Source organism: Nonomuraea roseola (assembly GCF_039535395.1).
GTDB classification, from domain to species: domain Bacteria; phylum Actinomycetota; class Actinomycetes; order Streptosporangiales; family Streptosporangiaceae; genus Nonomuraea; species Nonomuraea roseola.
Genome location: NZ_BAAAXC010000015.1, coordinates 1294029 through 1406723, shown reverse-complemented (window position 1 = coordinate 1406723; position 112695 = coordinate 1294029). Strand labels below are relative to the sequence as shown.

General features: G+C 71.0%; 99 protein-coding genes, 1 other RNA gene and 1 pseudogene (1 of these 101 cut by a window edge). 53 read left to right on the top strand and 48 right to left on the bottom strand.

The window, feature by feature from the left end; all coding sequences use genetic code 11:
* Positions 1-412: 412 nt before the first annotated feature.
* The gene (locus tag ABFX55_RS29580) at positions 413-655 is read right to left on the bottom strand and encodes an HGxxPAAW family protein (protein WP_183649944.1); all 243 of its coding nucleotides are present in this window, start codon (positions 653-655) and stop codon (positions 413-415) included.
* 229 nt (positions 656-884) lie between these two features.
* Here ABFX55_RS29580 and secA point away from each other — a divergent pair, with 229 nt between their 5' ends.
* The gene (secA, locus tag ABFX55_RS29575) at positions 885-3674 is read left to right on the top strand and encodes a preprotein translocase subunit SecA (protein ID WP_346126021.1); all 2790 of its coding nucleotides are present in this window, start codon (positions 885-887) and stop codon (positions 3672-3674) included.
* Positions 3675-3952: 278 nt separating this feature from the next.
* Here the strand turns inward: secA and ABFX55_RS29570 are convergent, their stop codons facing one another.
* The 8 genes from ABFX55_RS29570 to ABFX55_RS29535 form a co-directional block, all read right to left on the bottom strand.
* Positions 3953-5236, bottom strand: coding sequence for an ABC transporter substrate-binding protein (locus tag ABFX55_RS29570; RefSeq protein WP_346126020.1), 1284 nt, complete (start codon positions 5234-5236; stop codon positions 3953-3955).
* Between the two features lie 26 nt (positions 5237-5262).
* Positions 5263-6153, bottom strand: a complete 891-nt coding sequence (locus ABFX55_RS29565) for a carbohydrate ABC transporter permease (RefSeq protein WP_346126019.1) — start codon at positions 6151-6153, stop codon at positions 5263-5265.
* On the bottom strand, positions 6150-7028 hold the full coding sequence (locus ABFX55_RS29560; RefSeq protein WP_346126018.1) for a carbohydrate ABC transporter permease: 879 nt from the start codon (positions 7026-7028) through the stop codon (positions 6150-6152). The genes ABFX55_RS29565 and ABFX55_RS29560 overlap by 4 nt, the downstream gene beginning before the upstream one ends.
* Positions 7025-7798: an IclR family transcriptional regulator gene (locus tag ABFX55_RS29555; protein ID WP_346126017.1), complete on the bottom strand. Its 774-nt coding sequence runs from the start codon at positions 7796-7798 to the stop codon at positions 7025-7027. The genes ABFX55_RS29560 and ABFX55_RS29555 overlap by 4 nt, the downstream gene beginning before the upstream one ends.
* A gap of 139 nt (positions 7799-7937) precedes the next feature.
* Complete coding sequence (locus ABFX55_RS29550) at positions 7938-8408, bottom strand: Rv3235 family protein (protein ID WP_346126016.1); 471 nt, start codon at positions 8406-8408, stop codon at positions 7938-7940.
* A 237-nt stretch (positions 8409-8645) separates the two neighbouring features.
* Positions 8646-9950 carry a PTS transporter subunit EIIC gene (locus tag ABFX55_RS29545; protein WP_346126015.1) on the bottom strand — a complete coding sequence of 435 codons (1305 nt, stop codon included), beginning with the start codon at positions 9948-9950 and terminating at the stop codon, positions 8646-8648.
* Positions 9951-10035: 85 nt separating this feature from the next.
* A complete protein-coding gene (locus tag ABFX55_RS29540; RefSeq protein WP_346126014.1) occupies positions 10036-11373 on the bottom strand; it encodes a PTS transporter subunit EIIC in 1338 nt (445 codons plus the stop codon).
* Positions 11374-11448: 75 nt separating this feature from the next.
* Positions 11449-12189: a GntR family transcriptional regulator gene (locus tag ABFX55_RS29535; protein ID WP_183649917.1), complete on the bottom strand. Its 741-nt coding sequence runs from the start codon at positions 12187-12189 to the stop codon at positions 11449-11451.
* A gap of 104 nt (positions 12190-12293) precedes the next feature.
* Between ABFX55_RS29535 and ABFX55_RS29530 the strand changes: the two genes are divergently transcribed.
* From ABFX55_RS29530 to ABFX55_RS29480, 11 genes are all read left to right on the top strand, one after another.
* Positions 12294-13328, top strand: a complete 1035-nt coding sequence (locus tag ABFX55_RS29530; protein ID WP_344831892.1) for an SIS domain-containing protein — start codon at positions 12294-12296, stop codon at positions 13326-13328.
* Entirely contained in the window at positions 13328-13618 is a 291-nt protein-coding gene (locus ABFX55_RS29525) for a PTS sugar transporter subunit IIB (RefSeq protein WP_346131293.1), read from the top strand. Before ABFX55_RS29530 ends, ABFX55_RS29525 begins: the two co-directional genes overlap by 1 nt.
* A 50-nt stretch (positions 13619-13668) precedes the next feature.
* The gene (locus tag ABFX55_RS29520) at positions 13669-14115 is read left to right on the top strand and encodes a PTS sugar transporter subunit IIA (protein ID WP_346126013.1); all 447 of its coding nucleotides are present in this window, start codon (positions 13669-13671) and stop codon (positions 14113-14115) included.
* Positions 14106-14750, top strand: coding sequence for an HAD family hydrolase (locus ABFX55_RS29515; RefSeq protein ID WP_346126012.1), 645 nt, complete (start codon positions 14106-14108; stop codon positions 14748-14750). The genes ABFX55_RS29520 and ABFX55_RS29515 overlap by 10 nt, the downstream gene beginning before the upstream one ends.
* A 40-nt stretch (positions 14751-14790) precedes the next feature.
* Entirely contained in the window at positions 14791-15048 is a 258-nt protein-coding gene (locus ABFX55_RS29510; protein ID WP_346126011.1) for an HPr family phosphocarrier protein, read from the top strand.
* Entirely contained in the window at positions 15045-16715 is a 1671-nt protein-coding gene (ptsP, locus tag ABFX55_RS29505) for a phosphoenolpyruvate--protein phosphotransferase (RefSeq protein ID WP_346126010.1), read from the top strand. The genes ABFX55_RS29510 and ptsP overlap by 4 nt, the downstream gene beginning before the upstream one ends.
* A gap of 54 nt (positions 16716-16769) precedes the next feature.
* Positions 16770-18098 (top strand): beta-N-acetylhexosaminidase, encoded by a 1329-nt coding sequence (nagZ, locus tag ABFX55_RS29500; protein WP_346126009.1) that lies wholly within the window; start codon positions 16770-16772, stop codon positions 18096-18098.
* A gap of 32 nt (positions 18099-18130) precedes the next feature.
* Positions 18131-18751 (top strand): HAD family hydrolase, encoded by a 621-nt coding sequence (locus tag ABFX55_RS29495; protein ID WP_346126008.1) that lies wholly within the window; start codon positions 18131-18133, stop codon positions 18749-18751.
* Positions 18752-18782: 31 nt separating this feature from the next.
* Entirely contained in the window at positions 18783-19289 is a 507-nt protein-coding gene (locus tag ABFX55_RS29490; RefSeq protein ID WP_346126007.1) for a DUF6912 family protein, read from the top strand.
* Positions 19290-19331: 42 nt separating this feature from the next.
* Positions 19332-19958, top strand: a complete 627-nt coding sequence (locus ABFX55_RS29485; protein ID WP_346126006.1) for an HAD family hydrolase — start codon at positions 19332-19334, stop codon at positions 19956-19958.
* 96 nt (positions 19959-20054) lie between these two features.
* Positions 20055-20762 carry an HAD family hydrolase gene (locus ABFX55_RS29480; RefSeq protein WP_346126005.1) on the top strand — a complete coding sequence of 236 codons (708 nt, stop codon included), beginning with the start codon at positions 20055-20057 and terminating at the stop codon, positions 20760-20762.
* 82 nt (positions 20763-20844) lie between these two features.
* On the opposite strand, the gene ABFX55_RS29475 is transcribed toward ABFX55_RS29480, so the two are convergent.
* On the bottom strand, positions 20845-22425 hold the full coding sequence (locus tag ABFX55_RS29475; RefSeq protein WP_346126004.1) for a penicillin-binding transpeptidase domain-containing protein: 1581 nt from the start codon (positions 22423-22425) through the stop codon (positions 20845-20847).
* 86 nt (positions 22426-22511) lie between these two features.
* Between ABFX55_RS29475 and ABFX55_RS29470 the strand changes: the two genes are divergently transcribed.
* From ABFX55_RS29470 to ABFX55_RS29460, 3 genes are read left to right on the top strand one after another with little or no spacing between them, the layout of a single operon-like run.
* Entirely contained in the window at positions 22512-23435 is a 924-nt protein-coding gene (locus ABFX55_RS29470; protein ID WP_346126003.1) for a LysR family transcriptional regulator, read from the top strand.
* Entirely contained in the window at positions 23432-24274 is an 843-nt protein-coding gene (locus tag ABFX55_RS29465; RefSeq protein WP_346126002.1) for a serine hydrolase, read from the top strand. Before ABFX55_RS29470 ends, ABFX55_RS29465 begins: the two co-directional genes overlap by 4 nt.
* A 57-nt stretch (positions 24275-24331) precedes the next feature.
* Positions 24332-26269, top strand: a complete 1938-nt coding sequence (locus tag ABFX55_RS29460; protein WP_346126001.1) for an acetoacetate--CoA ligase — start codon at positions 24332-24334, stop codon at positions 26267-26269.
* Positions 26270-26517: 248 nt separating this feature from the next.
* Here the strand turns inward: ABFX55_RS29460 and ABFX55_RS29455 are convergent, their stop codons facing one another.
* From ABFX55_RS29455 to ABFX55_RS29430, 6 genes are all read right to left on the bottom strand, one after another.
* Positions 26518-27156: a GNAT family N-acetyltransferase gene (locus ABFX55_RS29455; protein ID WP_346126000.1), complete on the bottom strand. Its 639-nt coding sequence runs from the start codon at positions 27154-27156 to the stop codon at positions 26518-26520.
* A gap of 45 nt (positions 27157-27201) precedes the next feature.
* Entirely contained in the window at positions 27202-28590 is a 1389-nt protein-coding gene (locus tag ABFX55_RS29450) for an FAD-binding oxidoreductase (RefSeq protein ID WP_346125999.1), read from the bottom strand.
* A 71-nt stretch (positions 28591-28661) separates the two neighbouring features.
* Positions 28662-30122, bottom strand: a complete 1461-nt coding sequence (locus tag ABFX55_RS29445) for an NADH-ubiquinone oxidoreductase-F iron-sulfur binding region domain-containing protein (RefSeq protein ID WP_346125998.1) — start codon at positions 30120-30122, stop codon at positions 28662-28664.
* Positions 30119-30805, bottom strand: a complete 687-nt coding sequence (locus ABFX55_RS29440) for a hypothetical protein (protein WP_346125997.1) — start codon at positions 30803-30805, stop codon at positions 30119-30121. Before ABFX55_RS29440 ends, ABFX55_RS29445 begins: the two co-directional genes overlap by 4 nt.
* Positions 30806-30859: 54 nt before the next feature.
* Entirely contained in the window at positions 30860-32383 is a 1524-nt protein-coding gene (locus ABFX55_RS29435) for a DUF1996 domain-containing protein (RefSeq protein ID WP_346125996.1), read from the bottom strand.
* The gene (locus ABFX55_RS29430; RefSeq protein WP_183649861.1) at positions 32380-33003 is read right to left on the bottom strand and encodes a DUF4142 domain-containing protein; all 624 of its coding nucleotides are present in this window, start codon (positions 33001-33003) and stop codon (positions 32380-32382) included. Before ABFX55_RS29430 ends, ABFX55_RS29435 begins: the two co-directional genes overlap by 4 nt.
* Positions 33004-33112: 109 nt before the next feature.
* Here ABFX55_RS29430 and ABFX55_RS29425 point away from each other — a divergent pair, with 109 nt between their 5' ends.
* The 4 genes from ABFX55_RS29425 to ABFX55_RS29410 all read left to right on the top strand — a co-directional run bounded on the left by ABFX55_RS29425 (position 33113) and on the right by ABFX55_RS29410 (position 39632).
* Positions 33113-33643: a sigma-70 family RNA polymerase sigma factor gene (locus ABFX55_RS29425; RefSeq protein WP_183649858.1), complete on the top strand. Its 531-nt coding sequence runs from the start codon at positions 33113-33115 to the stop codon at positions 33641-33643.
* An 11-nt stretch (positions 33644-33654) separates the two neighbouring features.
* Positions 33655-33843, top strand: a complete 189-nt coding sequence (locus ABFX55_RS29420; RefSeq protein ID WP_346125995.1) for a zf-HC2 domain-containing protein — start codon at positions 33655-33657, stop codon at positions 33841-33843.
* A 90-nt stretch (positions 33844-33933) separates the two neighbouring features.
* Positions 33934-34713, top strand: coding sequence for a tryptophan 2,3-dioxygenase (locus ABFX55_RS29415; RefSeq protein WP_346125994.1), 780 nt, complete (start codon positions 33934-33936; stop codon positions 34711-34713).
* A gap of 44 nt (positions 34714-34757) precedes the next feature.
* Complete coding sequence (locus ABFX55_RS29410) at positions 34758-39632, top strand: NAD-glutamate dehydrogenase (RefSeq protein WP_346125993.1); 4875 nt, start codon at positions 34758-34760, stop codon at positions 39630-39632.
* A gap of 109 nt (positions 39633-39741) precedes the next feature.
* Here the strand turns inward: ABFX55_RS29410 and ABFX55_RS29405 are convergent, their stop codons facing one another.
* Positions 39742-40743: a DUF8094 domain-containing protein gene (locus tag ABFX55_RS29405; protein WP_346125992.1), complete on the bottom strand. Its 1002-nt coding sequence runs from the start codon at positions 40741-40743 to the stop codon at positions 39742-39744.
* 46 nt (positions 40744-40789) lie between these two features.
* Here ABFX55_RS29405 and prfB point away from each other — a divergent pair, with 46 nt between their 5' ends.
* Complete coding sequence (gene prfB / locus ABFX55_RS29400) at positions 40790-41902, top strand: peptide chain release factor 2 (protein WP_346125991.1); 1113 nt, start codon at positions 40790-40792, stop codon at positions 41900-41902.
* Positions 41903-42332: 430 nt separating this feature from the next.
* Here the strand turns inward: prfB and ABFX55_RS29395 are convergent, their stop codons facing one another.
* Complete coding sequence (locus ABFX55_RS29395; protein ID WP_346125990.1) at positions 42333-42509, bottom strand: hypothetical protein; 177 nt, start codon at positions 42507-42509, stop codon at positions 42333-42335.
* A 214-nt stretch (positions 42510-42723) separates the two neighbouring features.
* On the opposite strand from ABFX55_RS29395, the gene ftsE reads away from it, so the two are divergent.
* The 5 genes from ftsE (at position 42724) to ssrA (ending at position 47394) form a co-directional block, all read left to right on the top strand.
* Positions 42724-43413 (top strand): cell division ATP-binding protein FtsE, encoded by a 690-nt coding sequence (ftsE, locus tag ABFX55_RS29390; RefSeq protein ID WP_183649839.1) that lies wholly within the window; start codon positions 42724-42726, stop codon positions 43411-43413.
* Positions 43414-43432: 19 nt separating this feature from the next.
* Entirely contained in the window at positions 43433-44344 is a 912-nt protein-coding gene (gene ftsX / locus ABFX55_RS29385) for a permease-like cell division protein FtsX (RefSeq protein ID WP_346125989.1), read from the top strand.
* Between the two features lie 22 nt (positions 44345-44366).
* Positions 44367-44834 carry an SsrA-binding protein SmpB gene (gene smpB / locus ABFX55_RS29380; RefSeq protein WP_183649834.1) on the top strand — a complete coding sequence of 156 codons (468 nt, stop codon included), beginning with the start codon at positions 44367-44369 and terminating at the stop codon, positions 44832-44834.
* Positions 44831-46705, top strand: a complete 1875-nt coding sequence (locus ABFX55_RS29375) for a penicillin-binding transpeptidase domain-containing protein (RefSeq protein ID WP_346125988.1) — start codon at positions 44831-44833, stop codon at positions 46703-46705. Before smpB ends, ABFX55_RS29375 begins: the two co-directional genes overlap by 4 nt.
* 303 nt (positions 46706-47008) lie before the next feature.
* Positions 47009-47394: a transfer-messenger RNA gene (gene ssrA / locus ABFX55_RS29370) on the top strand.
* Between the two features lie 189 nt (positions 47395-47583).
* Here the strand turns inward: ssrA and ABFX55_RS29365 are convergent.
* The gene (locus tag ABFX55_RS29365; protein WP_346125987.1) at positions 47584-48660 is read right to left on the bottom strand and encodes a hypothetical protein; all 1077 of its coding nucleotides are present in this window, start codon (positions 48658-48660) and stop codon (positions 47584-47586) included.
* Between the two features lie 314 nt (positions 48661-48974).
* On the opposite strand from ABFX55_RS29365, the gene ABFX55_RS29360 reads away from it, so the two are divergent.
* The 9 genes from ABFX55_RS29360 to ABFX55_RS29320 all read left to right on the top strand — a co-directional run bounded on the left by ABFX55_RS29360 (position 48975) and on the right by ABFX55_RS29320 (position 61163).
* The gene (locus tag ABFX55_RS29360; protein WP_346125986.1) at positions 48975-49997 is read left to right on the top strand and encodes a sensor histidine kinase; all 1023 of its coding nucleotides are present in this window, start codon (positions 48975-48977) and stop codon (positions 49995-49997) included.
* Positions 49994-50665 (top strand): response regulator, encoded by a 672-nt coding sequence (locus tag ABFX55_RS29355; protein ID WP_346125985.1) that lies wholly within the window; start codon positions 49994-49996, stop codon positions 50663-50665. Before ABFX55_RS29360 ends, ABFX55_RS29355 begins: the two co-directional genes overlap by 4 nt.
* Positions 50666-50685: 20 nt before the next feature.
* Positions 50686-51900 (top strand): FAD-binding protein, encoded by a 1215-nt coding sequence (locus ABFX55_RS29350; RefSeq protein WP_346125984.1) that lies wholly within the window; start codon positions 50686-50688, stop codon positions 51898-51900.
* On the top strand, positions 51900-54968 hold the full coding sequence (locus tag ABFX55_RS29345; protein ID WP_346125983.1) for an ATP-binding protein: 3069 nt from the start codon (positions 51900-51902) through the stop codon (positions 54966-54968). Before ABFX55_RS29350 ends, ABFX55_RS29345 begins: the two co-directional genes overlap by 1 nt.
* Entirely contained in the window at positions 54965-56533 is a 1569-nt protein-coding gene (locus ABFX55_RS29340; RefSeq protein WP_346125982.1) for a serine/threonine protein kinase, read from the top strand. The genes ABFX55_RS29345 and ABFX55_RS29340 overlap by 4 nt, the downstream gene beginning before the upstream one ends.
* Positions 56530-59331, top strand: coding sequence for an AfsR/SARP family transcriptional regulator (locus ABFX55_RS29335; RefSeq protein WP_346125981.1), 2802 nt, complete (start codon positions 56530-56532; stop codon positions 59329-59331). The genes ABFX55_RS29340 and ABFX55_RS29335 overlap by 4 nt, the downstream gene beginning before the upstream one ends.
* Before the next feature lie 80 nt (positions 59332-59411).
* A complete protein-coding gene (locus ABFX55_RS29330) occupies positions 59412-60020 on the top strand; it encodes a hypothetical protein (protein ID WP_346125980.1) in 609 nt (202 codons plus the stop codon).
* Positions 60004-60549 carry an OmpA family protein gene (locus tag ABFX55_RS29325; protein WP_346125979.1) on the top strand — a complete coding sequence of 182 codons (546 nt, stop codon included), beginning with the start codon at positions 60004-60006 and terminating at the stop codon, positions 60547-60549. Before ABFX55_RS29330 ends, ABFX55_RS29325 begins: the two co-directional genes overlap by 17 nt.
* A gap of 2 nt (positions 60550-60551) precedes the next feature.
* Positions 60552-61163 (top strand): hypothetical protein, encoded by a 612-nt coding sequence (locus ABFX55_RS29320; RefSeq protein WP_346125978.1) that lies wholly within the window; start codon positions 60552-60554, stop codon positions 61161-61163.
* A 40-nt stretch (positions 61164-61203) separates the two neighbouring features.
* Here the strand turns inward: ABFX55_RS29320 and ABFX55_RS29315 are convergent, their stop codons facing one another.
* Complete coding sequence (locus ABFX55_RS29315) at positions 61204-62271, bottom strand: S1C family serine protease (RefSeq protein ID WP_346125977.1); 1068 nt, start codon at positions 62269-62271, stop codon at positions 61204-61206.
* An 18-nt stretch (positions 62272-62289) separates the two neighbouring features.
* Positions 62290-63705 (bottom strand): AMP-binding protein, encoded by a 1416-nt coding sequence (locus ABFX55_RS29310; protein WP_346125976.1) that lies wholly within the window; start codon positions 63703-63705, stop codon positions 62290-62292.
* A gap of 64 nt (positions 63706-63769) precedes the next feature.
* Here ABFX55_RS29310 and ABFX55_RS29305 point away from each other — a divergent pair, with 64 nt between their 5' ends.
* Together ABFX55_RS29305 and ABFX55_RS29300 are read left to right on the top strand one after the other, a co-directional pair.
* The gene (locus ABFX55_RS29305; protein ID WP_346125975.1) at positions 63770-64672 is read left to right on the top strand and encodes a hypothetical protein; all 903 of its coding nucleotides are present in this window, start codon (positions 63770-63772) and stop codon (positions 64670-64672) included.
* A gap of 46 nt (positions 64673-64718) precedes the next feature.
* Positions 64719-66872 (top strand): acyl-CoA dehydrogenase family protein, encoded by a 2154-nt coding sequence (locus ABFX55_RS29300; protein ID WP_346125974.1) that lies wholly within the window; start codon positions 64719-64721, stop codon positions 66870-66872.
* Positions 66873-66879: 7 nt separating this feature from the next.
* On the opposite strand, the gene ABFX55_RS29295 is transcribed toward ABFX55_RS29300, so the two are convergent.
* On the bottom strand, positions 66880-67416 hold the full coding sequence (locus ABFX55_RS29295; protein WP_346125973.1) for an Lsr2 family DNA-binding protein: 537 nt from the start codon (positions 67414-67416) through the stop codon (positions 66880-66882).
* 88 nt (positions 67417-67504) lie between these two features.
* Here ABFX55_RS29295 and ABFX55_RS29290 point away from each other — a divergent pair, with 88 nt between their 5' ends.
* Positions 67505-68611 (top strand): NAD(P)H-dependent flavin oxidoreductase, encoded by a 1107-nt coding sequence (locus ABFX55_RS29290; protein WP_346125972.1) that lies wholly within the window; start codon positions 67505-67507, stop codon positions 68609-68611.
* 3 nt (positions 68612-68614) lie between these two features.
* On the opposite strand, the gene ABFX55_RS29285 is transcribed toward ABFX55_RS29290, so the two are convergent.
* The 5 genes from ABFX55_RS29285 to ABFX55_RS29265 all read right to left on the bottom strand — a co-directional run bounded on the left by ABFX55_RS29285 (position 68615) and on the right by ABFX55_RS29265 (position 73033).
* Positions 68615-69019, bottom strand: coding sequence for a type II toxin-antitoxin system VapC family toxin (locus ABFX55_RS29285; RefSeq protein ID WP_346125971.1), 405 nt, complete (start codon positions 69017-69019; stop codon positions 68615-68617).
* Positions 69012-69293: a type II toxin-antitoxin system Phd/YefM family antitoxin gene (locus tag ABFX55_RS29280; protein WP_346125970.1), complete on the bottom strand. Its 282-nt coding sequence runs from the start codon at positions 69291-69293 to the stop codon at positions 69012-69014. The genes ABFX55_RS29285 and ABFX55_RS29280 overlap by 8 nt, the downstream gene beginning before the upstream one ends.
* A gap of 40 nt (positions 69294-69333) precedes the next feature.
* Positions 69334-70143, bottom strand: a complete 810-nt coding sequence (locus ABFX55_RS29275) for a crotonase/enoyl-CoA hydratase family protein (RefSeq protein WP_346125969.1) — start codon at positions 70141-70143, stop codon at positions 69334-69336.
* 301 nt (positions 70144-70444) lie between these two features.
* On the bottom strand, positions 70445-71098 hold the full coding sequence (locus ABFX55_RS29270; protein WP_346125968.1) for a class F sortase: 654 nt from the start codon (positions 71096-71098) through the stop codon (positions 70445-70447).
* Positions 71099-71158: 60 nt separating this feature from the next.
* Entirely contained in the window at positions 71159-73033 is a 1875-nt protein-coding gene (locus ABFX55_RS29265; protein ID WP_346125967.1) for a hypothetical protein, read from the bottom strand.
* Between the two features lie 294 nt (positions 73034-73327).
* On the opposite strand from ABFX55_RS29265, the gene ABFX55_RS29260 reads away from it, so the two are divergent.
* From ABFX55_RS29260 to ABFX55_RS29240, 5 genes are read left to right on the top strand one after another with little or no spacing between them, the layout of a single operon-like run.
* Positions 73328-74857, top strand: coding sequence for an acyl-CoA synthetase (locus tag ABFX55_RS29260; RefSeq protein ID WP_346125966.1), 1530 nt, complete (start codon positions 73328-73330; stop codon positions 74855-74857).
* Positions 74847-75743, top strand: coding sequence for a Zn-ribbon domain-containing OB-fold protein (locus ABFX55_RS29255; protein WP_346125965.1), 897 nt, complete (start codon positions 74847-74849; stop codon positions 75741-75743). Before ABFX55_RS29260 ends, ABFX55_RS29255 begins: the two co-directional genes overlap by 11 nt.
* Complete coding sequence (locus ABFX55_RS29250; protein ID WP_346125964.1) at positions 75743-76759, top strand: lipid-transfer protein; 1017 nt, start codon at positions 75743-75745, stop codon at positions 76757-76759. The genes ABFX55_RS29255 and ABFX55_RS29250 overlap by 1 nt, the downstream gene beginning before the upstream one ends.
* A complete protein-coding gene (locus tag ABFX55_RS29245; protein ID WP_346131291.1) occupies positions 76759-77907 on the top strand; it encodes a thiolase domain-containing protein in 1149 nt (382 codons plus the stop codon). Before ABFX55_RS29250 ends, ABFX55_RS29245 begins: the two co-directional genes overlap by 1 nt.
* Before the next feature lie 11 nt (positions 77908-77918).
* Complete coding sequence (locus ABFX55_RS29240; RefSeq protein ID WP_346125963.1) at positions 77919-79508, top strand: acyl-CoA synthetase; 1590 nt, start codon at positions 77919-77921, stop codon at positions 79506-79508.
* On the opposite strand, the gene ABFX55_RS29235 is transcribed toward ABFX55_RS29240, so the two are convergent.
* Together ABFX55_RS29235 and ABFX55_RS29230 are read right to left on the bottom strand one after the other, a co-directional pair.
* Positions 79505-80143, bottom strand: coding sequence for a LysE family translocator (locus tag ABFX55_RS29235; RefSeq protein ID WP_346125962.1), 639 nt, complete (start codon positions 80141-80143; stop codon positions 79505-79507). The two genes, ABFX55_RS29240 and ABFX55_RS29235, sit on opposite strands and share 4 nt — an antisense overlap.
* Before the next feature lie 43 nt (positions 80144-80186).
* Positions 80187-81050, bottom strand: a complete 864-nt coding sequence (locus tag ABFX55_RS29230; RefSeq protein WP_346125961.1) for a LysR family transcriptional regulator — start codon at positions 81048-81050, stop codon at positions 80187-80189.
* A gap of 63 nt (positions 81051-81113) precedes the next feature.
* Here ABFX55_RS29230 and ABFX55_RS29225 point away from each other — a divergent pair, with 63 nt between their 5' ends.
* Positions 81114-81623 carry a cysteine dioxygenase family protein gene (locus ABFX55_RS29225; protein ID WP_346125960.1) on the top strand — a complete coding sequence of 170 codons (510 nt, stop codon included), beginning with the start codon at positions 81114-81116 and terminating at the stop codon, positions 81621-81623.
* 6 nt (positions 81624-81629) lie between these two features.
* Here ABFX55_RS29225 and ABFX55_RS29220 read toward each other — a convergent pair whose 3' ends face one another.
* The 3 genes from ABFX55_RS29220 to ABFX55_RS29210 are packed head-to-tail and all read right to left on the bottom strand — an operon-like array spanning position 81630 to position 85136.
* On the bottom strand, positions 81630-82196 hold the full coding sequence (locus ABFX55_RS29220) for a TetR/AcrR family transcriptional regulator (RefSeq protein ID WP_346125959.1): 567 nt from the start codon (positions 82194-82196) through the stop codon (positions 81630-81632).
* Positions 82193-84577 (bottom strand): YhgE/Pip family protein, encoded by a 2385-nt coding sequence (locus ABFX55_RS29215; RefSeq protein WP_346125958.1) that lies wholly within the window; start codon positions 84575-84577, stop codon positions 82193-82195. Before ABFX55_RS29215 ends, ABFX55_RS29220 begins: the two co-directional genes overlap by 4 nt.
* A 1-nt stretch (position 84578) precedes the next feature.
* The gene (locus ABFX55_RS29210; RefSeq protein ID WP_346125957.1) at positions 84579-85136 is read right to left on the bottom strand and encodes an ATP-binding cassette domain-containing protein; all 558 of its coding nucleotides are present in this window, start codon (positions 85134-85136) and stop codon (positions 84579-84581) included.
* Between the two features lie 116 nt (positions 85137-85252).
* On the opposite strand from ABFX55_RS29210, the gene ABFX55_RS29205 reads away from it, so the two are divergent.
* The gene (locus ABFX55_RS29205; RefSeq protein WP_346125956.1) at positions 85253-85729 is read left to right on the top strand and encodes a PPOX class F420-dependent oxidoreductase; all 477 of its coding nucleotides are present in this window, start codon (positions 85253-85255) and stop codon (positions 85727-85729) included.
* Here the strand turns inward: ABFX55_RS29205 and ABFX55_RS29200 are convergent.
* Both ABFX55_RS29200 and ABFX55_RS29195 read right to left on the bottom strand, forming a co-directional pair.
* Positions 85704-86147, bottom strand: a complete 444-nt coding sequence (locus tag ABFX55_RS29200; protein ID WP_346125955.1) for a GNAT family N-acetyltransferase — start codon at positions 86145-86147, stop codon at positions 85704-85706. The genes ABFX55_RS29205 and ABFX55_RS29200 overlap by 26 nt on opposite strands.
* A 227-nt stretch (positions 86148-86374) precedes the next feature.
* Complete coding sequence (locus ABFX55_RS29195; protein ID WP_346125954.1) at positions 86375-87730, bottom strand: M20/M25/M40 family metallo-hydrolase; 1356 nt, start codon at positions 87728-87730, stop codon at positions 86375-86377.
* A 220-nt stretch (positions 87731-87950) separates the two neighbouring features.
* Here ABFX55_RS29195 and ABFX55_RS29190 point away from each other — a divergent pair, with 220 nt between their 5' ends.
* Together ABFX55_RS29190 and ald are read left to right on the top strand one after the other, a co-directional pair.
* Positions 87951-89333, top strand: a complete 1383-nt coding sequence (locus ABFX55_RS29190; protein WP_346125953.1) for an aspartate aminotransferase family protein — start codon at positions 87951-87953, stop codon at positions 89331-89333.
* 21 nt (positions 89334-89354) lie between these two features.
* Complete coding sequence (gene ald / locus ABFX55_RS29185) at positions 89355-90470, top strand: alanine dehydrogenase (protein ID WP_346125952.1); 1116 nt, start codon at positions 89355-89357, stop codon at positions 90468-90470.
* An 84-nt stretch (positions 90471-90554) separates the two neighbouring features.
* Here the strand turns inward: ald and ABFX55_RS29180 are convergent, their stop codons facing one another.
* The 5 genes from ABFX55_RS29180 to ABFX55_RS29160 form a co-directional block, all read right to left on the bottom strand.
* Positions 90555-91949, bottom strand: coding sequence for a tetratricopeptide repeat protein (locus ABFX55_RS29180; RefSeq protein WP_346125951.1), 1395 nt, complete (start codon positions 91947-91949; stop codon positions 90555-90557).
* Between the two features lie 67 nt (positions 91950-92016).
* Positions 92017-92895 (bottom strand): sulfite exporter TauE/SafE family protein, encoded by an 879-nt coding sequence (locus tag ABFX55_RS29175; protein ID WP_346125950.1) that lies wholly within the window; start codon positions 92893-92895, stop codon positions 92017-92019.
* Between the two features lie 2 nt (positions 92896-92897).
* On the bottom strand, positions 92898-93098 hold the full coding sequence (locus tag ABFX55_RS29170; RefSeq protein ID WP_346125949.1) for a hypothetical protein: 201 nt from the start codon (positions 93096-93098) through the stop codon (positions 92898-92900).
* A gap of 112 nt (positions 93099-93210) precedes the next feature.
* The gene (locus ABFX55_RS29165) at positions 93211-93858 is read right to left on the bottom strand and encodes a response regulator (RefSeq protein ID WP_346125948.1); all 648 of its coding nucleotides are present in this window, start codon (positions 93856-93858) and stop codon (positions 93211-93213) included.
* Positions 93855-94955, bottom strand: coding sequence for a sensor histidine kinase (locus ABFX55_RS29160; RefSeq protein ID WP_346125947.1), 1101 nt, complete (start codon positions 94953-94955; stop codon positions 93855-93857). Before ABFX55_RS29160 ends, ABFX55_RS29165 begins: the two co-directional genes overlap by 4 nt.
* Positions 94956-95050: 95 nt before the next feature.
* Here ABFX55_RS29160 and ABFX55_RS29155 point away from each other — a divergent pair, with 95 nt between their 5' ends.
* A complete protein-coding gene (locus ABFX55_RS29155) occupies positions 95051-96799 on the top strand; it encodes a gamma-glutamyltransferase family protein (RefSeq protein ID WP_346125946.1) in 1749 nt (582 codons plus the stop codon).
* A gap of 77 nt (positions 96800-96876) precedes the next feature.
* Positions 96877-97248 (top strand): peptidase inhibitor family I36 protein, encoded by a 372-nt coding sequence (locus ABFX55_RS29150; RefSeq protein ID WP_346125945.1) that lies wholly within the window; start codon positions 96877-96879, stop codon positions 97246-97248.
* Here the strand turns inward: ABFX55_RS29150 and ABFX55_RS29145 are convergent, their stop codons facing one another.
* The 4 genes from ABFX55_RS29145 to ABFX55_RS29130 form a co-directional block, all read right to left on the bottom strand.
* Entirely contained in the window at positions 97249-98700 is a 1452-nt protein-coding gene (locus ABFX55_RS29145) for a flavin-containing monooxygenase (RefSeq protein ID WP_346125944.1), read from the bottom strand. It abuts the gene before it with no gap.
* The gene (locus ABFX55_RS29140) at positions 98687-99556 is read right to left on the bottom strand and encodes a metal-dependent hydrolase (protein WP_346125943.1); all 870 of its coding nucleotides are present in this window, start codon (positions 99554-99556) and stop codon (positions 98687-98689) included. Before ABFX55_RS29140 ends, ABFX55_RS29145 begins: the two co-directional genes overlap by 14 nt.
* Positions 99553-100368, bottom strand: coding sequence for a M24 family metallopeptidase (locus ABFX55_RS29135; protein WP_346125942.1), 816 nt, complete (start codon positions 100366-100368; stop codon positions 99553-99555). Before ABFX55_RS29135 ends, ABFX55_RS29140 begins: the two co-directional genes overlap by 4 nt.
* 132 nt (positions 100369-100500) lie before the next feature.
* Entirely contained in the window at positions 100501-100674 is a 174-nt protein-coding gene (locus ABFX55_RS29130; RefSeq protein ID WP_183649713.1) for a flagellar basal body-associated FliL family protein, read from the bottom strand.
* 105 nt (positions 100675-100779) lie between these two features.
* Here ABFX55_RS29130 and ABFX55_RS29125 point away from each other — a divergent pair, with 105 nt between their 5' ends.
* Together ABFX55_RS29125 and ABFX55_RS29120 are read left to right on the top strand one after the other, a co-directional pair.
* The gene (locus ABFX55_RS29125; protein WP_346125941.1) at positions 100780-101550 is read left to right on the top strand and encodes an SURF1 family protein; all 771 of its coding nucleotides are present in this window, start codon (positions 100780-100782) and stop codon (positions 101548-101550) included.
* Positions 101550-101858, top strand: coding sequence for a DUF3817 domain-containing protein (locus tag ABFX55_RS29120; RefSeq protein WP_428834771.1), 309 nt, complete (start codon positions 101550-101552; stop codon positions 101856-101858). The genes ABFX55_RS29125 and ABFX55_RS29120 overlap by 1 nt, the downstream gene beginning before the upstream one ends.
* Positions 101859-101879: 21 nt before the next feature.
* On the opposite strand, the gene ABFX55_RS29115 is transcribed toward ABFX55_RS29120, so the two are convergent.
* From ABFX55_RS29115 to ABFX55_RS29105, 4 genes and pseudogenes are all read right to left on the bottom strand, one after another.
* A complete protein-coding gene (locus ABFX55_RS29115) occupies positions 101880-102071 on the bottom strand; it encodes a hypothetical protein (RefSeq protein WP_183649705.1) in 192 nt (63 codons plus the stop codon).
* Positions 102072-102322: 251 nt separating this feature from the next.
* Positions 102323-102985, bottom strand: a complete 663-nt coding sequence (locus ABFX55_RS29110) for a protein kinase family protein (RefSeq protein WP_346125939.1) — start codon at positions 102983-102985, stop codon at positions 102323-102325.
* 3201 nt (positions 102986-106186) lie between these two features.
* Positions 106187-106570: pseudogene (locus ABFX55_RS50015) on the bottom strand (protein kinase domain-containing protein); the annotation flags it as partial.
* A 154-nt stretch (positions 106571-106724) separates the two neighbouring features.
* Positions 106725-107651, bottom strand: coding sequence for a GlxA family transcriptional regulator (locus tag ABFX55_RS29105; protein WP_346125938.1), 927 nt, complete (start codon positions 107649-107651; stop codon positions 106725-106727).
* Between the two features lie 70 nt (positions 107652-107721).
* On the opposite strand from ABFX55_RS29105, the gene ABFX55_RS29100 reads away from it, so the two are divergent.
* Positions 107722-108624 (top strand): NAD-dependent epimerase/dehydratase family protein, encoded by a 903-nt coding sequence (locus tag ABFX55_RS29100; protein WP_346125937.1) that lies wholly within the window; start codon positions 107722-107724, stop codon positions 108622-108624.
* Here the strand turns inward: ABFX55_RS29100 and ABFX55_RS29095 are convergent.
* The gene (locus ABFX55_RS29095; protein ID WP_346125936.1) at positions 108543-109409 is read right to left on the bottom strand and encodes an arylamine N-acetyltransferase family protein; all 867 of its coding nucleotides are present in this window, start codon (positions 109407-109409) and stop codon (positions 108543-108545) included. The genes ABFX55_RS29100 and ABFX55_RS29095 overlap by 82 nt on opposite strands.
* A gap of 63 nt (positions 109410-109472) precedes the next feature.
* Between ABFX55_RS29095 and ABFX55_RS29090 the strand changes: the two genes are divergently transcribed.
* Together ABFX55_RS29090 and ABFX55_RS29085 are read left to right on the top strand one after the other, a co-directional pair.
* Positions 109473-110156, top strand: coding sequence for a response regulator transcription factor (locus ABFX55_RS29090; protein WP_183649694.1), 684 nt, complete (start codon positions 109473-109475; stop codon positions 110154-110156).
* Positions 110153-112695: the 5' portion of a DUF4153 domain-containing protein gene (locus tag ABFX55_RS29085; protein WP_346125935.1), read on the top strand. The gene runs 634 nt beyond the window's last position; 2543 of the gene's 3177 nt are visible here — the first part of the coding sequence; it begins with the start codon at positions 110153-110155; its stop codon lies beyond the right edge, outside the window. Before ABFX55_RS29090 ends, ABFX55_RS29085 begins: the two co-directional genes overlap by 4 nt.

Below are 112695 nucleotides of genomic sequence, written 5' to 3'. Positions count from 1 at the left end.
TAGCAGCAAGCCGGGGGAGTGGCGCGGCTAGGGCAAGAGGCCTGGCACGGCTTGGGCGGAGAGCGGCGCGGCGCGGGCGGGCAAGGGTCAGTCACGGCTTGGGTGGGAGAGTGGCGCGGCGCGGGTAGGCGGTGAGACACCGCTTGGGTAGGAGGAGCGGCGCGGCTCGGGCGAGGGGCCGGGGAATGGAGAGCGCGCGGGATGGCGCGTGGATGGCGCGGCGACGGCGCGTGTGCGAGAGGTCCTGCGCGGCGGGAGTGAGGCGCGGAGGGTAGGCGCGCGGGGAGGGGCCGTGGCGCTGGCCTGGAGCGCCAGGTTTGTGGGTGGGAGGAGGTGCCGGAATCCAGAGGGCGGAAAGCGGTGGCGGGCGGGGCGCCGTGGGGACCCGGCGCCCGCCACCGGTCAGGTCCTCTTAGCGGTGGTCCTCGGCGCGCATGCCCGCGCGGGGCGCGTCAATGACGACGTCGGAGAAGATGTCGAAGACGAGGGCGAGGACCCCGCCCAGGACGATCACCCCCACGCCGACCCAGACGATCAGCCAGTTGGCCATCGCCAGGCCGACGCCGCCCACGATGAACCCGGCCAGTACGACGGTGACCGCCAGCCACGACGACGCGCGCCCACCGTGGTTGCCTAGGTTGTGACCATCTGCCATGGCCTATCCCTCCTGAAGGTTTTCCCGCCCTGCCATGTCAATGGTGCGAGATCGGTCTAGATCGGCATACGCTCTGCCGAAAGACCATTGTCCCAGACGGTGGTTGCGGCCTCCCCGTCGCGGTGGCTGTGTCTGGTGGAAGAACCGCCTACGATGGCAGCGGGGAAGTTTGTCTCAGCCTCTCCTCCTGGCGGCCGCCGGGGTAGACCTGCGAGGAGCTTTACACAAAGTGCCAGCCATTCTCGACAAGATTCTGCGCGCCGGCGAGAACAAGATCCTGCGCAAGCTCAAGCGGATCGCCGACCAGGTCAACTCCATCGAGGACGACTTCAAGAGCCTGTCCGACGCGGAGTTGCGCGCGCTCACGGATGAGTTCAAGCAGCGACACGCCGATGGCGAGTCGCTCGACGACCTGCTCCCCGAGGCGTTCGCGACGGTCCGCGAGGCTGCGCGCCGCGTGCTCGGCCAGCGTCACTTCGACGTCCAGATCATGGGCGGCGCCAACCTTCACATGGGCAACATCTCGGAGATGAAGACCGGTGAGGGCAAGACCCTGACCTGTACTCTCCCCGCCTACCTCAACGCCATCTCGGGCAAGGGCGTCCACGTCATCACGACCAACGACTATCTGGTCAAGGTCGGCGCCGAGAACATGGGCCGCGTGCACCGCTTCCTCGGTCTCGAGGTCGGGATGATCCTCGCGGGGCAGGACCCTGCCGAGCGGCGCAAGATGTACAACGCCGACATCACGTACGGGACGAACAACGAGTTCGGCTTCGACTACCTCCGCGACAACATGGCGTGGTCGCTGGAGGAGTGCGTCCAGCGTGGTCACAACTTCGCGATCGTGGACGAGGTCGACTCCATCCTCATCGACGAGGCCCGTACCCCGCTGATCATCTCTGGTCCGGGTGAGCAGTCCGGCAAGTGGTACACCGAGTTCGCCAAGATCGTGCCGCGCCTCCGCAAGGGCGTCGAGGCCAAGACGCCCGGCGAGCCCAGCACCGGCGACTACGTCGTCGACGAGAAGAAGCGCACGGTCGGCATCCTCGAGAGCGGTGTGGAGAAGGTCGAGGACTGGCTCGGCATCGACAACCTCTACAAGCCCGAGCACACCCACCTGGTCGGCTACCTCAACAACGCGTTGAAGGCCAAGGAGCTCTACAAGAAGGACAAGGACTACATCGTCGCCGACGGCGAGGTCCTGATCGTCGACGAGTTCACCGGCCGAGTCCTGCACGGGCGCCGCTACAACGAGGGCATGCACCAGGCGATCGAGGCCAAGGAGGGGGTGAAGATCAAGGACGAGAACCAGACTCTCGCCACGATCACCCTCCAGAACTACTTCCGCCTCTACGCCAAGCTGTCCGGCATGACCGGCACCGCGGTCACCGAGGCCAACGAGTTCCACCAGACCTACAAGCTCGGCGTCGTCCCGATCCCGACGAACAGGCCGATGATCCGCAAGGACCAGTCCGACCTGATCTACAGGACCGAGGACGCCAAGTTCCAGGCGGTCGTCGAGGACATCGCCGAGCGCTACGAGGCGGGCCAGCCCGTCCTCGTCGGCACCACCTCGGTCGAGAAGTCCGAGCGGCTGTCGAAGCTGCTGACCCGCAAGGGCGTCAAGCACGAGGTGCTCAACGCCAAGAACCACGCGCGTGAGGCGGCGATCGTCGCGGAGGCGGGCCGCAAGCACGCCGTGACGGTGGCCACCAACATGGCCGGCCGCGGCACCGACATCATGCTCGGCGGCAGCCCCGAGTTCCGCGCCGACATCGAGCTGCGTCAGCGCGGCCTCGACCCGATCGAGACGCCCGACGAGTACGACAAGGCGTGGCCCGAGGCGCTGGAGAAGGCCAAGCAGGCGGTCAAGGCCGAGCACGAGGAGGTCACCGGGCTCGGTGGTCTCTACGTCCTCGGCACCGAGCGCCACGAGTCGCGTCGCATCGACAACCAGCTGCGCGGTCGTTCCGGCCGTCAGGGCGACCCCGGCGAGTCGCGTTTCTACCTCTCGCTCGGCGACGACCTGATGCGCCTGTTCAACTCGCCGCGCGTCGAAGCGATCATGGTCAGGATGAACATCCCCGACGACCAGCCGATCGAGTCCGGCATCGTCACCAAGGCCGTCGCCTCCGCCCAGCACCAGGTCGAGCAGCAGAACTTCGAGATCCGCAAGAACGTTCTGAAGTACGACGAGGTCATGAACCGGCAGCGCAAGGTGATCTACGCCGAGCGCCACCGCGTGCTGGAGGGCGCCGACCTGCACGAGCAGGTCCGCGGCTTCGTCACCGACGTGATCAAGGAGTACGTCGCCGCCGCCACCGCCGAGGGCTTCTCGGAGGAGTGGGACCTCGACAAGCTGTGGAAGGCGTTCGGCGAGCTCTACCCGATCTCCCTCAAGCTCGAGGACGTCGTGGAGGAGGCGGGCGGACGCGAGGAGCTGTCCGCCGACCTGCTCAACGAGAAGATCACGGCTGACGCCCTCGCCGCCTACGACAGGCGCGAGGAGGAGCTCGGCTCCGAGGCCATGCGCGAGCTGGAGCGGCGCGTCATCCTGTCGGTCCTCGACCGCAAGTGGCGCGAGCACCTCTACGAGATGGACTACCTCCAGGAGGGCATCGGGCTGCGCGCGATGGCGCAGCGCGACCCGCTGATCGAGTACCAGCGCGAGGGCTTCGAGATGTTCTCCGCGATGCTCGAGGGCATCAAGGAGGAGTCGGTCGGCTACCTGTTCAACCTCGAGGTCGAGGTGCAGGAGAACCCGATCGTCGAGGAGTCCGCGGAGATCGCCGAGACCAGGTCGATCATCGCCCGTGGGCTGCGGGGGCCGGAGCGTCCCGCCCAGCTGGAGTACACCGCTCCCGGCGAGGACGGCGAGGTGGAGCACACCAGCGTTCGCACCACCGCCGCTCAGCGCGCCGCCTACGGCAACGTCGAGCGCAACGCGCCGTGCCCGTGCGGTTCGGGCAAGAAGTACAAGCGCTGCCACGGCGACCCCAAGCACGTCGAGGCCTAGCAGAACACCCGAAAGCCCCGCTCCCGGTTCCCGGGGGCGGGGCTTTCGTCATCTACCCGAGGGCGACGGCGCCCGCGCCAGGGCCGCTCGCTGACCCAGCCTTGGTTGGAGGGTGATGCGCAGGGGGTGGCGCTGGGGCCGGAGTCGCGGATCGAGCGTTGGCTGGGGGTTGGCGTGTAGGGGTGGCGCTGGGGCCGGGGCCGCCCGGAAGGACACGGGGGTCCGCGCCGAATGGCCGTTCCGCGTGGACGTGCCCCCTGCCGAGCGGCCTCCAAGCGTTACTTCTGCAGGCCCTTGGCCGTCTCCGCCGCCTTGGCCAGCGCCTCCTTGGCCGAGGACTGCCCGACCAGTACGGCCTGCACCTGCTCGGCGATCGTGCTCTCGATCTGCGCGTAGCCCGCGTAACGCCAGAACGGGTTCGGGGTCGCCGTCTTGGTGATCTTCTCGGTCCAGTCGGTGGTGAAGGTGTCGCCCGCGACCTTCGGGTCGGCGAGGCCCGCGGTGGTGGTCGGAGGGAGCTTCACCTTCTCGAAGAAGCCGGCCACGGTCGCGGTGTCTGAGGTGGCGAAGGAGGCGAAGTCCGCGGCGGCGTCGGCGCCCTCGCCGTCCACCACCACGATCACGTGCCCCCACAGCAGCGCCCGCGGCGTGTCGCCCGCCTTCAGCACCGGTCTGGCCAGCGGCGCCATCTTCTCGGTCAGCGTCTTGTCGGGCGCCTGGCTGGACACCACGCCGCGCGCGATGATCGCGTCGTCGTAGAAGGCGGCCTTGCCCTGCGCGAACAGCGCGCGGGCGTCGAAGCGGTCGACGTCGGGGGCGATGAGCTTGGCGTCGTACAGCTTCTTGTACCACTCGACGGCGGCGACGGAGGCGTCGTCGCCCACCGCGATCTCCTCGCCGTTCAGCAGGGGGCTGCCGAACGTCTGCATCCACGGCAGGATGTCCTTGAGCTGGGCCGCCTTGGTCGCCGCCGCGTACGGCACCACGCCGCCGCCGAGCTTGCCGACCTTCGCGAGCGCGGCCTCGAACTCCTCGATCGTCGAGGGCAGGCCGTCCACACCGGCCTTCTTCAGCAGGTCGGTGTTGGCGATCAGGCCGATGGAGCCCGTCGTCCACGGCAGTCCGAGCTGCTTGCCGTCGAACTGGCCGCTGGAGCGGGCCACCTCGGTGTAACCGCCCTTGGCGGCCTGGGGCGAGAGGTCCCTGAGCTTGCCCATGGCGGCCAGCGCGCCGAGCCAGGAGATGTCGAGCTGGATCGCGCCCGACACCTGGCCGCCGCGCAGCTTGAGTGTCACCTGGTTGAGGTACTCGTTGTAGGGGAACGACGCGGTGTTGACCTTCACCTGCTTGGCCGTGGCGTAGGCGTCCACGATGGCCTGCACGGCGCCCTTCTGGGCCTCCTCGTTCAGCGACCACGAGGTGAAGCCGAAGGTCTTGGCCGCGGTGTCGCCCTTGGGCGCGCTGCCGCCCGAGGCGTCGGGGGCGCAGGCCGCCAGGGCGGTCGCGCCGAGGGTGGACAGTCCGAGCATCCGCAGGGCGTCCCTGCGGTTCATGGTTGTCATGGTCTCTCCAGGAAGAGGGGTGAGGGTCAGCCCTTGACCGCGCCCGCCGTGAGCCCGCCGACCAGGTATCGCTGCAGGAACATGAAGGCGGCGATGACGGGGAGCGAGACGACGAACGAGGCGGCCATCAGGTCGGGCCAGGCGGTCTGGAACTCCCCGAGGTAGGTGTGCACGAGTCCGGGCGGCAGCGTCTGGCGGTCGGGGTCGGTCAGCGTGAGGGCGAAGACGAAGTCGTTCCACGCCCTGACGAAGGCGAACAGCCCCGCCGCCACCAGGCCGGGAGCGGCCAGCGGCAGCGCGATCTGGTGCAGCGTGCGCAACCTGGAGGCCCCGTCGATCGCCGCGGCCTCCATCAGCGAGCTGGGCACCGTGTCGAAGATCCCCTTGAGCATCCACACGCACAGCGGCAGCGTGAACGTGGTGAACGAGAGGATCAGCGCCGTGTAGCTGCCCAGCAGCCCCGAGGCGCTGAAGACGGCGTAGAGCGTCACCAGCAGCAGCGCCTGAGGGAACATCTGTGAGGCCAGCACCAGGTGCATGAGCGACTTGCGGCCTCTGTAGCGGAACTTGGAGAAGGCGTAGGCCATGTAGGCGGACACGACCACGCTCAGCACGGCCGTGACCACCGAGACGATCACGCTGTTCACCAGGTAGCCGAACAGCTGCTCGTTCCTGGCGAGGTTGGCGAAGTGGTCGAAGGTGATCTCGGTCGGGAACAGCGAGGGCGGGAAGCTGAAGGCCTTGTCGTCGGGGGTGAACGCGGTGGCGACCAGCCAGTAGACGGGCAGCATGCCGAACAGCCCGATGACCACGACGGCGATCCACGCGGCCAGGCGCGAGCGGACCTGGTCGGGCCTGCGCCGCGCCTTCACCTGGCGGCGTGACACCGAGGCGGGCCTGGTCAGGGTCGCGGTCATGAGCTCTCCTTCGTCTCGCGTCGCAGGTAGAAGGCGACGAGGACGAGCAGCAGCAGCATCCAGAGGCCGCCGAGCGCGGTGGCGTGACCCAGGTCGAAGCCCTTGAACGCGGTGTCGTAGACGGCCACGGCGAAAGTCTTGGTGGAGCCCGCCGGCCCGCCGCCGGTGAGCACGTAGATCGTGTCGAAGTGCTGGAAGTTCCAGATGAACTCCAGCAGCAGCACGATGCCCGCGATGCCCTTCATGTGCGGCAGCGTGACCGACCTGAACCTGCGGACCGCGCCCGCCCCGTCGACCGAGGCCGCCTCGTGCAGCTCCTTGGGCATCGTCTGCAGGCCCGCCAGCAGCATCACCATCATCCAGGGGAAGCTCGCCCAGGTCTTGGTGACGATCACCGCGATCATCGCCGTGACCGGCTGGCCGAGCCACGACACCGTCGACTCGATGAACCCTGCCTGCATAAGCACGCCGTTGAGCACGCCGTAGTTGGCGTTGAAGATCCACAGCCAGAGGAAGGAGACGACCACGCCGGGGATCACCCAGGGGAACAGGAACAGGCCGCGCAGGAACCCGCTGCCCCTGATGCCCGAGTTGAGCGCCAGGGCCAGCGCGTAGCCGACCACGAAGGGGATGAGCGTGGCGCCGATCGTGAACACCAGCGTGTTGCGCAGCACCGGCCAGAAGTCGCCGCCGAGCACGTCGGCGAAGTTGGCGAGGCCGACGAAAGCGCGGCCCGGCCGGACGAGGCTCTGCTCGAAGAACCCCGTGACCAGCGCCGCCACCAGCGGGTAGGCGATGATGGCGAGGAACAGCGCGAGCCCGGGAATCATCAGCAGCCAGGCGAACTGCCCGTCGGACAGCTTCCTGGCACTCATGCCGGGCTCGCGGCGAAGGCGTGGACGGGGCCGACGTAACCCAGGCCGATGCTGATGGAGTCGGCCGTCTCGATGACCGTGCGGGCCAGCTCGGCCTCTCTGGCGGCCAGGTCCATCGCCGACAGGGGGCCCGAGATCGAGATCGCCGCCACGACCTCGCGGGCCTGGTCGCGGATCGGCGCGGCCACGCACGCGCGGCCGAACGCCAGCTCCTCGACCTCCCTGGCGTAGCCGCGGCCGAGCACCGCGGCCAGCTCCTCGTCGAGCCTGGCGTGGGTGGTGAGCGTCTGCGGCGTGAACGGCTGCATCGAGGACTCGGGCAGCAGCTCGCGGCGCTCCTGCGCGCTCAGGCCGAGCAGCAGGCACTTGCCGATGCCGGTGGCGTACAGGGGCTTGCGCTGCCCGGTCAGCACGAACGAGCGGGGCGCCAGCCTGCCCTCGAAGTTCAGCAGGTAGAACATGGAGTCGCCGCGCCTGATCGCCACGTTCACGCCGAGGCCCAGCGTGGCCGCCAGGTCCTGCGCCACCTGGCGGGCCTCGCGGTGCACCGGGTTCTGGTTGAGCGCGACCCCGCCCAGCGTGATCGGCGCGGTGCCCAGGCGGTACAGGCCGCTGAGCTCGTCACGTTCGACGAACTCCAGCGTCTCCAGCGTGGCCAGCAGTCGTGAGGCGGTCGAGGTGCCGAGCCCCGTGGCCTTGGCGACATCCGACACGCGCAGCTCGGGCCGGCCGCTCAGGAACACCCGCAGGACGGAGATCGCCCGTTCCACGCTCTGATTATTGCTCTGATCGGAAGCCACCCTGTCTCCATTGCATGTGATTTGCGGTATGTGGGATGGTTACGCACATGCTGCAAGGCAGTCAACCCCTTGCGACGGCCTGGGTGCGTTGCTTTCCGATAAAGGGCGCTCAGGCGGTTTCGAAATCCGTGCAGAGCCACTGGACGCCCCGGCGCTCGAGCCGGACGGCCAGCACGTGGTGGCGCTCGCCGCAGTGCATGAGCAGGCACATCTCCACCGCCCCCTCCTTCGGCTGCTTGACGTGGGGGCGGCCGACGAGCGGGCGGCTGCCGGTCACGATCATCCGTCCCGCCCGGACGAGTTCGGCGTAGGCGCGGTCGGTGAGGCGGTCGGCCACGGTCTCGGGAGGGCGGCGGCCGGTGAGGATCTCGGCGAGCGCCTGACCGAGGTGGCGCAGGTGCCGCTCGTCGGGGACGGAGCCCGGCGGCCCCCAGACCAGGGGGCGAGGGGCGGCGGGCGCCAGAGCGAGGGAGCCGTGGGTGGCGGGCTCGGGGGCGCGGCGCTCCCCGTCGTACGGCGGGTCGGGGACCGGGGTGAGGGTGACGTGGGGGAGTGGAACGGGACGCAGCCGGGATGGCATGAAACCTCCAACCTCATGGGTGAGAACGTCGCTATAAGGAGTTTTCGGTCCCACGCCCAGATACGTCGGCCGCCAACTTCGCGCTGCCCTGGAGGCTTTTGCGGCGATCAACGAAGAAGATCGCGCGGAGTTGGATCGGTTGGCGCCCAGCTCTCGCCGGATTCCGGCGAGCCCCTGTCGCTCGAGGGGCGCGCCGAATCCATTCCGGACGGTTGCCGGCACGCCTTCCGGCCGTGATCATTCCGGGGATCCGGTTCCCCTGCTCGGGGGGACGGTGTCCTCGTCGGGCTCCCGTCCGGGGGTGAGGATGTCGAGCCTGCGGATCAGGAAGCTGAACAGCAGGTAGTACACGGCGAAGTAGGCCAGCCCGATCAGGATGATCAGCACCAGCCCGTGCGTGTTGGACTTGGTGGCGTTGAGCAGCATGTCGATGCCGCCCGCGGAGAAGCTGAACCCCAGCCGCGTGTCCAGCGCCGCCATCAGCGCCATCGACACGCCCGTGAGCAGCGCGTGGACGACGAACAGCATCGGCGCGACGAAGATGAACGCGAACTCCACCGGCTCGGTGATCCCCGTGACGAACGCGGTCAGCGCGCCGCCGACCATGATGGAGCCCACGGCGGCCCGCTTGTGCGAGGGGGCCGCCCGCCAGATCGCCAGCGCCGCGCCCGGCACGCCGAACATGAGCACGGGGAAGAAGCCGGTCATGAAGATGCCGGCGCCGTCCTGGCCGATCGCGTAGCACTTGAGGTCGCCCGCCGCCTGCACGCCGTTCACGGTGCACTCGGGGATGACGGTCCAGACGATCGAGTTGACGAAGTGGTGCAGGCCGAGGGGGATCAGGAGCCTGTTGGCCACGCCGTAGACGCCGGCGCCGAGCGCGGAGTGGGTGGCCAGCCAGTCGCCGAAGCTGGTGAGCGCGGTGCCGATGGGCGGCCAGACGAGGCCGAAGATCACGCCCAGGGCGAGCGCGGTCACGGCGGTGACGATCGGCACGAAGCGGCGGCCGCCGAAGAAGGCGAGCCAGCTGGGGAGCCTGATCCGGTAGTAGCGCTGCCACAGCACGGCGGCGACCAGGCCGATCATGATGCCGCCGAGCACGCCCGTCGGCTGGGAGGAGGCCGCCTGGTTGATGACCGTCGAGCCGTCTTCCAGGGTGAGGGTGACCTTGGTCTTGACCGCTTCGGCGGAGGAGTCGAAGAACATCCGCCTGGTGACCTGGTCGAAGACGAGGTAGCCGACGAGGGCGGCGAGCGCGGTCGAGCCGTCGGCCTTCTTGGCGAAGCCGATGGCCACCCCGATCGCGAACAGCAGCGGCAGGTTGTCGAAGAGCGCGCCGCCCGCGGCGGCGAAGATGGCGGCCACCTTGTCGAGGAGGGCGTTGTCGGTGCGGCCGAGCAGGTCCTCCTGGCCGAACCTGAGCAGGAGGCCGGCGGCGGGCAGGACCGCGATGGGCATCATCAGCGAACGGCCGACCCGCTGCAGGACGGCGAACGCGGACGACCAGAAGGAGGTGCCGCCCTCGGCGCTCGCAGTGCTCATCCCGACTCCCCCGGCAGATGCTCACGGGGGATGCGGGATATCTACCACGCGCCGTCCTGGGGAAACGCTGTGGTGAAGCGCCAGGTCAGGGGGCGGCGGGCTTGGCGGGGACGGCGCTCTCGCCCGAGTCGACGTCCACCTCAGGCTCGCGTCCAGGCGTCATGATGTTCAGCCGCCTGATCAGGAAGCTGAACACGACGTAGTACACCGCTCCGTAGATCACCCCGACGACCAGGATCCCCGCGAGGTTGTGGGTGTTGGACTTGCTCGCGTTCAGCAGCATGTCCAGCAGCCCCGCCGAGAAGCCGAAGCCGAGCTGCCCGCCGATCAGCGTGGTCACCGCCATCGCGATCCCGGTGAGCACGGCGTGCACCACCAGCAGCACCGGCGCCACGAACAGGAAGGCGAACTCGATCGGCTCGGTGATGCCCGTGACGAAGGAGGCGAGCGCGGCCGAGAGCATGATGCCGCCGACGGCCTTCCGCTTGCCGGGAAGCGCCGCGCGCCAGATGGCCAGGGCGGCGGCGGGCAGGGCGAACATCATGATGGGGAAGAACCCGGCCATGAACTCCCCTGCGTCGGGGTCGCCGCCGAAGTAGCAGTTCCAGTCGCCCGCCAGCGCTCGCCCTCCGACCTGGCACTCCGGCACGACGTACCAGACGATCGAGTTGACGAAGTGGTGCAGGCCGAGCGGCACGAGCAGGCGGTTGAAGAAGCCGTACAGGCCCGTGCCCACGGCCCCCGCGTCGGCCAGCGCCTTGCCCGCCTCGCCTATCCACCCGCCGAGCACCGGCCAGATCCAGCCGATCAGCACGCCCAGCACCAGCGCCGCGATCGAGGTGACGATCGGGACGAAGCGGCGGCCGCCGAAGAAGGCCAGCCACGACGGCAGCTTGATGCGGTAGAAGCGCTGCCAGAGGATCGCGGTCACCAGTCCGATCAGGATGCCGCCGAGCACCTTGGTCGGGTTCTGGACGCCGTAGTTGACGACCTCGGTGATCCCCTGCTCCTTGACCTGGTGGATCATGACCGTGTCGCGGATCGCCGAGTCGAAGAACATCACCTTGCTGACGCGGTCGAAGACGAGGTAGCCCACCACGGCCGCCAGCGCGGTCGAGCCGTCCCCCTTGCGCGCGAACCCGATCGCCACCCCTACCGCGAACAGCAGCGGCAGGTTCTCCAGCAGAGCCTTGCCGGAGGCGTCGAGCACCGCGGCGACGTGCGTCATCCACGTCAGGCCCGACACGTCGGCCAGCCCGCCGGGCTCGGCGCCGTTGGAGCCGAGCATGTCGGGCTGGCCGAACCGCAGTAACAGCGCCGCGGCGGGCAGGGCCGCGATGGGCAGCATGAGCGAGCGGCCCAGACGCTGGAGCACGGCCATGAGACGGGCGAACGGCGAAGGGATCGCGGCGGAGTCGTTCACCGGTCGTTCCTCCGGGGGGTGTCGGGGGGAAGGGAACGGGGTCCTGACGTAGCATGCCGCACCCGTGCGAACCGGTCAGCCGCGGCGGGCGGGGATCTCCAGCATGGTGCGCAACTGGTACCGATCGGCCCGGTAGGTGGAGACACCGAGCTCGGCGCAGACCCCGCCGGCGAACGAGCGCCGCTGCAGCAGCAGCACCGCCCCTCCTCTGGGCAGTTTCAGCAGGTCGGCGTCGCTGGGATCGGCGAGGCCGCCGTCGATGGTCAGCTCGCCCGCGTCCATGACGATCCCGTAGCGCTGCTCCAGCAGCTGGTAGAGCGAGCGTCCCGTGAGGTCGTGATCGGCCAGGTCGGGAGCGAGCGAGACGGGGATGTGCGCCCGCTCGATCGACAGGGGCTCTCCGTCGGCGGTCCGCAGCCGCTCGATGAAGTGCACCTCCTCTCCCGGCTGGATCCCCAGCTCCTTGGCCAGGTGCGCGCTCGCGCGCACGATGCGTCTGTCGAGGTCGCGCGAGCCGGGCTCGAGGCCGCGGGCGCGCATGTCGTTGGTGAAGGAGGTGAGCTGGAGGGCCAGCTCGATCTTCGGCCTGGCGACGAAGGTGCCCTTGCCCGGCACCCTGTGCAGGCGGCCCTCGGAGACGAGGTGGTCGACCGCCTGGCGGACGGTCATCCGCGACAGCCCGAATCGCTGGCAGAGCTCGCGTTCGGACGGGATGGCCGCCCCGATGCTGAGCTCGTTGCTGTCTATGAGATCCAGCAGGATCTCGCGGAGCTGGAAGTACTTGGGCACCGGGCTGTCCGGATCGATGTGCGCCACGGATCCTCCCCTCGATCTGACCTTGAATGATGAGCTATGGTTCGTACTGGTCTAGTCCGGACTAGACCACATGCCGGAAATAGGAGTCAAGCGATGGGGACAAGATGACCACGAGAATGCGCAGCGAGATCGCCGAGCAGCCGGCCGCGCTGCGGGCCACCCTGGACTCCTTGCTCCCCAGAGTCGGCGAGGTGAAGGCGCTCGGCGAGCAGACCCGGCAGTTGCTGTTCATCGCGCGCGGTACCTCCGACAACGCCGCAGTCTACGGCCGCTACCTGGTGGAATCGCACGCGGGCCGTCTGTCGGCCCTCGCCGCGCCCTCCATCGCCACCACCTACAGGCGCAAACTCGATCTCGAAGGCGTGCTTGCCGTCGCGATCTCCCAGTCGGGCAAGACCGAGGAGATCGTGGAGACGCTGACCTGGGCCAAGGAGTGCGGCGCCAGGACCGTCGGCATCACCAACGGGGGCGAGGACAGCCCGCTCGCCCAGGCGGCCGACCTCGCGCTGGTCACGCTGGCGGGCGAGGAGAAGGCGGTCCCCGCCACCAAGACCTACACCACGCAGCTGGCGGCGCTGGCCGTCCTCGCGCTGGGGCTCGGCGCGGACGTGGACGCCGCCGACCTGCAGCGGGTGCCCGACGCCGTCGAGAAGCTGATCGCCGAGCCCGGTGACCTCGAAGCGGTCGTCGAGGGCCTGGCCGACAAGCCCGGCGTGGTCGTCTCGGGCCGCGGCCTGGCCTTCTCCACCGCGCTGGAGACCGCGCTGAAGCTCAAGGAGGCCTGCTACCTGCACGCCATGGGCCTGTCCTACGCCGACCTGCTGCACGGCCCGATCGCCGTCGTGGACGAGGACACCCCCGCGCTGCTGGTCGCGGCGGAGAACAGCCCGACGCTGGCGGGCACGGTCGCCCTGGCCGAGCGCGTGGTCGGCGCGGGTGCGGCGGCCTTCACCGTGGGCGGCGGCGCGGCTCTGGCCAAGGCGGGTACGGCGGCGCTGAACGGCCCCGACCTGCCCGAGTGGGTCGCCCCCATGGGCCTGATCGTTCCTGGGCAGCTGCTCACCGAAGCCCTCGCCAGGCGCCTGGGCATCGACCCCGACGCGCCGCGCGGCCTCAACAAGGTGACCCAGACCGACTGATCGTCCACGGTCGTTTAGCCTGGTCACAGAGACGTAACGACGAGGGAGGACAGATGGCGGCGGACGCGAACGCGATCATCGCCGGGCTCGGTGGTGTGGACAACATCATCGAGATCGAGCCGTGCATCACGCGGCTGCGCACCGAGGTGCACGACGCCTCCAAGGTCGACCAGGCGGTGCTCAAGGCCGCAGGGGCTCACGGGGTGATGGCCGCGGGCAACGTCGTTCAGGTCGTGGTGGGCCCCGAGGCCGACACGATCGCCAGCGACATCGAGGACATCATCGGCTAGAGCGCCGGCGGCGGATTCCCGCCGCCGGCGCTCTGCTGCAGGGGGGACCAATGACCAGCGTTCTCGCTCCGGTTGACGGGGCCGCGGTGGGGCTGGGCGCCGTGCCCGATCCGGTGTTCTCGGCGGGCATGGTCGGGCCCGGGACGGCGATCGACCCGGCGCGGGGGCCTGGCAACGCTGTGGCGCCGATCGACGGAAAGATCATGAAACTGCATCCGCACGCCTACGTCATCGTGGGGGACGACGGCAAGGGCGTGCTGGTGCACCTGGGGATCGACACGGTGCAGCTCAAGGGGGAGGGCTTCAGGCTGCTGGCGGCCGAGGGCGACAGGGTCAGCGCGGGCCAGCCCGTCGTGGAGTGGGATCCCGCGGTGATAGAGGCGGGCGGGCGCTCGCCCGTCTGCCCCGTGGTGGCGCTCGACGCCAGGGCGGAGTCGGTGACCGAGGTCGCCCACGGCCCCGTCCACGTGGGGGACGAGCTCTTCCGATGGGCGTAGACGACGAGCGGGGCAGGGTCCGTGCCGTGGCGCTCTTCGACCTCGACGGCACGCTGATCGACACCGAGCGGCGCAACAGGATGATCTGGCAGATGCTCCTCGACAACCACCAGCTCGACCACGACGTGGCCATCTTCATGGGGCGCAGGGGCAGGGACGTGCTCCCCGAGATCTTCCCCGACCACGACGTGGAGCAGCTGATCGCCGAGGTCTTCAGCTACGACGACCACCCGGGACTGCCCGACGTCGCACCCGTCCCAGGGGCGGCCGAGCTGGTCCGCAAGGTCGCGGCGTACGGCTCGCGCATCGGCCTGGTGACCTCCGCCCGGCGCGACTGGGCCGAGACGCGACTCGACCAGGTCGGGGTCAGGAGCCTGTTCGAGGTGCTCGTGACGGCCGAGGACGTCGAGGTCGGCAAGCCCGACCCCGCCGGCTTCCTGCTGGCCGCCGCCCGGCTGAGGGTGGATCCGGACGATTGCGTAGTCTTCGAGGACTCGGTGGCGGGGATATCCGCGGCGAAAGCGGCGGGTATGAAGTGCGTGGGAGTGGCCACCACCCACGCCGGCGAGGACCTGGCCGACGCCGATCTCGTGGTCGCTGACCTGACCGCGGTCGGCTGGCCGCCCTTTTCATGAGTCCAGGTGGTCTGGACCGGCACAGCAAGGAGGATCCCCGATGGCCGAGCGCAAGGTGACCGTCGAGGCGGAGGTCGGCCTGCACGCCCGACCCGCGGCGACGTTCGTGCAGGCGGCGGCGAAGGCCGACATCGACGTCACCGTGGCCAAGCAGGGCGGCCAGCCCGTCAACGCCAAGAGCATCCTCATGGTGATGGGGCTCGACGTGCGCCAGGGCGAGACGATCGTGATCAGGGCCGAGGGAGAGGGCGCGGAGGAGCTGCTCGACGAGCTGGCCGCGATCGCATCGGCGCCATGACCGTCGCGGGGGTGGGGGTCAGCCCGGGCATCGGGCACGGCCCCGTCTACGTGCTGACCGCCTCGGTGCCCGAACCCCCCGAGGGCGCCACCTACGTGGGCGAGGCGGACGAGGAGAAGGCGCGGGCGCACGCCGCGCTGGAGAAGGTCGCGGCCGACCTGGAGGCGCGCGGCGTCAGGGCCGGCGGCGAGGCGAAGGACGTGCTCGCCGCCCAGGCGATGATGGCCCGCGACCCCGGTCTGGCCGTGGGGGTCGACGCGCTGATCGACCGGGGCACCGCCGCGGAGAGGGCCGTCCACGACTCGTTCGGGACCTACCGCGACCTGCTGACCTCGGCGGGCGGCTACCTGGGCGAGCGGGCGGCCGACCTCGACGACATCAGGGACCGTACGGTCGCCGTGCTGACAGGCCGCCCGATGCCAGGGGTGCCAGACGTGGCGGCCGAGCCGTACGTGCTGGTGGCCAGGGACCTGGCGCCCGCCGACACGGCGCTGCTGTCCAGGGACGTCGTGGCCGCGTTCGTCACGGAGGAGGGCGGCCCGACCAGCCACACCGCGATCCTGGCGCGAGCGATGGGCGTGCCCGCGGTGGTGGCCGCCCGCGGCGCCACAGGGCTGACGCCAGGGGTCCGCGTGCTGGTGGACGGAGCCGCGGGCACGGTCACCGTCGAGCCCGGCGAGCGTGAGGTGGCCGCGGCCAGGCGGCGCTCCGAGGCCAGGGAGCAGGCGCTCAGGGCCGCGACAGGTCCTGGCGCGACCTCCGACGGGCACGCCGTCCCGCTGCTGGCCAACCTCGGCGGGCCTGGCGAGGTGAAGGCGGCGCTGGCCAACGGCGCCGAAGGCGTCGGGCTGTACCGCACGGAGTTCCTCTTCCTCGACAGGAAGCAGCCGCCCACGGGGGCCGAGCAGGAGACGGCCTACCGGGCCGTGCTGGAGGCCTTCCCCGGAGGGAAGGTCGTGGTCCGCACGCTCGACGCGGGCGCCGACAAGCCGCTGGCCTTCCTGCCGCCCCAGGGCGAGGAGCCGAACCCCGCGCTCGGCGAGCGGGGGCTGCGGATGTTCAGGGTGCATCCCGAGGTCATGGCCGAGCAGCTCGACGCGCTCGCCAGGGCGGCCGAGGGGCTGCCGGCGCAGTTGCAGGTGATGGCGCCCATGGTGGCCACGGTGGAGGAGGCGACCTGGTTCACCGAGGCGTGCAGGGCCAGAGGGCTGACCTCGGCGGGCGTGATGATCGAGGTTCCGGCGGCGGCGCTCCGGGCCGGGGATCTCGCGGCGGCCGTGGACTTCTTCTCGATCGGGACCAACGACCTCGCGCAGTACACGTTCGCGGCCGACCGCCAGGTGGGGGCGTTGAGCGCGTTGCAGGACGCGTGGCAGCCCGCCCTGCTCGACCTGATCGCCTCGGCCGTGGGCGAGCACGGCAGGCCGTGCGGGGTGTGCGGCGAGGCGGCGGCCGATCCCGTGCTGGCGTGCGTGCTGGTGGGGCTGGGCGTGTCGACGCTCTCGATGAGCGCTCCCTCGCTGCCTGCCGTACGGGCGGGGCTGGCTGGGCACACGCTGGCGCAGTGCCGCGCCGCGGCCGAGGCCGCCAGGGCGCAGAGCACGGCGGCGGGGGCGAGGGCGGCGGCCCGCGCGGCCCTTCCGCGGCTGGCGGCGCTCGGCCTGTAGCGGGCGAATGACGAGTCGGCCTCAACACCCGCACGCGGCCGATAGTTTGGACACATGGTTCGAGGCATCCGCAGCGCAGGCGTCCTGATGATCGCGACGGCCACCCTGGCGGCGTGCGGAGGCGCGTCGGGCAGCACGGGAGCCGCGGGGGCCGCCGGTTCGGTGGCTCCTCCAGCCGCCGCGTCCACCCCTCCCGCCTCCTCCGCCGCCGCGTCGCCCACGCCGGCCGGGAGCAGGCCCGACACCGTACGGCGGGCGCTGGCGGCGATGAGCGTCGAGGAGAAGGTCGGCCAGCTGTTCATGCCCGTGCTCAACGGCACCTCCGCCGACAGCGCCGCCGAGGGCAACCAGACCTCGTTCGGCGCGAGCACCCCCGCCAAGGTGATCGCCAAGTACCACCTCGGCGGCGTGATCCTCTTCCCCGGCAACATCAAGAGCGTCTCCCAGGTGGTCTCGCTGACCAACGGCATGCAGAAGGCCTCGAAGCGCGTGCCGCTCCTGATCGGCACCGACCAGGAGAACGGCCTGGTCTCCCGGATGTCCGCGCTGGTCACCGACCTGCCGGGGGCCTCGGTCGTCGGCGCCACGCGCAACACGGGCCTGGCCCGCGAAGCGGCGAAGGCCACGGGGGCCGAGCTGAAGGCGCTCGGTGTCAACCTCGACTTCGCCCCCGTGGCGGACGTCAACATCGACCCGAAGAACCCGGTCATCGGCAAGCGCGCCTTCGGCGACGACCCTTCGCGCGTCGCCCAGATGGTCGCCGCCTCCGTCAAGGGCTTCCACGACGCCGGCGTCGCCGCCACGGCCAAGCACTTCCCTGGCCACGGCGACACCAGGACCGACAGCCACACGGGGCTGCCGGTCATCAAGCACACCCGCGCCCAGTGGGCCTCGCTCGACGCGCCGCCGTTCAAGGCCGCGATCGGCGCCGACGTGGACGCGATCATGAGCGCGCACATCGTCATGCCCAAGCTCGACCCCTCGGGCGACCCCGCCACGCTGTCCAAGCCCATCCTGACCGGGCTGCTGCGCGACAAGCTCGGCTTCGACGGCGTCGTCTCCACCGACGCGCTCAACATGGAGGGCGTGCGCAAGAAGTACAACGACGGCGAGGTCGCCGTGCGCGCCGTGCTGGCGGGCGCCGACCTGCTGCTCATGCCGCCGAGCCTGCCCAAGGCCTACGGCGCGGTGCTGGCGGCGGTGAAGTCGGGCCGCATCTCGCAGCAGCGTCTCGACGAGTCGGTGACCAGGCTCCTCGAGCTCCGGCAGAAGCGCGGCTTCCTCAAGGCGGCCCCCGTCGCCTCGGCGGCCCAGGCCGCCAAGGTGCTCCGCTCGGCCGAGCACCGCAGGCTGGCGGCCAGGATCGAGCGCGCGGCCCGCTGATCCCCCTTTCAGGGGAAGATAGGCTGCACCCCATGGTCAAGGGAGTCCTGATCGACTGGGGCGGAGTGCTGACCACGAGCATGTCCGAGGCCGTCGCCACCTGGATCGAGTCCGACCGTCTCGACGGCGAGCACTACCGCACGGTCATGCGCGAGCTGCTCCGCCAGGAGAGCGCCGTCCACGCCCTCGAACGCGGCGAGATCACCGCCGTGGAGTTCGAGCGCGAGCTGGCCGCCAGGCTGCGCACCGTCGACGGCACGGCGCCCCTCGCCGACGGCCTGCTCACCCGGATGTTCCTCGGCTTCCAGCGCGTCGACGCCATGTACGACATGCTGCTCAAGGCCCGTACGGCAGGCATCAAGATCTGCCTGCTCTCCAACTCGTGGGCCAACGAGTACCCGCGCGACGGCTGGGACGAGATCTTCGACGCCGTCGTCATCTCGGGCGAGATCGGCATGCGCAAGCCCGAGCCGCGCATCTTCCAGCACGCCCTCGGCCTCATCGGGCTGACCGGTCCCGAGTGCGTCTTCATCGACGACATCGAGGTCAACATCGCCGCGGCCCGCTCGCTGGGGATCATCGGCATCCACCACATCGACCCTGACACGACCATCGCCGAGCTGGAGACGCTGCTGGGTGTCCCCCTGCGATGATGGGTCCCTTGAACGTCGTGAAAGGTTTCCGATGCGCGTATACCTGCCGAGCACCCTTCCCGCGCTGGCCCGCGCCGCGGCCGAGGGCGAGCTCGGCCCGGCCCCGCTGACCGGCTACGCGGTGACCCCCGCGCTGACCGAGTGGTACGCCTCCGGCGACACCGAGGAGCTGGAGTACGTCGCCCTCACGGAGGCGGCCCGCGCCTCGCTGCGCATGCTCGCCGCCGACAGGGCCGACGGAGTCGCCGCCGCCCCCCGGCGCGTGGTCGTGGCCGTCGAGGTGCCAGACGGCGCCCTGTCCATGGGCGCCGACCTGGAGGAGAGGGCGAGGGTACGGCTGGCGGAGTCGGTGCCCATGGCCAAGGTCGCCGCCGTCCACATCGACGACGGCGGCGCGGCCGACGACATCGAGGCCGCCATCGCCGCGCTGCCCGCCTCCGACGGCGGCGACGACGACGCCAGGTTCACCGTCGACGGCGCCGAGGCGCACGAGCTGATGTGGTACGCCACCCAGGAGATCCCCGACCTCCTCGGCTGAGCGTGAACCTCTCACTCTCCTGCAGACCGGAGAATGGACGGCATGACGCAGCACATCGTGTGGGACTGGAACGGAACCCTCTTTCACGACATCGACGCCGTGGTGGGCGCCACGAACGAGGTGTTCAAGCCCTACGGCCTGCCGGGGCTGACCGCCGACGGGTTCAGGGCCGTCTACACGCGCCCGATCTGGCTGGCCTACGAGCGCATGCTCGGGCGGGCGCTGATGGAGGGCGAGTGGGAGGAGCTCGACAGGGGCTTCCACACCAGCTACTTCCAGCTCATGGCGGCCTGCGGTCTCGCGGCCGACGCCGAGGCCTCCCTCAGGGGCTGGACGGGCACCCAGTCGCTGTGCTCGATGGCCCCGCACGACCATCTGGTCCCGACGATCACCTCCTTCGGCATCGACGGCCACTTCACCAGGGTCGACGGGCTGACCGGCACGACCGGCGGTGAGAAGGCCGAGCACATGGCCACCCACATCGCGGCGCTCAGCATCGAGCCCTCGCAGGTCCTGGTGATCGGTGACAGCGTGGACGACGGGATGGCGGCCGCCTACGTGGGCGCGAGGGCCGTGCTCTACACGGGCGGGATGACGCCGCGCGAGGCGTTGGAGGCGACGGGCTGGCCGGTCGTCGACACGCTGGCCGCAGCGCTCGACCATGCCTGACTCGACGATGCCAAATCGCCCCGCCGGCTTATGCGTCGCGCCGGCTGGCCGTACTCTGGCGGCGTACTTGCGAGGGAGGACGCCATCAACCGTCTCGTGCTCTGGAACGTCGACCTGACACTGGTCGACGTCGCGATCGTCACCAGGGACGCCTACGCCGAGGCCTTCCGGCGGGTCACGGGGCGGCCGCTGGTCAAACTGGCCCCCGCCATGGGCCGTCCCGACTCCGAGATCGTCTTCGAGACGCTCGCCGTCAACGGGATCCCCGCCGAGGACGACCACCTGCCGCGCTTCCTCGCCGCGCTGGCCGTCGCCTTCGCCGGCAGGCGCAAGCGACTGGCCAAGGAGGGACGCATGCTCCCAGGCGCCAAGGACGCGCTGAAGGCGGTGTCGAGACTCGACGGCGTCGTCCAGTCGGTGCTCACGGGCACGATCAAGGGCAACGCCGTGCACAAGCTCCAGGCGTTCGGCCTGGACAAGCACGTCGACTTCGACCTGGGCGGCTACGGTGAGGAGGTCTACCCGAAGGCGACGCTGCTGCAGGTGGCCCAGGGCAGGGCCAAGCAGCGCCACGGCACGCCTTTCACGGCGGCCAACACCGTGCTGATCGGCGACTCCACCCGCGACGTGCAGGCGGCGCGCATCGGCGGCGCGGCGATGGTGGCCGTCGCGTCGGGCCGCTCGACGGCGGCGGAGCTGCGCGAGGCGGGAGCGGACGTCGTGCTGCCCGACCTGTCGAACGCCTCGGAGGTCGTGGCCGCGGTCGCCGGCCTCACCTCTCCTGTCGACCGCAAAGCCGGCTAGCCACCGAAAAGGGCCTCGCTGTGGGGCGCTTCGCGGCGAGGCGCCGATTGTGCGGCCGTTTCTGCGCGCCTGGCGGTAGTCGTCAGCTCAGGTTCTGGAGGAAGCGGGCGGACACGGGGGCGGCGACCGCCGAGCCGGCTCCCGCGCCCTCCACGACCACCGCGAAGGCCAGGTCGCCCTGGTAGCCGATGAACCACGAGTGCGCGGGAGGTTCCTTGCCCGAGCCGTACTCCGCCGTGCCGGTCTTGCCCGCCGACCCCGCGGGGAACCGTACGGCATGGGCCGTGCCCTCGCTGATCACCGCTGGCATGAGGTCGCGCAGCGCGCCGACCACGGATGGTTCCAGCCTGCGCGGAGCCGAGCCGCCCTTGGGAACCAGGTCGGCGGCGACGAGCCTGGGCGGGCGCCAGGTGCCGTTGCCGATGGCGGCGGCCACGGCGGCCATGCTGAGCGGGCTGGCCAGCACGCGTCCCTGTCCGATGGAGGCGGAGGCGAGGTCGGTGTCGTCCCTGGGCGCGGGGAACTCGGCCCGTACGGCGGGCACCCCCGGCATGATCGGGGCGCCGAAGCCGAAGCTGGCCGCGACCTCGCCGAGCCGTCCGCCCTTCAGCGACGACACCGCCATCGCGCCGAAGGTGGTGTTGCACGAGTGGGCGAAGGCGTCCCTGAAGGGCAGCGTGCCGAACTCGCGGAAGCCGGCGTTGTGGAAGGGGAAGCCGCCGATGTTCTGCTCGGCCGGGCACTGCACGGTCTTGTCGGGTTGGAGGCCGTCGGCGACCAGGGCGGAGGCGGTGACGACCTTGAAGGTCGAGCCGGGCGGATACTTCCCCAGCAGGGCGCGGTTGAAGCCGCCAGGCTTGTTGACCACGGCCAGGATCTCGCCGGTCGAGGGGCGCATCGCCACCAGAGAGGCGGGCTTGGAGATGTCCTCCAGCGCGTCGGCCCCGGCCCTGTGGACGCGCAGATCGATGCTGGTCTGGAGCGGCTTGCCCTTGGTCGCGCCCTTCTCGGCCACGGTCTCGACGAACGTGTCGCCCTTGTAGAGGTTGAGCTTGGTGGAGGAGCTGCCGGTGACACGGTCCTTGTAGGTCTCCTTCAGCCCTTCGACGAGCTGCTGGACCGAGCCCGGGGCGTCGGAGCCGTCGATGCGGGTGCCGTCGGCCGCGGTGATGGGGGCGGTCTCGGGCTCGGAGGTGACGACCTTGAAGGCGGCCTTGTGGCCGAGCTTCGGATGGATGGCCGTCGTCGACCAGGCGACCTTCCACGTGCCGTCCCATTCGCCGACCGCGAGGCGCCCCTCGTAGGTCCAGTCGACGGCGCCGCGCAACCGGGCGGTGAAGGGGACGATCCTGCCCTCCTCGTTCTCCTGCCGGGGCTCGCCTGCCTCGAAGGTGGCGGCGGTGAGGCGGAGCTCCTTGGCGAAGCGCTGGTAGGCGGCGGCGAAGTCGGCGGGAGCTTCGTTGACGAGCCCCTTCATCGCCGCGTAGTCCTGACGGGACCAGGCCGACAGGAACGCCTCGGCGGTCGCCTCCGGCGAACCCGCGGTGCGCGTCACCCAGATCACGCCGCCCGCGACGAGGGCAGGCACCAGGAGCCCCGCGGTGACCAGCGGCCACTTTCTCCTGCGCCTGCGCTCCGGCCTGAGGGTGCTGAGTTCGTGCATGCGGCGAGCAGACCAGACATGCCGCGATGCTGTCCAATACGGATATCGGATCCCATTCGATATGGAACCGGATATAGTTCCTGGTCATGGACCTGGTCCGGCACCTCTACTACTTCACGGTGGTGGCCGAAGAAAGGCACTTCGGCAACGCGGCCATCCGCCTCGGCATGGCCCAGCCTCCGCTCAGCCAGCGCATCAAACGCCTGGAGGAGGAGCTGGGCGCCAGGCTCTTCGACCGCTCCGCCAGGCAGGTGCGGCTCACCGAGGCGGGCAGGCTGCTGCTGCCCGAGGCGCGCGAGGTCGTGGCCCGCGTCGAAAGACTTCGCGAGCTCGTACGGCACGGCGAGGCCCGCACCCTCAAGGTGGCGCTGCCTCCCGACCTCGGTGCCACGGCCATCGCCGCCCTCGTGGCCCGCTTCAGGGAGGAGAGCCAGGGGCTCAGGCTGGCCCCGGCCGAGATGTGGACGGCCGACCAGGTGGGCGCCCTCAGCGAGGGCCTGATCGACGTCGGCGTGGTCCGCCACCCCGTCACCGCTCCCGGCCTGCGCTTCGGCCAGGTGCTCGTGCAGACCCCCGGCGTGCTCCTCGCCGAGACCGACCCGCTGACCGAGGGCTCCAGCGTGCACCTGCAGGACCTGGCGGGGCGTGAGCTGCTGCTGTTCCCGCAGGAGGGCGAGCCGGGCGCGCACGCCGAGACGCTGTCGGACTGCCGCAGGAACGGCTTCGTTCCCGCCGAGGTGCATCATGGGATCGGGCTCGGGCTGGTGCTCGCGGGTTCGGCCGTCGCGTTCGGCGCCGAGGTGTCGCTTCCCGGCGTGGTCTGGCGTCCGCTGCTCGGCTCGCCGCTGGCCTGGCGCGTGTCGACGGCGTGGCGGGTCGAGACGCCGGAGGTGGCGGCTTTCGCGGCGACAGCCGTACGAACGTTGAAGGAGAGTGCCGGGATGACCGAGGAGGGCGCCGCGCCCGTGCGGCAGGTCAGGCGGCGTCCGGCGATGGGCTTCCTGGCATGAACCTCGAGGAGGTCTTCAGGCGGGCCGGGGTGGTGGGCTCGCTGCACGCCGTCGATCTCGACAGCGGAGCGGAGGTGTCGCACCTGGCCGACGAGCCGGTGCCGACGGCGTCGGTGTTCAAGCTGCCCCTGCTGGCGGCCTTCGCCAGGCAGGCCGACGCGGGCGTGCTCGATCCTCGCGAGCGCGTGACCGTCAGGGAGCGGCTCCCCGGTGACCTGGGCATGGGCGCGATGCTGGACGACGTCACGATGTCGCTGCGCGACCTGGCGTACCTGATGATCGCGGTGAGCGACAACGCCTCGGCCGACGTCCTCGCGGGCAGGGTCGGCCTGGAGCGGGTCAACGCGATGCTCGACGGGTTCGGCCTGTCCGCGACGAGGGTGGTCCACAACTGCGCGGGACTGCTCGCCACGGTCAGGGAGGACTCGGGCGACGAGTGGCCCGTGGTCGATCCCGAGATCCTGGCGAAGCTGCGGGCGCTCGACCCGGCGCAGAGCAACAGGAGCACGCCACGCGAGACGACCGCGCTGCTCGGTCTCATCTGGCGCGATGAGGCGGCCTCGCCCGAGCAGTGCGCGTGGATGCGCCGGCTGCTCGGCCTGCAGGTGTGGCCGCACCGGCTGTCGTCGGGCTTCCCCTACGACGACGTCGCGGTCAGCGGCAAGACCGGCACGCTGCCCACGCTGCGCGCCGAGGCGGGCGTGGTGGAGTACCCCGACGGCGGGCGTTACGCGGTGGCGGTCTTCACTCGCGCCTTCAGCCCGGCGCTCAACCAGCCGCGCGCCGACGCGGTGATCGGGACCGCCGCCCGTATGGCTGTGGACCACCTACGCGGGTAGGGGGTTGTGTGGGCGGCGATGATGACTTTCCGTTCGGGCGGCGACAGGATGGGACACATGGTTGCTGAAGGTGAACTGCTGTGGGAGCCGACCCCTTCCGTGGTGGCGAACGCCAAGATCACCCGCTATCTCGCGAGCGTGGGGCGTGCCGACTACCAGGACGCGTGGCAGTGGTCCGTCGAGGACCCCGCGGCGTTCTGGACGTCTGTGTGGGACTACTTCGGCGTGGTCGGTGAGCGTGGTGACGGGCCCGTCATGACTGGGACGATGCCCGGCGTCGAATGGTTCACAGGCAGTTCACTGAATTACGCGGAGAACGCGCTGCGCCGCGCCGACGGCCCCGCGGTGATCTTCCACTCGGAGGAGGGACCGCGCCGCGTCATCACCATGCGCGAGCTCCGCGCCGAGGTCGCGCGGGTCAGGACAGGCCTGGTCAAGCTGGGGGTTCGCAGGGGCGACAGGGTGGCGGGCTACCTGCCGAACATCCCCGAGGCGCTCATCGCCTTCCTCGCGACCGCCTCGCTGGGCGCGATCTGGTCGGCCGGTTCTCCCGATTTCGGAGTGCCCAGCATCGTGGACCGTTTCACGCAGATCGAGCCGAAGGTGCTGATCGCGGTGGACGGCTACCGCTACGGCGGCAAGAGCTTCGACAGGTCGGAGGCCGTGCGCGACATCGCAGCCGCGCTGCCCTCGCTGCGCGCCACGGTGTGGATCCCCTACCTCGTCGCAGCCGAGGAGGGACTGCCGCCCCAGCAGGCCGAACCGGCCTCCACGCACGCCGCGGCGCTGCCTCACGGCGAGGTGATCGGCTGGGAGGGGCTGCGCGCGGAGGAGGGGCCGCTGGAGTTCGAGCGGGTGCCCTTCGGCCATCCGCTGTGGATCCTCTACTCCAGCGGGACCACAGGACTGCCCAAGCCGATCGTCCACGGCCACGGCGGCGTGGTGCTCGAACACCTCAAGTCGCTCTCCTTCCACCAGGACCTGGGCGAGGGGGATGTGTTCTTCTGGTACACCACCACGGGGTGGATGATGTGGAACTACCTCGTCGGCGGGCTGCTGGTGGGCTCCACGGTCGTGCTCTACGACGGGGCGCCCGCGGACCTGTGGAGCATCGCGGCGGACGAGGGCGTGACGTACTTCGGGACGGGCGCGCCGTACATCGTCTCGTGCATGAAGGCGGGCGCGCGGCCCACGGGGCTGTCCTCGCTGAAGGGGGTCGGGTCGACGGGCTCGCCGCTGCCGCCTGAGGGGTTCGCGTGGCTGGCCGAGGCGCTGCCGGGGGTGCCCGTCGGGTCGTTCTCCGGCGGGACCGACGTGTGCACGGGCTTCGTCGGCGCCACGCCGCTGCACCCGATCCGCGCCGGGGTCATCCCGTGCAGGTCGCTCGGCGCGCGGGTGGAGGCCTTCGACCCCTCGGGCAAGCCGGTGATCGGAGAGGTCGGTGAGCTGGTGCTGACCCGGCCGATGCCGTCCATGCCGGTGATGTTCTGGAACGACCCCTCCGGCGACCGGTACCGCGACAGCTACTTCGACGTGTACCAGGGGGTGTGGCGGCACGGCGACTGGATCAAGATCTCCGAGGACGGCAGCTGCGTGATCTACGGCCGCTCCGACTCGACGCTGAACCGCGGCGGGGTGCGGATGGGCACCAGCGAGTTCTACCGGGTCGTGGAGCGCTTTCCCGAGATCGCCGACAGCCTGGTGATCGACACGGGCCAGCTCGGGCAGGAGGGGCGGCTGCTGCTGTACGTCACGCTCGTGGATGGGGAGGTCACCCCTGAGCTGGAGGGACGGCTGAAGGCGGCGCTGAGGGAGGAGCTGTCGCCCAGGCACGTGCCGAACGAGATCATCGCGGTGCCGGGGATCCCTCGGACGTTGTCGGGCAAGAAGCTGGAGGTGCCGGTGCGGAAGATCCTGCTCGGCACACCTGTCGAGCAGGCGGCCAACCGGGACGCGATGGCCAACCCTGAGGTCCTCGACCACTTCCGGCCCTAGCCCCTCCGCGAAGGCCACCGGCGAGTCTCCTCCAAGAGACGCCGACGAGCGTTTTCGGAGGAGGTTTCCGCGGGTGGTCGGCGCTTTCAGAGGAGGGTGTGGTGGCCGCCCTCCGGGCGACGCCGGCATTCTTCGGAGACGCCGCGGAGGGTCCTCCGACGGCGACCGTGGGCCGGTGGCGGACGTTCTTGGGGAGGGCGGCGTGGGCCGCCCTCCGCACGATGCCGTGGGGTGGGTGACCTTCGGGGTCAGGTCGTGGGGGTGATGAAGAGGGGGAGACAGGCGTCGAGGTTGCGGATCTCGATGTCGGCCGCGGGGGAGAAGTCGGTGCGCTCCAGTCGGAAGCGGCGCTCTGTCGCCCGCCTGCCCATACGGTTGCGGATCTCGATGCCGTCCTCCCGGTAGCCCAGCTTCCGCGTCACCCCCAGCGAAGCGGGGTTGTCCTCGAACGCCGACGTGACCGCGTGCTCGGCGCCGAGGCCCTCGAAGGCGAAGTGGAGCACCGCCCTGCGCATCTCCGTGCCGATGCCCCTGCCCTGGAAGCGCCTGCCGATCCACGACCCGGTGCCCACCCCACGGGTGACGCCGAAGTCCTTGGCCGAGACGCCCTGGACGCCGACCACCTCACCGTCGAGCAGCACCACGAACTCCGCCGCCCACGACTCCGGAGTCCACTCGCCCCACTGGCGGAAGTGGTAACGGATCGCGCGGCGGGCGCGCTCGGCGGGCGGCACGTCCGACCACGGGAAGAGGAACGGCATGAAGCCCTCCTCGTGGATGCCCTCGGCGGCCCTGTCTCCCAGCTCGTCGAGCTGCTCGAGACTCGGCAGGCGCAGCTCCAGGCGTGGCGTGTGGATCGACAGGTCGAAGAGCGGCAAATGGCGCATGCCGTCCATTGTTTCTGTTCGGCGTCGCCGCCCGCGACGCGTTTTTCACACCCCCTGCGGCAGCCGGAACAGCCGTCCTGGGTCGTAGGCGGCCTTCACCGCCGACAGCCTGGCCGCGTTGGCGCCGTAGTAGGCCTGACGCCACCGCGCGATGTCGGGGTCGATGTAGTTCACGTACGCGTGCTCCCCGAGATGCGGCTCCATCGCCCCGCGCACGCCCCTGAGCCAGCCCCTGTCGCCCCCGTCGGCGTAGTACTGCACGCTGAACAGCGCCTGCCGGTGCGGGAAGGCGGTGGCGTCGGGCCGTACGCGGCTGATCGCCCCGCCCATCGCGTCGAGCAGGACCGCGTGGCCACCCGGACGGGCGACCCTGGCCACCAGCTCCTTGACCGCCGCGCCCGACATCTTCGCGTAGCCGAGATGCGAGGAGGCGACGAAGGCCTCGCGCGGCATCCTGCGGCACTGCGCCACCGTCCTGCCCGAGCAGCCCGCCATGATCATCATGGCGGCGCGGTGTGAGCGCTCCGCCGTGTATCTCGACGACGGGGCGCCCGCGGCCTTCACCAGCGCGTCGAGCAGCTTGGCGCAGGCCGTCCTGCCGCCCAGGTAGAGGCCGCCCACCTGCACGTCGAGGCCGCCCGCGCTGCGCGTGAGGTGGAGGTTGGCCCACAGGGCGTCGGGCGCGGACGGCGCCCACGCCTGCCACGCCCTCACCACCGAAGTGGCCCTGGACCACGGCCAGTGCAGGAAGAAGACCGTGACGTCCCTGGCCGGATGGGTGCGGAAGGTGAAGGAGAGCGCGACGCCGAAGTTGCCGCCGCCCCCGCCCCTGCAGGCCCAGAACAGGTCGCTGTGGTTGGACGCGTCGCAGGTCAGCACCCGCCCGTCGGCGGTGACGATGCGCACGGACTCCAGGGCGTCGCAGGTCAGGCCGTACTTCCTGGAGACCACGCCGAGCCCGCCGCCGAGGGTGAGGCCGGCGATCCCGACCGTGGGGCAGGTGCCGGCGGGGATGCTCACGCCGTTGGCGATCAGCTTGTCGTAGACGTCGATCAGCTTGGCGCCCGCGCCGACGGTGGCCCTGCCCGCACGGTAGGTCACGGTGTTCATCCGCGACACGTCGACGACCAGGCCCGAGCCCGTGGACCAGCCGGCGTAGGAGTGTCCGCCCGAGCGGGAGGTCACGGGGACGCGCTCGCCGCGGGCGAAGGCCAGGCACTCCGCCACGTCCTGCGGGGTGGCGCAGTAGGCGACGCCGCGTGGCCTGATCGAGTCGAAGGTCGGGTTGTAGAGACGGCGGGCGGCGTCGTACCCGGCCTGGCCCGGCCGTACGAGCGTGCCGTCGAGACCTCGGCCGAGCGCCGCCCAGTCGGGAGCCGTCGCTCCGCCGAACCCGCTCAGGGCGGCGGTGAGCAGGAAGCTGCGGCGGTCCATGGTGACTCCCTCACATCGTGAAACCGAAGGGTGAGACGCGTGACGGGACCGCCTGGTTGGTCACATTCCGGTCACCCGCTCGACGCCAGGCGCAGCGCGAGCGCCGGGCACATCTCGACCGCGCGGCGCGCGTCCCTCGCCATCCAGGCGGGCACCTCGCGAAAGGACGGGTAGCCGTGCTCGTCCAGGTCCACGAACTCGGGCAGCAGGTGCGCGCACAGACCGTGGCCCTGGCAGCGGGTCCAGTCGACGTCGAGCTGGTAGCGCGGCTCCTCCTGCGGCTCGGGCAGGGGAAGGGCGCCCCTGATCGGACGCCCGCACGAGCCGCGCCGCTCGTGGACGGCCAGGTCGCCGGCGAAGGCGTCCAGGGCCGACAGCACGAACCTCGCCGTCCCGTCGGGGTGGAAGCAGGCGCCCCTGCGTTCCACGGACCGTACGGCCCGCCGTACGTCATCGGCGTTGCCCGAGCCCTCGGTCAGCGCGCACAGCGTCCTGGCCACCTCGGGAAGTCCGAGACGGCAGGGGCCGCACTGCCCTGAGGACTGCGCGGCGAGGTAGGCGGCGACCCTGGCGACCTCGCCGAGAGGGCAGGTCGTCGAGGGGAGGGGCACCACGATCCCCGCTCCGAGGACGCCTCCGGCCAGCCGCATCCCCTCGCGGGAGACGACGGCCGTCGCCGCGGCCTCCGCGCCCAGCCAGGCCCCGTGGTAGCCGCCGACCAGCACGCCTTCGCCGGGCTCGAGCCCGCACTCCTCCAGCACGGTGGCCAGCGGCACGCCCGCCATCACCTCCACCACGGCCTCGCCGCCCACGGTGAGCAGGACGGTGCCGGGCTCGCGGGCGGTGCCCACCTCGGCGTAGCCCATGGGGCCCAGCTCGGCGAGGACGGCCAGCTGGGCGAAGGTCTCGGCGTTCGACAGCAGTGTGGGCAGCCCGCCGACGCCCTCCTCAGCCGCCCTGCGCCTGCGTCCTGCGGGGACGGCCTCGAGGCCGTTCACCCCTCGCACGAGCGCGCCGCCCTCGCCGGTGATGAAGCGCTCGGGCAGGCCGACGACCCGCATCCGCCCGCCGTACCGTTCGGCGGCTCCCGAGACGGTCGCGGCGCGGCGCTCCTCCAGCGCGGCGGCCATGGAGGCCTGCGAGACCTCCCCTTCGGCGGTCGCGACGATCACCTCGCGGGCCCGCAGCGCCTCGGCGGCCAGCAGCGCGCCGTCCAGCACGAGATGAGGGGTGCGGACCAGCAGCATCTCGTCCTTGGCGCTGGCCGGCTCGCCCTCCACGGCGTTGACCAGCACCACCCGCTCTCCGGGGGCCACCGCCCTCAGCTTGCGCGCGAACGGGAAGGCGGCCCCTCCGCGGCCTCGCAGATCCACCTCCTCGGCCAGTTCGATCAGCTCGTCCAGCTCCCTGCGCGCGGGCTCGCCGTGCAGCGCCCTGTGGGCCGGCAGGTCGAGGCGCCTGCAGTGGTCGAGCCCGGCCGTGAGCCTGGCGGGCGCGAGCCGCAGGACGCGCGGCACCCGATGCGGAATCATCCCGCCCTCCTTCTGCGCAGGTCGTCGAGGCTGACCAGCTCTCCGATCACCACGGGCTCCTCCACGACCTCCGGAACGGCAGGCGGCCTGCGAAGCGTCGCGACCGCCCTGACCAGCAACGCCGACAGCACCGCCGCCAGGCAGACGACGTAGGACCAGGCCACCCACCCCGCGGGCGGCCTGCCCGCGGTCAGGCCGTGCAGGATGGCGACGGGCCAGGCCAGGTAGGCGGCGCCGTGCATCACCCGCCACAGCCACGGCTTGCTGGTGTGGGCGAACCAGCCGCGCGTCACCCCCGTCACCGCCGCGAGCGCGAACAGGGCGAGCGCCGTCAGGCCGGTCAGCGACGACGACCTCAGCGCGGCGTGCGCGAGGAGGAAGCCGATTCCCGCCGCGGCCGCGGCCCTGTGCAGGAGCTGGCAGCGGACCCTGTTCGGGACGGACAGGAAGACCCGCTCGGTGGTGACCAGCCCGAAAGCGACCGTGAGAGTCAGCGTGACCAGGGCGAACACGCCGACGTAGAAGTCCAGGAAGGCCAGACCGTCGTTCATCAGACGCAGCCCGCGCTCGGTGCGGGCCAGCGCGACGGCCGACAGGATCAGCGCCGTCACCGACGCGGTGGCCCCCAGGCGTAGCTGCCTGGCGTCGAGGCCCGCGTGGCGCGGCTGCTTTCTGTGGAGCATCGTTTCCCTCCCGAGTTCTGCTGGGTGAGGTGTGCTGCTCGGGAAGGGGTGAGCTCAGCAGCGGCGGCCGCGGTTGATGCAGCCGACGACGAAGGACATCAGCCTGTCGGGCATGACGTTGGCGAAGTCCGCGTGGTCGGTCACCGGGTTGTGCAGCTGCTCGGGGAAGGCGTCGAGGGCGTAGGAGGGGCCCTGGGGGACGCTGTAGGTGAGGATCATCCGCAGCTGCGGGATCGCCCTGGTGCCCTGCGGGCAGCCGCCGCCCTGGCCGGGGAAGACCACGTGCGTGCGGTGGTTGGCGCTGTCGGTGTTCTGGCCGTCCCAGCAGCTGGGGAAGTCCAGGACCCTGACCACGAGGCTGCCTCGCGGGCACAGCGGGTACTTCGTGGTGACGCGGTTGGTGAAGCCGGTGCACGTCCACGCGGCGCGGGCGTTGGCGCCTCCGTTGGTCGCCGCCTTGGCGTCACCGGTGATCATCCTGAGGAAGCGGGGCATCTCGCTCACCCTGCCCGCCGCGTTGCCGCGGAACTGCATGACCGCCTGGCGGGGACGCAGCACCTGGCCGACGTTGCCGTCGGGGTCGCCGAGGTTGGCGTCGACCTTCCTGTTCCTCAGCACGGGCCAGAAGTAGGTGGACCTGTCGGAGAGCCTGCACGTGGTGCCCGCCGCGGCCAGCGACTGGTCGGTGGAGAAGGCGTCGGTGGACAGGTTGCCCACGTAGTCGTGCAGGTGGTGGGCGCCGTTGGAGACGCCTGGGGCGACGATGAAGTTGTCGGGGTTGTTGTGGCGGTTGCCGTTGGTGCCGCACTGGGAGACGAACGTGCCCCTCGACCCGGACCTGAGGCCGGCCAGGAGGTTGCCGCCGGGCTGGACGGTGCGGATGTCGACGAAGTCGGTGACGAACGGGCCGAGGTCGGCGCAGTCGTCGTCCTGCGTGGCGGACGGGCTGGGCGAGGGGCTGGGCGACCTGGTGGGGCGGGCCCTCCTGCCGTCGCCCTGCTGCCCTGACCCGGTCGGCTCCGCCTCAGGCCGCCCCGGATCCTGCGGGTCGCCGGGGTTCTGACGGTCGCCCGGGTTCTGCGGGTCGCCTGGGTTCTGACGGTCATCCGGGTTCTGAGGATTGCCGGGGTTCTGGGGGCTGCGGGCCTCGCCGGGCTCCTGCGAGGCGCGGGGATCCCTGGGGACGCCCTGGTTCTCAGGCGTGCCGGGATCCTGCGAAGCGCGAGGGTCGCGCGGAGCGCCGCTGTTCCGGGCGCCGGTTCCACGCGGGTCGGCCGGGTCCTGGGTGTCGGCGGTGCTCTGCGGATCGTCCCCGGGGTCGCTCGGCGGGGCGAGCGCCCCGCCGCCCTGGGGCGGCTGGCCCTGGCCGCTTCGGGACGGCTGGTCCTGGGAGTCCTGGGGCGGCTGGTCCTGGTCGCTCTGAGGCGGCCGGTCCTGGGCTCGTTGTTCGGTGTGTCCCGCCGGGTCGCAGTGGTCGGCGAAGGCGGGAGCGGCGCTGATGACGGCCGCGGACACCATGCCACCGGCCACCATGGCCAGGGCCGACATGGCCGCGGCCAACCGTCTGGATGTGATCACTGGTTGTCTCTCCTCGAATCGGCCGCAAGGGCGGCGGGGGCGGGGGAGGGCGTCGGAGGCTCGGGCAGCGCGTCGTAGTCGACCAGCCCCGTGCTCTCCAGAAGCGTCATGTGCTTGAGCACGAACGCGTTGGACTTCTGGGCGAACCTCCTGATCTCGTCGTTGCGGGTGCCCGCCCTGACCAGGGCGATCACGCTGAAGACCTTGCCGTGGGCGGCCCTCAGCAGGTTGGCGAAGTCCCTGTCGTAGGCGGCGCCGCTCTTGGTCGACAGCTGGGCCATCCAGCGCTGCTGGTCGGCCGAGGGCTGGCTGGGCAGGACCACGCCGAGGCGGGAGGCGACCGCGATCACCTCCTTGTCGAGCTTCAGGTGGTCCTCCACGAGGTGACGACCGACATCCTTGACGCGACGGCTGAGCGCGCGCTGCTGGGCCTGCTGGCCGGTGGGGATCTCCCAGAGGCCGGCCTGTCGTACCTTGATCAGAAGGTCCTGGTCGGAGGTGGTCGGGGCGGCGGTTGACGTCGCGGCGGGCGGTCCGGGCAGGACCAGCAGCACCGTGACCGCGGCCGCCACGAGGAAGCCGCCGAGCAGGAGCACCTCTCCGGTTAGAAGCCTGCGCATGGTCGGAGGTACGCGGCCCTGAGGGACGAGGTTCATCGCAAGTGTCGAGATAGTCAGAAATGACTGGAGTTATCGGAGTGACTACCGAGCCGATAACGAAGGTGTAAAGATGTGCCCCGTGCTAGGTCACCTCGACGACATGGAGCACCGAATACAGGCGCTCTATGAGCAGTTCGGCGGGCCTTTGCTCCGCCACGTGCGCAAGACCACAGGAAACGATCTGCAGTGGGCCGAGGACGTCGTACAGGAGACGATGGTCAGGGCCTGGCGTCACTCCGACAGACTGCAGTGGGAGCCTGGCCTTGTCTGGGCGTGGCTGCTCACTGTGGCCCGCCGCATCGTGATCGACGGCCGACGCCGAAGGAGCGCCCGGCCGCGTGAGGTCGAGCCGCCAGAGGCGGACACCGTTCCCGTTCCCGACGGCTGCGATCGGGCGTTGTCGGCGATCGTCGTCGCCGACGCCCTTCGGAGCCTGTCGCAGGAACACCGCGAAGTCATCGAGCAGACTTATCTCAGGGACCGTACGATTAGTGAGGCGGCGGAGATTCTGGGGATCCCGCCGGGCACGGTCAAGTCCAGGCTCTATTACGGGATCAGGGCTCTGCGTGGGTTGCTGCGGGACAAGGGGGTTGCCGGCTGATGCATCCTGAGGTGGCTGCCTACGTGCTCGGAGTTCTCGACGACGCCGACCTCCAGGCGTTCGAACGCCACCTCGACTCATGCGAGCGGTGCCAGAAGGAGCTCAAGGAGCTCCAGGACGTGCCGGATCTGCTCGACGACCTCAAACTCCAGACCTCGGCGTCAGAGGACGACGACCCCCCGATCTCCATGTCACGTTGACGTCCGTGTACTTTTCGGGTGATATCGGGTACGTCCGGTCAACGAGGACCGGGCTATTGGGGGAGGTGCCCGGTGGTGGGGACAGGAGCCATGCCTCCTGACCGACGTTTCGGCGAGGAGGGCGCCCGCCTTTCCTACGGCGGTTATCTCCGCCTGCCGGAACTGCTCGCCCAGCAGGAGCCCGAGTCGTCGGCCCCTGACGAGTTGCTGTTCATCACCGTCCACCAGGTGTACGAGCTGTGGTTCAAGCTGCTGCTCCACGAACTGGAGAGCGCCCGAGAGGCGATGTCGGCCGGTGAGCTGTGGAAGGCCAGGCACCTGTTCAAGCGCGTCCACGCGGTCGAACGCGTGCTCGTCGAGCAGGTGGACGTACTGGAGACGATGACGCCCCAGGACTTCCTGGAGTTCCGCGCGCAGCTCGCGCCCGCCAGCGGCTTCCAGTCGGTGCAGTTCCGCGAGCTGGAGTTCCTGTCGGGAGCCAAGGATCCCCGCTACCTCCAGCGGGTGCGCAACGCCGGCGAGGACGAACTCGCCAGGTTGCGCAGGCGGCTGGAGGAGCCCACATTGTGGGATGCTTATCTCACCGCCCTCTCCCAGCGCGGCCTGCCGATCTCCGACGAGGAGATCATGGGCTCGCTGCTGGCCGTGGCGAGGGACCGCGGGGCGCACGACGACCTGTGGCAACTGGCCGAAGATCTGCTGACCCATGACGAGACGTGCGCCATGTGGCGCATGCGCCACGTCCAGATGGTCGAGCGGCAGATCGGTACCAAGTCGGGCACCGGCGGCTCGACCGGCGCGCCGTACCTCAGGGAACGCACGCGCCTGCACTACTTCCCCCTGCTGTGGGAACTAAGAGGCTGGCTGTGACCAGCATCCAATATGGCAAACCCTCACAAAGGAGTGAGAGCGACATGCCGCTCGACGAGGCCAAGGACGAGTTGCTCCAGAACGCGGCGCAGATATGCGCGGCGGGCGGCGACCACGCGAGCCCCGAGGAGGCTCTGGCCTATCTGCGCGTCTACTACCGGCACGTCGCGGCCGAGGACCTTCTCGACCGCGACCCCGTGGACGTGTACGGCCCCGCGATGTCGCACCGGCAACTGGCCGAGACGCGCCCACAGGGCAGGGCGGTGGTGAGGGCCTACACGCCCACCGCCGAGGAGAACGGCTGGGACCCCGGCCACTCCGTCGTGGAGGTGGTCACCGACGACATGCCCTTCCTCGTCGACTCGGTGACGATGGAGCTCGACAGGCACGACATCGGCATCCACCTGATCGTCCACCCGCAGATGCGGGTGCGCCGCGACATGACGGGCAGGATGCTCGGCCGTGGCCAGGAGGACGTCACGGGCCAGATGCTGGTCGAGTCGTGGATGCACATCGAGATCGACAGGCAGGCCGATCCCGAGGTGCTCAGGTCGGTCGAGGCCGACCTGCAGCGCGTGCTGTCCGACGTGCGGCATGCCGTCGAGGACTTCGCCAAGATGCGGGCGCTTGCCGTACAGACCGCAGAGGATCTGACGATGAACCCGCCGCCGCTGGAGCCCGCGGAGGTCGAGGACAGCCTCGACCTGCTGCGCTGGCTGGCCGACGGGCACTTCACCTTCCTCGGGTACAGGGAGTACCGCCTGGAGGACAGCGACCAGGGCGAGGTGCTGCGCGCGGTTCCGGGGGCGGCACTCGGCATCCTGCGCGCCGACAAGCCGGGCTCGGCGAGCTTCTCCGCGCTGCCGCCCGAGGTGCGGGCCAAGGCCAGGGAGAAGCAGCTCCTGATCATCACCAAGGCCAACTCGCGCGCGACCGTGCACAGGCCGGCCTACCTCGACTACGTCGGGGTGAAGCTGTTCTCGCCCGAGGGCGAGGTGATCGGGGAGCGGCGCTTCCTCGGCCTGTTCACCCACGTGGCCTACAACGAGTCGATCTCCAGGATCCCCGTGGTGCGGCGCAAGCTCGCCGAGGTGCTCGACCAGGCGGGGCTGAGCGCCGAGAGCCACGACGGCAAGGACCTCATCGAGATCCTCGAGACCTACCCGCGCGGCGAGCTGTTCCAGACCCCCGTGGACGAACTGGTGCCGATCGCCCTCGGCGTGCTGCGGCTGCGCGAGCGCAAGAAGGTCAAGCTGTTCCTGCGGCGCGACGACTACGGCCGCTACATCTCCTGCCTGGTCTACCTGCCGCGCGACCGCTACACCACCAAGGTCAGGCTGAAGATGCAGGACATCCTGCTCAAGGCCCTCGGCGGCTCCTCCCTCGACTACAGCGCCATGATCGGCGAGTCCACGCTGGCCAGGCTGCACGTGGTCGTGCGTGGCGAGCGCGGCAAGCCGCTGCCCCAGCACGGCGTCGACGTCGACGAACTGGAGGCCCGCCTCGCCGCGATCACCAGGTCGTGGGAGGACGACCTGGCCACCGCGATCGGCGAGATGGCGACCGAGGAGGAGGCCCCGGCGCTCGTCAGGCGCTACCAGGCGGCCTTCCCCGAGGGGTACAAGGCCGACTTCCCGCCCAAGATGGCCGTGGTCGACCTGCGCCGCCTGGAGGAGCTGGTCGGCAAGGGCGACGACGAGATCGGCATCAACCTCTACGAGCCGTACGACGCCGCCGAGGGCGAGCGGCGGCTGAAGATCTACAAGCTCGACTCGCCGATCTCGCTGTCGCACGTGCTGCCGCTCATCCAGCGGCTCGGCGTCGAGGTCGTGGACGAGCGCCCCTACGAGATCGACCGTGACAACGACCCCGCCACCAAGAACGCCTGGATCTACGACTTCGGGCTGCGCTACACGCCGTCGGACGAGGTCGACCGCAACGACTTCAAGAGGCTCTTCCAGGAGGCGCTCGCGGCGCTCTGGACCGGCCAGGTGCAGGCCGACAACTTCAACGCGCTGGTCCTGTCCGCCGGGCTGACCTGGGAGCAGGCGGAGATCCTGCGGGTCTACGCCAAGTACCTGCGCCAGGCCGGCAGTACCTTCAGCCAGCGCTACATGGAGCGGGTGCTGCTCGGCAACGTACGGCTGTCGCGGCTGCTGGTGCGGCTGTTCGAGGCCAGGCTCGACCCCAAGCGCTCCGACGAGGTGCGCGCCGACCTGAGCGAGGCGCTGCACGAGGAGATCCTCGGCGCGCTCGACGAGGTCGCCTCGCTCGACGAGGACCGGATCCTGCGGGCCTACCTGGAGATGATCCAGGCGACGCTGCGGACGAACTACTACCAGCTCGACGCGGACGGGCGGCGCAAGCCGTACATCTCGCTGAAGGTCGACCCGCAGGCGATCAGCGTGCTGCCGCTGCCCCGCCCGCGCTACGAGATCTTCGTCTACTCGCCCAGGGTCGAGGGCGTGCACCTGCGCTTCGGCAAGGTGGCCCGTGGCGGCCTGCGCTGGTCGGACCGCATGGAGGACTTCCGCACCGAGATCCTCGGCCTGGTCAAGGCGCAGATGGTGAAGAACACCGTCATCGTGCCCACCGGTTCGAAGGGCGGCTTCGTGGTGAAGCGCCCGCCGTCCTCGGGCAACCGCGAGGAGGTCATGGCCGAGGGCATCGCCTGCTACCGGATGTTCATCTCCGGGCTGCTCGACCTCACCGACAACCTGGTCGACGGCCAGGTCGTGCCTCCGAAGGACGTCGTCAGGCACGACGGCGACGACACCTACCTCGTCGTCGCGGCCGACAAGGGCACCGCCACCTTCTCCGACATCGCCAACAGCGTCTCCAAGGAGTACGGCTTCTGGCTGGGCGACGCCTTCGCCTCGGGCGGCTCCATCGGCTACGACCACAAGGCGATGGGCATCACCGCCCGCGGCGCGTGGGAGTCGGTGAAGTACCACTTCCGCACGGCCGGCGTCGACATCCAGTCCACGGACTTCACCGTGGCCGGCATCGGCGACATGTCGGGCGACGTGTTCGGCAACGGCATGCTGCTGTCGCAGCACATCCGTCTGATCGCCGCCTTCGACCACCGGCACATCTTCATCGACCCCGACCCCGACGCGGCGCGCTCCTTCGCCGAGCGGCAGCGGCTGTTCGAGCTGCCGCGCAGCTCGTGGGCCGACTACGCGACCGACCTGATCTCCGCCGGTGGCGGCGTCTTCTCGCGCGGCGCCAAGTCGATCCAGATCACGCCGCAGATGCGCGCCGCGCTGGGGATTTCTGCCGATATTTCGGCATTGCCGCCCAACGACCTGATCAGCGCCATCCTGCGCGCGCCGGTGGACCTGCTGTGGAACGGCGGCATCGGCACCTACGTCAAGGCCTCGTCCGAGTCCAACGCCGACGTCGGCGACAAGGCCAACGACTCGCTGCGCGTCAACGCGGCCGACCTGCGCTGCAAGGTCATCGGCGAGGGCGGCAACCTGGGCTTCACCCAGCTGGCCCGCATCGAGTTCGCGCTCAACGGCGGCCTGGTCAACACCGACTTCATCGACAACTCCGCGGGCGTCGACACCTCCGACCACGAGGTGAACATCAAGATCCTGCTCGACCAGGTCGTCCGCGACGGCGAACTGACCGACAAGCAGCGCAACCAGGTCTTCACCTCCATGACCGACGAGGTGGCCGACCTGGTGCTGCGCGACAACCACGCGCAGAACGTGGTGCTCGCCGCGGCCCGCGCGCAGGCGCCGGAGATGCTCCACATCCACGCCCGCTACCTGCGCCGCCTCGAAAGGGACGGGCTGGTCAACAGGGAGCTGGAGTTCCTGCCGTCGGACAAGACGCTCGCCGAGCGCCGCCAGGCCGGCATCGGGCTGACCGCGCCGGAGTTCTCCGTCCTGCTGGCCTACACCAAGCTGGCGGTCGACGCCGAGCTGCTCGGCTCCGACCTGCCCGACGACCCGTACCTGGCCTCCTGGCTGGTCTCGTACTTCCCCTCGGCCCTGCGCGAGCGCTTCCGCACCTACATGGACGCCCACCCGCTGCGCCGCGAGATCATCACCACCTGCGTGGTGAACGAGCTCGTCAACTCCACGGGCACCACGTTCATGTTCCGCTTCGGTGAGGAGACGGGCGCCTCCTCCCAGGACATCGCGCGGGCCTACCTGGTCACCAGGGAGGTCTTCGACCTGCCCAGCTTCACCAAGGGGGTGGAGGCCCTGGACAACAAGGTCGACACCCGCACCCAGCTCGCCATGCTGCTGGAGGCGCGCAAGCTGGCCGAACGCGGCACCCGCTGGCTGCTCGGCAACCGGCGCCCGCCGCTCGACCTGGCCGGATCGGTGAGCTTCTTCGTGAAGGGCGTCAACGGCCTGCTCACCCACCTGCCGAAGCTGCTGACCGGGCCCGACCTGGCCGCCTACGAGGACCGCCGCGACAACTTCCTCGCCCGCGGCGTCCCCCTCGAACTGGCCGAGCGGGCCGCGGCCATGGTGCCCGCCTACTCCACCTTCGACCTGGTGGAGATCTCCGCGGTCACCGGACGCCCTGTCAACGAGGTCGCCGAGGTCTACTTCGACCTCGCCGACCGGCTCCAGCTGGCCAGGCTCAGGGAGCGCGTCATCGCGCTGCCGCGCGACAACCGCTGGAACTCCATGGCGCGCTCGTCGCTGCGCGACGACCTCTACGCCGCGCACGCCTCGCTCACCCGCGACGTGCTGGCCCACAGCTCGCCTGGGAGCTCGCCGGAGGAGCGGCTGGCCACGTGGACCGAGGGCAACTCGGCGGCGGTCTCCAGGGCCCGCCAGACGCTGTCGGAGATCTGGGAGAGCGACAACTTCGACCTCGCGACGCTGTCGGTGGCCCTGCGCGCGATCCGCACCCTGGTCGCCACCAGCAACCTGCCCCACACCGAGGCCTGACCGGCCGCCCGACGGCCGGGGGCGCGCTCCACGCGCCCCCGGCCGTCGCCGGCTCCGCTGCGGCAGCGGCCTGGACGGGCGCGCAGAAGTCCACTTCCGTGGACGCGGATCAGAGGCCGCTGCCCTTGGTGATGGCGCCGTCGTAGGCGATGACCGTGGCGGCGGAGGCGGGCGGGACCGTGGCGACGTACTGCTGGGTCTCGAAGATCTTGATGTTGTCCCTGTACTGCTCCCTCGTCAGGGCCCAGCGGCCCTCGGGAGGGACGGGCAGGAACGGGCTGACGGAGATCACGCTGTTCATCGAGGTGGTTCTCAGCAGGGAGTACTGCACGAGCGCGCCGCCGTCGACCGTGCGCAGCGCGTAGACGGGGTAGTCGGCGGCGCTGAAGATCGAGTCGTAGGTGAAGCCGTCCTTCTTCGCCGCCGTGCGGTTGTCGGCGATCTCCGCGGCCGTCTCCGAGGTGTAGGGACCCGCGGCGATGAGCCCGGCGGCGATGCCCGCGGGCCCGCGCTCGGCGATGGTGGCGTGCAGCGGGGCGATGTAGCGCGGGCTGATCTGCACGCCCTTGTCCTCGGAGCCGACGACCTCGGCGTAGCCCGCGGTGTCGAGCTTCACCTCGGGCAGCCGCTGACCCGGCAGCAGGAGGGCCAGGGCGCTCAGCCGCCAGTCGGGGCCCTTGGCGAAGGTGAGGACGGCGGTGCGGTCGTCGCGCGGGACCACGACGGAGAACCACAGCGGCTCGTCGGGAAGCAGCCGGGGCACGAGGAAGGTGGGGGTGCCCCAGCGGTGGCGGGCGGGACGGTCGCCGGTCGAGGCGAAGTCCGCGGTGGTGAGGTCGGCTCTGCCGTCGCGGGTGAGCTCCCGGCCCAGCCGTCTCTCGCCCGCCGCGCGCAGCAGGTCGTCGGTGACGACGTACTCGGAGAAGGCGTTGGCCGCCTCGCTCAGCGACACCCCTGGGGCCACGGAGGGGGTGGTCGGAGCGGCGGCGGCGGCGGAGGTGGCCGCCGCGACAGGCGAGGAGGACGGTTCACCAGAACCCGAGCAGGCCGTCGCCGCGGCCAGCAGACCGGCGGCGAGGGCCAGCATTCTCCGCCGCCCGTATGCACGCACGTCGCCATGTTATGGGGTGCGCGCAGGTCGCGTACCCTTGGTAGACGTGGCAGACATAGATCCGGCAGAAGAGATCAGCGCGCTCGCGGGCACAATGCGGAGCATTCAGGACGTTCTCGACCTCGACTCCATGCGCAAGCAGATCGAGGAGCTGGAGGAGCAGGTCGCCGCACCTGATCTGTGGAACGACCCCGACCAGGCGCAGAAGGTCACCAGCAAGCTCTCCCACCTGCAGGGCGAGCTCAACAGGGTCGAGGCGCTCGGGCGCCGCATCGACGACCTGACGGTCCTGTTCGAGCTGGCGGCCGAGGAGGACGACGCCGACACCAGGGTGGAGGCCGACAAGGAGCTCGCGACCCTGCGCGCCGACATCGGCGCGATGGAGGTCCGCACGCTGCTGTCGGGCGAGTACGACGCCCGCGAGGCGCTCGTCACCATCAACTCGCAGGCCGGCGGCGTCGACGCGGCCGACTGGGCCGAGATGCTGCTGCGCATGTACCTGCGCTGGGCCGAGCGCAAGGGCTACTCCACGGAGGTCTACGACACCTCCTACGCCGAAGAGGCGGGCATCAAGTCCGCCACGTTCGCCGTCAAGGCGCCCTACGCCTACGGCACGCTGCGCGGCGAGCACGGCACCCACCGCCTGGTCCGCATCAGCCCCTTCGACAACCAGGGCCGCCGCCAGACCTCGTTCGCCGGCGTCGACATCGTGCCCGTGGTCGAGCAGACCGACCACATCGACATCAACGAGGACGACCTGCGCGTCGACGTCTACCGCTCCAGCGGTCCTGGCGGTCAGGGCGTCAACACCACCGACTCCGCGGTGCGCATCACCCACCTGCCCACCGGCATCGTGGTCTCCTGCCAGAACGAGCGCTCGCAGCTGCAGAACCGCGCCTCGGCGATGAACGTCCTGCAGGCCAAGCTGCTCGAGCGCAAGCGGCAGGAGGAGGCCGACAAGATGTCGGAGCTGCGCGGCGCCTCGACCACGTCGTGGGGCACGCAGATCCGCAACTACGTCCTGCACCCGTACCAGATCGTGAAGGACCTGCGCACGGCGCACGAGGCGGGCAACCCGACGGCGGTCCTCGACGGCGACCTCGACGACTTCATCGAGAGCGAGATCCGCTGGATGCGCCGCCAGGAGTCGGCGGAATAGATCATCACCCGGTACGGCGGAGCCCGGCAGAGCGCCTCCGTCGTCACCGCCGGACGCCCGTCGAAGGGACGCTCCCCGGGATCCGCCACGTCCCGCCGCGACGGAGGGCCTCACCTCGGGCGTCCGCGTGCGCGAACAGGGAGTAGCGCGTCGAAGGGCGATCTCTTCGGCGCCGCGGCCTCAAGCCGGACGCGGGCCTGAGCCGCGATGGTTTCTGTGAGCCGTCGCCCACGGACCCGACAGGCGATCACCGGTAGCCACGACACCGCCGGCCGTACGCCAGGGCCGTCGGATGTGCGGACGGCCGGACCGTCAGGTCTGTCGACGGCAGGGCCATCGAGTGCGCGGACGGCAGAACCCTCAGGTGTGGGGACGGCGGGGCCGTCAGGTGTGGACGGCAGCACCCCTCGGGCGTGGTGACGGCAGGCCGTCAGGTGAGGTGCTGGAGCGCCAGGGCGAGGAAGAGAAGGGCGATCAGGGCGGCGAGGATCAGCGTCGGAGAGATCCCGTGCTGGTGCATGCGCTCGCGGTTGGCGCGGCACAGCGCGCAACGACCCTCGATGACCGGGTGGGCGCACTGGGCGCAGACGAGGTGTTCACAACTCATGTCACCCTCCACTCTAGACGGTTCTCAGGTAACAGAATCGTTTTGTTTCCGTTATGGACGTTCCATGCCAGTCTTCCCCCTAGACTGTCCTGCAGCCAAGCGGAACGTCGATCATCAGTAAAGATGGGCGTCCCCGCTGGCGGGCGGTGGGAAGTGGGCATGTGCCACCCTCGCTTCCGTCCGGACCCCTAGACTGGCACGTCGTGATGCGCTCGTGATCCATTTCGATAATGTCACCAAGGTCTACGCGAACCAGAACAGGCCCGCTCTCGACCACGTGTCTGTAGACGTGGACAAGGGCGAGTTCGTGTTCCTCGTCGGTCCCTCGGGATCCGGGAAGTCCACCTTTCTACGGCTGATCCTCAAGGAGGAGAAGCCCAACTCCGGCGCGATCCACGTCGCCGGCAAGGATCTCGCGAGGCTGTCCAACTTCAAGGTGCCGCACCTGCGCCGCCGCATCGGCTGCGTGTTCCAGGACTTCAGGCTGCTCCCCAACAAGAACGTCTACGAGAACGTGGCGTTCGCTCTCGAGGTCATCGGCAAGCCCAGGCGGTTCATCCGCAAGGTCGTGCCGGAGGTCATCGAGCTGGTCGGCCTGGAGGGCAAGGCTCACCGCATGCCCGACGAGCTGTCCGGTGGCGAGCAGCAGCGCGTCGCGATGGCCCGAGCCTTCGTCAACAGGCCCATGATCCTGCTGGCCGACGAGCCGACAGGAAACATCGACCCCGCGACGAGCATCGGCATCATGAAGGTGCTGGACAGGATCAACAGGACCGGCACCACCGTCGTCATGGCCACGCACGACGCCGCCATCGTCGACTCCATGCGCAAGCGCGTCGTGGAGCTGGAGGACGGAAAGATCGTCCGCGACCAGTCGCGTGGCGTCTACGGCCAGGCGTACTAACAGGAGTTATAGGCAGAACATGCGGGCGAACTTCATCCTCTCCGAGGTCTGGATCGGCCTCCGTCGCAACCTGACCATGACGATCGCGGTTATCGTCACCGTGGCTGTCGCCATGGCCCTGCTGGGCGTCGGGTTGATGATCAACGCCCAAGTCGGCCTGATGAAGACCTTCTGGTCCGACAAGGTCGAGGTCTCGGTCTACCTGTGCAAGAAGGACTCTCCCTTCGACACGTGCAAGACCACGCCCAAGGGTGTCAGCGCCGCCGAGCGAGGTCAGCTCCAGCAGCAGCTGAGCGCTCTTCCTCAGGTCGCCCAGGTCCTGTTCGAGGACCAGGCGATGGCCTTCGAGAACTTCAAGAAGACACAGTCGGCCAACTCGATCCTCGCGCAGGTCGTCGAGGCCAAGGACCTGCCCGAGTCGCTCAGGGTCAAGCTGAAGGACCCCGATCAGTACCAGGCGGTCATCGACGCGGCCAAGGGCATGAAGGGCGTCTCCACGGTCATCGACCAGCGGGCCCAGCTGGAGAACTTCTTCGGGATGCTGGAGAAGCTCCGCTACGCCGCGCTGGCCGTGGCGTTGATCCTGGTCCTCGCGGCGATCCTGCTGATCGGCAACACGGTCAGGCTCTCGGCGTTCAACCGGCGCAGGGAGACGGGCATCATGCGCCTGGTCGGCGCCTCCAACCTCTACATCCAGCTGCCGTTCGTGATGGAGGGCATGATCGCCGGCCTGATCGGCGGTGTGGTCGCCGCGATCATGCTGATCGTGGCGAAGGTCTTCCTGTTCGAGGGCACCACCTCGGCGTTCGCCGTCAACAGCCAGCTCGGATGGGACTCCGTGGCCGAGGTGATCACTTTCACCATGGTGATCGGCGTGGTGATCTGTGTGCTCGCGTCGTTCGTGACGCTCCGCCGTTACCTGCGGGTCTGACGAACCCAGGTAAGGTCGAAGCATGCCACGTGAGACCGGGCGCAAGCTCATCGCCCAGAACAAGCGTGCCCGCCACGACTACAACGTCGACGAGACCTTCGAGGCGGGTCTGGTGCTGCAGGGCACCGAGGTCAAGTCGTTGCGCGCGGGCAAGGCCTCGCTGGTCGACGGCTACGCCTCCATCGACGACGGCGAGGCGTGGCTGCTCAACGTCTTCATCCCCGAGTACTCCCAGGGGACGTGGACGAACCACGCCGCCCGCCGCAAGCGCAAGCTCCTGCTCAACCGCAAGGAGATCGACAAGCTCGCCGCCAAGGTCAAGGAGGGCGGGCTGACGATCGTGCCGCTGTCGCTCTACTTCAAGGACGGCAGAGCCAAGATCGAGATCGGCATCGCGCGCGGCAAGAAGGACTGGGACAAGCGGCAGACGCTGAAGGAGCAGCAGGACAAGCGGGAGATGGCACGGGCGATCCGCCATCGCGCGCGATGAGCGCTCGTGCACGCAGGGTTCTGGCCGCGGCCGCCTCGGTGGTGGTCGCGGGCACGACGCTGACCGGCTGTTTCGAGGAGCCCTCCGCGCACGAGGCCGTGCGCGACTTCCTCGTCGGCTGGCAGTCCGGCGACTACGAGCTGGCTGCCGGCCGTACCGACGGTGATCCCGCCGTGGTCCGCAAGGCGCTGGAGGACACCCGCGTCCATCTCGACGCGGCCTCCTTCCGCTTCCGCATCACGAGCCTCACGCAGAGCGGCGAGGAGTCCACCGCCGACTTCGCGGCCGAGGTCGACCTGGGCGAGAACAACTCGCTGTGGGAGTACACCAGCAAGCTGCCGCTCCACCTGGTCAACGGGGTGTGGAAGGTGCGCTGGTCGCCCAGCGTCATCCACCCGCAGCTGAAGGAGGGGCAGCGCTTCGCCGTGGACCCCAAGCCCGAACTGCGCAAGCAGGTGCTCGATCGCACGGGCGAGCCGCTGCAGGCCGACACCACCCTCTACGTCGCGGGCGTGACCCCCGCCACCCTCGGAGACAACGCGGAGAAGGCGGGCGAGCAACTCGCCGCGCTCACCGGGTTCGCCCAGGACAGGCTGCTGAGCCGCATCAAGTCGGCGCCGCCCAGCACGTTCGTGCCGCTGGTCACCTTCGGCTGGCGCAAGTACGCCTCGATCCAGTCCAAGCTCGATGACATTCCCGGTGTCACCGTCCAGAAGCAGGAGCAGCCCGTCGCACCGGCTCCGCCCGAGCAGATCGTGGGCAGGGTCAGCGCGCTGACCGCCGAGCACGAGCAGAAGCTGGGCGGCCCGCAGCGCGCGGGCGACTCCGTCGGCCTGTCCGGCCTGCAGAAGGCCTACCAGGACCACCTGACGGGCTCCACCCAGACCTCCGTGATCACGCTCGATCTCAAGACGGGTGAGCAGGTCGCCGAGCTGAAGAAGTGGCCAGGCCGTCCCAACGCGCCGGTCGAGACCACGATCGACAGCTCGGTCCAGGCGGCGGCGGAGAGCGCGCTGGCAGGCACCCGCTCGGCCACGCTGGTCGCGGTCAAGGCCCGCACGGGCGAGGTGCTGGCCGTGAGCGCCTCCGACGACCTCAACGAGGAGAAGAACGCGCTGGCGGGCAAGTACCCCGCGGGCAACGCCTTCTCGATCATCGCGGCCGAGGCGCTGCTGAAGAAGGGCGTCAAGCCGAGCCAGCCGCTGGCCTGTCCTCCCGAGCGCTCGGTCGGCGGGGCCAGGTTCGAGCAGACGGGCCTGACGGCGAGCGTCAGTCAGAGCTTCCAGAGCAGCTTCGCCAGGAGCTGTGTGACCGCCCTGGCCTCGCTGGCGCGCAGGGTCAGCGGCGACGACCTGGCCAAGAGCGCGGCCGACTTCGGCATCGGCAAGCCGTGGAAGCTCCCGCTGAAGTCCTTCAGCGGGAAGGTGGGCGACCTCGACAGCGACGCCGACAAGGCCAAGGCCATCGCGGGCCAGAACGTCGAGGTGAGCCCTCTGGCGATGGCGCTGGTGGCCGGGGCCGTGGCCTCGGGCACCTGGCATCCGCCGCTGCTGGTCACCAAGCCGACGACGCCCGATCCCGCCGCCGAGGTGCTGCCCGCCACACCGCCAGCTCCCGTGGCGATCGACGCCAAGGTGCTGCCGGCGCTGCAGTCGATGATGCGCTCGGGTGTCCGTTCGGGCAGCGCGCGCGCGGCCGCTGCGGCCGGTGAGCCGGTCTCGGGGATAGTGGCTCCGGTGACGGGCAAGAGCAAGAACCAGTCGTGGTTCGTCGGCTGGCAGGGGGATGTCGCGGTGGCCGTCCTGGCCGAGAACGCCGACCCCGCCGCGTACGCGGGACGCTTCTTCGCGGCGATTCGTGACCCAGCGTGAAATCTTTCTCACTCTGAGCAACCATCGGTGGGCTGATCTGCGTCTTCCTAAGTGACCGGGCCCGCTCGGGGGGTTGCGGACCTGGTCGCCGTGACGAGTTCAGGACTTCATCTCGGGGGAAGTCCTGCCGTCCGGACCGGCATGACCCTGCCGGTCGCCCCCGGAGACGTGCGCCATCTTGCCGCGTCTCCGGGGGTTCGCCGTGTACGGCTCTCGCCCTGCGGGGAATTCGGTTGGCGTTCCACGCGTTCACCGGTATGTTCATGTTGCTCGACCGTTCGCGGTCGTGTTGACAACTGCACAGGGGGTGATCGGTTTCGACTTCGATCTTTCAATGCAGGTGAAGCGGGCCGAGGACTGCGGACATAACCTCGTTAATCCTGTGACCGCAAACCAATAAGTGCCAACTCTAAGCGCACTGAGGTCAGCCAGGGTTCCCTGGCTCTCGCTGCCTAAGTAGCGAAACCTCTGTCAGCCCGAGCATGCCTTCGGCCCGGGACCTGGCATCGTTAGAAGGCTCCACCGCTCGACCCGGCCACGGGGGAGAGCGGGAAACCAAACAGTGGCTGAGCCTGTCGGCAACGCGCCTGCGTGAGTGCCGGGGCTGAGAAAACGTTAAGCAGGCTGCGCCCGGAGAAGCCCTGCCTTGGGGTTGAAGGACGCGGGTTCGATTCCCGCCACCTCCACCGATCGGCGAAGGCCGGTGTCACACCCGTGACACCGGCCTTTCGCATGCCATGAGCCGGTTTCGCCGACGGCGACGAACCGGCTCACGCCGCGCCAGGCGGAAAGACTGGCTGGTTCACGCCGCGCCAGGCGGGAAGATGGGCTGGTTCAGGCCGCGCTGGTTCGCGCCGCGCGGGCGGCTAGGGGCTGGTTCACGCCACGCGGGCGGCCAGAGGGTGGTTCGCGCCGCGCAGGCAGCGGGGGCAGCGGCCTCGTCTGCGCAGGTGGTAGGCGAGGGCGGCGGCGCCCAGTGCCGCGCCCCAGAGGGGCCAGAAGCACTCGGGCAGCCAGGCGCCCCACTCCGCGAGGTCGAACAGCCCCGCCAGCGCCCGCCGTACGTAGGTCAGGCCCGCGACCGTGATGATGATCGCGACGAGTGTCGCGGGGATGACGGCAAGCATCGGAGGGACCCGCCTGCCGCGCAGGCCGGGGATCCAGCGAGGGAAGATCTCGCCCCAGCGCTGCACCAGCCCGAGCGTGAGCACGCCGCCGAGGGCGCCGAAGGTCGCCAGGTAGGCGCCGGCCAGCCAGATGCCGGGGGCCTCCCTGTCGCCCTGCTCGAGGAACTCCCTGCTCACCCCCAGCGGGATCCCCAGCGGCCACGCCCACCGGGTGGCGCAGTAGATGAGCGGAGTGACGACCGCGACCATGACGGCCATGCGGCCCCAGCGGGCGGCCGAGGCGGGGGTGGTCCAGCCGGTGTCCTCGTCGGCCCGTCCGCAGGAGCCGCACGCGTCGCGGCGGCCGCGCTGGGCGGCCAGCGCGGCCCCTGCCAGCAGTACCCCGCCGAGCATGCACAGCAGCTGGTTGAGGACCGGCCACGGCCAGGCGTCGCCCAGCCCGATCTGTCCCCATGGTCCGTCGAAGAGGCCGGCCACCGTCATCAGCGGCGTGTAGGCGACGCCCATCATGAGGCGGGAGTCGGGGATCACCACGGCGAGGAGGAGCGCCAGCGGCCACGCGGCGAACACCGCGACCCGCTGGACGGCAGGCCCGCCGCGCACGAGCGCCAGCGCGGTGATCGCGCCGAGCAGGCCGAAGGCGGCCACCCACCAGCCGCCGGGGTCAGGGGTGAGGCCGGCGAGGATGGAGAGCGCGCCGTCGGGGTCGGGGTCGCTCGCGCCCCAGGGGAAGCCGGGAGCGCCGAGCGCCCACGCCGCGCCGGCCACCGCGTAGGCGGCCGACCAGGTGGCCGCCGCGTAACCGGCCCTCGAGATGATCGTCGTCATGCCTCCAGCCTCGGGCCGGGCGGCGCTCCCAGGCCATGTGCCTTTCGGCAGGTTGTGGCGGCTCCCGCGGCCTACGCCCGTGCCATTCGGCATGTCCGAGCCGTGGCCGTGCTGAATCCAGACCGTGGAGTTGCCGTGCTGCTTTCAGGCTCGTGGGGCATATCCAGGCCCGTGGGGTGGCCCGCGTGAATCCAGGCCTGAAGTGGCCGCGGTGCATCCGGATCTCTGGAGCGGCGCGGTAGATCCAGGTCCCTGGAGCGGTTGAGCCGGGTTCGGGTCGTGGCTCGGTGAGCCAGGTCCGTATCGTGGCTGCGGTGAACATCGGCATCATCGGTGCGGCGGCGGGCGTGACGGCGCTGGCATGGGTGGTCGTCGGGCGGCGGCACGGCCGTGCGCACCTGCCCGCGGCGGTGGTCCTGGCCGCTGTGGTCTCCCTCGTGGTCACGCTCTCGTTCGTGAGCAGCGGGCCGCGCGAGGGCGAGGACCTGTACGGGCTGGTGGAGAGCCTGTCCTTGATCGCGCTGCTCGGCCTGATGGCCAGGTGGTCTCCCGTACGGCAGGCCGTGCCCGCGGGCGTGCTGGGCGGGGTGGCGGCCTCGACGTGGCTGCTGCGGTACGTGATGCCCGCCTCGCCACTGGAGGGCATCGGCATGTGCGCCTTCTGGGCCCTCGGCGTGATGGCCGCCGTCGCGGTCGGGGCCTACCTGCGCTCCCTCGACACCCGGCGGGCGCGCGCGGTGCGGGACGAGCGCGCCGCGCAGCGGCTGCGGCTGGCCAGGGACCTGCACGACTTCGTCGCCCACGACGTCAGCGAGATGGTGGCGCAGGCCCAGGCGGGCCAGGTGGTCGGCGTCGGCGATCCCGGCCAGGCGCTGGCGGCGCTCCAGCGGGTGGAGCAGGCGGGGCTGCGCGCGATGGCGACGCTGGACCGCACCGTGCTCGACCTCCACGCGGGCCCAGGGCTGGAGGGGCTGGCCGAGTTGGCGGCCAGGTTCTCCTCGGCGGGGCGGGCGCGGGTCGGGCTGCGTGTGGACGACCGGCTCGACGTGTCCGAGGAGACGGCCGCCATGGCGTACAGGGTCGTGGTGGAGGCGCTGACCAACGTGCGCCGTCACGCCCCCGAGGCGACGCTGGTGGAGGTCGCGGTCAGGGCCGAGGGCGGGATGCTGGTGGTGAGCGTGGACGACGACGGCGGCGGCGTCGCGCAGGAGGAGGGGCGCGGCGGGTTCGGGCTGCCGTCGCTGACCGCCCAGGTGGAGGCGATGGGCGGGCACCTGCGGGCGGCCGCGGCGCGGGGAGGGTGGACGCTGGTGGCGCGGCTGCCTCTGGCACCATGAACGGCGTGTCCACCCGCATCCTCATCGCCGACGACCAGGAGGGCATCCGCGGCGCTTTCCGTCTCATCCTCGACGCCCAGCCCGACATGACCGTCATCGCGGAGGCGGCCGACGGGCTCGCCGCCATCGAGACGGCGCTCCGGGTGCGCCCCGACGTGGTCCTCGCCGACATCAGGATGCCGAGGGCCGACGGCATCGAGGTGACGCGGGCGCTGGCGGAGACCGGCATCCACGTCGTGGTCGTCACGACGTTCGGGCAGGACGACTACGTGCGGGCGGCGCTGCGGCACGGCGCCTCGGGGTTCGTGCTCAAGAGGTCGGGGCCGACGCTGCTCGTCGAGGCCGTCAGGGCGGCGATGAGCGGGGACGTGCTGATCAGCCCGCAGCTCACGGTCGGCCTGCTGCGGGACAGCCCCCTCCGGGGGAGCCCCCTGCGTGAGAGTTCCGGGCGCGACGTGCCGGGCGAGGCGGGCCTCACCGAGCGCGAGGACGACGTCGTCCGCCTCGTCGCCCAGGCCAAGACCAACGCCGAGATCGCCGAGGAGCTCTTCCTGTCCCCTGGCACGGTCAAGAACCACATCGCCAGCATCCAGCGCAAGCTGGGCGTGAAGAACAGGGTCGGCATCGCGGCCTGGGCATGGCACACCGGCAGGGCTCATAGACCGTGATTCGGTAGCATCAACGGCCTATGGCCGCGATCGTGACCAACTGGGCGGGTAATCTCGCCTTCCACGCCTCTGACGTGCACCGCCCGGCCTCGGTCGAGGAGCTGCGGGTCATCGTGGCGCGCTCGCCTTTAGTGCGGGCGCTCGGCAGTGGCCACTCCTTCAGCGACGTGGCCGACACCAAGGGCGCGCTGGTCAGCCTCGACGGGCTGCCGCGCACGGTCGACCTCGACGGGTCCACGGTGCGGGTGGGCGGCGCCGTACGGTATGCGGAGCTGGCGCCGCGTCTGCACAGGGCAGGATTCGCGCTGCGGAACCTGGCCTCCCTCCCGCACATCACGGTCGCGGGTTCGGTGGCCACGGCCACGCACGGGTCGGGTGACGGCAACGGCAACCTCGCCACGGCGGTCCGCGCCATGGAGCTCGTCACCGCAGAGGGCGACCTGGTGACCCTGGCAGGGGACGATCCCCGGCTGTCCGGCGCGGTGGTCGCGCTCGGGGCGCTGGGCGTCGTGGTGAGCCTGACGCTGGAGGTGGTGCCAGCCTTCGAGGTGCGCCAGCACGTCTTCGAGGAGCTGCCGCTCGAGGTGCTGGACGACCACTTCGACGAGGTGTTCGGCAGCGGCTACAGCGTGAGCCTGTTCACCCGGTGGCGGCGGCCCGTGATCGACCAGGTGTGGGTGAAGCGGGTCTCGGGCGGGGCTCCCGAGCTGTTCGGGGCGCGCCCAGCCGACGGGCCTCGTCACCCCATCCCCGGCGTGTCCGCCGAGCCGTGCACCGAACAGCTCGGCGTCGCGGGGCCGTGGCACGAGCGGCTGCCGCACTTCCGCCCGGGGTTCACCCCGAGCGCGGGCGAGGAGCTGCAGTCGGAGTTCCTGCTGCCGCGCGGGCACGCGGTCGCCGCGCTGCGCGCGCTCGACGGGATCCGCGACACCATCGCGCCCGTCCTGCAGGTCTCGGAGATCAGGACCGTGGCCGCCGACGACCTGTGGCTGAGCCCGGCCTACGGCCAGGACGTGGTCGCCTTCCACTTCACGTGGATCAAGGACGCGCCGAGCGTGCTGCCGGTGATCGAGGCGGTGACGCGGGCGCTGGAGCCGTACGAGGCCAGGCCGCACTGGGGCAAGCTGTTCACCGCCGTCGCCCCCTACGAGCGGATGGACGACTTCCGCGAGCTCGTCAGCGCCTTCGACCCGCAGGGTAAGTTCTCCAACGACTTCCTGTGCAGGATCATGTGATGCGGTTCGGGATCCTGGGCCCGGTCGAGGCGCGGAGGGAAGACGGCGTCACGGTCTCCGTCGGCGGAGCCCGCCTGCGCGGCCTGCTCGCACTCCTCGCCCTGGACGCGGGCAGGATCGTGCCCACCGAGCGGCTCATCGAGGGCCTCTACGGCGAGCGCCCCGTGACGGGCGAGGGCAACGCGCTGCAGTCGCAGATCTCCAGGCTGCGCAGGAGCCTCGACGTTCCCGTCGAGTTCCACCCGGCCGGATACCGGCTCGTCGTCGACGGCGAGGAGGTCGACGCCCACCGCTTCGAGCGGCTGGTCCGCGAGGGAAGGGCCGCCGAGTCGGCTGCCGTCCGCTCGGAGCTGCTCGGGCAGGCGCTGGCGCTCTGGCGCGGACCCGCGCTGGCCGACGTCCGCGAGGTGCCCTTCGCCCCCGCCCAGGCGGCGCGGCTGGAGGAGCTGAGGGTCGACGTCACCGAGGACCGCGTCGAGGCGGACCTCGAGCTGGGCAGGCACCGCGAGCTGGTGACCGAGCTGCAGCGGCTGGTGGAGGCGCACCCCGTCAGGGAGCGACTGCGCGGCCAGCTCATCAGGGCGCTGTACGCCAGCGGGCGCCAGGCGGAGGCGCTGACCGCCTTCGAGGACGCCCGCCGCACGCTGGCCGACGAGCTGGGCGTCGATCCGTCGCCCGAGCTGAGGGAGATCCACCTCGCGGCGCTGCGCGGCGAGCTCTACGCCCCCGCGGCCCCCGGCCGCACCGAGCCCCAGGACAGGACGGCAGGCGTCAGGAGCGCGCTGCCCGCCCAGCTCACCACCTTCGTCGGCAGGCAGGACGACCTGGCAGAGGTCGCCCGCCTGCTGGAGCGGGCCAGACTCGTCACGCTGACGGGCCCGGGGGGAGCGGGCAAGACGCGGCTCGCGCTGGAGGCGGCGGCCGCGGTGAAGGACGAGGTCGGCCTGGTCGAGCTGGACGGCGTGGCCGAAGGCGGCGACGTCGCCCAGGCCGTGCTCACCAAGCTCGGACTGCGGGTCGGGCAGGACTCGCCCGATCCGGCCGACCGGCTCGTCGCCGCGCTGGCGGGACGGCGGATGCTGCTCGTCCTCGACAACTGCGAGCACGTCGTGGCGGCGGCGGCCGAGCTCGCGCACCGGCTGCTCAGCGCCTGTCCCGACCTGCGCGTGCTGGCCACCGGCAGGGAGGCCCTCGGCATCACCGGCGAGAGCATCTGGCCCGTGTCCGCGCTGCCCGACGCGCTCGCGGAGCGGCTGTTCGAGGACAGGGCCGCCGCGGTCCGCCCGGGGTTCGCGCTCGACGAGGACAACCTCGCCGAGGTGCGGCGGATCTGTCAGGCGCTCGACGGGCTGCCGCTGGCGATCGAGCTGGCCGCGGCCAGGCTCCGCTCGCTGCCCGTGGCGGAGGTGGCCGCCAGGCTGGAGGACGGGCTCGGGCTGCTGTCGCGCGGCAGCCGTACGGCCCAGCCCAGGCACCGCACGCTGCGCGCGGTGGTCGAGTGGAGCTGGAGCCTGCTGGACGAGCAGGAGCAGCGGCTGGCCAGGAGGCTGACGGTGTTCGCGGGAGGAGGGGGCATCGAGGCGGTCGAGCGGGTCTGCGACACGCCTGACGCGCTCGAGCTGCTCGCCAGCCTGGCCGACAAGTCGCTGGTCGAGATCGTCGGCGACCGCTACCGGATGCTGCAGACGATCCGCGCCTTCTGCGCCGAGCGACTGGAGGAGGCGGGTGAGGTCGGCACGTACCAGCGCGCGCACGCGAGCCACTACCTGGGCCTGCTGCATGAGGCCGCTCCCCACCTGCTGCGCGCCGAGCAGCTGGAATGGGCGGCCAGGCTCGACCCCGAGCACGACAACCTGTTCGCCGCGCTGACCTGGGCCATCGTCGACGACCACGCCATGGCGCTGCGGATCTTCGCCGACCTGTCCACGTACTGGTGGCTGCGCGGGCGGCGGGGCATCGGGGTGCGGCCCGCCCGCGCGCTCCTGGCCGCGCTCGGGCCTGCCGTCCCCACGGGGCTGGAGGCGGAGTACGCCATCTGCGTGGCCGGCGCGGCCGAGAGCGGAGCGCACCTGGAGAACGCCAAACGGCTGATGCGCGAGATGGACCTGATCTCCGGCCACCCGCAGCTCACCTTCTTCTGGGGCAGCTTCGTCGGGCCCTCCATCGACGACGGGCTGCTCGAGCTGATGATGGAGCGCGTCAAGGCCAGCCCCGACCCCTGGATCAGCGGCCTGAACCATGTCGGCAAGGGCTTCCTCTGCTACCTGATGGAGAGCGACGTGGCGGGCACCGAACGGGAGTTCTCGCTCGCGCTCGACTACTTCCGCTCACTCGGCGAGCGGCTCGGCATGGCGATGGCGCTGTCGGAGCTGGTCAGGGTGGCCGCGTGGCGCGGCGAGAGGGAGCGCTTCAGCGAGCTGATCGAGGAGGCCCTGCGCCTGGTGGGCGAGCTCGGCGCGCAGGAGGACATCGCCGACCTGCTGTGCCACCGCGGTGAGGGCGAGCTGCTGCTCGGCGACCTCGACAGGGCGAGGGCCGACTTCGAGCGGGCCGCGGAGCTGGCCCGCAGGGTCGGAGCGCTGGAGGGCACCACCAGGGCCAGCTGTGGCCTGGCGGAGGTCGCGAGGCTGCGCGGCGACCTGGACGAGGCGCGCCGCCGCTACGAGGAGGTGCTGGCGAGGGAGCCGAGCGGGTCCTTCGGCGAGTCGCTCAACGCCGTGCAGATCGGGGTCGCGCTCGGCTGGATCGCCGCGGCCGAGGGCGTGGTGGAGGAGGCCGTCGCCAGACAGGAGACGGCGTTCGCCGCCGCGTTGCACGTGCAGAGCCTGCCGGTACTGGCGAGCGCGGCCGAGGGCCTGGCGGGAGCCGCCTCGCTGCGCGGCGAGCACGACGAGGTCGCGCTGCTGCTCGGCGTGGGCAAGAGGCTGCGCGGCATGACGCTGCCCGGCGACCGCGACGTGAGGCGGGTCGCCGAGCTGGCAAGGGCGGCGCTGGGCGAGCGGCGCTTCGCCGAGGCGTACGCCAGAGGCGCGGCGATGTCCAGGGAAGAGCTGGCAGGGCTGCTGTGACCGCTCCGGTGATCGGCGGATACACGCTGCTGCGGGTGCTCGGGCGCGGCGGGATGGGCGAGGTGCATCTCGCCTCCACGCCCGCGGGCGGCCTGGCGGCGGTCAAGGTGATCCACCCTTCGCTGGCCCGCGATCCGGCCTTCCAGCGGCGTTTCTCCCGCGAGGTGGACGCGGCCAGGCGGGTGGCCAGGTTCTGCACCGCCCCCGTGCTGGACGCGGGGATCTCGGGCGAGGTGGCCTACCTGGTCACCGAGTACGTCAAGGGTCCTGACCTGGCGCACGCCGTCAGGGAGCAGGGGCCCTTCACCGGCGGCAACCTGGAGTCCCTGGCGGTGGGGATCGCCACCGCGCTGACGGCCATCCACGGCGCGGGCGTGATCCACCGTGACCTCAAGCCCTCCAACGTGCTGCTGTCGCCGCTCGGCCCCCGCGTGATCGACTTCGGCATCGCGCAGCTCATGGGGGTCGACAGCCTGGCCAGCCAGGCGATCCTCGGCACCCCCGCCTTCATGGCGCCCGAGCAGGTGAGAGGCGAGCCGCTCGGGCCCTCGGCCGACGTCTTCGCCTGGGGCGGTGTGATCGCCTTCGCCGGCACGGGACGGCTGCCGTTCGGCGGCGGCGCGCCCGCCGAGGTGCTGTACCGGATCGTCAACGACGGTCCCCAGCTCGACGGCCTCGACCAGTCGATGAGGGGCATCGTCGAGTGGGCGATGGCCAAGGACCCCACCCGTAGGCCCACCCCGCAGCAGCTGCTCGCCGAGCTCGTCGGCGGGCAGCCGACCCCCGAGACGGCGACCATGGTCGTCGAGCGCACCTGGTCGGGGCCGGTTCCTCCGGCCTCCGCCGGATCGGGAGACCGGCCCGCACCGCACCGGCACCCTCACCCGCGCAGCCCCGCGGCGACGGTGCGGGCCGGGCGCGGGGCCAGGCGGTGGTGGCCGTGGGTGGCGGGAGCGCTGACGCTGGTCGCCGCGGCGACCGTGGCGGGCTTCATCGCGTTGCGTCCGCCGCCGACCGACTGGCCGTACAGGGCCGACTTCGGCGGCCACTCGTGGGAGACGGGCCGCACCGAGGGAGGAGTGGCAAAGCTGACGGGGGACACCTACGAGCTCACCACGAACCCCGGCTGGCGACTGTGGCGGTCGGCCCCTGTGACCTCCGAGCCCGAGAGCGGGGCGGTGGTCGTCGCCAGGGGCAGGATGGTCGCCGGCACCGGCGAGTTCGGCGTGTGGTGCAGAGGCGCGAGCGGCGGCCGGCGCTACGAGTTCGCGGTCACGAGCGACGGCAGGGCGACCATCGCCAAGCGCGGATCGGGCACCGGCACCGTACTGCTGGACAGGCCCGCCAAGGAGGGGACGGAGGATCGCCGCATCGTCGCCGAGTGCAGGAGCGACGGCCCGAAGACCGTCCTGCGCCTGTGGGTGGACGACAGGTACGTCGGGATGGTCACCGACACCAGCGGTCCGCTCGGACCCGGCTCCAGCGGCGTCTTCGCCGCCCCCGACACCGAGAAGCCGGTCGGTGTCAGGTTCAGCTCCTTCGCCGTGCAGGCCGCCGGCCGATGAGCGCGCGGTTCGGCGTGCTGGGCCCGCTGCTGGTGCTCGACGGCGGCGGCGCGGAGGTGACGCCTGGGCCTGCCAAGCACCGCGCGCTGCTGGTCGCGCTGCTGATGAGCGCGGGACACACGGTCCCGCACGACCGTCTGGTGGCGGCGGTGTGGGGCGCCGAGCCGCCCGCTTCGGCGGAGGCGGTGCTCAGGGTGTACGTCAGCGCGCTCCGCAAGATCGTCGAGGGCATCAGGACCGTGCCGGGTGGTTACCTGCTGGCGGTCGACCCCGAGGAGGTGGACGCGCTCAGGTTCGAGCGCATGGTCGCGAACGCGCGCAGGGCCAGGGCCGCGGGGCGGGTCGTCGAGGCGGCCGACGCGCTGGCGCGGGCGCTCGGGCTCTGGAGGGGGCGGGCGCTCGACGGGATCGAGGGCGAGCTGCGCCGGGCGCATGCCGTACCGCTGGAGGAGCTGCGGCTGGCCGCGCTGGAGGAGCGGGTCGAGCTGGACCTGGAGCTGGGCAGGGGCGCCGAGTTGATCGGCGAGCTGCGCGCACTGGTGGCGGCCTATCCGCTGCGGGAGCGGGCGTGGGCGCAGCTGATGCACGCGCTGACCCAGGCAGGCCGCAGGTCGGACGCGCTGGCGGCCTACCAGGAGGCGCGCGGCACGCTGGTGGCGGAGCTCGGCCTCGAACCGGGGCCCCAGCTGCGCGAGGCCCACGAGCGGGTGCTCGCGGATGAGCTCCCCAGAAGCGTCCCCAACGAGACGCCGCCCGACATCGCCGACTTCACCGGCAGGCAGGCGGTGCTCGACTGGATCGAGGCGGCGCTGCCCGCTCCCGGCGCGGCCCCCGTCCACCTGGTGCTGTACGGCCCCGCGGGCGCGGGCAAGAGCGCGCTCGCCGTCCACGCGGCGGCCCGGCTCGACCTGCCCGACGGCAGGCTGCACGCCTCGCTGCGCGACAGGGCGCCGGGAGCGGTGCTGGAGGACCTGCTGCGCTCGCTCGGCTGTCCCGACGGCGCGGTCCCCCCGTCGCTGGACGAACGCGTACGTCTCTACCGCAGCCTCGTGGCGGGCAGGCGGCTGCTCGTCGTGCTCGACGACGCCACGAGCGAGGCCCAGGTGCGCCCGCTGCTGCCCACGGGAGCGGGCTGCCTGACGCTGGTGACCAGCAGGTCGCCGCTGTTCGGGCTGGAGGCGGCCCGTGCCTACCCGCTGGACGTGCTCGAGGCGGGGGAGGCGGTGGCGATGCTGGCCAGGATCGTCGGCGCCGACAGGGTCGCCGCCGAGCCCGACCAGGCCCACCGCATCGTACGGCTGTGCGGGGCGCTGCCGCTGGCGCTGCGCATCGCAGGCTCGCGCCTGGCCAGGCGGCGGGGCTGGACGCTCGAGCACCTGGCCGACAGGCTGGGCGACGAGCGCGGCAGGCTCGACGAGCTCAGCGCGGGAGACCTGGCCGTCCGCTCCAGCCTGGCGCTCGGCTACCGGGCGCTGTCCGACGACGAACGCCTGCTGCTGCGCCGCCTCGGCGCGCTGTCCTGCCCTGACTTCGCGCCGTGGATCGCCGCCGCCCTCGTGGGCCGCGACGGCGGCAGGGTGATGGAGTCGCTGGCCGAGGCAGGGCTGCTGCAGGAGCGCGGCCTCGACAGGTACGGCTGGCACGACCTGACCCGCCTCTACGCCGCCGAGCGGCTCGCCGAGGAGGAGGGCCCCGCCTCCGCCGTCCTCTCGGGGGCGGCGGGGGAGATCCTCGACAGGGCGCGCAGGGCGAGAGAGCTGATGCTGCCCGCCGAGCCTGGCTCGGGCCTCACGCTCTCGCACACGGTCGAGCGCGATCTCGCCACCGCCCGCCTCGCCGAGTCGGCCCGCTGGCTGGCCGCCGAGCGCTCCTTCATGGTCGCCGCCGTCGCCGACCTGCACAGGGCCCGGCTGGACGAGGCCGCATGGCGCCTGGCCTTCTACCTGACCCCGCTGTTCGAGCTGGGCGCCTACCACGACGACTGGCGCACGACGGCCGCGCTCGGCCTGGAGTCGGCGCGCAGGGTGGGGCACAGGCACGGCGAGGCGCTGCTGCTGCGCTCGCTGGCCGACCTGCACCGCGCCGAAGGCAGGCTGGAGGAGGCGGCCGAGGCGTTGCGCGCCGCGCTGCCCCTGACCGGGCGCGGCGAGGTGGCGCGCACGACGCTCAGACTGGGGCTGGTCTACAGGGCGCAGGATCGCCTGAGCGACGCCGAGCGCTGCTTCACCGAGTGCCTGGCCGCCTTCGGCTCAGGCCAGGGGGGAGGCGCCGACCCGAGGGGAAGCGCCGACGCGCTGCGCGCCCTGGGAGAGCTCCGCGCGGACGAGGAGCTGTCACGGCGCGCGCTCGAGCTCTACCGGCAGCTGGGCGACCCGCGCGGAGAGGCGGCCACCCTGCTCGACCTGGCCGCCCTGTGCCTGGCGGGGCGCAGGACGAAGGAGGCGAGGGAGCTGGCCGAGCGGGCGGCCGGCCTGAGCAGGAGGCTGGGCGATCGGCTTCCCGCAGCCTCGGCCTCGCTGCTGCTGGCGGGGACGGCCAGGGCGGAGGGAAGGCCCGAGGCGGCCAGGGCGGCGGCGACGGAGGCGCTGGCGGCCTTCGAGTCGCACGGCGACAGGAGGGGCACCGCGAAGGCCAGGCTGGCGATCGCCGCCGCGGCTCTGGATCTGGATGAGATTGATGGGGCTGTTGATGCCCTTGCATGCATTATGGGAGAGTTTGACGCCCTCGGTGACAGGCGCGGCCTGGTCGAGGCGCAGGAGCTCGCGCGGGAGGCGCGTCGCCGTCGTGGCCTGCGGTGACAGCGGGCTATACGGATCCTGAACATCGCCCTCCTAGGGTGATGCTCACTGAAACCCCCGACCGCAAGAGGTAAGGCAGGATGCGAAGAAAGCTGGCCATGGCGGCGTTGCTGGCCATGACGTTGACCGGTTGCGGAACGCTGCCCTCCCAGCTGACCTCGGGAGGCGGCGAGGAGAAGCAGCCCGTGCGGAACACCGAGCGGGCCGAGGAGAACACGCCCGCCGGCCCGCCATCCGCCGCCACGACCTCCACCTCGGCGCCGGCGCCGCCCGCCGAGAAGCTCCAGGCCATCGCGAGCCGTGAGATGGAGCACGCCGAGAGCAACCTGCGCGTCGACATCACCGGGCTCAAGCGCCAGGGCAGGATCGCGACGCTGACCTGGACGGTCCACAACCTCGACCCCTCCAGCGACGACTACTACGTCGGCTCCAACCTCGGCACGGGAAACCTCGACTGGACGGTCGCGGGCGTCTCGCTGATCGACCCGGTCAACGGCAAGCGGTACCGCGTCGCTCGCAACGGCACGGGCGACGACGCCACATGCGTGTGCAGCAGGGTGAACCAGCGGATCAAGGGCGGCAGCGCGCTGGAGATGTACGCCGTCTACGGCGCGCCTCCGGCCGACGTCTCCACGGTCACCGTCGAGATCCCCAACCTCGGAGTGTTCCCCGATGTCCCCATTTCCTGAGCTGGCGCTGGCGGCGGTGATGTCGATCTCCACGCTGGCCGACCCCGGAACGCCGCAGGACGCCGCCTACACGGTGGAGGACCTGGTGCTCCCCGTCGAGGACATCATCGCCGAGGTGGAGTCCATGGACGGCGCGCAGAGCGAGTCCAGGACGGGCGAGGAGGTCACTGTCGCGCTGACCAGCGACGTGCTGTTCGCCGTGGACAAGTGGGTGCTCACGGCGAAGGCCAGGCAGCGGCTCGGGCAGGTGGCCGCCAAGATCAAGGCGGAGTCGGCCGGCGGCGTGGTGAAGATCCTGGGGCACACCGACGACCAGGGCGCCGACGCCTACAACCAGGCGCTCTCGCTCAGGCGGGCGCGCGCCGTCCAGGAGGCGCTGGGCCGGTTGGACGCCGGCGCGGTCACCTTCGAGGCCGCCGGATTCGGCGAGACGAAGCCCAAGCTGCCCAACCTCGTGGACGGCAGGCCCAGCGACTACAACAGGGCCAAGAACCGCCGTGTCGAGATCATCTTCAACGTCAAGGAATGAGCATGCGCAAGCAGATCGCGCTGACACTGACCCTGGTCGCCGGCCTGACCGGCTGCGGCATGCTGCCCGGCCAGCTCGCGGCGGGCGGCGAGGAGAAGCAGCAGACCACCGCCCAGCAGACCACCGCCCAGCAGAGCGGCGGGACGCCTCGGGAGAGCGGCACGGCTCCCGCGCCGCAGACCGCGCAGAGCGCGCCGCCCGAGCAGACCCAGGTGATCGCCGGCCGTGAGATGAAGGCCGGAGGGGCCGACCTACTCGTGCAGATCACCGGGCTCAAGCGGCAGGGCAGGGTGGCCACGCTCACCTGGACCGTCACGAACAAGGGCGAGACCAGGTGGGAGATGTCCTCCACCCTTGGCGACACGCCCATGGGGATGGGTCTGACGGTCGGCGGGGTCAGCCTGGTCGACGCGGCCAACGGCAAGCGCTACCGCGTCGCCTACACCGGCAAGTCCCCCAGCGCCCGGTGCATGTGCTCGGACTACGACGTGTTCACCGAGCCGGGGGAGCAACTGCCCCTGCACGCCACCTTCGCCGCGCCGCCCGCCGACGTGACGAAGGTCAACGTCGACCTGCGCACGCTGGGCGTCTTCACCGACGTGCCCGTCTCCTGACGACCCGGGCGCCTTCACCGACGTCCCCGTCTCCTGAGGTCTAGCTGCCGAGCTCGCCCAGCGTGACCGTGACCGTGCCGGTGGAGCCGTCCGGCTTGACCACCTCGACCTTGGCCTGGCCGCCTGGCTTCTGGGCGGCCAGGATCTCCGACAGCGCCGACATGGTCGGGGTGTCCGTGCCGTTCATCGAGACGATCACGTCACCCGCCGCGATGCCGGCCTGGGCCGCTCCACCACCCCTGCTGACGCTGACGACGCCGACGCCGACGGGAGAGCCCTCGGACCCGATCACCGTGCGGCCGACGATGCCGAGCGCCGCCCTGCGGGAGTTGGTCACCTTCCCGTCCTTGACGATCTGCGCGGCGATGTCGGTGGCGGTGTTGCTCGGGATGGCGAAGCCGATGCCGGGCGCCGCCCCTCCGCCGAGCTGCGGGTCGGTGGCGGCGAGGGTCGGGATGCCGATCACCTGCCCCGACAGGTCGACCAGCGCGCCCCCGCTGTTGCCCGGGTTGATGGCGGCGGAGGTCTGGATGGCGTTGGTGATGGTCGCGCCGGGCGAGCCGCCGCCCTGGGGCTCGCTGACCGTACGGCCAAGCGCCGAGACGATGCCGTTGGTGACACTGCCCGACAGTCCGAGCGGGTTGCCCATCGCCAGCACGATCTGACCGACCCTGAGCTTGGCGGAGTCGCCGAACCTGGCGGGCGCGAGGCCGTTGGGGTCGCTGACCTTGATCACCGCGAGGTCGCCCGCGGGGAAGGAGGCGACCAGCCTGGCGGGGCGCGGGGTGCCGCCGGTGGCGAGCGTGACCTCCATCTCGGTCGCCTCGCCCACCACGTGGGCGTTGGTCACGATGTGTCCTGCCGAGTCGTAGACGATGCCCGAGCCGAGCCCGACCTTGGTGTTGATCTGGACGATCGACGGCAGCACCGCCTGGATGACCTTCTCGTACTCCGCCTCCAGCGCGTGAGGGGACGTCGCGGACGCCGGTGCCGAGGAGTCCGGGGAGGGCGCCGGGGTCGAGGCCGGCGGGGTCGCCCTGGAGATGGACCCCGAGCAGCCGGAGATGAGCAAAGCTGCGGCCGCGGCGCTCGCGACGATCATCCTCATGCGCGGTTTCTTCCCACGTCAGCCCGAAAGATACCGTTGCCTGACATCCCGCCTGCTCAGCTTGCCTGTCGGTGTGCGCGGCAGCTGTGCGCGGTATTCCACGACCCTCGGGTGCTTCAGCTTGGCCAGCCGAGGCGCGCAGTGCCGCAGCAGGTCGGCGGTCAGCTCGTCGCCGGGGCTGAAGCCGTCGGAGGGCTGCACCAGCGCCACGATCCTGTGCCCCCACTCCTCGTCGGGCACGCCGATCACCGCCACGTCGGCGACGGCGGGATGCTCCAGCAGGACGGCCTCGATCTCGGCGGGATAGATGTTGACCCCGCCCGAGATGATCAGGTCGGTCCTGCGGTCGAGCAGGAACAGGTAGCCGTCCTCGTCGAGGTAGCCGATGTCGCCGGGGGTGTAGTCGCGCCCGCGCATCGCCGATGCCGTCTTGCCCGGATCGCCGTGGTACTCGAAGCGGTTGATGCCGCCGATGTAGACCATTCCCGGCTCGCAGGGAGGGGCCTCCGTGCCGTCGTCGGCGATGATCGTGAAGGACATGCCGTCCAGCGCCCGCCCCACCGTGCCCGGTTTGGCCAGCCACTCCCGCGAGGAGACCATGGTGGCCACGGCCGCCTCCGTCGAGCCGTAGTACTCCCACAGCACGGGCCCCAGCCAGTCGATCATCGCCTGCTTGGTAGCGGGAGGGCACGGCGCGGCGCCGTGGAAGAGGTGGGTGAGCGACGACAGGTCGTAGCGCTCCCGATCGGGTACGGCCAGCAGCCGGTGGAACATCGTCGGCACCATGAAGGCGTTCGTCACCCGGTGGCGCTCGATCAGCTCCAGCGTGCCGACGGCGTCGAACCTCTCAGGGGCGATGATCGCGTGACCGAGGTTGAGCGCCATCATCGCCTGGCCGTAGGGGGCGGAGTGGTAGAGCTGCGAGCACACCAGGTGCACCCCGCCGAACGGCAGCCCGAAGTGCCTCCAGCTCTTGCGCATCAGGATCGGGTAGAGCTCCTCGGGCGGCAGGTCGAGCAGGCGCCGCCGTACACCCTTCGGCCTGCCTGTGGTGCCCGAGGTGTAGAGCATCATCGAGCCGGCGCGCCGGTGCGGCGGCGGGCCCGAGGGCAGGCCGTCCACCGGCATGGGAGAGTCGAGGACGACCTTCGCGCCGCAGTCGGCCACGATGTAGGCGATCTCCTCCTCGGTGAAGTGCCAGTTGACCGGGACGTGGTAGGCGCCGATCTGGTAGGTCGCGAGCATCATGGCCAGCGCCTCGGGGCCGTTGGGCAACACGGTGACCACCGCGTCGCCCTGTCCCGCCCCGCGCTCGACCAACGCGTGCGAGAGCCTGTTGGCGCGGGCGAGCAGCTCGCCGTAACTGAGGCCGACCTCCCCCAGCACGGCGGGACGGTCCGGTTCGGCTGCGGCGATCTCGTAGAAGCCCCTCATGCGGGCGACCATACAGAATGACATTCTGTCCAAGGAAGAGCACGAATCACGTAGCCTCGAGGCCATGGCGCACAACCAGGGACAGGAGCCGTACCAACCCTCCTACGACGCGCCCACCACCCCCTTCCAGCGGGTCGAGGTCTCCTCCTCCGCAGACCAGACGATGCGGGTGCCCATGCCGCCGACGGCGGGACCGTTCCGCCCGCCGCCCGCTCCGCCACGAAGGGGCCTGGTCGGCAGGCTGACCGCGAGCGTGGGTGACGTGCCGATCAAGCTCGTCTACCTCATCGCCGCCGTGGTCGTCACCGTGCTGGCGGTCGTTCTGATCTTCGCGGTGTTCTCTGGCGACCAGCCGGACGCCACCGAGCCGCAGCGGGCCGATCTCTCCGCGCCCGCCGGGCCCGCGCCCAGCTCGGCCGCCGACGAGGTGGTGCTGACGCCCGCGCCTGAGAGCCTGGCCTTCCCCGTGATGCCGGGCAAGGCCTCCAAAGTGGTCGGCAAGATCGTGGACAAGCGCACCGGCATCACCTATCCCCGGCTCGGCAAGCCCTGGACGGCCAAGTCGTTCCCGCCCTTCGCGATCGCCCAGCGGGCCGGCAAGGTCGCGCTCCCGCACACGATGGTCGCCTCCGCGCCCCTGCCTGTCGCGGCCGACAAGCCGTCCTCGCTCGCCGACTACCGCGACCTGGCCGTCAGGGCGGCCCGATGGTCGCTGCGCAGCCAGCACCCCGAGGGCGCCACAGTCACCTGGACGGGCTCGCAGAAGCTCGCCGTGGGCAAGGGCTGGATCGTCGGGTTCAAGGTCGACTACACCTTCGGCGGCAGGCGGCAGTCCTCGCAGGCGCTGGCCGCGGTGGTCGACGCGGGCAAGGCGAAGCCCGCGATGCTGCTGGCCACGATCCCCGAGAGCGGCAAGGGCCACTGGCGTGACCTGAACTCTCTGGTGAAGGGGCTACGTTCGTCATAGAAGCATCCTCTAGAATATGGTTCTGGGAAACCATAGGAGGCATGTGATGGCGATCGGGTTGAGCGAGGAGCACGAGGCGCTCCGCGAGTCGGTGGCGGGATGGGCGGAGCGCAACGTCTCCGCCGAGGTCGTTCGCACCTTCGAGAGCGGGCGTCCGCCGTTCTGGCTGGGGCTGGCCGAGCAGGGCCTGCTGGGTCTGCACCTGCCGGAGGAGTTCGGCGGCTCGGGGTACGGCCTGCTGGAGGCGGCCGTCGCGATCGAGGCGCTGGCCGAGCGCATGACTCCGGGCCCGTTCGTCCCCACGGTGCTGGCCGGCGCGGTCATCGCCGCCTCCGGCTCCGACAAGGCGCGCGCCGAGCTGCTCCCAGGGCTCGCCGACGGCTCGCTGACCGCCGCTGTCGCCCTGTCGGCCGAGCTGACGGGCGACTCGTTCGTCCTCTCCGGTACGGCTGAGCAGGTGCTCGGCGGCGCGATGGCCGACGTGCTCGTCCTGCCCTTCGGCGACACCTGGGTGGCCGTCGACGCCTCGCAGGTCCGGATCGAGGAGATCAAGTCGCTCGACCTCACCAGGGCCGTGGCCAAGGTGACGCTCGAGGCGGTGGCCGTACCCGAGGACAGGGTCCTCGGCGAGGTCGACGTGCGGAGCATCGCGGCGATCATCCTGGGCGCCGAGGCGGCGGGCGTTGCGGCCTGGTGCGTGCGGGCCGCTTCCGACTACGCCAAGGTGCGCGTGCAGTTCGGGCGGCCGATCGGGCAGTTCCAGGGCATCAAGCACAAGCTGTCGCGCATGCTCGTGGCGCTGGAGCAGGCGCGGGCCACGGTGTGGGACGCCACCAGGGCCTCGGGCGACGAGCTCGCCTACGCCGCGGCGATCGCCGGCGTGATGGCGCCCGACGCCGCCGTGCAGTGCGCCAAGGACGCCATCCAGACCTTCGGCGGCATCGGCTACACCTACGAGCACGACGCGCACCTCTACTACCGCCGCGCGCTCACCCTCAGGGCGCTGCTCGGCTCGTCGTCCTCGTGGGCGGCGCGGGTCGCGGCCCACGCCCTCGCGGGCGTGCAGCGGCCGATGGAGATCGACCTGCCCGACTCGGCCGCCGAGCTGCGCTCCTCGATCGCCGCCGAGATCGCCGAGATCGCCCAGCTGTCGGGGGCCGAGCAGAAGCGGGCCCTCGCCGACCGCGGCTTCGTGATGTCACACCTGCCCAAGCCGTGGGGTCGCGACGCGGGCCCGCTGGAGCAGGTGCTCATCCAGCAGGAGCTCAAGGCCGCGGGCGTGAAGCTGCCCAACATGATCATCGGCGCCTGGGTGGTGCCCTCCGTCGTCGCCTACGGCACGCGCGAGCAGCAGGAACGCTTCCTGCCCAAGACGCTCAGCGGCGAGACGATCTGGTGCCAGCTGTTCTCCGAGCCGGGCGCGGGCTCCGACCTGGCCTCGCTGCAGATGAAGGCCACGCAAGTCGAGGGCGGCTGGACCCTGTCGGGCCAGAAGATCTGGACCTCCGTCGCGCACGTCGCCGAGTGGGGCATCTGCATCGCGCGCAACTCCTCGGCAGGCTCCAAGCACGAGGGCATCACCTACTTCCTCGTCGACATGAAGTCGCCAGGGGTGACGGTCAGGCCGCTGACCGAGATGACCGGCGAGAACCTGTTCAACGAGGTCTTCCTCGACGACGTCTTCGTGCCTGACTCGCTGGTCGTCGGGCAGGTGGGCGACGGCTGGAAGGTCGCGCGCAACACGCTGTCGAACGAGCGCGTGTCGCTGTCGTCGGGCTCAGGCGGCACCGGCGCCTCCGTGCCCGACCTGCTCGGGCTGGTGTCGAGGCTGGGCAGGCCGCTCACTCCCGCCGAGGAGCAGGCCGTGGCCGCGGTCGTCTGCGAGGGCCACTCGATCAACGCGCTGTCGCTGCGGGTGACGCTCAAGCAGCTGGCGGGGGCCGAGCCGGGGGCGGACGCCTCGGTGCGCAAGCTGCTGTCGACCTCGCACGCCCAGCACGTGTCGGAGACGGCGGTGGACCTGCTCGGCGCCTCGGCCGTGGTGGCGGCCGACATGAGGCTGGGCGACGCCGGCTACTGGAACAGGGCGGTGCTGGCGACCAGGGCGATGACCATCTACGGCGGGACGACGGAGGTGCAGCTCAACATCATCGGCGAGCGCATGCTCGGCCTGCCCAGGGACCCCGAGCCCGGCAAGTAAGGCATTGTCATCGGGCCGGGCCTTCCCTGTGGAAGCCCGGCCCGCCGGCTATCCGGCCCCGCTCGCTGAACGGCAACCCGCGCTCTCTGGCCCATTCGCGGATCTCGGAGCGCGGCAGTGGCTCGGGCCGATAGCGTGCGACCGCGTCGGCGCCGAGCTCGATCGGCCACACGACGATGAGGTAGGACTCGCCGGAGCCGCTCGCCCTGCCCCGGGCGTGCACGCGCATCCGGTAATGGCCGGGGCCCTGGGGAGTGAGAGTCGTGCTGGAGGCGCCCTCCGCCACGCCCATAAGGTAGATCTCCCCCGTCGAGGTGACCAGGTCGGCCTCCGCCTCCTCCTCCCACCCGTCGACGTGATCGAGGGCCTCGGCCGCGAGCCGCACGGTGACCTCGACAAAGCCCGTGTGAACCCCGGTGTGGATCATCGCTGCTCCCGGAACCGAGGCCGTCAGGCCGTTGCGGACCGAGCCCGGTGGCTCGGCGCCTGGCTCGGCCACCAGCATCTGGTGGTAGGTGACGAAGACCTTGGTCGTGGCTTCCATGCGGTGGACCCTAGACCGCGCGACCGACAGAAGGTTCTAGAGTAGAACACGTTGCAGTTTTGCCGGGCGCGATCGTATCGTCATGGCCATGCGGACACGAGTGACCGACATGTTCGGCATCGAGTTACCGATCTTCGCCTTCAGCCACTGCAGGGACGTCGTCGCGGCTGTCAGCCGCGCCGGAGGGATGGGCGTGCTCGGCGCCCTCTACTTCACCCCTGAAGAGCTCGAGATGGAGCTCAAGTGGATCGACGACCACGTGGACGGCAAGCCGTACGGCGTCGACGTGGTCATGCCCGCCTCCTACGAGGGGGCCGACTTCGCGCCGGAGGAGCTGGTCTCGCGCCTGCAGGGGATGATCCCCGAGGGCCACAGGCAGTTCGTCGAGGACCTGCTCGCAGGGCACGGCGTGCCCCAGCTGTCCGAGGACGCCGACCCCGGCAAGGTCCTGCTCGGCTGGACGGACGCCACCGCCAGGCCGCAGGTCGAGGTGGCGCTGCGGCACCCCATCGCGCTGCTGGCCAACGCCCTGGGCCCGCCGCCCGCCGACGTCGTCGAGCTGGCGCACGCCAAGGGGGTCAAGGTGGCCGCGCTGGCCTCCACCCCCCGCCATGCCGTCAAGCAGGTCGAGGTCGGCGTGGACGTGGTCGTCGCCCAGGGCACCGAGGCGGGAGGGCACACCGGCGAGATCTCCACGATGGTGCTGATCCCGCAGGTCGTGGACGCCGTCGACGTGCCGGTCCTGGCGGCGGGCGGCATCGGCGGCGGCAGGCAGATGGCGGCGGGCATGGCCTTGGGCGCCGAAGGGGTGTGGACGGGCTCGATCTGGCTGACGGTCGAGGAGGCCGACACCCCCGAGCTGGCCAAGTCGCGCATCCTGGCGGCGACCTCCCGCGACACCGTCCGCTCGCGCAGCTGGACGGGCAAGCCTGCCCGCCTGCTCAGGAACGAGTGGACCGACGCATGGGAGGCCGCGAACTCGCCCGGCACGCTGCCGATGCCGCTGCAGTTCATGCTGGTCTCCGACGCGCTGCGGCGCATCGGGCGCTCGGACGCCGCCGAGCTGGCGACCTTCCCCGCAGGTCAGATCATCGGGACGATGAACCAGGTCAAGAGCGCTCGTGACGTGGTGTTCGAGATGGTCGAGGAGTACATCGAGGCCGTCGGCCGCCTGGGCGGCATCACGGAGTCGTGAAACTCAGACGGGCACGATCGTCAGCAGGCTTTCCAGCCCCTTGAAGTCGTCCGCGTTGCGGGTGAAGAGAGGAAGACCGCGGCTCGAGGCGATTGCGGCGATCAGCAGATCCATGCGACGCGGCTTCGGATCGCGGTCGGCGGCGAGGGTCAGGGTGACCAGACTGCCGTAGCGGGCAGCCGCCTCGCTGTCGAAGGGAAGGGGATCGAAATCGACCACGGCAGCCCCGAGCTTTTCCACGCGTGCTGCGCGGACGACGGCGTTCTTCGCCATCGCGACGCCTTGGTGAAGTTCGGCCAGCGTGATGGTGGTGATGTCCGGATAGTCGGGAAGATGTGCCGGAGGTATTGAATCCAGGCCGATGTAAACGCACGTGTCGATCACCCCCGCGGCGTGGCGTTCAGTCACGACGACGCTCCCAGGGGTCTGCGTCTCCAACGCGATCCTGGGTGCCGAAGAACTCGTCGACGTCCTTGCGTAGTTCGGAAGAGTCGACGTGGGGCAGTCGGCGATGCTTCGCGACCAACTCATCGGCGCGTGGGCGCCGACGGCGAGGAAGCGGGCGTAGCTCGGCCACCTCGATGCCGTTCCGAGTGATGTGGTAGATCTCTCCGGCTTCGACGGCGTCCATGACGGCTGCTGAGTTGTTGCGGAACTCGCGCTGCGTGATGATTTTCATCATGACTTGAGTGTAGCCCGCTGTGTCTCAGTGGGCTACGGCCTCAGTGGCTTCTGTAATGGGCGGGGCGCTTCTCCTTGAACGCCCTCGACCCCTCCTTGGCGTCCTCGGAGCCGATCACCGGCCAGCCGTACTCGTCGGAGACCTTGAGCGCCTCCGGCTCGGCCAGGCCGAGGGTGTCGCGGTAGGTGCGCAGGATCGCCTGTACGGCCAGCGGCCCCGAGGCCGCGACGTCGTCGGCGAGCTCGCGCGCCACCGCCAGCGCCTGCCCGTCGGGGACGACCCTGTTCACCAGCCCCATCGCCAGCGCCTCCGCGGCGGTGACCGACCGCCCCGTAAGGAGCAGGTCCATGGCGTGGCAGTAGGGGATCTGCCGGGGCAGCCTGATCGCGCTGCCGCCCATGGGGAACAGCGCCCGCTTGGCCTCGAACAGCCCGAGGGTGGCCGACTCGCCCACCACGCGCAGGTCGGTGCCGACGAGCAACTCGGTGCCGCCTGCCACCGCGTAGCCCTCGGCGGCGCAGATGATCGGCTTGGTTGGCAGGTCCTCGCGCAGCAGGCCCTTCCAGTGGAAGTTGGCGATGGCGGCGGCCCTGGCCTGGACCTCGGAGTCGGTGGAGGGCGTGCCCATGGCCTTGAGATCGGCGCCCGCGCAGAAGGTGCCGCCCGCGCCGGTCAGGATGGCCACGCGGACCTCGGGCTGCTCGGAGACGTAGGCCCATGCGGAGGCCAGGCCGACGAGCATGTCGGAGGAGAGGGCGTTCCTGGCCTCCTGCCGGTCCATGGTGACGATCACGACGTGGCCGTCACGCTCGACGCGGCAGTGGGGGGTGCTGATCTGCAGGACTTCCATGGGGCCTCCGCGTGAAGAACCAAGCGCTTGTTAGCTAGATCTTCTCAGGCGGAGGGGCCACGGGGGAAGTGCCTCACCTGACACCGCGGGTGACGCCCCGCCGGATTCCCGTCGGCTGGCGCCCCCGCGCCGGACCGGACCACGCTGCCGCGGAGGTGATCGTGTGCGCGCAGGATCCTCGGAGGGCGCGGCCCCTGAGATCGGGTGAGCGCCGGATTCTCGGATGGCGCGGTGCCGGGATCTCGGGGGCGCCGTGATCTGGGCGGGCTCGGTGATGTGGAGTGGTCAGCCGGCTGGCTGGTCAGCTGGTCAGGTGGGCGTAGACGATGATGTTGTCCTCGTAGTGGCCCGTCGCGGCGTCGAAGGCGCCGCCACAGGTCACCAGGCGCAGTTCGGCCGAGTCCGTCGGGCCGTAGACCTTCTCCGTCGGGAAGGCGTCCTTGTCGGCCTGCTCCAGCGAGTCGACCGTGAACGTGGCGACCGAGCCGTCCTTCCGCCTGACCGAGAGCGTGTCGCCGGGCCTCAGCGTGTGCGCCTTGTGGAAGACCGCGGGCTTGCCGTACCCGTCGACGTGGCCGAGCAGTACAGAGGGGCCCTTCTCTCCGGGCGTGGGACGGTGCTCGTACCAGCCGACGAGGCCGGGCTCGCTCAGCGGCGGCACCTCGACGGTCTGGTCGGCGTTGAGCCCGACGGGCTCGATCGGGGCCTCCTTGAGGCCGATCTTCGGGATCGACAGGCCGACCGGCTCCGACTTCGGCAGCGCGGCGGCCGCCTGGGAGAAGACGGCCCGCTCGGGCGCGAACTCGCCCCCCGTGAGGCCGGTGCCGGCCTGCGTGGCGGCCGTCCGCGGGTGCGCGGGCGCGGGCTCGCCGAGCAGCGACCCCGCGACGGCCAGGCCGCCGCTGAACAGCAGGATCACCGCCGCGCCCATGGCCAGGGTGTTTCTGGTGCTCACGTTGCCCCCTAACGTCCGACGAGGGGCACGGCCCGCGGGCCGTGCCCCTCGGAAGGTGGATCAGACCTGGTCGCGCCTGCGACGGCCGAGGAAGGCGGCCCCCGCGCCCGCGGCCATCAGCAGCCCGCCGAGGGCGACGCCGCCGAAGCCGCCGCCGGTCCCCGCGCCGACCTGGGCGGCGACGAGGCCGCCGCCGGTCTCGGCGCCACCGCGCGGCGTGAGGCCGTCGGTCTGGGCGACCACGCGCTTCTTGACGGTCAGCGTGGCGTACACCTTCTTGGCGCGCTCCATGTCGGCGCTGAAGACGTACGCGCCCGCCTTGGTGCCGGAGGACACGTGGAAGCGGACGGCCGCGACGCCGTGCGCGTTGATCTTGGTGGTGACGGCCTTGCCACCGGGGTCGGCGATGACGACCTCGGTGCCGGGCTTGGCGCTGTCGCTGGCGACGAACGCGGTGAAGTCACCGCCGGCGTACACCGTGCCGGGGCTGAGCTTCAGGTAGAGGTCGGCGCCGGGCACGACGTCCTGGGTGACGGTCAGCGATGCGGTGCTGGACTGTCCGCCCGGCAGCGTGGCGACGACCTTGTAGGCGCCGGGCTTGGCGTCCTTGGGCACGTGGAGACGGGTGACGGCGTCACCGAAGTCGTCCACCTTGACGGTGTGCTTCTTGCCGTCGGGGGTGGTGATGACGACCTCGGTGCCCGGCTTGACGTTGTCGGTGTGGACGCCGGCGAGGTAGGAGCCGCCGACGCGCACCTTGCCGGGGGTGAGCTGCAGGTCCATGCTCACGATCGGCGTGGGGGTGACGGGCTTGGCCGCGACGGTGAGCGTGGTCTGCGCCGTGGCGATGACGCGCTCGCCCAGGATGATCTCGACCGTCACCGGGTACTGGCCCGGCTTGAGGTCGTTCCAGGTGGCGGCGGTGATCTCGCCCTGGCCCTTGGCGAGGGCGAAGGTGTGCTTGCCGGAGAAGGCCGGCGAGGTGACGCGGGCGTCGGTGGCGCGCGGCTCGCTGCTGCGGACCTGCACACCGACCTTGTCGCCCGCGTGGACCGTGCCAGGGGTCACGGTGACGGAGGCCGAGGAGGGGATCGCCTGCCCGACCTCGATGGTCCGCTTGAGCTGCGTCTCGACGCCCTCGACGCTGATGGTCAGCGTCGAGACGCCGGGGGCGGCGTCGGCGGGGGCGGTGAGGGCGACCGTCGCCTTGCCGTCCTTGACGTAGGAGACCTTGGGGTCGCCGAGGCCCTGGACGTGGACGCGCCTGCCGTCCACGACGTCCTTGGTGGAGACCGCGACGGTGTAGTTCTCGCCGGGGGTGACGAGGCCGGGGCTGACGACGGCGTCGACGATCGCGGGCTTGGCGGCCTCGACCACGGTGACGGTCGCGCTGGAGTGCGTGGCGACACCCTCGACGCTGATCTTCAGCGTCTTCGCGCCGGGTGTGGCGTCGCTGGGGGCGACGAGCGGGACGACGGCCTTGCCGTCCTTGGTCAGGGCGACCTTGGGGTCGCCGAGGCCCTGGACGTGGACGCGCTTGCCGTCGGCCACCGCGCTGGTGGTGACGGTGACCTCGTAGGCCTGGCCGGCGGTCACCGTCGCGGACGAGAGGGCCACGCCGGTGATCGCGGGCTCGGCCGCCTGCTCCTTGGCGGCCTTCGTGACCTTCTTGACCGGCTTGGCGCTCTTCTTCGCCGCCGGAGCCTGCGTCTGCTTGGCCTCGGGGGCCTTGGTCTCGGGCGCCTTGGTCTCAGGAGCCTTGGCCTCCGGAGCCTTGGTGGGCTCGGGCGCCTTGGTGGCGGCAGGGGCCGGGGTGGTGGCCTCCGCGGTCGGGGCCGCGCCGCTCTCCGCGACGGGCTCCGCGAGCACGGGGCCTGCGGTGAGTACGGCGAGGCTGAGGGCGCCTGCCACCGCGAGGGACGTGTTGAAGCGCATGATCTCCCAATCACCGAGACGGCGCGGGGTCCAGGAGATGCCCGGCTCGGGAAACACGCCGTCTCGCGTCGGACATCATCTCGTACTCAACTGGTCAAAGAACCGCAAAGCAGACATAAAGCTCAGAATTTGCCAATTCCATACCAAAGAGATCAAATGCCTCAAAGCGGTAACAGTAGCGCATTTCTGTGACTTATGTGACTTAAATCAAGCGCTTGCTAGGGGAACGTGGCCGGGTTAGTCTGCCGCTACAAACGAGAACAGGTTCTCGTTTGCCTGCTGCGAGGAGTCCCCATGGGCACGCTCGGTTTCTGGAGGCTGGCGCAGGCCGATCCCGAGTGGATCGCCGCGGTCGACCCCGACGGCACCGAACACCGCGCGGGCGATCTGCTCGCCAGGGCCAACAGGCTCGTCCACGGTCTGCGCGAGCTCGGCCTGCGGCCGGGCGACGGCATCTGCGGCCTGGTGCCCAACGGCGTGGACGGCCTGGTCCTCTACCTCGCGGCCCTGCAGGCGGGCTGGTACTACACGCCGATCAACTGGCACCTGGCCGCGCCTGAGATCGCCTACATCGTGGCCGACAGCGAGGCGAAGGCATTCTTCGCGCACTCCCGCTTCTCCGACGCCGAGCCGCTGGTCGAAGGCGGGTCCTTCTCCTTCGGCGACCTCCCGGGCTTCCGCCCGGTGGAGGAACTGGCCGAGGGCCGCCCCTCCACCGCCCCGCAGGACCGTACGGCGGGCGCCACCATGCACTACACCTCCGGCACCACGGGCAAGCCCAAGGGCGTCAGGCGCAAGCTGTCGGGCCTCGATCCCGACGACGGCGCCGAGCTGATGACCTTCCTGCTCTCCCTGTTCGGCATCACGCCCGGCAGGCCGAACGCCCACCTGGTCACCTCGCCGAACTACCACACCGCGGTGACCCAGTTCGGCGGCACCGCGCTGCACATGGGACACACGCTCGTCTACATGGACAAGTGGGACGCCGAGGAGACGCTGCGCCTGTGTGAGCGTTACCGCATCACCAACTCGCACCTCGTGCCGACGCATTTCAAACGCCTGCTGTCCCTGCCGGAGGAGACCCGCTCGAAGTACGACCTGTCGTCGCTCCGGTGGATGATCCACGCCGCCGCGCCCTGTCCCGTGCCGGTGAAATGGGCGATGTTCGAGTGGTGGGGCGACTGCATCTACGAGTACTACGCGGCCACCGAGGGCGGCGGCACCGTCGCCACGCCCGACGGCTGGAAGAAGCACCCCGGCACCGTCGGCACCGCCTGGCCGATCAGCGAGCTGCTGATCGTGGACGACGACGGCGAACCCGTGCCGACCGGCACCCCGGGCACGATCTACATGAAGATGATGGGCGTCGCCTTCGAGTACAAGGGAGATCCCGCCAAGACCGCGGCGAGCCGTCTCAAGGACCACTTCACCGTCGGCGACATCGGCTACCTCGACGAGGACGGCTTCCTCTTCCTGTGCGACCGCAAGGCCGACCTGATCATCTCCGGCGGGACGAACATCTATCCCGCGGAGATCGAGAACGAGATCATGATCCACCCCAAGGTGGCGGACGTGGCCGTGTTCGGCATCCCCGACGAGGAGTGGGGCGAGCAGATCAAGGCCGTGGTCGAGCCCGCGCAGGGCACGACACCCGGGCCCGAGCTGGCCGCGGAGATCCTGGCCTCCCTGGAGGGACGGCTGGCCAGGATGAAGTGGCCGAAGTCGATCGACTTCATCGAGGAGATGCCGCGAGAGCCGAACGGCAAGCTGCTCAAACGCAAGCTGCGCGCGCCGTACTGGGAGGGCCGCGACCGTGCCATCTGACCCGCTGACCGCAGATCATGTGCTGGAGTTCCCCGGCGGCTACACCAGGACGACGGGGCCGGTCATCGGCCGCTTCCTGACCGAGCTGCGCGACGGGAGGCTCATGGGCGTGCGCACCGCCGAGGGAAGGACGCTGGTGCCGCCGCTGGAGTACGACCCGGCGACGGGCGAGCCCGTGACCGACGAGTGGGTCGAGGTGGGCCCGGCGGGTACGGTCACCGCGTCGGCATGGGTCCACGAGCCACGCGAGAGCCACCCCCTCGACCGCCCCTTCGCCTGGGCGCTGATCAGGCTCGACGGCGCCGACACCGCCCTGGTCCACGCCGTCGACGCGGGCAACCCCAAGGCCCTGCCGCCGGGCACCAGGGTCCGCCCCGTGTGGAGGGCCGAGCGCTGCGGCCACATCACCGACATCTCGTACTTCGCCCCCGAGGTGACGAAGATCGTCTCGCCGGTCAGCACCCGGTACAGGCTGACGGCCAGCCCCTCGCTGACCCGCTTCCTCGAGGGCGTGCGCGACGGGGTCCTCATCGGCTGTCGCTGCGCCACCTGCGAGAAGGTCTACGTCCCCTACCGCCTGACGTGTCCCGAGTGCGGCAACCCGATCGCAGGGGAGGTCACGCTGCCCGACATCGGCACCGTCACCACCTTCGCGATCAACAACCTGCCCGATCCCCGCGCCCCCGAGGTGCCCTTCGTCTCCGCCTACATCCTGCTCGACGGAGCCGACATCCCGTTGATCGCCCTGGTGGGCGGGGTGCCCGCGCACCAGGTACGGCAGGGCATGCGGGTGCGCGCCGAGTGGGTCCCTCCCGAGGAGAGAACGCTCTCGATGACGAACATCAGATGGTTCACCCCCACGGGCGAGCCGGACGTGGAGCTGTGATGCGCGAGGTAGCCGTCGTCGCCTTCGCCCAGACCGAGCACACCGCGCACGACACGGGCCTGTCCGAGCCCGAACTGATCGCGCCCGTCATCAGGGCGGTCAAGGAGCAGTCGGGCCTTTCCACCTTCGGCTTCACCTGCTCGGGCTCGTGCGACTACCTGGCCGGCGCGCCGTTCTCGTTCGTCTCCGCCCTCGACGCGCTGGGCGCCTGGCCGCCGATCTCCGAGTCGCACGTGGAGATGGACGCGGCGTGGGCGCTCTACGAGGCGTGGGTGCGTCTGCAGCACGGCGACGTCGACACCGCCCTGGTCTACGGGTTCGGCAAGTCGTCGCTCGGCGACCTGCGCGCGATCATGACGCTGCAGCTCGACCCCTACTACCTGGAGCCCCTGGGCCTGGACCAGCTCTCCTTCGCCGCGCTCCAGGCCGGCGCGCTCGGCGCGCCGAGGGAGGCGCTCGACGCCGTGGCCAAGCGCAGCCGCCAGGACGGCAGGAACAACCCCTACACCTTCGACCTGCCACTGGAGCAGGGCGCGTCCGTGGTGGAGCCGCTGAAGGAGTGGGACATCGCGCCGATCACCGACGGAGCGGCCGCGGTGGTGCTCGCGGCGGGCGACCTGGCCAGGCGCATCACCACCAACCCCGCCTACATCAGCGGCATCGCGCATCGCATAGAGCCCCATTACCTGGGTATGCGGGACCTGGCCCTGTCGGCCTCCGCCGCCGAGGCCGCACGTGCGGCGGGGGTCGGCAAGGCTCGCGTCGACGTGGCCGAGCTGCACGCCTCCTTCAGCCACGAGGAGCTCATCCTGCGCCAGGCGCTGGAGCTCCCCGACGACGTCGTGATCAACCCGAGCGGCGGGGCGCTGGCCGCCAACCCCGTGATGGCCACCGGGCTCATCAGGATCGGCGAGGCCGCCCGGCGCATCCTCGACGGAGCCGCCCGCCGTACCGTGGGGCACGCCGCCAGTGGTCCGTGCCTGCAGCACAACCTCGTCACCGTACTGGAGGCATGATGGGCAACCGGTGCGCGGTGATCGGCGTCGGGCAGACGCACTACACCACCAAGCGCGGGGACGTCTCCATCGCTGGGCTCGTGCGCGAGGCAGCGCTCAGGGCGCTGGAGGACGCGGGGCTGACGTTCAAGGACATCGACGCGGTCGTCATCGGCAAGGCCCCCGACCTGTTCGAGGGCGTGATGATGCCGGAGTCCTACCTGGCCGACGCCCTAGGCGCCGCGGGCAAGCCGATGATGCGCGTCCACACCGCCGGCAGCGTCGGCGGGTCCACCGCGCTGGTGGGCGCCTCGCTCATCCAGGCGGGGGTGCACGAGCGGGTCCTGGTCGTGGCGTTCGAGAAGCAGTCGGAGTCGAACGCCACCTGGGCCCTGTCGACCCACCTGCCGTTCAACGCCTCGCTGGTGGTGGGCGCGGGCGGCTACTTCGCTCCCCACATCAGGGAGTACATGCGCAGGACGGGCGCGCCCGACCACATCGGCACGCTCGTCGCCGTCAAGGACAGGCAGAACGCACTCAAGAACCCCTACGCCCACCTGCGGATCCCCGGGATCAGCCGCGAGATGGTCGAGTCCACGCCGATGCTGTGGGAGCCCATCCGCTACCTGGAGACCTGCCCGTCCTCCGACGGCGCGTGCGCGGTGGTGCTCTCCTCGGAGCAGGCGGTCACCGGCAGGCCGGCGTGGGTCCACGGTACGGCGATGCGCTCCGAGCCCATCTTCAGGGCGGGCCGCGACACCGTGAACCCGCAGGGCGGCAAGGACTGCGCGGCCGACGTCTACCGCCAGGCGGGCATCGCCGACCCGCGAAGAGACCTCGACGTCGCCGAGGTCTACGTACCCTTCTCCTGGTACGAGCCGATGTGGCTGGAGAACCTCGGATTCGCCGCCGAGGGCGAGGGCTGGAAGCTGACCGAGTCGGGCGCGACCGCCCTCGACGGGGACATCCCGTGGAACGCCTCGGGCGGCGTGCTGTCCTCCAATCCCATCGGAGCGTCGGGGCTCATCCGCTTCGCCGAGGCGGCGCTCCAGGTGCGGGGGATGGCGGGGGAGCACCAGGTCGACGGCGCGCGCCGCGCGCTCGGACACGCGTACGGCGGTGGCGCCCAGTTCTTCGCGATGTGGATCGTCGGCACCGACAAACCCTGAGGAGGGCCCCGATGGAGTTCAACCACGCCGACCTGTTCGAGGGACTCGCCGACGCCATCGGGGACCGCGTCGCGGTGATCTGCGGGGAGCGGCGGCTCACCTACGCCGAGCTCGACGCCCACGCCAACCGTCTGGCCCACCACCTCCAGGACCAGGGGGTGGGGCCGGGCGACCACGTCGGCATGCAGCTCTACAACGGCATCGAGTACATCGCCGCGATCCTGGCCACGCTCAAGCTCAGGGCGGTGCCCGTCAACGTCAACTACCGCTACGTCGAGGCCGAGCTGCTCTACCTCTACACCGACTCCCGCATCGTCGCGCTCGTCTACGACGTGGAGTTCGACGACAGGGTCGCGGCCGTCGCGCCCCGGGCGCCCGAGCTGCGCCACCTCGTCGCCGTGGGAGGCGTCCCGGCGATCGGGTCCGCGGTGCCGTACGAGAAGGCGCTGGAGGACCAGCCCGGCACGCGGGGCTTCGAGCGGAGGTCGGGGCAGGACGTCTACATCATCTACACAGGCGGCACCACCGGCATGCCGAAGGGCGTGATGTGGCACTCCGAGGACCTGTTCATGGGCTTCGGCGGCGGTAACCCCTACGGTGAGCCGCGCGAGAGCCCCGAGCAGGTCATCGAGGAGGCGGTCAAGGCCAATCCGATGATCATGATGGCCGTCGCGCCGCTGATGCACGGAGCGACGCAGATGGCCACGTTCATCGCCTGGTGGATGGGGGCCACGATGGTCTATGTCCGCCGCTTCGACCCCGCCGAGGTGTTACGGGCCGTCGAGAGGGAGAAGGTCGTCTCGATGAACATCACCGGCGACGCCATGGCCCGCCCGCTGGCCGACGAGATCGCCGCGGGCGACTACGACCTCCAATCGCTGTTCGTGATCAGCTCGACGGGCGCCATCCTCACCGGCTCGGTCAGGGACCGCCTGCAGGAGCTGCTGCCCAACACGATGATCCTGGACAACTTCGGATCGACGGAGTCGGGCTTCACCGCCTCGGGGGTGGCGGGCTCCTCGCCGGAGAAGGGCCTGCGCTACCAGCCGAACGCCAACTCCGCGGCCAGGCTGGCCGTCCTGGACGAACGGCTGGAGCCGGTGAAGCCGGGCGTGCTCGGCACGGTGGCCAAGGCCGGCAGGATCGCGTTCGGCTACTACAACGACCCCGAGAAGACCGCGCGCACGTTCGTCACCGACGCTGCGGGAACGCGCTGGCTGCTCACCGGCGACCTGGCGACCGTGGAGGAGGACGGGACGATCGGCGTGTTCGGCAGGGGGTCGCAGTGCATCAACACCGGAGGGGAGAAGGTCTTCCCCGAGGAGGTCGAGGCGGTGCTCAAGGGCCATCCCTCCGTGTTCGACGCGGTGGTGACCGGCGTGCCCGACGACCGGTGGGGCACCAGGGTGGCGGCGGTCGTCGAGCCCCGCAAGGGCGTGCGGCTCACCCCGGAGGAACTGGACACCCACTGCAGGAGCAGCCTGTCGGGATACAAGGTGCCCAGAACCTACGCCTTCGTCGACGAGATGGTGCGCTCACCCGCCGGCAAGGCGGACTACCGCTGGGCCAGGGAGCAGGCCGAGGCCCAGAGCGCGGGTTAGGCCTTGGCGGGCTCGCCGGTGAACGCGGCGGCGGCACCGAGGCCGAGGTAGACCACGCCGCTGCCGATGTCGAGGCGGCGGCGGGCGCGCAGGGAGCGGCGAAGCCGTCCCGACAGGGCCGAGGCGAGCAGCGCGTACGCGCCGTCGCTGGCGATCCCGAGCGCCATCCAGATCAGGCCGAGCACGATGATCTGCGGCGCGACGGGGCCGGCCGACGGCTGCACGAACTGCGGGAGGAAGGCGAGGAAGAAGATCGCGGTCTTGGGGTTGAGCACGTTGACCACGAACCCCTCCCAGAACACCCGCGAGCGCGAGTGCGTCGCGAGCTCGGCCGTCTCGGCCTCGCCAGGCCCCGCCATGAGCTTGCGGACGCCGAGCCAGACGAGGTAGGCCACGCCGAGCCACTTGACGACGGTGAAGGCCGTCGCGCTGGCGGCCAGCAGCGCGCTCACCCCGAGGGCGGCGGCGGCCACGTGGACGATGGATCCGGTGTGGATGCCGAGCACCGACACGAGCCCCGTGGCCCGGCCTTGCGCGACGCTCCTGGTGACGATGAAGACCACGGCGGGCCCCGGTACCAGGAGGAGGGCCATGGTGGCCGCGCAGAAGACGGCAAGCGTCGCGATGTCCGGCATGGCCTCATCGTAGGAAGCCGTCTCCCCGCAGGACAACGTGATATCACCTGATGGACTCCACGAGGGCGCGCAGCAGCGCGGCGGTGGCCGGAGGCAGGGGAGCGGCGCCGTAGGTGGCCGCGTAGACGTGCCTGGTGGAGGCCGGGATCTCAGTGACCGTGACCTCCGGGTGCCGGTGGGCGCGCAGCGCGAGCCCCGGCAGGACGGTCACCCCCATCCCCGCCGCCACCAGCGCCTGCACGGCCACGATGTCGTCGCTGGTGAAGGAGATCGACGGCTCGAACCCCGCCTCGGCGCACAGTTCGAGCAGATGGCTCCTGCACCGGTCGCAGCCCCCGATCCACGGCGAGCCCGCGTGCGCGGCCAGCGAGGAGGAGCCGTCGAGCGAGACCAGGTAGCTCGGGTCGTCCAGCAGGTGCGTCATGCCGGTACCCGGCTCCTCGGGGGCCGTGTCGTCGTACCTGAAGATCACCGCGACGTCCACCCTGCCCGCCCTCAGCAGCCTGAGCGCCTCGGGCGGCTCGGTCTCGGTGAGGGTGAGCCGCAGGCCGGGGTGGCCGGCGGACAGGCTGACCGCGGCGGAGGGGACGAAGGTGCTGAGCGCCGAGGGGAAGGCGGCCAGCCGTACCCGGCCCGAGCGCAGGCCGACATGGGCGGCCAGCTCCTCGGCCGCGGCGTCGACGCGGCCGACGATCTCCTCGGCCCTGTCGGCGAGCAACTTGCCCGCCTCGGTGAGGCGGATGCCGCGCCCCGCGCGTTCGATCAGCTTGGCACCCGTCTCGGCCTCCAGCCTGGCCAGGTGATGGCTGATCGACGGCTGCGAGTAGTGCAGCGCCTTGGCCGCCGCGGTGAGCGAGCCGGTACGGGAGACGGCGAGCAGCACCCGCAGCCGCGAGACATCAAGCATGTTGATAAATATGCCCAAAAACTTCTGTTGGACCTATCGGTGCCGATGGAGCAGCGTGGAGTCATGGACAAGCTGATCCGAGGAATCAGGGCCGTCGTCGCCGAACGGCTCGACCCGAGACACACCGCGTTCGCCGTCGCCGACCTCCTGCGAGCGGACATGCCCGGCCCCGACCTGCTGACCCCCGAGGAGCGCCGAGGCAGCCCCGACGGCTACGTCTCCACCGTGCGTCACGCGGAGAAGGACTTCTCGATCGTGACCGTGGTGTGGCGGCCCGGCCACGAGACGGTGATCCACGACCATGTGGCGTGGTGCGCCTTCGGCGTGCTCAGCGGGAACGAGCACGAGACCCTCTACCGCGACATGGGCGACCACCTGGTCGAGATCGGCCGTGCCGACAACCCTCCCGGCGACGTCTCGGGGTTCGCTCCTCCAGGCGACATCCACAAGGTCCGCAACACCAGCGACGAGATCGGCATCTCCTTCCACGTCTACGGCGCCGACCTCAGCGCCGTGGGGACGAGCGTCCGCCGCGTCTACGACCTGCCCGTCCTGGCTCCTTCGCCCGCGTGAGCGAGCTCAGCGCAGGCGGCCGTGCAGCAGTTCCACCAGCGTGCGGTGCGTGTGCTCCAGCGGCCGGTCGGGGTGGAGCGCACGCCGTTCGATGGTGACGGTCAGCACCATGCCGAAGATCGCCGTCGCCGCGGTGTCGGTGTCGAGGTCCTCCCGCGCGACGCCCTCCTCCACGGCCCTGCGCAGCACGGCCGCGTAGACGCCCAGCGCCTCGGCCCTGAGCTTGGCCACCGCCTCCTGCCACGCCGTGCGCCACATCTCGGCCAGCAGCACCCTGGCGAAGGCGCCGTACTCCTCGAAGAACCTCAGCTGGCCGAGGACCGTGGCGTCGAGCGCGGCCAGCGCGCTGTCACCCACGGCCGCCTCGCGCAGCGCCTGCGCCAGCCGCTCGATGCTGTGCTCGAGCAGCGCGGTGAACAGCGCCTCCTTGCTGCCGAAGTTGTAGAAGACGGTGCCCTTGGCCACCCCCGCGCGCTCGGCGATCGCGTCGACGGTGGTGGCCGTGTAGCCCTGCTCGGCGATCAGGTCGATCGCCGCGGCGAAGACCTTGGAGCGGGTCTCCGCCCTGCTCACAGCGACAGCTCCGGGTGCAGGCGCTTGACCGACCAGGTGCGCCCCTTGTTCACCGCGAGCACGGTGAGCGCGAGGCCGAGAAGCAGGAACAGGGTGAGCACGCCGCAAGCCTGCCACACGACCGTGAGGTCGCCGCCACTGATCAGCCTGCGCAGCGCGGAGACCACCCAGCTCATCGGCAGCCACGGCGAGATCGTCTGGAAGAAGCCTGGCGAGGTCTCGATCGGGTAGGTGCCGGCGGCCGAGGTGAGCTGGAGCATCAGCAGGGCCAGCGCCGCCACCCTGCCCGGCGCGCCGAGCAGCGCGTTGACCGCCTGGACGATCGCCATGAACGCCGCAGCCGTCAGCAGCAGCAGCCCGGCCACGCCCGCCCAGTGCGCGGCCTCCAGCCCCAGCGCGAACTTCAGCACGGCCAGCAGCACGCCCACCTGCGCGGCGCCCAGCGCCATCGCGGGGAACCAGCCGGAGAAGGCGACTCGCAGGGCGCCTGCCGTACCGGCAAGGAGGCGCGGGTTGAGCGGGCGCAGGACCATGTAGACGATCATCGCGCCCACCCAGAGCGCCAGCGGCACGAAGAACGGGGCGAAGCCGGTGCCGTAGTTGGGCACCTCGTTGTCCACGGACGTGGCCAGCCGTACCGGGTCGCTCATCATGTCGGTGCGCCCGTCGCGCTCGGACTCGCTGTAGTCGGGAATCTGCTCGGCGCCGTCGGCCAGCCCGTCGGCCAGCTCCTTCGACCCGTCGCTGATCTCGCCCGAGCCGTCGTGCAGCTTGCCGACGCCGGTGTGCAACTGGTCGGCGCCGTCGTTCAGCCTGCCCACGCCGGTGCGCAGCCGGCTCGCGCCGTCGGTGAGCTTCACCAGGCCGCCGCCCAGCTTGCCGAGCCCGTCGGTCACCTGCTGGGAGCCGTCGGCCAGCTTGCCGACCCCTGTCTCCAGCTTGCCGACGGCCGTCCCTGACTTGGCGACGCCCGCGTCGACCTGAGCCGCGCCGTCGGCCAGCTTGGCCAGGCCCGCGTCCAGCGCGTTGTACTGCTCGCGCAGCGCCGCCACCTGCGGCCCCACCTTGGGTGCGGCCTCGGCCACCTTGCGCGCGTTCGCGGCCAGCTGCCTGGCCTCGCGCTGCAGCTCGGCGATGGTCTGCCTGGTCTGCGAGCTCGTGCCTGACCCGTCGCCGCCCAGCGAGCCCGCCTCGTCGGCGGCCAAGCGCGCGGAGGTGGCCGCCGACTGGGCGGAGGAGGCCGCCGCGCGCGCCAGCCTGCGCAGCTCGGGGTCGGCGTCAGGGTCGGCGTCCAGATGGTTCTGGACGGCCTGCGCGCTGTCGGCAGCCTCGGAGGCCGCTCCGCTCACCCTGTCCAGCTTCGCGCCGATCCTCGCGGCGGCCCCCGCGTCCGAGCCGGGCTCGGCGCCGAGCCCGTCGGCGATCGCGTCCAGGCCGTCCGCCAGGTGGTCGGCGGCCTCGCCGACCTTCGGGCCCCACTCCTCCAGGACGGGGATGGCGGTGTCGGCCGCGGCGTTCACCTTGCCCGAGTTGGCGTGCACCTGGTCGGAGACCTGCTTGGCGCCCGTCGCGACCTTCGCCGACCCCTCGCCCAGCTTGGTGAGGCCCGTGCCGAGCTTCGTGAGACCGTCCTGCGCGGTGACCAGCCCCTCGGTGACCTTGGCCGAGCCCTTGGCGAGCTTGCCCGTCGCGGTGTTCGCGCTGCCGAGGCCGGCCGTGAGCTGCTGGGCGCCGTTCCTGGTCTGCCCGAGGCCGGCCGACAGCTGCTGGGTGGCGTCCTCGGTCCTGCCGAGGCCCTTGTCGATCTTGTCGGCGCCGTCGTGCAGCTCGTCCGCGCCGTCGGCGGCCTCGGTCGTCTTGTCGTGCATGTCGCCGATCGAGACGAAGACCTGGTCGAAGTAGTCGCGTACGGCTGTCTGCGCGGCGGCCGCCCTGACCTCGTTGAAGACCGCGTCGGAGATCGAGCTCATGATGTAGGAGCGGCCGGTGTCCACCTCCACGCCGAGCTCGGCGGGGGAGGGCGTGCCGTCCTTCGAGGGTGAGGCCAGCCGCGAGCTGAAGTCGGAGGGAATGGTCAGCGACAGGTAGTAGCTGCCGTCGCGCACGCCGTCGGCGGCCTGCTCGGGGGTGGCCGCGTGCCAGTCGAAGACCTCGCGCTCCCTCAGCTCCTCGGCCAGGTCCTGCCCTGCGTGCAGCGGCCTGCCGTCCGCCGTGGCGGGACGGTCCTGCATGACCAGCGCGACGGGCACCCTGTCGAGGTGCCCCTGAGGGTCCCAGAACGACCAGAGATACAGGCCCGCGTACAGCAGGGGCAACATCACCACGGCCGCGATGGCCGCCCTGGTCAGCCGCGACCGCGAGAACCGGCGCAACTCCTTCATCTCAGAGCTCCACGAGGTGGTCGTAGCGGGCGGGAGGGGTCACGCAGGAGGCGACGACGGCCGTGGGCAGCTCCTCGAGCAGCTCCCACAGCGCCAGCCGGCGCTCGGGCGGCAGGCCCGCGTCGATGTTGTCGGCGACGATCAGGGCGGGGGAGTCGAGCAGCGCCAGGGCGACGCCGAGCCGTACCTGCTGCTCCCTGTCGAGCTCCCGCACGAGCGTGCGCTGGTCCACGTCGAGGCCCGCCCCCTCGAGGGCCTCGGCGTGCCGCCCCCTGCGGCGCCGCTCGTGCAGGTGCTCCTTGACGGTCAGCGCTCTGTCGAGGTCGGTCACCCCGTCCACCAGCGCCAGCGCGGCGACCTTGCGGATCGCCCTCGGCCTGCTGTGGCCCGCGACCTCCAGGGTGCCCCTCGTCGGCTTCATCCGGCCGGAGAGCGTGAGCAGCAGGCTGGTACGGCCGCTGCCGGTCGCGCCCGCGACCACGGTGAGCGTGTTCTCCGCGGTCTCGAGCGTGACCTCGTCGAACACGCCCTCCACGGAGAGATCCTTCGCGACGATCACCACGACTCCTCTTTAGCACTGACCAGTCAGTACAAAAAGTAGCGCATGGGGAGCTCCGGCGTGCGACCGGGGCAGGGTGACGCTCACCACGGACGGCCTTCTGGAAGGCTGGAGCCATGTCGCCGACGATCGCCACCGCCCTGCGGGTGCCCCTGCCCGAACTGCTCGAGTTCCTCCGTCCCAGGCACCGCGGCCTGCTGAGCACCACCCGCGCGACAGGCCGCCCTCAGCTGTCGCCCGTCACGTGCGGACTGGACGACGAGGGCAGGATCGTCGTCGCCACCTACCCCTCGCGCGCCAAGTCCCGCAACGCGCGACGCGACGAGCGGGTGTCGATCTGCGTGATGTCCGAGGAGTGGAACGGGCCCTACGTCCAGGTGGACGGCAGGGCCGAGGTCCTGGACATGCCCGAGGCGCTGGAGCCGCTGGTGGAGTACTACCGGTGCATCGCGGGTGAGCACCCCGACTGGGAGGAGTACCGCGAGGCGATGCGCCGCCAGGACAAGTCACTGATCCGCATCCACATCGACACCTGGGGTCCCATCGCCACGGGCGGCTTCCCTCCCGCTACGGCAGATCGATCTGGTACCTGACGAAGCCCTTGTTCTCGGCCACCTTGTCGTAGAGGCGCCGAGCCGTGGCGTTGGACTCGTGGGTGTTCCAGTAGACGCGCCCGCACCCCCTGCGCCCGGCCTCCTCGGTCACGGCCTCGATCAGCGCGCGGGCCACGCCGCGGCCGCGCGCCTCTTCGGCGGTGAAGAGGTCCTGCAGGTAGCAGACGTCCCTGTCGGGGGCCGAGGTGCTGGGGTGGAAGAGGAAATGGGTGATCCCGACCAGCCTGCCGTCCAGCCTGGCTCCGAGCGCGTGCATCCTGACGTCCTTCTCGAACTCCCGCCAGGCCGCCGCGTACATCTCGTCGGGCTCGGTGCGCTGGTAGAAGTCGATGTAGGCGCGGAAGAGCTCCTCCCACGCGGGCCGGTCTGAGGGGAGCAGGCTGCCGATGGAGATCATGCCCGCCAACCTAGGGAGAAGTGGACTCCTCCACCACGGCCACTCCTCGCCGAAACCACCCGACCACTTGTCCTGTCACCCTGCCTGACCAGCCCGGCCACCCTTCGGGGGACAGCGGGGCCGGGCTCCCCTTCAGAGGAGCCCGGCTCTCCACGCGCGAAGCGCGCGCCCGGTGAGGCCCATGCCGGTGGCGCGGGCACCGGGGTGAGGCGTGCCGGTCGCCGAGGTCAGATCCCCAGGGCCGAGGGGGCGCCGTACTCCGCCAGGAAGAGGGCCTCCGTGGTGGCTGTGCGACGCAGCTCCTCCAGGTTCACCCGCTCGTTCGGAGCGTGGATCGCCGCGTCCTCGTCCTCGGCGCCGAACAGGAGGATCTCCGCCAGGGGGAACTGCTTCAGCAGCGTGTTGACCAGCGGGATCGAGCCGCCCGCGCCCACGTCGCGGGGCGCGCGGCCGAAGGCGCGCTCCATCGCCCTGTTGAGCGCCGAACGGCCGCGGCCGCCCGAGTCGGCCTGGAAGCCCGAGCCCACGACGAAGTCGCCGAAGGAGACCTGGACGCCCCAGGGCGCGACCTGGCGGAGGAAGTCGAGGATGGCGTCGAGCGTCGTCTTGGGGTCGCCGGCCGGCGGGATCCTGACGGTCACCCTGGCCCTGGCCACCGCCTGGACGGCGTTGATGGCGCCCGAGACGGTGGGGACGTCGAGGCCCGTCACGGTGATCGCGTAGGAGGACCAGAGACGGTCGGCGAGGGAGCCAGAGCCGACGAGCGAGACGCCGTCGAGGACGCCTGCCGTGTTCCTGAACTCCTGCTCGGAGGGGCCGGTGCCGAGGAAGCTGCCGCGCGGCAGCCCGGGCACTCTGATGTCGCCGTTGTCGTCGTGCAGCGAGGTGAGCATGCGCATGAGGGCGGCGAGGGCGTCGGGGGCGGCGCCGCCGAAGGAGCCGCTGTGCACGGACTCGCGCAGGGTGCGGACCTCGATCGTGAAGGCGGCCATGCCGCGCAGCGAGGTGGTGACGGCGGGGTCGCCCAGCTTGGGGTTGCCGGTGTCGGCCACGATGATCGCGTCGGCGCGGATCAGTTCGGGGTTGCGCTCGACGAAGGCCTCGAGGCGCTCGCCCGCGTACTCCTCCTGGCCCTCGATGAGCACCTTGACGCCCACGGGGAAACGGCCCTGGAAGGCGCGGAGCGCGGCGACGTGCGAGATGATGCCCGACTTGTCGTCCGCGGTGCCCCTGCCGTACAGGTTGCCGTCGATCAGGGTGGGATCGAAGGGAGGGGTGCGCCAGGCCGCGGGGTCGCCCGCGGGCTGCACGTCGTAGTGCGCGTACAGGAGCACGGTGGGGGCGCCGGGCGGGGCGGGGGCCTCGGCGTAGACGGCGGGGAAGCTGCCCTCCACCGGGATCTGCTGCACGCGCGGCAGACCCGCGCTGCGCAGGAGCTCCTCCGTCACGGCCGCGGCGCGCAGCACGGGTTCCTCAGGATGGCCGGGGAAGGCCACGGAGGGAATGGAGGCGAGCCGCTTCAGGTCCTCGATCGCCTGGGGCATCCCCGCAGCAACGGCGCTCTCTAGCTGGTCAGGAGTCACGGGTCTTCCCCCGGGGTCGTTCTGGACAGTAACGCCTCATTGCATCACAGAAGGTTCCGCAGGGTGGAAACGAGGCTGGCGTGTACTGCGGATTTCGTCGAGATTACATAGACGATCTGCGGATCCCGGATTTCTTGCATAGTGCTGCCACGCTTTCGCTTGGCAACACCCCATGTGAACATGCACACTGTGGGGAGTTCAGACACGAGGGAAGATAGCGATGACGCAGCCCGAAAACGATGTGCTGAAGGCCGCGCAGGACAACCTGTGGTTGCACTTCACGAGGCACAGCTCCTACAAGGACAACGAGATCCCCACCATCGTCAGAGGTGAGGGTGCTTACATCTACGACATCCACGGCAAGCGCTACCTCGACGGCCTCGCGGGGCTGTTCGTGGTGCAGGTGGGCCACGGGCGTCAGGAGCTGGCCGAGGCGGCCGCCAAGCAGGCGCAGGAGCTGGCCTTCTTCCCGCTGTGGTCGTACGCCCACCCCAAGGCCGCCGAGCTCGCCTACCGGCTGGCCAAGGAGGCTCCAGGCGACCTGAACCGCGTGTTCTTCACCACAGGTGGAGGCGAGGCGGTCGAGACCGCGTGGAAGCTGGCCAAGCAGTACTACAAGGTCACGGGCAAGCCGCTCAAGCACAAGGTCATCAGCCGCCAGATCGCCTACCACGGCACCCCGCAGGGCGCCCTGTCGATCACCGGCATCCCGGCCTTCAAGCAGATGTTCGAGCCGCTCGTTCCCGGCTCCATCCGCGTGCCGAACACCAACCACTACCGCGCCGACGAGATCACCGGCGTCAAGGGCATGACGCCCGAGCAGTACGGCCTGTGGGCCGCCGACCGCGTCGCCCGCGCCATCGAGATGGAGGGCCCCGACACGGTCGCGGCCGTCTTCGTCGAGCCGGTGCAGAACGCCGGTGGCTGTTTCCCGCCGCCGCCCGGATACTTCCAGCGGCTGCGCGAGATCTGTGACGAGTACGACGTGCTCCTCGTCTCCGACGAGGTCATCTGCGCGTACGGCAGGCTCGGCACGATGTTCGGCGGGCAGAAGTTCGACTACACCCCCGACATCATCACCTCGGCCAAGGGCCTGACCTCCGGTTACTCGCCGCTCGGCGCGATGATCGCGCACGACAGGCTGTTCGAGCCGTTCAAGAACGGCGAGGAGATGTTCGCCCACGGCTACACCTTCGGTGGCCACCCCGTCTCCGCCGCCGTCGCGCTGGCCAACCTCGACATCTTCGAGCGCGAGGACCTGCTCGGCCACGTCACCCGCAACGAGGACGCCTTCAAGAGCACGCTGGAGAAGCTGAAGGACCTGCCGATCGTCGGCGACGTCCGCGGCTCCGGCTACTTCTGGGGCATCGAGCTGGTCAAGGACAAGGCGACGAAGGAGACCTTCAGCGCCGAGGAGTCCGAGCGGCTCATCCGCGGCTACCTGTCCAACGCGCTCTACTCCAACGGTCTGTACTGCCGCGCAGACGACCGTGGCGACCCGGTCATCCAGCTGGCGCCGCCGCTCATCGCAGGGCAGAAGGAGTTCGACGAGATCGAGTCGATCATCCGGAACGTCCTGGTCGAAGGTCTGAACCTCCTTTAATCCCACGAAAGGATCACCCCCATGAAGATCGGCGTTCCCGCCGAGGTGAAGAACCACGAGTACCGCGTCGCCGCCACCCCGGCCGGCGTGCACGAGCTGGTTCGAGGCGGCCATGACGTCCACGTCCAGCGGGGCGCCGGTCTCGGGTCCCACATCCCGGACGAGGAGTACCTGGCCGCGGGCGCCAAGATCCTCGACTCCGCCGACGCGGTGTGGGGCGAGTCGGAGATGGTGCTCAAGGTCAAGGAGCCCATCGCCGAGGAGTACCACCGCATGCGCGAGGACCTGGTGCTCTTCACCTACCTGCACCTGGCCGCGGGCAAGGACTGCGCGAACGCGCTCCTCTCGGCGGGCACCACCGGCATCGCCTACGAGACTGTCCAGGTCGGCAACACGCTGCCGCTGCTGGCCCCCATGTCGGAGGTCGCGGGCCGCCTGGCTCCGCAGGTCGGCGCCTACAACCTCATGCGCTTCAACGGCGGGCGCGGCGTGCTGCCCGGCGGCGTCCCCGGCGTCGCCCCCGCGAAGGTCGTCGTCATCGGCGGCGGCGTCTCCGGCCTGAACGCGGCGCAGATCGCCGTCGGCATGGGCGCGGACGTCACCGTCCTCGACACCAACATCGACCGCCTGCGCTTCATCGACGCGATCTACCAGGGCCGCCTCAAGACCCTCGTCTCGACCTCCTACGCCCTCGAGCAGGAGGTCCTGAAGGCCGACCTGGTCATCGGCGCGGTGCTGATCCCGGGCGCCAAGGCCCCGACGCTGGTCTCCAACGACCTGGTCTCGCGCATGAAGCCGGGCTCCGTGCTCGTCGACATCGCCATCGACCAGGGCGGCTGCTTCGAGGACTCCCGTCCGACCACGCACGCCGAGCCCACCTACCAGGTGCACAACTCGATCTTCTACTGCGTGGCGAACATGCCGGGGTCGGTGGCCAACACCTCGACCTACGCGCTGACCAACGCGACGCTGCCGTACGCGGTCAAGCTGGCGAACCTGGGGTGGAAGGAGGCGCTGAAGGCGGACGCCGCGCTCGCCCTCGGCCTCAACACCCACGCGGGTCAGGTCACCAACGAGCCGGTCGCGCAGGCGCTCGACCTGCCGTACGTGCCGGTGGCCGCGGTCCTGGCCGCCTGACGGTCCCCTGAGAGCGCCCGCCGGTGATCACCGGCGGGCGCTCCTCGCTTTCGTGCGGCTCGCCGGCGGGCCGCCGTCACGCGTTCAACGCGCCGCGAGGCGCAGGCGCAGATCGCGCGCCGTCGCCAGCACGTGCTCGACCTCCGAGGGGGTCGGCCACGGTGAGGTACCGGGCCGCAGGATCGTCGTTCGCACCGAGGCCAGGTGTTCCACCGCCGAAGCGTGCAGCCCGCTGCGCTCCACCAGCCACACCATCACGTCGGCGTGGTCGCGCAACGGCCTGGTGAGCAGGTCCCACGTGCCGAGGATCTCGGTGAGGTCGCGCACCTTCAGCGTCACCCCGCCCCTGCGCCCCGTCGCGGCGGCGGCCAGCTCCGCCCTGGCCGACAGCTCGGGCTCGGCCAGCCGGTCCCAGGTGGGCGGCGGCGGATCGGCCAGCCACTTCTCCGCCTCGTGGGGCTGGCCCGTGGCCGACAGCAACCCGCCCAGCTCCATCGCCGCCCGATGGTGGCCGGCCAGTGCCGCCTGCCTGAACCAGTGCTGGCCGCCCTGGAGGTCGCCCAGCTCGGCGATGAGCAGCAGCCCGAAATTGAACGCGGACTCGGCGTCGCCACTGGCCGCCGCCCTGCCGAACCAGTGGCTGGCCCCCTGCGAGTCGGACAGCTCGACACAGACGAAGCCCGCCATGCGCTGGTCGTCGAGGCGCCCCGCGACGGCGGCCCGCTCGAACCAGGCGCGGGCCGTACGGAGGTCTCTGCGGGAGAGCGCGATGCCGCCGAGCTGGGAGGCCGCGCCCGGATGCTCGCTCTTGGCGGCGAGCCTGTAGTAGGCCTCGGCCCCCTCGGGATCCCTGGTGGCCTGCAGGAGCAGGCCCAGGTGGTAGGCGGCCTCGGCGTGGCCTCCGCGGGCGGCGTACTCCCAGCAGCGGACCGTCTCCTCCTCCTCGCCCACCTGGTAGGACAGGAACCCCAGATCGTGGGCGGAGGCGACGTCGCCGTCGGCGGCGGCCCTGCGGTGCCACTCGCGCGCGAAGGGCAGCTCGCCCGCGTCCTCGCAGATCAGCGCCAGCCGCCTGGCGGCCGACCTGGACCCCGCGTGGGCGGCGCTCTCGAACCACCTGCGGGCCGCCTCGATGTCGCCGCGCTGCTCCAGGAGCAGGGTCGCGAGGTTGACCGCGGCCTCCGCGTCGCCGGTGCCCGCCGCCAGCTCGTACCAGCGGACGGCCTCCTCCAGCGTGCCGTGCTTCTCGTGCCAGACGCCCAGGTTGTAGGCGCTGTCGATGTTGCCGCCCGACGCGGCCCGCTCCCACCAGTGCCTGGCGGCCGAACGGTCGCCGCGCTGGGCGTAGAGCTTGCCCAGCCGGTGCGCGGCCTGGGCGTCGCCGTGCTGGGCGGCGACGAGAAGCTCCGGCTCGTCTCCTGAGCGGGGCGCGGGAACGGCCGGCGCCGTCACTTCCTGCTCGTTCTGCCACCACGTCATTGCGACAGGGTGACATGTGATCAGACGGTTGCGGAACGTAATCGCGGCAGTAATCGGGGCGGCCGGTTCAGCGGAAGGTGATGAAACCGGTGAACATCCCCATGGCGCAGACATACCTCAGCTGACCGGGAGGCTGCGCGGGGAGGCGGACAGTGGCCGGAAGATCGACGTCTCTGCCGTCGATGGTGAGGTGGGTGGCGCAGGCTGCACCCTCCCTTGCACGGAAGTCGACTTCGACAGGGACCCCGGCCCTGGCCTGCGAGACGCCGGGCCGGTAGCCGCGCTCGGTCGCCCAGATCGTCAGCAGCTGCACGCCTCCTGGACCGGTCCTGGCCATGGCCGCCGCACGGCTCGCCTCCTGCGGCAGCCAGCCGCCCAGGCTGAGGCCCGACGTGATCGTCCACAGACCCGCCGCCACCGCCACGACCCCGGCGAAAGCGGCCAGCCTGCTCTGGGAAACCCGCCGGAGGACGAACCCCAGGAGGGCGAACGCCGGGGCGGTGCCCACCACGAATCCGCCCATCACGGCCGCTCCGCCGACCGCCGACGCCGACGTGACGGCCAGCATCTCCATGCTCAGCGTCACCCCGCAGGGCAGCAGGATGGTGGCCGCGCCCAGAAGGGGCGCCTTCAGCCGTCGTGCGGGTGGTTGCGGCTCGCAGTGCCGGTGGCGGAGCATCCGCAGGGCGAAGAAGATCACCATGAACCCCGCCGCGACCAGCATGCCCGCTCTGACCGGTGGGGGAAGCCTGACCATCGAGCCCAGTGCGCCGAGCACCGCCCCTGCCGTGACGTAGGAGGCAAGGCGGCCGGCGAGGAACTGCGCCACCACCCGTGGCGTTCCCTGCAGGCCGAACAGCAGGCCGCCCTGCACGGCCGTACACGAAGCGGTTCCCGCCACCAGGCCGGCGGCGGTCCCGCTGACGAACAGGGCGACCGGCTCCACGCTCAGTGAACGAGCGCCAGGTTGTCCAGCGAGCCGTTCTTGGCGGCCTCGACGATCGAGCCGAACTGGTCGAGGCTCATCTCGACCCGCTGGCCGAAGTCGTCGGTGATGACCACCTGACGTTCTTCGGGTGCGGACGGGTCGACGAACAGCTCGGGGCAGCCGCAACTGCAGTTGCCGCAGAATCGGGCGATCGACTGCATTCGATTCCCCACTCTCGAAGTAGTCTTTACCTGCACGGTAATCTCACGCTCCGAAAGCGGCCAGTAACAGTTCTTTCACCGGCCGGCGGGTTTACCTCGCCCCCGGCGATGCTCAGAGCCAGCCGGGCCTGACCAGTCCCGACTCGTAGGCGATGACCACGAGCTGGGCGCGGTCGCGGGCGTGCAGCTTCATCATCGCCCTGCTGACGTGCGTCTTCGCGGTGGCGGGCGACATGAACAGCTTGGCCGCGATCTCGTCGTTGGTCATGCCGGTCCCGACCAGCGCCAGCACCTCGCGCTCCCGCTCGGTCAGCAGTCCGAGGCCGTCGGCGGACATCGGCTCCTTGGCCCTCGTGGCGTACTCCGCGATCAGCCGCCTGGTCACCGAGGGCGACAGCAGCGCCTCACCGGCGGCCACCACCCGCACCGCCTGGATGAGCTCGGCAGGCTCGGTGTCCTTGACCAGGAACCCGCTGGCGCCGCCGCGCAACGCCTCGAAGACGTACTCGTCCAGCTCGAAGGTGGTCAGGATGATGATGCGCGGTCCCGCGGGCATCTGCCTGGTCGCGGTCAGGCCGTCGGTGCCCGGCATGCGGATGTCCATCAGCACGACGTCGGGGGCGGTCGAGGCGGCCAGCCGTACGGCCTGCGCCCCGTCGGCGGCCTCAGCGACCACGCCCATGTCGGGCTGCGCGTCGAGCAGCGCCTTGAAGCCCGCCCGCACCAGCGCCTGGTCGTCGGCCAGCAGCACCTTGATCATTCCGTCTCCTCCGGTAGTGGCAGCCTCGCCTCGACCTGGAACCCCGTCCCGGTGGGGCCGGCGACCAGTGTGCCGCCCAGCGCCGAGGCCCGCTCCCTCATGCCGGGGATGCCGTTGCCGCTGCCCTCCTCGGACAGGACGGTGGGCGTGGTGGGCCCTGTGTCGCCGACCGTGATGACCAGCTCGGCCGGCAGGTACTCCAGCCGCACGTTCACCCTGGCGCCCGGCGCGTGGCGGGCGGCGTTGGTGAGCGACTCCTGCACGATGCGGTAGGCCGCCCGCTCCACCTGGGAGGGCAGCGGCCTGGAGCCGACCTGCCTGAGCGACACGTCCATGCCCGACCGCTCGACCAGTTCGCCGACGCGGTCGAGGCCGGCGGTGGGGGAGCGGGGCGCGCCGTCGCGCAGGACGTTCAGCACCGAGCGCAGCTCGCCCAGCACCTCCTTGGAGGCCGCCTTGATCGTGGTGAGCGCGGGCCTGGCCTGCGAGGGGTCGTCGTCGAGGAGGTGCAGCGCCGTGGAGGCCTGCACGTGGATGAGCGAGATGTTGTGCGCCAGCACGTCGTGCAACTCCTGCGCCATCGTCAGGCGCTCCTCGCTGGCCTGCCGCCGCGACTCCTCCTCGGCCACCCTCGCGTGCTCGGCGCGCCCCTCGCGCCGGAAACGCGCCACCTCTCCCGCCGCCAGGATCAGCAGCATGACGGCGACGATGGCGAGGACGTGCCACGCGCCGGCGGCCGGTCGGTCCACCAGCCACGTGGAGTAGACGAGGAAGTACGCCGCCGTGATCGCCGAGGCGATCCACGCCACCTTCCTGCGACCCTCGGCGACGGTCTTGAACAGCAGGATGACCGGGCTCAGGAAGACCGGCCCGTAGGGGTAGCCCAGGGCCATGAAGACGGAGGTCGCCACCAGCGTGGCGGCCAGCGAGGTGATCGGGAAGCGCCGCGTGGCCAGGATCGCCACCGGGCCGACCAGCAGCAGCACGGTGCCGAGAGAATCGACACGCAGCCGGTCGGTCTGCCCGGCGTGCGCCCCGTGGGAGGCGATCACCTGGAACACCGCGACCACGAGGGCGAGATAAGCGGTCTTGCGCACGGGTCCACGCTAGACGAGCCACCCCGGCCCCGACATCCCACGGATGTCGCAGGGGGCCCTACCACCCCGGGCGTACCTGGTCCATTGTTGCTTTCATGCGCCGACACATCCTCGCCCTCGTCGCCGTCACGCCGCTGCTCGTGGTCGCACCCCTCGCACCCGTCGCCGCCGAGCACAAGCCACCGCCCACGCCGCAGAAGCAGCCCGTCGCCGAGGGGTACGGCGGCGCCGTGGCCACCGTCGACCTCGACGCCAGCAAGGCCGCGCTCGCCGTGCTCCACAAGGGCGGCAACGCCATGGACGCCGCGGTGGCGGCGGGCGCGGTGCTGGGCGTCACCGAGCCGTACTCCGCGGGCCTGGCCGGTGGTGGCTTCATGGTCTACTACGACGCCAGGCGCGGGAGGGTCCACTCGATCGACGGCCGCGAGACCGCGCCCGCCGCGATGACGCCGACCTCGCTCGAGGGCATCCCGTTCGAGGAGGCCGTGACGAGCGGCCTGTCGGCGGGCGTGCCTGGGGCGGTCGCGCAGTGGGAGCTCGCGCTGCGCCGGTTCGGCACGACGAGCCTGCGTGAGGCGCTGAAGCCCGCGATCGAGGTCGCGCAGAAGGGCTTCGTGGTCGACCAGACCTTCCACGACCAGACCGCCGCCAACGCCGCCAGGTTCAAGGACATCGCCTCCACCGCCAAGCTCTACCTGCCGAACGGCGCGCCGCCGCCCGTGGGCTCGGTGTTCAGGAACCCCGAGCTCGCCGACACCTACCGCGAGCTGGGCAGGCGCGGAGGCGAGTGGCTGTACGGCGGGCGGCTGGGCCAGGAGATCGTCAGGACGGTCAAGAACCCGCCGATCACGCCGGGCGCGACGCGCAACGTGCGTCCTGGCCTGATGGAGGTCTCCGACCTCACCGCCTACAGGGCGCTGCTGCGCGAGCCGACGCGCGTCGACTACAAGGGCATGCAGGTGTACGGCATGCCGATCCCCTCCTCCGGAGGCTCCACGGTCGGCGAGGCGCTCAACATCCTCGAGGCCCTGCCGAGCGTCGGCATGCACGAGTACCTGGAGGCCTCGCGCCTGGCCTTCGCCGACAGGGGCAAGTACGTCGGGGACATCCCCAACGTGCCGATGGCCGAACTGCTCAGCGACGGCTTCGCCAAGGAGCGCGCCTGCCTGGTGGGCGAGCGCGCGATGGCGCACCCCGCCCCGCCCGGCGAGCCGGACGGCAGCTACACCGACTGCGGGCCGCCCCTGTCGGAGAGCGCGCCTTCGCCCGCGGAGGAGGGCCCTGAGACCACCCACCTGGTCGTCGCCGACCGCTGGGGCAACGTCGTGGCCTACAACCTGACGATCGAGTCCACCGGCGGCAACGGCATCGTGGTGCCGGGCCGCGGCGTGCTGCTCAACAACGAGCTGACCGACTTCACCTTCGGCCCCGCCCCAGGCGACCCGAACCTGCCCGCTCCGGGCAAGCGTCCCCGCTCCTCGATGGCCCCGACCATCGTGCTCGACCACGGCAAGCCGGTGCTGGCCGTGGGCTCGCCGGGCGGCTCCACGATCATCACGACCGTGCTGCAGATTCTGATCAACCGCTACGAGCTGGGCATGAAGCTTCCCGAGGCGCTCGCCGCCCCGAGGGCGACGCAGCGCAACACCGCGCAGACCCAGGCCGAGCCCGGCTTCATCGAGAACCACGGCGCCGAGCTCAGGGCCAAGGGCCACGTCTTCGCGCCGAACCCCGAGATCGGCGCCGCCACCGCGCTGGAGTTCGTGGGCAGAGGCAAGATCCAGGCCGTGGCCGAGCCGGTACGGCGAGGCGGCGGCAGCGCCGTGGTGGTGAGACCTCACTAACTGTCAGTAGTCAGAGAATTACGCAACGCCATAGGGTGCGGGGTGTCCGTAACTCGTCGTGAGAGGAACCCCCCCGTATGAGACCCCTGCACCTGCTGGTCACCTCCGCCCTGGTCGCCGGCGCGCTGGCCATGCCGGCCGCGTCGGCGGAGGGCGCGGTGGCGGCGCCGCCTCCGTGCCACGCGCACGTGTGCCTGTGGACAGGCGCCAACTACACCGGATCCGTTTTCACCTGGTGGGAGGGGAACGGCAACGTCTTCGTCGGCGGCACCCATGCCGACAACGTGGGCTCGTTCGTGGCCAACCGCGGCGCCTGCTTCGTCGACACGGCCGACTCCGAATGGAACTGGCACGACAGGCGGCGGGCCTCGGACGGTGACTACAGCGCCAACTACCGAGGCCGTTTCGGTTACAAAATGGACCGAATCGCGCCTGCCCGTTATTGCTAGCTAGTAGATCAGCTCATAGGCGTCGGGCTTCATCTTCCTGGTACGCGCCCAGTACTCGAAGGTGAAGCCCGGCCAGGTCGTCCTGTTGACCCCGTGCTCGTCCAGATACCACGACCGGCAGCCGCCCTCGGTCCAGACCAGCCGGTTCAGCCGCTCCTGCAGCCGCGCGTTGAAGGCTCGCTGCCGCTCGGGCCTGACGTCGATCGCCCTCGCCCCGGTCTTCGACAGCAGGCGCAGGCAGTCCATGACATATCGGACCTGCGACTCGATCATGAACACCACGGAGTTGTGGCCCAGCCCCGTGTTCGGGCCCAGCAGGAAGAACAGGTTGGGGAAGCCCGCGGTGGTGATGCCGTAGTAGGCCTCGATGCCGTCCTGCCACGCGTCCTGGATCTTCAGCCCCTCCCTGCCGACGATCCGCTGTTCCTGCAGGGCGTCGGTCACCTTGAAGCCGGTGCCGTAGATCACCACGTCGGCGGGGTGCTCCCCGCCCGTCGCGTCGACGACCGCGTGGTCGCGCAGCTCGGTGATCCCCTCGGTGACGAGCGTGACGTTCTCCCTGCTCAGCGCCGGATAGAAATCGCTGGAGATGAGGATGCGCTTGCAGCCGATCGTGTAGTCGGGGGTGAGCTTGCGGCGCAGTTCCCTGTCGGGGACCTGACGTTCGAGATGCCGCAGGGCCAGTCTCTCGTGCACCTTCATCAGGCGCGGGTCGACGGCGAAGCCCAGCGCCCTGGTCTCCAGCGCCCAGTAGATGCCGTTGCGCAGCGCGCGGGCCGCTCCGGGCAGGCGAAGCGCCTGCCGCATGGAGGGGGAGACGGCGAAGTCGGGCTTCGGGTGGATCCACGGGGGCGTGCGCTGGAAGAGCGTGAGGTGGGCGGCCTCGGCGGCGATCCGAGGGACGAACTGGACGGCGGAGGCGCCGGTGCCGATGACGGCGACGCGCTTGTTCTTGAGGTCGACGGAGTGGTCCCACTCGGCGGAGTGGAACGAAGGCCCCGCGAACCGCCCCGCAATTTCCGGAAATTTCGGGATGTGGAGGGCGCCGATGGCGGAGATCACCGCGTTGGCCCTCATGACCTCGCCGTCCGCGGTGGTGATCTCCCATTCGCGGCCGAGGTACTCGAGGCTCACGACGTGCTTGCCGTACCGAACATGGGGGTCGATGCCGTACTTCCACCCGCACGCCCGCATGTACTCCCAGATCTCCTCCTGCGGGGAGAACATCCGCGACCAGCCGGGGTTGAGCTCGAAGGAGTAGGAGTACATGTGCGAGGGGACGTCGCAGGCGCAGCCGGGGTAGGTGTTGTCACGCCAGGTGCCGCCCAGGTCCTCGGCCTTCTCCAGGATGACGAAGTCGTGGTAGCCGGCCTCCTTCAGCTTGATCGCCATGCCGATCCCGGCGAAGCCGGAGCCGATGATGACGATTCCCGGCTTGTCACTGGATTCCACGGGCCCTCCTGTACGACTCGAACTCGGCGTGCGCGGGGGAGATCGCGATGTAGTCGAGAGCGGCCCCGAGGTCGCCCTCCTGGCTGGGATGGAAGCCGGGCCGAAGGTACCGGGGCGCGGCCATGACCAGGCTGCGGAGCGTCGGCACCCTGCCCTCGCGCGACCTGCGGAGGAAGTGGGTCCACCTGGCGGTCATGCGGCCGTCCACGATCGGGTCGTTGGCCAGCAGGAACCCCGCGCCGCGCCTGAGCAGGAAGAGCAGGACGGCGCCCGTCAGCGCCATCGTGCGCGCCCTGCGGGCGTAGGAGCCGTCGAGGTGCGTGTAGAGGTCGAAGGCGACGCTGCGGTGCTCGACCTCCTCCGCGCCGTGCCAGCGCAGCAGGTCCATCATCACCGGGTCGGCGCCCGCCTCGTCCAGCGGCCTGGCGTGCAGGATCCAGTCGCCTAGCACCGCGGTGTAGTGCTCGATCGCCGCGATGATCGCCAGCCGCTCCCTGAGCCAGTACCGCCTGGCCGCCGGCGGCAGCGTGTGGTCGCCGAGCAGGCGCTCGAAGAGCCACTCGATGTTCTCGACGAAGGGCGTGGGGTCGAGGCCCTGCTCCTTCATGTGCTCGAGGACGCGCTGGTGGGCCACGGCGTGCGTGCCCTCCTGGCCCATGAACCCCTTGACCTCGGCCTTCAGCTTCTCGTCCGTGACGTACGGCAGCGCCTGCTTGAAGACGTGCACGAACCAGCGCTCGCCCGCGGGGAGCAGCATGTGCAGCACGTTGATCAGATGGGTGGTGAAGGGGTCACCCGGCACCCAGTGGAGCGGCGTCTCCTCCCACGAGAAGCGCACCCTGCGCGGCTGGATCACGCCTGCCTCCAGCGGTGGACGTGGGGCAGGTCGTCGTCGAGCCAGAAGGCGTCGTCGGCGGTGACGACCAGGACCTCCTCGAACTTGGCGCCCACGCTGTCGCCCTCCGTGCCGAGGTGGGGCTCGACCGCCCACAGCCCGGGAGTGGGCGGATGGGCGGAGGCCGCGCCGCCCGCCCAGAGCGGAGAGCGTCCTTCGAGCCTCTCCTTGATCAGCTCCCTGCCGACGGTCCTGAGCGTCCGCACGCCGAAGGAGTCGAGGACGACGAAGCGCGGGCCGCCCACGCGGATGCGCGTCACCTGGTGGCCGATCACCCTGCCGGGATAGACCTGGTGCCTGTTGGTGTTGCCCTGGCGCGCGATCAGGTCGTCGACCGCGCGGTAGATGTCGCTGAACGTGCGGCGCTGCCGTACGAGGTCGAGGATGGCGGCCCGATGGACGGACAGGTCCCTGTCCAGCCGGTCCCAGACGGGGTTGGAGCCCAGGCGGCCCGAGAGGCCGATGTCGGCGACGTAGCCGTCCATGACGGGCGCGGCGTCCAGCACGTACGGCATGCCGTCCGCGAGCCGCGTGTTGGTCGGCAGGAACTGTGTCGGGAAGCGGAAGCGGCGGAAGGCCGTGCGCTCGCCGAACCAGGCGAACGGGACGTGGAACCAGTCGTCGACGCCGTGGCGCTCCAGCCACCTGCGCAGCGCGGCCGCGGCCATGCGCTCCGTGACGCCGGGTTCGAGCCGGGAGGCCACGTGCTCGGCGCCCCGGTAGGCGAGCCGCTGCACCTCACGGAACCTGTCCAGGTCGACTTTATTGGACACATAGTCCAATGTAGTCATTCACCCTGGCCGGGGTCCAGAGGAGAGCTCCGATCCGGCGTACCCGCGCGTCTCCGGACACGACGAAAACCCGCCGTGACCTGTCTCGCGGCGGGGTGGAGGGGCTCCTGGCGACTAGACCAGGAGCAGGTAGGCGACCACGCCGACGATCGCGATGGCGAGGACCACCGCGATGATCGGGAGGGCGGCGGAGCGCTTGGGCGCGGCCGCCGACTCGTTCTCGGACCGCTGGGCGAACGCGCGGAACTGCTGAGTGTTCCCCGCAGGATCGATGTGCTGGTCAGACATGCGTTGCACTCTAGCGGGATCACCTGGTGCATTTGCACCTTTTGGCATGACTCGATAGGGCCACTCGATTATCGGACCGGCGTGGTGGCCGGATACCGTGAACGCATGCTCAGAACCCTGCTCTCGCCCCGCATGCTGGGGTTGCACCTGCTCGTGATCGGGGTTCTGGTGTCTTTCATCCTGCTCGGACGCTGGCAGCTCGGCGTGTTCGAGGAGTCAGGCAAGCCGCACGCCAGCGTCGACCCCGCGCCCGTCGCCGTCGAGACGCTCAGCAGGGTCGGCGCCCAGATCGAAGGGCCCGCCGTGGGCCGTCAGGTCACCGCGTCCGGCTCCTACGACGCGGCCAGGCAACTGCTCGTCGCCGACCGCAGACCCGACGTCGCCGCTCCCGGCGGCAACGTCTCCAGGGACGAGGGCTACTGGGTGCTCACCCCGCTCGTGCTGCCCGACGACACGATGGTGCCGGTCGTGCGGGGATGGGTGCCCAAGGCCGACGACCCCGCCATCGCCGTACCGGCTGGGCAGGTGACGGTGAGCGGGCGGCTGCGCGCGCCCGAGGGCACCGACAGCGTCCAGCGCAGGGCGGGCGGCGTGCCCGCAGGGCAGGTGCAGACGGTCTCCACCGCCGAGCTGATCAACCTGTGGCGGGGCGAGAAGGTGCGCAACGGGTTCGTGGTCGCGCCGACCCCTGGCCTGACCCCCGTCAAGGTGGCGCCACCCGTCACGGGCGGCACGCTCACCTGGCGCAACCTGGCCTACGCGGCCAACTGGTGGATCTTCGCGGGGTTCGCCGTGTTCATGTGGTTCCACTTCGTCCGCGACGCCGTCCGTTCCTCCTCGGCCGGCAAGTCCCCCAAAGTCGTTCTAGAAGGTTGATGATCGTGGAGTCCGCTCTCAAGCCCTTCCGGGTCCTCGCGTACATCGTCGGCACCATGCTGCTCGTGCTCTGCGCGGCCATGGTGCTCAGGTACGGTTTCGACATCCCGGAGCCCTCCAAGATCGTCTCGCCGATCCACGGGTTCCTCTACATGCTCTACCTGATCGCCGTGATGAACCTCGGCATGAAGGCCCGCTGGAGCTGGGGGCGCATGCTCGGCATCATGCTCGCGGGCACGGTGCCCCTGCTGTCGTTCTACGTCGAGCGCAGGGTGACGGCCGGGGTGCGGGAGACCATCGCGGCCTGAGGGCCTCCCGCCCCTTGACCTCTAGCCGCCGATCCCGCGGCGGCGCGCCCTCTTGAGCCGCTCGCGCTGCGAGGGGTCGAGCATCATGTAGCCGACCACAGGGGCGGCGACCACGCCGAGCACCACCAGCAGGGTGAGCCAGCCGGGCAGGAAGATCCACGACAGCAGGACGGCTATACCGGCGCCTATGGCGTACTTCTGGACGGGCGACATCCTCAAATCCCTCCGAACGCGGAGCCCGCGCCCCGCCTCTCCACATTCTGCGTCGTCCGTCCAACGATCGGCAGCCCCCGCACGGTTCCATCCGCGATATATCTCATTTTCGGAGCCTCCGGCTCCAGGCGCGGCCCCTCCCGCCCGCCGTTCCCGTACGGCTGCCGCACGGGAGGGCGCCTCCGCGGTCACCGGTCACCGTCCGTCCAAGGGACGCTCCTCGTGCGCCCACCGTCCCCTGGAGACGGCGTTCACGGACGGCTCGGCTCGCCTGCGATCGTCCGCAGGTCCAGACGCAGTTCGTCGGCCGTGAGCCGTTGCGCGGGGACCCCCGACAGCAGGCGGAACAGCACGGGGGCCAGCACGCCCGCCCTCGTCAGCGGCGCGCCGGGCGCGGGAGGGCGCCCTTCGACCACCGTGAACAGCGTGGCGCCCAGCGACCACAGGTCGGCCGCCGGTCCGACGCCGCCCTCGGGCGCGGTGTAGGGAGACAGCCCAGGCGCGGGTGACGGATCGGCCAGCCGCACCTGGTCGTCGCCGCCGACCAGGATGCTTCCAGGACGCAGGTCGCCGTGGTGGCCACCCACGCCGTGCACGGCCGCGAGGCGGTCGAGCACGGCCAGTCCGAGCCGGGCGGCGGCCTCCGGGGTCAGCAGGCCGTCCTCGGCGAGCAACTGGTCCAGCGTCCGCGTCGGACGCTGGGTCCTGGGGGCCGCCGGCGTCTCCTGCTCCTCGGTGAGCACGAGGGGACCGCTGTAGGCCGGCCGCCTGAAGGGAGCCGTCGTCTCCACGATGGGGGGCGGCTCGGGCTCGTCGTGACCAGCGGCCAGCACGGGGGGCGCGGCGTCGATCGCGGGTTCCCACGACTGCGCCGCCCGGCTCGGCGGCGGTCCCCAGCTGTCGGAGCCCGGCACCCATGGTTGCTCCGGTTGGGACGCGTGCTGGCCTGGAGCCCATGGTTGCTCCGGTTGGGACGCGTGCTGGCCTGGAGCCCATGGTTGCTCCGGTTGGGACGCGTGCTGGCTTGGCGCCCATGGTTGCGGTGCCTGTGCTGGGGGCGCGTCCGGGGCGGGTGCCCATGGCTGCGGCGTCTGGCCGTCCGGACCGGGACCTCCCCGGTTCTCGGGGGGCGGGCCCCAGGGGCCGGACGGACCGGCAGGCGGCATCCACCCACCGGGCTGCGCGTCCTGAGCAGGCGGTGCACCGGCCGGGGCAGGCGGTGGGCCCTCAGGGGCGGGCGCCCATCCGCCGTCTCCCTGCGGAGGCCCCCACGGCTGGGGGCCGGAGGCGGGGGGCGGCGCCCATGGCCGCTGAGGCCCACTGGAGGACTGCGGCCCCCATGCGGCCTGCGACGCGCCTTCGGGGCCTGCCCCGATCCCACCTTCGGCCTCCCCGGCCCCGCCTGGCTGCGGCTCCCATGGCGTGGGGACGCCCGGCTGCTGCGGTTCCCACGAGGTGGGGCCCGCCTGGGGTTCCCAGGATGGAGCGGGACCGCCCGGCTGCTGCGGTTCCCATGACGGGGGGCCGCTCGGCTGCGGTTCCCAGGGCGGTACGAGGCCGCCCGGCTGCGGTTCCCACGGCGGGGCGGCGGGCAGGGAGGCTTCGGCCGGGCTTCCGGGAGCAGGCGGCATGCCGGGCCCGTACGGCGGCATCTCAGGGGCCGGAGGCATCCCGGGAGGCGGCGGCATCACGGGACCCGACGGCATCCCGCCACCCTGTGCCATCGCTGGTCCCGACGGCATTCCGTCACCTTGTGGCATCGCGGGGCCTGGCGGCATTCCGGGGGCCGGCGGCATTCCGGGAGGTACGAACGGGCCTGGGGCCGGGGGCGTGCCGGGGGGTGGTGGGGTGCCATGAGGCCATGCGGTTCCGGCCATCGGCGGCGCGGCTGGCGCCGGTCCCCACGGACCGGGTGGCGTGGGGGGATGCGGTGCGGCCTGCGGTCCCGGCTGGGCGGCCTGCTGCTTGCCGCCACGACGCAGAACCCGGCGAAGCAACGAAGGCCGCTCGCCCTGACCCTCAGCGGGAGCACCCCCAGCACCGGGATAGGCCATCCCAGGTCCCGGCGGCATACCCGCAGGATCCCCAAACCCCGGCTGAGCACCGACAGGCCCGTACACCAGACCTCCGGGCCCTGGCTGCACACCGACGGGCCCGTACATCGGACCTCCGGGCGCCGGAGGCATGCCGGCAGGCCCGGACATGGGGTCTCCGGGCCCCGGTTGCACGCCGGGAGGCCCGAGCACGGGACCCCTAAGCTCCGGAGGCATACCGGCAGGGTCCGGCATGGGACCACCGTCCGCCGAGGGCGGATCGGCAGGACCCTGCGCGGGGACGCCATCTGCCGAGGGCAGATCGGCAGGACCGGGCGCCGAGTTCCCAAGGCCCGGCGGCATACCCGTAGGACCTGATGGTTCATATCCGGGTGCCCGAGGCGGCCCGTCAGGTCCAGCCATCGCGGACCCCGCGCCTGGCACAGTGCCACCATGGCCAAGCGTCGCCGCCGAGTCTGGGGCATCCCAGGCGGCTGGGGGTGGTGGAGCGTCCCAGGCCGGCGGCGACGGTGGGGCATCCCAGCTCGCCGAAGGTTCCCAGGCCGCCGGGTGCGGTGGAGCATCCGAGGCCGTCGGGGGTTCCCCGGCCGCCGGGTTCGGGGTGTCCGAGGTCGTCGGGGCCGGTGGGGCCTCCCACGTCGCCTCAGATGTCTCGGTATCCCAAGTCGTCCCAGAGGGCCGGGCCTCCCACGTCGGCTCAGATGTCTCGGTATCCCACGTCGTCCCAGCGGGCCGGGGCTCCCACGTCGCCTCACGGGGCTGTGTGTCCCACGTCGCCTGAGAGGGCGGGGCGTCCCAGGTCGCCTGAGGGGGCTGGGCATCCACAGTCCCCTGCGAGGGTGGGGTGTCCCCGGTCGCCTCAGGGGGCGGGGCGTCCCACATCGGCTGAGAGGGTGGGGTGTCCCATGCCGCTGGAGGCGGAGGGGCGTCCCAGGAAGCGGGGGCCGGTTCGACGGGAGCAGGAAGCGGGAACCCCTGGGTCGCCTCGGGATCGGCGGGAGGGGCCCAGTGCTTCTGGGGCGCGCCGTCGTCCGGTGTGCCGTCGGGATACGACCGGATGATCCCCGGATCGGTCGGGGGGCCCTCCGCGAGGTGCGGCACGACGCCGGGCACCGTCGGGTCAGCGGCAGGCCCGAAGCCGACGCCGGAATGAGGACCGGAGTCGGAACCGGCGGTGGAGCCGACGCGGGAATGAGGACCCGAGTCGGAACCGACGCCGGAGCCGACGCGGGAATGAGGACCCGAGTCGGAACCGACGCCGGAGCCGGGACCGGAGTCGTGACCGAGGGTGGAGTCGGGACCGGGGGCGGGGTCGGGGTTCGCGTCCTGTGGGTCTGCGGCTTCCTCGCTGGGGGCGAGGTCGTCGGGAAGCGGCGTGGAACGGGGGGTTCGCTGGGTGGACTCGGTGTCCGAGAGGTCGGGCAGCGCGTGCGCAGGCGTGGCGGAGGGCAGCGTGTGGTCCGGGGCGGTCTCCGTGGAGTGCTCGCCCTGAGGTTCGCCGCTCGCGGGCGCGGCGGGTGGCCGGTGGCCGGGCGCGGGGGTGGCGACCGGATGGGCGGGGGTGAACGTCGGCGGGTCGGGGGCCGGTAGCGGCTCCCAGGACAGCGGCGCGCCGGACGGCTCCGAGGAAGGAGCCGGCGAGATGGGCGCGGGCTCCCACGACGGCGCAGGTGTCTCCGCCGAGGGGGAGGGCTCCCCCGAGCGCACGGCGGAAGGTCCGGAGAGCCGTGGCTCGGTGGAGGGGCCACTCCCCTCGGGGGCGGTGAGGGGTGGCTCCCAGGCAAGGGGTTCTGCCGGCGGGGGCTCCTCGAGAGGGGATCCGGCCGGGGAAGGGGTGGTCGAGGATGAGGCGGGGGCGCGGGCCAGGTCGGCGAAGGCGCCGGCGACCGCTTCGGCCGAGGGGCGGGCCGCAGGGTCGGGGTGGAGCATGTCGGTCAGGAGGGGGCCGAGCGGTCCGCCGATGGGCCGGCCCTGCTCAGGAGGGCGACCCTCGAGGCCGAAGTGCAGCGTCGCGGCCAGTGACCACAGGTCGGCCGCGGGTCCCACCGACGCGGGGCGGAACGGGGTGGAGACACCGAACCCCGTCAGTACGGCCCGTCCCGTGGGCGTGAGGACGACGGTGGACGGCTGGATGTCGCCGTGCACGACCCCCACCCCGTGCACCGCGCGCAGCGCCGAGATGAGGTGCACCGCGATACGGGCGACCTGCACGGGCGGAAGAGGGTGACGTTCGAGGACCGTCTGCTCGAGGGAGGGGCCCTGGGGAAGGTCGACGACCAGCCAGGGGCGCCCGTCCTCGACGATCACCTCGTGGACCGCCTCGATCGAGGCGTGGCCGAGCCCTGTCACGAGTCCGACCTCACGGCCGACCGCGCCGCACAGGTCCCTGCGGGCGGCGGGGTCGGGCGGGAGCCGCACCTCCCTGATTCCGACGTCGCGGCGCATGAGGTCGTCGGCGGCGAGCCAGAGCGATCCGTTGCCCAGGGTGTTCAGCAGCCGATAGCGTCCGGCCAGCCGGCGTTGGCCGTTCATCGTGGTTTCTCCGTCCAACCGCGTGCAGCGAGACAGCACGATAGCGGTTTGTGGTGAATTGCCACCATCATCGCTGGCGGGTGAAGGTGGCGCGGTAGGCGGTCGGGGTGAGTCCCGCCCTGGTGGTGAGGTGCTTGCGCAGGGAGTCGGCGCTGCCCAGTCCGCTGCGCTCGGCGACCTGGTCCATGGGCAGGTCGGTGGTCTCCAGGAGCTCGCGGGCGCGGTCGACGCGCTGGTGGAGCAGCCACTGCAGCGGGCTGAGCCCGGTCTCGGCGTGGAAGCGCCTGGTCAGGGTGCGGACGCTGGTGCTGGCGTGGGCGGCCAGATCCTTGAGCGTCAGCGGCCTGTCGAGCCTGGCGAGCGCCCACGCGCGGGTGGCGGCGAGCGAGGTGCCCCGCTCGGGAGGCAGCGGGGTCTCGATGAACTGCGCCTGGCCGCCTGGCCGTACGGGGGAGACGACGGCGAGCCTGGCGGCGGCGTTGGCGGCGGCGGCGCCGAAGTCGAGCCGCACCAGGTGGAGGCACAGGTCGATGGCGGCGGCCGCCCCCGCTGAGGTGAAGACGCCGTCGTCCTCGACGTAGAGGACGTCGGGGCGGACGTTGACGGACGGGTAGCGCGCGGCCAGGTCCCCGGTCAGCCCCCAGTGGGTGGTGGCGTCGCGGCCGTCGAGCAGTCCGGCCTGGGCGAGCACGAACGCGCCGGTGCAGAGGGAGGCGATGCGCGCGCCCTCGGCGTGGGCGGTGCGGAGCGCGTCGAGCGTGCGGGGGTCGGCGTCGCCGCCTCCGCTGCCGACGGCGATCACGGTGTCGGCGCCCTTCACCAGGCCGAGGCCGTCGGGGACGTGGATCTGCGGGCCGCCGATGGTGTCGAGCCTGCCCGGTACGGCGGTGCAGACCCCGATCTCGTAGCCGGACGCGTCGCCGAAGACCATGTGCGGAATCGACACGTCGAAGCTCATGACGGGCGGGGTGATGACGACCGCGATCCGATGCATGGCCAGATCCTCCGGATGGTTGGCATTCAGGCCACTATCGCATGCCGTACCGGAAAGCCAGGGTGGCGGTATGCAGAAATTTCATGTGATCACGGGCGCTGCGGCGACCGCCAGCCGTACGGCCATGCTGCTCGCGGAGGACGGCGAGCGGGTGCGCATCGTCAGCCGCAAGGGAACGGGGCCCGAGCATCCGCTCATCGAGAGGGTCGCGGCGGACGCGACCGACACCGCCGAGCTGACCAGGCTCCTCGACGGCGCGGACACGCTGATCAACTGCGCCGCCCCCGCCTACCACCTGTGGCCCTCGCACTTCCCCGCGCTGGCCGGTTCGCTGCTGGAGGCGGTGAAGCGGACGGGCGTTTCCTACGTGATGCTCGGCAACCTGTACGGCTACGGCCTCGTCGACGGCCCGATCACCCCCGGCCTGCCGCTGCTGGCGAAGGGCCCCAAGGGCAGGGTCAGGGCCGCGATGTGGGAGGAGGCGGTGTCGTCCGGCGCACGGGTGACCGAGGTGCGGGCGGCACAGTTCTACGGCAGGGACGTGGTGTCGGAGTTCAACCTGCTGGTCCAGCCACAGGTGCTCTCTGGCGCGCTCGCCCTCGTCCCCTCGGAGCTGGACGTGCCGCACAGCTTCGCGGCCATCGGCGACGTCGCCCGCACGCTGGTCGCCGCCACCAGGGACGAGCGGGTGTGGGGCCGGGCGTGGCACGTGCCTGTGTCGACGCTCTCGGTACGGGCTTTGGCGGCCAGGCTGGCCGACGTCGCAGGCGCGCCCGCGCCGAGGCTCGAGCCCATGACGGAGAGGGAGCTCGCACTGCTCGCGTTCACCGACCCGTTCTGGGCCGAGCTGCGAGAGGTCCTGCACACGCCGGGGCTGCCCTACGTGGTGGACTACTCCGAGACCGAGGAGGTGCTCGGGGTCAAGCCCTCGCCCGTGGACGAGGTGCTCGCCGAGGCCGTCCAGGCCGCGTGAGCCCTGGACACCTTGTCCCAGAGCAGCGCCCGCTCGTCCGCGTCGAACCTCAGCCCGAAGACGTCCGCGAGCGCCTGGAAGTAGTCGGCTGAGGTCTCCATGGTCGTGGCGCGGTTGTCGGCCCCCAGCCTGGTGAGCGACAGCCCGCGCATGATGTCGACGCCCGTGGCGTCGCGGCGGGCCACGGTGGCCACCCTGACGAACCCGGACTCAGGAGAGGTCGTCAGGTGCCTGTGCATCTGGTCGAAGGCCGACATCGGCGCCGGCTCCATGCCGAAGTCCATGCCGGCGAAGGAGCCGCGGGGGTCGTGGTCGAAGTGCCAGCCGCCGGGGGCCACGGTCGAGGGGCGCAGGCCGTACTCGAAGGGCCCCTGGCGGTAGCGGCCCTCGACCAGGGGGAGCGGCTCGTGGAGAGCGTCGCCGAGCCCGAGATCCACCATCCAGTCGCCTTCGGACAGGCGCACGGTGAGAACCAGGTGGTTGGCGGAGATCGACGGTTCGGCGCCACGCATGTGCACGCCGCCGACATGCCTGGTCACCTGGTAGCCGAGCGCCTCGAGCAGCAGGGAGAAGGCGCCGTTGAGGTGGTAGCAGTACCCTCCGCGCCCGCGGACGATCCGCGCGGCGGACTCGGCCGGATCGACGGTGGTCGGGCGGTCGAGCCAGATCTCCAGCGCCTCGTACGGCACGCGCTCGATGTGCGCGACGTGCAGCGCCTTCAGCTGGTCGAGTGAGGGAGGGGCGGCCTCGAGACCGAGCCTGCGCAGGTAGGCGGAGATGTCCATGTGCACCAAATATGCACGACTGAGGCAGTGTCGTCTGCACACGCCCCTTCTAGGCTTCGGTCCGTGGCAGATCAGCGACGGATCCTCGTGGTCGAGGATGACGAGACGATCGCGCTGGCCGTGCGCAACAGGCTGGCAGCGGAGGGCTTCGACGTGCGCGTCGCGAGCGACGGCGAGGCGGCGCTCGTCGCCTACGGCAGGGCGGAGCCCGACCTGGTGATCCTCGACCGGCTGCTGCCAGGCCTCGACGGCCTGGAGGTGTGCCGCAGGATGCAGGCGGCCAGGCCGGTGCCCGTGCTGATGCTGACCGCGCTCGGCGAGGAGACCGACGTGCTGGTCGGGCTCGGCGTGGGCGCCGACGACTATCTCGCCAAGCCGTTCAGCATGCGGGAGCTGGTCGCGAGGATCCACGCCCTGCTGCGGCGGGTGGAGCGGGCGGCCCAGCTGGCCGTCGAGGACACCGTGATCAGGGTGGGCGAGGTCGAGATCGACACCGCCGCCCGCAGGGTGTTCGTGCGCGGCACGGAGGCGCAGCTGACCCGCACGGAGTTCGACCTCCTGCGCCGCCTGGCCGAGCGGCCAGGACAGGTCTTCGAGCGCGACAGGCTGCTGTCCGACGTCTGGGGCTTCTCCGAGGCGGCGGCCACCAGGACCGTGGACAGCCACGTGCGGGCGCTGCGCCGCAAGCTCGGACCCGACGTGGTGCGCACGGTGCACGGGGTGGGCTACGCGCTGGTGCGCCGATGAGACCGCTCGACTTCCTTGGGCGCATCAAGGTCAAGCTGGGCATCGTCATCGTCCTGGCGGTGGGCACGGCCTTCGTGGTCAACGAGGTGGGCCTCAACGCTGGCGCCTCGCGCGAGGTGAGGATCGCCGTGGCGAGCATCCTCGCGCTGATCATGGTGCAGGTGCTGGCGCACGGCATGACCAAGCCGCTGCGCCAGCTCGCCTCGGCCGCCCAGACCATCGCCAAGGGCCACTACACGTTGCGCGTGCGCGCCTCGTCGCGGGACGAGGTGGGGGAGCTGGCCAGGGCGTTCAACGCGATGGCCGCCGACCTCGGCGAGGTCGACAGGCAGCGCCGCGAGCTGGTCGCCAACGTCTCCCACGAGCTGCGCACCCCGATCACGGGGCTGCGCGCGGTGCTGGAGAACGTGGTCGACGGCGTCTCGGCCGCCGACCCCGTCACGTTGGGGACGGCGCTGGCCCAGACCGAGCGCCTCGGCCGCCTCGTCGCCCAGCTCCTCGACCTGTCACGCCTCGACTCGGGGGTGCGCCATCTGGAGGCCGAGCCGGTCACGCTGGAGCCGCTGCTCCAGCAGGCCGCCCGCGAGGCCGCCCTGGCCAGGGACGACGTGACGATCACCTACACCTGCGCGAAGGGGCTGGTCGCGGGCGCCGACCCTGACCTGCTCGCGCAGGTGCTGGCCAACCTGCTCGACAACGCCGTACGGCACAGCCCGAGCGCAGGCGTGGTGACGCTGTCGGCCTCCTCCCACGGTCAGGGAGTGCGCCTCGTGGTGGCCGACAGGGGCCCCGGAATCCCCCAGGCCGCGCGAGCGCGGGTCTTCGAACGCTTCTCCAGGCTGGACTCGGCGCGTGCGGCGGACGCCGGCGGATCGGGGCTCGGCCTGGCGATCGTGAAGGAGATCGTCGAACTGCACGGTGGATCCATTCGCATCGACGACGGCGCGGGGTGCCGCATGATCGTCGACCTTCCAGAGAGGATCACGATGGAACCGGACATGGCGCGGCTAGGGGTGACGGGTCCCCCTCGGGCCGCCGAGATCACCGAGGCCGCCGAGGTCGCCGAGGTCGCGGGGGTCGCGGAGGTCGCCGCGGTCGGGGAGGCCGCCGAGGAGGCGGTCGCCGAACCGGGGGAGCGGGAGGTGCGGGAAGCGGCCGCGCCGCCCGAGCAACGCGCGCGCGAGGACGTTCATGCGCCTCAGCGGCTCCCCGGCCACCTGGCGCCGCCGCAGCCCGCGGGAGTGGCGAGGGGCGCGGTGATGCTGTGGACCCTGGTCGGGCTCGCGGTCGGCTTCCTCATCGGGCTCTTCCTGGCCTTCTTCATCGGGCTGCTCTTCGGCACCGCGGCCGGCATCATCATCATGTTGATGTCCAGCGCGGGAGGGGCCGCCATCGGCTCGGCCATCGGTGCGGGCCGGCCGCAGGGAGCCCCTTACCAGCCGCCGCCTTACCCTCAGGCGCCCTATCCGCCGGCGTCCCACCAGCCCGCGTCATATCAACACGTGTCCCATCAACCCCCATCCCCCCAGCGGGCGCCCCATCCGCCCGCGTCCCACCAGCCCGCGTCCCACCAGCGGGCGCCCTATCCGCCGACTCCCGTTCTTGTGGCGGGCGCCGCTGAGGCCGCCTCCAGGACCCGCGAGATGGGCGGTCCCGCCGGCCCGCATCACCAGCCGCCGCAGGGTCCGCGGCCGCCCGCGCCGCCGTACGTGCCGCCGCCGCTGTTCCCCCGCCCCGACGTGCCCGACAGCCCGCGCTGGCTGCTGCCCGCCGTGCTCGGGGTGGGCGTCTTCGCGGCGGTGGCGTTGCCGGACGCCATGCCGGGACTCGGCCTGGCGCTGGTCGCCCTGGTGCTGGGCGCGGCCACGCTGCCCGCGGCCCTGCGCAGGGTGACTCCGTGGACCGCCGCCTACGCCCTGACCGCCTACGGCCTGGTCGCGATGGTCGCGGTCAGGGACGCGGACTGGCTGGTCGTCCCGCTGCTCGGCGGGGCCTTCGGCCTGGGCGCGCTGGCCGTCTCGGGCGCGGGCCGCGGCTGGCTGGCGCTGATCAGGGGCGGCATCTCGATCGTGCTCGCGCTGCTTCCCGTTCCGTGGTTCCTCGCGGGCCCGATGAAGACGTTCGTGGGACGGCGGCGCGTCATGCCGCTGCTTGCGGGGCTCGGCATCACCGCCGTGCTGCTGGTGGTCTTCGGCATCCTGTTCGCCTCGGCGGACAAGGTCTTCGCCTCCTTCGTCGACCGCCTGTTCACCGCCCCCGACTGGGCGGAGGCGCTGCCGCTGCGGATCTTCGTCTTCGTGCTCTTCGCCGCGCTGGCGGCCGCGGCGGTGCTGGTGGCGATGCGTCCTGTCTCCGACCCCGTCAGCCCGTCGTTCAGGACCCGCCTGAACCGCAGCCTGTGGGTGGTGCCGCTGACCGGGCTGAACCTGCTGTTCGCCGCCTTCGTCGCGGTCCAGGTCACCGCGCTGTTCGGCAGCAGCGCCTGGGTCATGCGCACCACGGGCCTCACCTACGCCGACTACGCCAGGCAGGGCTTCTT

Bases quoted from the DNA above. Each gene is read 5' to 3' on its own strand.
- nagZ (WP_346126009.1), top strand. From the start codon at position 16,770: ATGGTTCGAGGCATCCGCAGCGCAGGCGTCCTGATGATCGCGACGGCC.
- ABFX55_RS29230 (WP_346125961.1), bottom strand. From the start codon at position 81,050: ATGCTTGATGTCTCGCGGCTGCGGGTGCTGCTCGCCGTCTCCCGTACC.
- ABFX55_RS29460 (WP_346126001.1), top strand. From the start codon at position 24,332: ATGGTTGCTGAAGGTGAACTGCTGTGGGAGCCGACCCCTTCCGTGGTG.
- ABFX55_RS29425 (WP_183649858.1), top strand. From the start codon at position 33,113: ATGTGCCCCGTGCTAGGTCACCTCGACGACATGGAGCACCGAATACAG.
- ABFX55_RS29240 (WP_346125963.1), top strand. From the start codon at position 77,919: ATGGAGTTCAACCACGCCGACCTGTTCGAGGGACTCGCCGACGCCATC.
- ftsX (WP_346125989.1), top strand. From the start codon at position 43,433: ATGCGGGCGAACTTCATCCTCTCCGAGGTCTGGATCGGCCTCCGTCGC.
- ABFX55_RS29375 (WP_346125988.1), top strand. From the start codon at position 44,831: ATGAGCGCTCGTGCACGCAGGGTTCTGGCCGCGGCCGCCTCGGTGGTG.
- ABFX55_RS29510 (WP_346126011.1), top strand. From the start codon at position 14,791: ATGGCCGAGCGCAAGGTGACCGTCGAGGCGGAGGTCGGCCTGCACGCC.
- ABFX55_RS29530 (WP_344831892.1), top strand. From the start codon at position 12,294: ATGACCACGAGAATGCGCAGCGAGATCGCCGAGCAGCCGGCCGCGCTG.
- ABFX55_RS29570 (WP_346126020.1), bottom strand. From the start codon at position 5,236: ATGACAACCATGAACCGCAGGGACGCCCTGCGGATGCTCGGACTGTCC.
- ABFX55_RS29100 (WP_346125937.1), top strand. From the start codon at position 107,722: ATGCAGAAATTTCATGTGATCACGGGCGCTGCGGCGACCGCCAGCCGT.
- ABFX55_RS29280 (WP_346125970.1), bottom strand. From the start codon at position 69,293: ATGATGAAAATCATCACGCAGCGCGAGTTCCGCAACAACTCAGCAGCC.
- ABFX55_RS29560 (WP_346126018.1), bottom strand. From the start codon at position 7,028: ATGAGTGCCAGGAAGCTGTCCGACGGGCAGTTCGCCTGGCTGCTGATG.
- ABFX55_RS29345 (WP_346125983.1), top strand. From the start codon at position 51,900: ATGCGGTTCGGGATCCTGGGCCCGGTCGAGGCGCGGAGGGAAGACGGC.
- ABFX55_RS29315 (WP_346125977.1), bottom strand. From the start codon at position 62,271: ATGAGGATGATCGTCGCGAGCGCCGCGGCCGCAGCTTTGCTCATCTCC.
- ABFX55_RS29120 (WP_428834771.1), top strand. From the start codon at position 101,550: ATGATCGTGGAGTCCGCTCTCAAGCCCTTCCGGGTCCTCGCGTACATC.
- ABFX55_RS29130 (WP_183649713.1), bottom strand. From the start codon at position 100,674: ATGTCTGACCAGCACATCGATCCTGCGGGGAACACTCAGCAGTTCCGC.
- ABFX55_RS29265 (WP_346125967.1), bottom strand. From the start codon at position 73,033: ATGCGCTTCAACACGTCCCTCGCGGTGGCAGGCGCCCTCAGCCTCGCC.
- ABFX55_RS29155 (WP_346125946.1), top strand. From the start codon at position 95,051: ATGCGCCGACACATCCTCGCCCTCGTCGCCGTCACGCCGCTGCTCGTG.
- ABFX55_RS29490 (WP_346126007.1), top strand. From the start codon at position 18,783: ATGCGCGTATACCTGCCGAGCACCCTTCCCGCGCTGGCCCGCGCCGCG.
- ABFX55_RS29580 (WP_183649944.1), bottom strand. From the start codon at position 655: ATGGCAGATGGTCACAACCTAGGCAACCACGGTGGGCGCGCGTCGTCG.
- ABFX55_RS29200 (WP_346125955.1), bottom strand. From the start codon at position 86,147: ATGATCTCCATCGGCAGCCTGCTCCCCTCAGACCGGCCCGCGTGGGAG.
- ABFX55_RS29125 (WP_346125941.1), top strand. From the start codon at position 100,780: ATGCTCAGAACCCTGCTCTCGCCCCGCATGCTGGGGTTGCACCTGCTC.
- ABFX55_RS29150 (WP_346125945.1), top strand. From the start codon at position 96,877: ATGAGACCCCTGCACCTGCTGGTCACCTCCGCCCTGGTCGCCGGCGCG.
- ABFX55_RS29335 (WP_346125981.1), top strand. From the start codon at position 56,530: ATGAGCGCGCGGTTCGGCGTGCTGGGCCCGCTGCTGGTGCTCGACGGC.
- ABFX55_RS29275 (WP_346125969.1), bottom strand. From the start codon at position 70,143: ATGGAAGTCCTGCAGATCAGCACCCCCCACTGCCGCGTCGAGCGTGAC.
- ABFX55_RS29300 (WP_346125974.1), top strand. From the start codon at position 64,719: ATGGCGATCGGGTTGAGCGAGGAGCACGAGGCGCTCCGCGAGTCGGTG.
- ABFX55_RS29215 (WP_346125958.1), bottom strand. From the start codon at position 84,577: ATGAAGGAGTTGCGCCGGTTCTCGCGGTCGCGGCTGACCAGGGCGGCC.
- ABFX55_RS29235 (WP_346125962.1), bottom strand. From the start codon at position 80,143: ATGCCGGACATCGCGACGCTTGCCGTCTTCTGCGCGGCCACCATGGCC.
- ABFX55_RS29180 (WP_346125951.1), bottom strand. From the start codon at position 91,949: ATGACGTGGTGGCAGAACGAGCAGGAAGTGACGGCGCCGGCCGTTCCC.
- ald (WP_346125952.1), top strand. From the start codon at position 89,355: ATGAAGATCGGCGTTCCCGCCGAGGTGAAGAACCACGAGTACCGCGTC.
- ABFX55_RS29485 (WP_346126006.1), top strand. From the start codon at position 19,332: ATGACGCAGCACATCGTGTGGGACTGGAACGGAACCCTCTTTCACGAC.
- ABFX55_RS29440 (WP_346125997.1), bottom strand. From the start codon at position 30,805: ATGCTCCACAGAAAGCAGCCGCGCCACGCGGGCCTCGACGCCAGGCAG.
- ABFX55_RS29465 (WP_346126002.1), top strand. From the start codon at position 23,432: ATGAACCTCGAGGAGGTCTTCAGGCGGGCCGGGGTGGTGGGCTCGCTG.
- ABFX55_RS29290 (WP_346125972.1), top strand. From the start codon at position 67,505: ATGCGGACACGAGTGACCGACATGTTCGGCATCGAGTTACCGATCTTC.
- ABFX55_RS29365 (WP_346125987.1), bottom strand. From the start codon at position 48,660: ATGACGACGATCATCTCGAGGGCCGGTTACGCGGCGGCCACCTGGTCG.
- ABFX55_RS29260 (WP_346125966.1), top strand. From the start codon at position 73,328: ATGGGCACGCTCGGTTTCTGGAGGCTGGCGCAGGCCGATCCCGAGTGG.
- ABFX55_RS29445 (WP_346125998.1), bottom strand. From the start codon at position 30,122: ATGATTCCGCATCGGGTGCCGCGCGTCCTGCGGCTCGCGCCCGCCAGG.
- ABFX55_RS29450 (WP_346125999.1), bottom strand. From the start codon at position 28,590: ATGGACCGCCGCAGCTTCCTGCTCACCGCCGCCCTGAGCGGGTTCGGC.
- ABFX55_RS29095 (WP_346125936.1), bottom strand. From the start codon at position 109,409: ATGGACATCTCCGCCTACCTGCGCAGGCTCGGTCTCGAGGCCGCCCCT.
- ABFX55_RS29190 (WP_346125953.1), top strand. From the start codon at position 87,951: ATGACGCAGCCCGAAAACGATGTGCTGAAGGCCGCGCAGGACAACCTG.
- ABFX55_RS29410 (WP_346125993.1), top strand. From the start codon at position 34,758: ATGCCGCTCGACGAGGCCAAGGACGAGTTGCTCCAGAACGCGGCGCAG.
- ABFX55_RS29325 (WP_346125979.1), top strand. From the start codon at position 60,004: ATGTCCCCATTTCCTGAGCTGGCGCTGGCGGCGGTGATGTCGATCTCC.
- ABFX55_RS29350 (WP_346125984.1), top strand. From the start codon at position 50,686: ATGGCCGCGATCGTGACCAACTGGGCGGGTAATCTCGCCTTCCACGCC.
- ABFX55_RS29245 (WP_346131291.1), top strand. From the start codon at position 76,759: ATGGGCAACCGGTGCGCGGTGATCGGCGTCGGGCAGACGCACTACACC.
- ABFX55_RS29550 (WP_346126016.1), bottom strand. From the start codon at position 8,408: ATGCCATCCCGGCTGCGTCCCGTTCCACTCCCCCACGTCACCCTCACC.
- ABFX55_RS29355 (WP_346125985.1), top strand. From the start codon at position 49,994: ATGAACGGCGTGTCCACCCGCATCCTCATCGCCGACGACCAGGAGGGC.
- ABFX55_RS29320 (WP_346125978.1), top strand. From the start codon at position 60,552: ATGCGCAAGCAGATCGCGCTGACACTGACCCTGGTCGCCGGCCTGACC.
- ABFX55_RS29105 (WP_346125938.1), bottom strand. From the start codon at position 107,651: ATGCATCGGATCGCGGTCGTCATCACCCCGCCCGTCATGAGCTTCGAC.
- ABFX55_RS29170 (WP_346125949.1), bottom strand. From the start codon at position 93,098: ATGCAGTCGATCGCCCGATTCTGCGGCAACTGCAGTTGCGGCTGCCCC.
- ABFX55_RS29310 (WP_346125976.1), bottom strand. From the start codon at position 63,705: ATGAGGGGCTTCTACGAGATCGCCGCAGCCGAACCGGACCGTCCCGCC.
- ABFX55_RS29545 (WP_346126015.1), bottom strand. From the start codon at position 9,950: ATGAGCACTGCGAGCGCCGAGGGCGGCACCTCCTTCTGGTCGTCCGCG.
- ABFX55_RS29430 (WP_183649861.1), bottom strand. From the start codon at position 33,003: ATGCGCAGGCTTCTAACCGGAGAGGTGCTCCTGCTCGGCGGCTTCCTC.
- ABFX55_RS29495 (WP_346126008.1), top strand. From the start codon at position 18,131: ATGGTCAAGGGAGTCCTGATCGACTGGGGCGGAGTGCTGACCACGAGC.
- ABFX55_RS29415 (WP_346125994.1), top strand. From the start codon at position 33,934: ATGCCTCCTGACCGACGTTTCGGCGAGGAGGGCGCCCGCCTTTCCTAC.
- ABFX55_RS29295 (WP_346125973.1), bottom strand. From the start codon at position 67,416: ATGGAAGCCACGACCAAGGTCTTCGTCACCTACCACCAGATGCTGGTG.
- ABFX55_RS29205 (WP_346125956.1), top strand. From the start codon at position 85,253: ATGTCGCCGACGATCGCCACCGCCCTGCGGGTGCCCCTGCCCGAACTG.
- ABFX55_RS29470 (WP_346126003.1), top strand. From the start codon at position 22,512: ATGGACCTGGTCCGGCACCTCTACTACTTCACGGTGGTGGCCGAAGAA.
- ABFX55_RS29455 (WP_346126000.1), bottom strand. From the start codon at position 27,156: ATGCGCCATTTGCCGCTCTTCGACCTGTCGATCCACACGCCACGCCTG.
- ABFX55_RS29395 (WP_346125990.1), bottom strand. From the start codon at position 42,509: ATGAGTTGTGAACACCTCGTCTGCGCCCAGTGCGCCCACCCGGTCATC.
- ABFX55_RS29250 (WP_346125964.1), top strand. From the start codon at position 75,743: ATGCGCGAGGTAGCCGTCGTCGCCTTCGCCCAGACCGAGCACACCGCG.
- ABFX55_RS29330 (WP_346125980.1), top strand. From the start codon at position 59,412: ATGCGAAGAAAGCTGGCCATGGCGGCGTTGCTGGCCATGACGTTGACC.
- ABFX55_RS29520 (WP_346126013.1), top strand. From the start codon at position 13,669: ATGACCAGCGTTCTCGCTCCGGTTGACGGGGCCGCGGTGGGGCTGGGC.
- ABFX55_RS29225 (WP_346125960.1), top strand. From the start codon at position 81,114: ATGGACAAGCTGATCCGAGGAATCAGGGCCGTCGTCGCCGAACGGCTC.
- ABFX55_RS29475 (WP_346126004.1), bottom strand. From the start codon at position 22,425: ATGCACGAACTCAGCACCCTCAGGCCGGAGCGCAGGCGCAGGAGAAAG.
- ABFX55_RS29115 (WP_183649705.1), bottom strand. From the start codon at position 102,071: ATGTCGCCCGTCCAGAAGTACGCCATAGGCGCCGGTATAGCCGTCCTG.
- ptsP (WP_346126010.1), top strand. From the start codon at position 15,045: ATGACCGTCGCGGGGGTGGGGGTCAGCCCGGGCATCGGGCACGGCCCC.
- ABFX55_RS29515 (WP_346126012.1), top strand. From the start codon at position 14,106: ATGGGCGTAGACGACGAGCGGGGCAGGGTCCGTGCCGTGGCGCTCTTC.
- ABFX55_RS29305 (WP_346125975.1), top strand. From the start codon at position 63,770: ATGGCGCACAACCAGGGACAGGAGCCGTACCAACCCTCCTACGACGCG.
- ABFX55_RS29565 (WP_346126019.1), bottom strand. From the start codon at position 6,153: ATGACCGCGACCCTGACCAGGCCCGCCTCGGTGTCACGCCGCCAGGTG.
- ABFX55_RS29165 (WP_346125948.1), bottom strand. From the start codon at position 93,858: ATGATCAAGGTGCTGCTGGCCGACGACCAGGCGCTGGTGCGGGCGGGC.
- smpB (WP_183649834.1), top strand. From the start codon at position 44,367: ATGCCACGTGAGACCGGGCGCAAGCTCATCGCCCAGAACAAGCGTGCC.